The 112,150-nt window shown below is 56.7% G+C and carries 110 protein-coding genes, 1 tRNA gene, 1 other RNA gene and 2 pseudogenes (2 of these 114 only partly in view); 50 read left to right on the plus strand and 64 right to left on the minus strand.

What is annotated here, in order from left to right:
* The 3 genes in view from recJ to xerD are tightly spaced (at most 28 nt apart) and all read right to left on the minus strand, a layout consistent with a single transcriptional unit that may run on beyond the window.
* Nucleotides 1–279, minus strand: the start of a protein-coding gene (gene recJ, locus F0320_RS17660; RefSeq protein ID WP_126329705.1) for a single-stranded-DNA-specific exonuclease RecJ. 1,455 nt of this gene lie to the left of the window's left edge; the window shows 279 of its 1,734 coding nt (coding positions 1–279); the start codon lies at nt 277–279; the stop codon falls past the left edge of the window.
* A 5-nt stretch (nt 280–284) separates the two neighbouring features.
* Nucleotides 285–998: a bifunctional protein-disulfide isomerase/oxidoreductase DsbC gene (dsbC, locus tag F0320_RS17665; RefSeq protein WP_029740340.1), complete on the minus strand. Its 714-nt coding sequence runs from the start codon at nt 996–998 to the stop codon at nt 285–287.
* Nucleotides 999–1,026: 28 nt separating this feature from the next.
* Complete coding sequence (xerD, locus tag F0320_RS17670) at nt 1,027–1,923, minus strand: site-specific tyrosine recombinase XerD (protein WP_023309098.1); 897 nt, start codon at nt 1,921–1,923, stop codon at nt 1,027–1,029.
* A 101-nt stretch (nt 1,924–2,024) separates the two neighbouring features.
* Between xerD and fldB the strand changes: the two genes are divergently transcribed.
* Nucleotides 2,025–2,546 (plus strand): flavodoxin FldB, encoded by a 522-nt coding sequence (fldB, locus tag F0320_RS17675; protein WP_126329707.1) that lies wholly within the window; start codon nt 2,025–2,027, stop codon nt 2,544–2,546.
* Between the two features lie 6 nt (nt 2,547–2,552).
* Here fldB and F0320_RS17680 read toward each other — a convergent pair whose 3' ends face one another.
* A complete protein-coding gene (locus F0320_RS17680) occupies nt 2,553–2,963 on the minus strand; it encodes a protein YgfX (protein WP_126329709.1) in 411 nt (136 codons plus the stop codon).
* A complete protein-coding gene (sdhE, locus tag F0320_RS17685; protein ID WP_010435322.1) occupies nt 2,944–3,210 on the minus strand; it encodes an FAD assembly factor SdhE in 267 nt (88 codons plus the stop codon). Before sdhE ends, F0320_RS17680 begins: the two co-directional genes overlap by 20 nt.
* Nucleotides 3,211–3,504: 294 nt before the next feature.
* Between sdhE and ygfZ the strand changes: the two genes are divergently transcribed.
* On the plus strand, nt 3,505–4,485 hold the full coding sequence (gene ygfZ / locus F0320_RS17690) for a tRNA-modifying protein YgfZ (protein ID WP_126329711.1): 981 nt from the start codon (nt 3,505–3,507) through the stop codon (nt 4,483–4,485).
* Nucleotides 4,486–4,559: 74 nt separating this feature from the next.
* Here ygfZ and trhA read toward each other — a convergent pair whose 3' ends face one another.
* Nucleotides 4,560–5,219, minus strand: coding sequence for a PAQR family membrane homeostasis protein TrhA (gene trhA, locus F0320_RS17695; protein WP_047650200.1), 660 nt, complete (start codon nt 5,217–5,219; stop codon nt 4,560–4,562).
* Nucleotides 5,220–5,484: 265 nt separating this feature from the next.
* Here trhA and F0320_RS17700 point away from each other — a divergent pair, with 265 nt between their 5' ends.
* Both F0320_RS17700 and bglA read left to right on the plus strand, forming a co-directional pair.
* Nucleotides 5,485–6,216 carry a MurR/RpiR family transcriptional regulator gene (locus F0320_RS17700; RefSeq protein ID WP_047650199.1) on the plus strand — a complete coding sequence of 244 codons (732 nt, stop codon included), beginning with the start codon at nt 5,485–5,487 and terminating at the stop codon, nt 6,214–6,216.
* A 116-nt stretch (nt 6,217–6,332) separates the two neighbouring features.
* Nucleotides 6,333–7,766, plus strand: a complete 1,434-nt coding sequence (bglA, locus tag F0320_RS17705) for a 6-phospho-beta-glucosidase BglA (RefSeq protein ID WP_126329713.1) — start codon at nt 6,333–6,335, stop codon at nt 7,764–7,766.
* Between the two features lie 76 nt (nt 7,767–7,842).
* Here bglA and F0320_RS17710 read toward each other — a convergent pair whose 3' ends face one another.
* The 8 genes from F0320_RS17710 to F0320_RS17745 all read right to left on the minus strand — a co-directional run bounded on the left by F0320_RS17710 (nt 7,843) and on the right by F0320_RS17745 (nt 17,869).
* Nucleotides 7,843–8,586 carry an SDR family oxidoreductase gene (locus F0320_RS17710; RefSeq protein WP_126329715.1) on the minus strand — a complete coding sequence of 248 codons (744 nt, stop codon included), beginning with the start codon at nt 8,584–8,586 and terminating at the stop codon, nt 7,843–7,845.
* 66 nt (nt 8,587–8,652) lie between these two features.
* Nucleotides 8,653–11,526 carry an aminomethyl-transferring glycine dehydrogenase gene (gcvP, locus tag F0320_RS17715; protein WP_047650193.1) on the minus strand — a complete coding sequence of 958 codons (2,874 nt, stop codon included), beginning with the start codon at nt 11,524–11,526 and terminating at the stop codon, nt 8,653–8,655.
* 124 nt (nt 11,527–11,650) lie between these two features.
* Nucleotides 11,651–12,040, minus strand: coding sequence for a glycine cleavage system protein GcvH (gene gcvH / locus F0320_RS17720; protein WP_008499718.1), 390 nt, complete (start codon nt 12,038–12,040; stop codon nt 11,651–11,653).
* A gap of 23 nt (nt 12,041–12,063) precedes the next feature.
* Entirely contained in the window at nt 12,064–13,158 is a 1,095-nt protein-coding gene (gene gcvT, locus F0320_RS17725; protein WP_126329717.1) for a glycine cleavage system aminomethyltransferase GcvT, read from the minus strand.
* 397 nt (nt 13,159–13,555) lie between these two features.
* Nucleotides 13,556–14,758, minus strand: coding sequence for an FAD-dependent 2-octaprenylphenol hydroxylase (gene ubiI, locus F0320_RS17730; RefSeq protein ID WP_047650191.1), 1,203 nt, complete (start codon nt 14,756–14,758; stop codon nt 13,556–13,558).
* A gap of 12 nt (nt 14,759–14,770) precedes the next feature.
* Entirely contained in the window at nt 14,771–15,949 is a 1,179-nt protein-coding gene (gene ubiH / locus F0320_RS17735) for a 2-octaprenyl-6-methoxyphenyl hydroxylase (protein ID WP_126329719.1), read from the minus strand.
* Entirely contained in the window at nt 15,946–17,259 is a 1,314-nt protein-coding gene (gene pepP, locus F0320_RS17740) for a Xaa-Pro aminopeptidase (protein WP_126329757.1), read from the minus strand. Before pepP ends, ubiH begins: the two co-directional genes overlap by 4 nt.
* A 31-nt stretch (nt 17,260–17,290) precedes the next feature.
* A complete protein-coding gene (locus F0320_RS17745; RefSeq protein WP_029739212.1) occupies nt 17,291–17,869 on the minus strand; it encodes a YecA family protein in 579 nt (192 codons plus the stop codon).
* 168 nt (nt 17,870–18,037) lie between these two features.
* Between F0320_RS17745 and zapA the strand changes: the two genes are divergently transcribed.
* The 3 genes from zapA (at nt 18,038) to F0320_RS17760 (ending at nt 19,213) form a co-directional block, all read left to right on the plus strand.
* A complete protein-coding gene (zapA, locus tag F0320_RS17750; protein ID WP_006811891.1) occupies nt 18,038–18,367 on the plus strand; it encodes a cell division protein ZapA in 330 nt (109 codons plus the stop codon).
* A 41-nt stretch (nt 18,368–18,408) separates the two neighbouring features.
* Nucleotides 18,409–18,592: non-coding RNA, 6S RNA (gene ssrS, locus F0320_RS17755), on the plus strand.
* Nucleotides 18,593–18,616: 24 nt separating this feature from the next.
* The gene (locus F0320_RS17760; protein WP_047650183.1) at nt 18,617–19,213 is read left to right on the plus strand and encodes a 5-formyltetrahydrofolate cyclo-ligase; all 597 of its coding nucleotides are present in this window, start codon (nt 18,617–18,619) and stop codon (nt 19,211–19,213) included.
* A 107-nt stretch (nt 19,214–19,320) separates the two neighbouring features.
* Here F0320_RS17760 and serA read toward each other — a convergent pair whose 3' ends face one another.
* Both serA and rpiA read right to left on the minus strand, forming a co-directional pair.
* Entirely contained in the window at nt 19,321–20,553 is a 1,233-nt protein-coding gene (serA, locus tag F0320_RS17765; protein WP_023333318.1) for a phosphoglycerate dehydrogenase, read from the minus strand.
* 266 nt (nt 20,554–20,819) lie between these two features.
* Entirely contained in the window at nt 20,820–21,479 is a 660-nt protein-coding gene (gene rpiA, locus F0320_RS17770; RefSeq protein WP_014885151.1) for a ribose-5-phosphate isomerase RpiA, read from the minus strand.
* Nucleotides 21,480–21,606: 127 nt separating this feature from the next.
* Here rpiA and argP point away from each other — a divergent pair, with 127 nt between their 5' ends.
* Entirely contained in the window at nt 21,607–22,500 is an 894-nt protein-coding gene (gene argP, locus F0320_RS17775; RefSeq protein ID WP_003860089.1) for a DNA-binding transcriptional regulator ArgP, read from the plus strand.
* Between the two features lie 48 nt (nt 22,501–22,548).
* On the opposite strand, the gene F0320_RS17780 is transcribed toward argP, so the two are convergent.
* The 7 genes from F0320_RS17780 to tkt form a co-directional block, all read right to left on the minus strand.
* Entirely contained in the window at nt 22,549–23,289 is a 741-nt protein-coding gene (locus F0320_RS17780; RefSeq protein ID WP_126329721.1) for an oxidative stress defense protein, read from the minus strand.
* A 91-nt stretch (nt 23,290–23,380) separates the two neighbouring features.
* Nucleotides 23,381–24,016, minus strand: a complete 636-nt coding sequence (argO, locus tag F0320_RS17785; protein WP_021242063.1) for an arginine exporter ArgO — start codon at nt 24,014–24,016, stop codon at nt 23,381–23,383.
* Nucleotides 24,017–24,161: 145 nt separating this feature from the next.
* Nucleotides 24,162–25,016 (minus strand): small-conductance mechanosensitive channel MscS, encoded by an 855-nt coding sequence (locus F0320_RS17790; RefSeq protein WP_047650179.1) that lies wholly within the window; start codon nt 25,014–25,016, stop codon nt 24,162–24,164.
* Between the two features lie 186 nt (nt 25,017–25,202).
* Nucleotides 25,203–26,282: a class II fructose-bisphosphate aldolase gene (gene fbaA, locus F0320_RS17795; RefSeq protein WP_014885155.1), complete on the minus strand. Its 1,080-nt coding sequence runs from the start codon at nt 26,280–26,282 to the stop codon at nt 25,203–25,205.
* Between the two features lie 92 nt (nt 26,283–26,374).
* A complete protein-coding gene (gene pgk, locus F0320_RS17800) occupies nt 26,375–27,538 on the minus strand; it encodes a phosphoglycerate kinase (protein ID WP_023333323.1) in 1,164 nt (387 codons plus the stop codon).
* A 49-nt stretch (nt 27,539–27,587) separates the two neighbouring features.
* Nucleotides 27,588–28,607 carry an erythrose-4-phosphate dehydrogenase gene (epd, locus tag F0320_RS17805; protein ID WP_032660071.1) on the minus strand — a complete coding sequence of 340 codons (1,020 nt, stop codon included), beginning with the start codon at nt 28,605–28,607 and terminating at the stop codon, nt 27,588–27,590.
* 340 nt (nt 28,608–28,947) lie between these two features.
* Complete coding sequence (tkt, locus tag F0320_RS17810; RefSeq protein ID WP_126329723.1) at nt 28,948–30,939, minus strand: transketolase; 1,992 nt, start codon at nt 30,937–30,939, stop codon at nt 28,948–28,950.
* A 272-nt stretch (nt 30,940–31,211) separates the two neighbouring features.
* On the opposite strand from tkt, the gene F0320_RS17815 reads away from it, so the two are divergent.
* Both F0320_RS17815 and F0320_RS17820 read left to right on the plus strand, forming a co-directional pair.
* Complete coding sequence (locus F0320_RS17815; protein WP_047650176.1) at nt 31,212–31,970, plus strand: M48 family metallopeptidase; 759 nt, start codon at nt 31,212–31,214, stop codon at nt 31,968–31,970.
* A 209-nt stretch (nt 31,971–32,179) separates the two neighbouring features.
* Nucleotides 32,180–33,448, plus strand: coding sequence for an OprD family outer membrane porin (locus F0320_RS17820; protein WP_126329725.1), 1,269 nt, complete (start codon nt 32,180–32,182; stop codon nt 33,446–33,448).
* Nucleotides 33,449–33,499: 51 nt separating this feature from the next.
* On the opposite strand, the gene speB is transcribed toward F0320_RS17820, so the two are convergent.
* From speB to F0320_RS21835, 4 genes are all read right to left on the minus strand, one after another.
* Entirely contained in the window at nt 33,500–34,420 is a 921-nt protein-coding gene (gene speB / locus F0320_RS17825; protein ID WP_014071686.1) for an agmatinase, read from the minus strand.
* A gap of 210 nt (nt 34,421–34,630) precedes the next feature.
* Nucleotides 34,631–36,607: a biosynthetic arginine decarboxylase gene (gene speA / locus F0320_RS17830; protein ID WP_023309121.1), complete on the minus strand. Its 1,977-nt coding sequence runs from the start codon at nt 36,605–36,607 to the stop codon at nt 34,631–34,633.
* A gap of 8 nt (nt 36,608–36,615) precedes the next feature.
* Entirely contained in the window at nt 36,616–36,747 is a 132-nt protein-coding gene (gene yqgB, locus F0320_RS17835; protein ID WP_127341063.1) for an acid stress response protein YqgB, read from the minus strand.
* A gap of 94 nt (nt 36,748–36,841) precedes the next feature.
* Nucleotides 36,842–36,985, minus strand: coding sequence for a hypothetical protein (locus F0320_RS21835; protein ID WP_419095317.1), 144 nt, complete (start codon nt 36,983–36,985; stop codon nt 36,842–36,844).
* 425 nt (nt 36,986–37,410) lie between these two features.
* On the opposite strand from F0320_RS21835, the gene metK reads away from it, so the two are divergent.
* The 8 genes from metK to ruvX all read left to right on the plus strand — a co-directional run bounded on the left by metK (nt 37,411) and on the right by ruvX (nt 44,495).
* Nucleotides 37,411–38,565, plus strand: a complete 1,155-nt coding sequence (gene metK, locus F0320_RS17845) for a methionine adenosyltransferase (protein WP_010435443.1) — start codon at nt 37,411–37,413, stop codon at nt 38,563–38,565.
* 360 nt (nt 38,566–38,925) lie between these two features.
* Nucleotides 38,926–40,323: a galactose/proton symporter gene (gene galP, locus F0320_RS17850; RefSeq protein WP_023309123.1), complete on the plus strand. Its 1,398-nt coding sequence runs from the start codon at nt 38,926–38,928 to the stop codon at nt 40,321–40,323.
* Between the two features lie 58 nt (nt 40,324–40,381).
* Nucleotides 40,382–40,879: a SprT family zinc-dependent metalloprotease gene (locus F0320_RS17855; RefSeq protein ID WP_126329729.1), complete on the plus strand. Its 498-nt coding sequence runs from the start codon at nt 40,382–40,384 to the stop codon at nt 40,877–40,879.
* Between the two features lie 94 nt (nt 40,880–40,973).
* Nucleotides 40,974–41,681, plus strand: a complete 708-nt coding sequence (gene endA, locus F0320_RS17860) for a deoxyribonuclease I (RefSeq protein ID WP_126329731.1) — start codon at nt 40,974–40,976, stop codon at nt 41,679–41,681.
* Between the two features lie 51 nt (nt 41,682–41,732).
* Nucleotides 41,733–42,464: a 16S rRNA (uracil(1498)-N(3))-methyltransferase gene (gene rsmE, locus F0320_RS17865; RefSeq protein ID WP_024906558.1), complete on the plus strand. Its 732-nt coding sequence runs from the start codon at nt 41,733–41,735 to the stop codon at nt 42,462–42,464.
* Nucleotides 42,465–42,483: 19 nt separating this feature from the next.
* Nucleotides 42,484–43,431: a glutathione synthase gene (gene gshB, locus F0320_RS17870; RefSeq protein ID WP_029739222.1), complete on the plus strand. Its 948-nt coding sequence runs from the start codon at nt 42,484–42,486 to the stop codon at nt 43,429–43,431.
* A gap of 87 nt (nt 43,432–43,518) precedes the next feature.
* Complete coding sequence (locus F0320_RS17875) at nt 43,519–44,079, plus strand: YqgE/AlgH family protein (protein ID WP_126329733.1); 561 nt, start codon at nt 43,519–43,521, stop codon at nt 44,077–44,079.
* Entirely contained in the window at nt 44,079–44,495 is a 417-nt protein-coding gene (gene ruvX / locus F0320_RS17880; RefSeq protein ID WP_023326041.1) for a Holliday junction resolvase RuvX, read from the plus strand. Before F0320_RS17875 ends, ruvX begins: the two co-directional genes overlap by 1 nt.
* Before the next feature lie 10 nt (nt 44,496–44,505).
* On the opposite strand, the gene F0320_RS17885 is transcribed toward ruvX, so the two are convergent.
* Complete coding sequence (locus F0320_RS17885; protein ID WP_126329735.1) at nt 44,506–45,486, minus strand: type IV pilus twitching motility protein PilT; 981 nt, start codon at nt 45,484–45,486, stop codon at nt 44,506–44,508.
* A 17-nt stretch (nt 45,487–45,503) separates the two neighbouring features.
* Here F0320_RS17885 and F0320_RS17890 point away from each other — a divergent pair, with 17 nt between their 5' ends.
* From F0320_RS17890 to F0320_RS17915, 6 genes and pseudogenes are all read left to right on the plus strand, one after another.
* Nucleotides 45,504–46,205 carry a YggS family pyridoxal phosphate-dependent enzyme gene (locus tag F0320_RS17890; RefSeq protein ID WP_126329737.1) on the plus strand — a complete coding sequence of 234 codons (702 nt, stop codon included), beginning with the start codon at nt 45,504–45,506 and terminating at the stop codon, nt 46,203–46,205.
* A gap of 21 nt (nt 46,206–46,226) precedes the next feature.
* Complete coding sequence (locus F0320_RS17895; RefSeq protein WP_023309130.1) at nt 46,227–46,793, plus strand: YggT family protein; 567 nt, start codon at nt 46,227–46,229, stop codon at nt 46,791–46,793.
* On the plus strand, nt 46,790–47,086 hold the full coding sequence (gene yggU, locus F0320_RS17900; protein WP_014885193.1) for a DUF167 family protein YggU: 297 nt from the start codon (nt 46,790–46,792) through the stop codon (nt 47,084–47,086). The genes F0320_RS17895 and yggU overlap by 4 nt, the downstream gene beginning before the upstream one ends.
* A gap of 3 nt (nt 47,087–47,089) precedes the next feature.
* On the plus strand, nt 47,090–47,683 hold the full coding sequence (locus F0320_RS17905) for an XTP/dITP diphosphatase (protein ID WP_048979374.1): 594 nt from the start codon (nt 47,090–47,092) through the stop codon (nt 47,681–47,683).
* Entirely contained in the window at nt 47,676–48,824 is a 1,149-nt protein-coding gene (hemW, locus tag F0320_RS17910) for a radical SAM family heme chaperone HemW (protein WP_126329739.1), read from the plus strand. Before F0320_RS17905 ends, hemW begins: the two co-directional genes overlap by 8 nt.
* A gap of 35 nt (nt 48,825–48,859) precedes the next feature.
* Nucleotides 48,860–49,024 (plus strand): annotated as a pseudogene (locus F0320_RS17915) (DUF559 domain-containing protein); the annotation flags it as partial.
* A 7-nt stretch (nt 49,025–49,031) separates the two neighbouring features.
* Here the strand turns inward: F0320_RS17915 and F0320_RS17920 are convergent.
* The 4 genes from F0320_RS17920 to trmB all read right to left on the minus strand — a co-directional run bounded on the left by F0320_RS17920 (nt 49,032) and on the right by trmB (nt 52,163).
* Entirely contained in the window at nt 49,032–50,174 is a 1,143-nt protein-coding gene (locus tag F0320_RS17920; RefSeq protein ID WP_431605437.1) for an IS481 family transposase, read from the minus strand.
* A gap of 170 nt (nt 50,175–50,344) precedes the next feature.
* Nucleotides 50,345–51,061: a DUF2884 domain-containing protein gene (locus tag F0320_RS17925; protein WP_058841913.1), complete on the minus strand. Its 717-nt coding sequence runs from the start codon at nt 51,059–51,061 to the stop codon at nt 50,345–50,347.
* Nucleotides 51,062–51,117: 56 nt separating this feature from the next.
* Nucleotides 51,118–51,444 (minus strand): YggL family protein, encoded by a 327-nt coding sequence (locus F0320_RS17930; protein WP_014885198.1) that lies wholly within the window; start codon nt 51,442–51,444, stop codon nt 51,118–51,120.
* A complete protein-coding gene (trmB, locus tag F0320_RS17935; protein WP_033146613.1) occupies nt 51,444–52,163 on the minus strand; it encodes a tRNA (guanosine(46)-N7)-methyltransferase TrmB in 720 nt (239 codons plus the stop codon). The genes F0320_RS17930 and trmB overlap by 1 nt, the downstream gene beginning before the upstream one ends.
* Nucleotides 52,164–52,307: 144 nt before the next feature.
* Here trmB and mutY point away from each other — a divergent pair, with 144 nt between their 5' ends.
* The 4 genes from mutY (at nt 52,308) to F0320_RS17955 (ending at nt 56,273) form a co-directional block, all read left to right on the plus strand.
* Entirely contained in the window at nt 52,308–53,360 is a 1,053-nt protein-coding gene (mutY, locus tag F0320_RS17940; RefSeq protein ID WP_185807253.1) for an A/G-specific adenine glycosylase, read from the plus strand.
* A gap of 26 nt (nt 53,361–53,386) precedes the next feature.
* Nucleotides 53,387–53,659 (plus strand): oxidative damage protection protein, encoded by a 273-nt coding sequence (locus F0320_RS17945; protein WP_008499765.1) that lies wholly within the window; start codon nt 53,387–53,389, stop codon nt 53,657–53,659.
* Nucleotides 53,660–53,715: 56 nt separating this feature from the next.
* The gene (mltC, locus tag F0320_RS17950) at nt 53,716–54,792 is read left to right on the plus strand and encodes a membrane-bound lytic murein transglycosylase MltC (RefSeq protein ID WP_033146615.1); all 1,077 of its coding nucleotides are present in this window, start codon (nt 53,716–53,718) and stop codon (nt 54,790–54,792) included.
* A gap of 224 nt (nt 54,793–55,016) precedes the next feature.
* Nucleotides 55,017–56,273, plus strand: a complete 1,257-nt coding sequence (locus F0320_RS17955; RefSeq protein ID WP_047650166.1) for a nucleoside permease — start codon at nt 55,017–55,019, stop codon at nt 56,271–56,273.
* An 18-nt stretch (nt 56,274–56,291) separates the two neighbouring features.
* Here the strand turns inward: F0320_RS17955 and citG are convergent, their stop codons facing one another.
* The 8 genes from citG to F0320_RS17995 are packed head-to-tail and all read right to left on the minus strand — an operon-like array spanning nt 56,292 to nt 63,606.
* Nucleotides 56,292–57,101, minus strand: a complete 810-nt coding sequence (gene citG, locus F0320_RS17960) for a triphosphoribosyl-dephospho-CoA synthase CitG (protein ID WP_047650165.1) — start codon at nt 57,099–57,101, stop codon at nt 56,292–56,294.
* Nucleotides 57,079–57,618 carry a citrate lyase holo-[acyl-carrier protein] synthase gene (gene citX / locus F0320_RS17965; RefSeq protein WP_047650164.1) on the minus strand — a complete coding sequence of 180 codons (540 nt, stop codon included), beginning with the start codon at nt 57,616–57,618 and terminating at the stop codon, nt 57,079–57,081. The genes citG and citX overlap by 23 nt, the downstream gene beginning before the upstream one ends.
* Nucleotides 57,619–57,620: 2 nt before the next feature.
* On the minus strand, nt 57,621–59,138 hold the full coding sequence (citF, locus tag F0320_RS17970) for a citrate lyase subunit alpha (protein WP_126329404.1): 1,518 nt from the start codon (nt 59,136–59,138) through the stop codon (nt 57,621–57,623).
* Between the two features lie 10 nt (nt 59,139–59,148).
* Nucleotides 59,149–60,024, minus strand: a complete 876-nt coding sequence (gene citE / locus F0320_RS17975) for a citrate (pro-3S)-lyase subunit beta (protein ID WP_023306921.1) — start codon at nt 60,022–60,024, stop codon at nt 59,149–59,151.
* Nucleotides 60,021–60,314: a citrate lyase acyl carrier protein gene (gene citD / locus F0320_RS17980; RefSeq protein ID WP_008499773.1), complete on the minus strand. Its 294-nt coding sequence runs from the start codon at nt 60,312–60,314 to the stop codon at nt 60,021–60,023. Before citD ends, citE begins: the two co-directional genes overlap by 4 nt.
* A 16-nt stretch (nt 60,315–60,330) precedes the next feature.
* Entirely contained in the window at nt 60,331–61,353 is a 1,023-nt protein-coding gene (citC, locus tag F0320_RS17985; protein WP_126329402.1) for a [citrate (pro-3S)-lyase] ligase, read from the minus strand.
* A gap of 10 nt (nt 61,354–61,363) precedes the next feature.
* A complete protein-coding gene (locus tag F0320_RS17990; RefSeq protein WP_021242089.1) occupies nt 61,364–62,227 on the minus strand; it encodes a fumarylacetoacetate hydrolase family protein in 864 nt (287 codons plus the stop codon).
* A 17-nt stretch (nt 62,228–62,244) separates the two neighbouring features.
* The gene (locus F0320_RS17995) at nt 62,245–63,606 is read right to left on the minus strand and encodes a 2-hydroxycarboxylate transporter family protein (protein ID WP_149323907.1); all 1,362 of its coding nucleotides are present in this window, start codon (nt 63,604–63,606) and stop codon (nt 62,245–62,247) included.
* Nucleotides 63,607–63,951: 345 nt separating this feature from the next.
* Here F0320_RS17995 and F0320_RS18000 point away from each other — a divergent pair, with 345 nt between their 5' ends.
* Together F0320_RS18000 and F0320_RS18005 are read left to right on the plus strand one after the other, a co-directional pair.
* Nucleotides 63,952–65,577 (plus strand): ATP-binding protein, encoded by a 1,626-nt coding sequence (locus F0320_RS18000; RefSeq protein ID WP_185807252.1) that lies wholly within the window; start codon nt 63,952–63,954, stop codon nt 65,575–65,577.
* Nucleotides 65,567–66,259 carry a response regulator gene (locus tag F0320_RS18005; RefSeq protein ID WP_047650157.1) on the plus strand — a complete coding sequence of 231 codons (693 nt, stop codon included), beginning with the start codon at nt 65,567–65,569 and terminating at the stop codon, nt 66,257–66,259. The genes F0320_RS18000 and F0320_RS18005 overlap by 11 nt, the downstream gene beginning before the upstream one ends.
* A gap of 54 nt (nt 66,260–66,313) precedes the next feature.
* Here the strand turns inward: F0320_RS18005 and F0320_RS18010 are convergent, their stop codons facing one another.
* On the minus strand, nt 66,314–68,449 hold the full coding sequence (locus tag F0320_RS18010) for an ornithine decarboxylase (RefSeq protein ID WP_126329400.1): 2,136 nt from the start codon (nt 68,447–68,449) through the stop codon (nt 66,314–66,316).
* Between the two features lie 181 nt (nt 68,450–68,630).
* On the opposite strand from F0320_RS18010, the gene F0320_RS18015 reads away from it, so the two are divergent.
* The gene (locus tag F0320_RS18015) at nt 68,631–69,347 is read left to right on the plus strand and encodes a DUF554 domain-containing protein (protein WP_126329398.1); all 717 of its coding nucleotides are present in this window, start codon (nt 68,631–68,633) and stop codon (nt 69,345–69,347) included.
* A 95-nt stretch (nt 69,348–69,442) separates the two neighbouring features.
* Nucleotides 69,443–69,518: transfer RNA gene (locus F0320_RS18020), tRNA-Phe, on the plus strand.
* A 139-nt stretch (nt 69,519–69,657) separates the two neighbouring features.
* On the opposite strand, the gene F0320_RS18025 is transcribed toward F0320_RS18020, so the two are convergent.
* Entirely contained in the window at nt 69,658–70,080 is a 423-nt protein-coding gene (locus tag F0320_RS18025; RefSeq protein ID WP_233444761.1) for a hypothetical protein, read from the minus strand.
* A gap of 226 nt (nt 70,081–70,306) precedes the next feature.
* On the opposite strand from F0320_RS18025, the pseudogene tssD reads away from it, so the two are divergent.
* Nucleotides 70,307–70,777: pseudogene (tssD, locus tag F0320_RS21840) on the plus strand (type VI secretion system tube protein TssD).
* Nucleotides 70,778–70,967: 190 nt separating this feature from the next.
* On the opposite strand, the gene F0320_RS18040 reads toward tssD, so the two are convergent.
* The gene (locus tag F0320_RS18040) at nt 70,968–71,519 is read right to left on the minus strand and encodes a helix-turn-helix domain-containing protein (RefSeq protein ID WP_126329437.1); all 552 of its coding nucleotides are present in this window, start codon (nt 71,517–71,519) and stop codon (nt 70,968–70,970) included.
* 672 nt (nt 71,520–72,191) lie between these two features.
* Between F0320_RS18040 and pgaA the strand changes: the two genes are divergently transcribed.
* From pgaA to pgaD, 4 genes are read left to right on the plus strand one after another with little or no spacing between them, the layout of a single operon-like run.
* Complete coding sequence (gene pgaA, locus F0320_RS18045) at nt 72,192–74,630, plus strand: poly-beta-1,6 N-acetyl-D-glucosamine export porin PgaA (RefSeq protein WP_126329394.1); 2,439 nt, start codon at nt 72,192–72,194, stop codon at nt 74,628–74,630.
* A gap of 8 nt (nt 74,631–74,638) precedes the next feature.
* The gene (pgaB, locus tag F0320_RS18050) at nt 74,639–76,576 is read left to right on the plus strand and encodes a poly-beta-1,6-N-acetyl-D-glucosamine N-deacetylase PgaB (protein WP_149323906.1); all 1,938 of its coding nucleotides are present in this window, start codon (nt 74,639–74,641) and stop codon (nt 76,574–76,576) included.
* Complete coding sequence (gene pgaC / locus F0320_RS18055; RefSeq protein WP_149323905.1) at nt 76,569–77,897, plus strand: poly-beta-1,6-N-acetyl-D-glucosamine synthase; 1,329 nt, start codon at nt 76,569–76,571, stop codon at nt 77,895–77,897. Before pgaB ends, pgaC begins: the two co-directional genes overlap by 8 nt.
* Nucleotides 77,897–78,331 carry a poly-beta-1,6-N-acetyl-D-glucosamine biosynthesis protein PgaD gene (gene pgaD, locus F0320_RS18060; RefSeq protein ID WP_126329388.1) on the plus strand — a complete coding sequence of 145 codons (435 nt, stop codon included), beginning with the start codon at nt 77,897–77,899 and terminating at the stop codon, nt 78,329–78,331. Before pgaC ends, pgaD begins: the two co-directional genes overlap by 1 nt.
* A 52-nt stretch (nt 78,332–78,383) precedes the next feature.
* Here pgaD and gss read toward each other — a convergent pair whose 3' ends face one another.
* The 6 genes from gss to F0320_RS18090 all read right to left on the minus strand — a co-directional run bounded on the left by gss (nt 78,384) and on the right by F0320_RS18090 (nt 85,741).
* A complete protein-coding gene (gss, locus tag F0320_RS18065) occupies nt 78,384–80,246 on the minus strand; it encodes a bifunctional glutathionylspermidine amidase/synthase (protein WP_126329386.1) in 1,863 nt (620 codons plus the stop codon).
* A 111-nt stretch (nt 80,247–80,357) separates the two neighbouring features.
* Nucleotides 80,358–81,335, minus strand: a complete 978-nt coding sequence (locus tag F0320_RS18070) for an ABC transporter ATP-binding protein (protein ID WP_126329384.1) — start codon at nt 81,333–81,335, stop codon at nt 80,358–80,360.
* Nucleotides 81,332–82,309 (minus strand): ABC transporter ATP-binding protein, encoded by a 978-nt coding sequence (locus F0320_RS18075; protein ID WP_126329382.1) that lies wholly within the window; start codon nt 82,307–82,309, stop codon nt 81,332–81,334. Before F0320_RS18075 ends, F0320_RS18070 begins: the two co-directional genes overlap by 4 nt.
* Entirely contained in the window at nt 82,302–83,147 is an 846-nt protein-coding gene (locus tag F0320_RS18080) for an ABC transporter permease (protein ID WP_023294546.1), read from the minus strand. The genes F0320_RS18075 and F0320_RS18080 overlap by 8 nt, the downstream gene beginning before the upstream one ends.
* Before the next feature lie 5 nt (nt 83,148–83,152).
* Nucleotides 83,153–84,106 carry an ABC transporter permease gene (locus F0320_RS18085; protein ID WP_126329380.1) on the minus strand — a complete coding sequence of 318 codons (954 nt, stop codon included), beginning with the start codon at nt 84,104–84,106 and terminating at the stop codon, nt 83,153–83,155.
* Between the two features lie 45 nt (nt 84,107–84,151).
* Entirely contained in the window at nt 84,152–85,741 is a 1,590-nt protein-coding gene (locus F0320_RS18090; RefSeq protein ID WP_126329378.1) for an ABC transporter substrate-binding protein, read from the minus strand.
* 245 nt (nt 85,742–85,986) lie between these two features.
* Between F0320_RS18090 and yghU the strand changes: the two genes are divergently transcribed.
* Together yghU and F0320_RS18100 are read left to right on the plus strand one after the other, a co-directional pair.
* Nucleotides 85,987–86,853 carry a glutathione-dependent disulfide-bond oxidoreductase gene (gene yghU, locus F0320_RS18095; RefSeq protein ID WP_126329376.1) on the plus strand — a complete coding sequence of 289 codons (867 nt, stop codon included), beginning with the start codon at nt 85,987–85,989 and terminating at the stop codon, nt 86,851–86,853.
* A gap of 152 nt (nt 86,854–87,005) precedes the next feature.
* Nucleotides 87,006–87,338, plus strand: a complete 333-nt coding sequence (locus F0320_RS18100) for a glycine zipper family protein (protein WP_149323904.1) — start codon at nt 87,006–87,008, stop codon at nt 87,336–87,338.
* 107 nt (nt 87,339–87,445) lie between these two features.
* Here the strand turns inward: F0320_RS18100 and F0320_RS18105 are convergent, their stop codons facing one another.
* From F0320_RS18105 to F0320_RS18120, 4 genes are all read right to left on the minus strand, one after another.
* Entirely contained in the window at nt 87,446–87,700 is a 255-nt protein-coding gene (locus tag F0320_RS18105) for a hypothetical protein (protein ID WP_126329372.1), read from the minus strand.
* 94 nt (nt 87,701–87,794) lie between these two features.
* Nucleotides 87,795–89,342, minus strand: a complete 1,548-nt coding sequence (locus F0320_RS18110; RefSeq protein WP_126329370.1) for a methyl-accepting chemotaxis protein — start codon at nt 89,340–89,342, stop codon at nt 87,795–87,797.
* A 293-nt stretch (nt 89,343–89,635) separates the two neighbouring features.
* The gene (locus tag F0320_RS18115; RefSeq protein WP_023309169.1) at nt 89,636–90,124 is read right to left on the minus strand and encodes a TIGR00645 family protein; all 489 of its coding nucleotides are present in this window, start codon (nt 90,122–90,124) and stop codon (nt 89,636–89,638) included.
* Nucleotides 90,125–90,205: 81 nt separating this feature from the next.
* The gene (locus tag F0320_RS18120) at nt 90,206–90,709 is read right to left on the minus strand and encodes an ESA_00282 family adhesion-associated protein (protein ID WP_023309170.1); all 504 of its coding nucleotides are present in this window, start codon (nt 90,707–90,709) and stop codon (nt 90,206–90,208) included.
* Nucleotides 90,710–90,812: 103 nt separating this feature from the next.
* On the opposite strand from F0320_RS18120, the gene F0320_RS18125 reads away from it, so the two are divergent.
* Both F0320_RS18125 and F0320_RS18130 read left to right on the plus strand, forming a co-directional pair.
* Nucleotides 90,813–91,217 (plus strand): hypothetical protein, encoded by a 405-nt coding sequence (locus tag F0320_RS18125; RefSeq protein WP_047650136.1) that lies wholly within the window; start codon nt 90,813–90,815, stop codon nt 91,215–91,217.
* A 1-nt stretch (nt 91,218) separates the two neighbouring features.
* Entirely contained in the window at nt 91,219–91,668 is a 450-nt protein-coding gene (locus F0320_RS18130; RefSeq protein ID WP_126329368.1) for a cytoplasmic protein, read from the plus strand.
* A 42-nt stretch (nt 91,669–91,710) separates the two neighbouring features.
* Here the strand turns inward: F0320_RS18130 and exbD are convergent, their stop codons facing one another.
* A complete protein-coding gene (gene exbD / locus F0320_RS18135) occupies nt 91,711–92,136 on the minus strand; it encodes a TonB system transport protein ExbD (RefSeq protein ID WP_023309173.1) in 426 nt (141 codons plus the stop codon).
* Between the two features lie 4 nt (nt 92,137–92,140).
* Nucleotides 92,141–92,872 carry a tol-pal system-associated acyl-CoA thioesterase gene (exbB, locus tag F0320_RS18140; protein WP_126329366.1) on the minus strand — a complete coding sequence of 244 codons (732 nt, stop codon included), beginning with the start codon at nt 92,870–92,872 and terminating at the stop codon, nt 92,141–92,143.
* 251 nt (nt 92,873–93,123) lie between these two features.
* Between exbB and metC the strand changes: the two genes are divergently transcribed.
* Nucleotides 93,124–94,311 carry a cystathionine beta-lyase gene (gene metC, locus F0320_RS18145; RefSeq protein WP_126329364.1) on the plus strand — a complete coding sequence of 396 codons (1,188 nt, stop codon included), beginning with the start codon at nt 93,124–93,126 and terminating at the stop codon, nt 94,309–94,311.
* 143 nt (nt 94,312–94,454) lie between these two features.
* Nucleotides 94,455–95,114, plus strand: a complete 660-nt coding sequence (gene yghB / locus F0320_RS18150; protein WP_126329362.1) for a DedA family general envelope maintenance protein YghB — start codon at nt 94,455–94,457, stop codon at nt 95,112–95,114.
* 46 nt (nt 95,115–95,160) lie between these two features.
* Here the strand turns inward: yghB and F0320_RS18155 are convergent, their stop codons facing one another.
* Complete coding sequence (locus F0320_RS18155) at nt 95,161–96,060, minus strand: AraC family transcriptional regulator (protein WP_126329360.1); 900 nt, start codon at nt 96,058–96,060, stop codon at nt 95,161–95,163.
* 195 nt (nt 96,061–96,255) lie between these two features.
* Between F0320_RS18155 and yqhD the strand changes: the two genes are divergently transcribed.
* Nucleotides 96,256–97,419, plus strand: coding sequence for an alcohol dehydrogenase (gene yqhD, locus F0320_RS18160; protein ID WP_121424674.1), 1,164 nt, complete (start codon nt 96,256–96,258; stop codon nt 97,417–97,419).
* Nucleotides 97,420–97,524: 105 nt separating this feature from the next.
* Nucleotides 97,525–98,352 carry a 2,5-didehydrogluconate reductase DkgA gene (dkgA, locus tag F0320_RS18165; RefSeq protein WP_126329358.1) on the plus strand — a complete coding sequence of 276 codons (828 nt, stop codon included), beginning with the start codon at nt 97,525–97,527 and terminating at the stop codon, nt 98,350–98,352.
* 41 nt (nt 98,353–98,393) lie between these two features.
* On the opposite strand, the gene F0320_RS18170 is transcribed toward dkgA, so the two are convergent.
* Both F0320_RS18170 and F0320_RS18175 read right to left on the minus strand, forming a co-directional pair.
* Entirely contained in the window at nt 98,394–98,768 is a 375-nt protein-coding gene (locus tag F0320_RS18170; RefSeq protein ID WP_233443239.1) for a carboxypeptidase-like regulatory domain-containing protein, read from the minus strand.
* 141 nt (nt 98,769–98,909) lie between these two features.
* Nucleotides 98,910–101,084: a YgiQ family radical SAM protein gene (locus F0320_RS18175; protein ID WP_023333410.1), complete on the minus strand. Its 2,175-nt coding sequence runs from the start codon at nt 101,082–101,084 to the stop codon at nt 98,910–98,912.
* Between the two features lie 199 nt (nt 101,085–101,283).
* On the opposite strand from F0320_RS18175, the gene F0320_RS18180 reads away from it, so the two are divergent.
* Nucleotides 101,284–102,759 carry a TrkH family potassium uptake protein gene (locus F0320_RS18180; RefSeq protein WP_126329354.1) on the plus strand — a complete coding sequence of 492 codons (1,476 nt, stop codon included), beginning with the start codon at nt 101,284–101,286 and terminating at the stop codon, nt 102,757–102,759.
* Nucleotides 102,760–102,788: 29 nt separating this feature from the next.
* On the opposite strand, the gene ftsP is transcribed toward F0320_RS18180, so the two are convergent.
* From ftsP to F0320_RS18200, 4 genes are all read right to left on the minus strand, one after another.
* Nucleotides 102,789–104,201 carry a cell division protein FtsP gene (ftsP, locus tag F0320_RS18185; protein ID WP_047650121.1) on the minus strand — a complete coding sequence of 471 codons (1,413 nt, stop codon included), beginning with the start codon at nt 104,199–104,201 and terminating at the stop codon, nt 102,789–102,791.
* A gap of 58 nt (nt 104,202–104,259) precedes the next feature.
* Entirely contained in the window at nt 104,260–104,997 is a 738-nt protein-coding gene (gene plsC / locus F0320_RS18190) for a 1-acylglycerol-3-phosphate O-acyltransferase (protein ID WP_029740707.1), read from the minus strand.
* Nucleotides 104,998–105,160: 163 nt separating this feature from the next.
* Nucleotides 105,161–107,419 (minus strand): DNA topoisomerase IV subunit A, encoded by a 2,259-nt coding sequence (gene parC, locus F0320_RS18195; RefSeq protein WP_047650119.1) that lies wholly within the window; start codon nt 107,417–107,419, stop codon nt 105,161–105,163.
* A gap of 118 nt (nt 107,420–107,537) precedes the next feature.
* Nucleotides 107,538–107,939, minus strand: coding sequence for a YgiW/YdeI family stress tolerance OB fold protein (locus tag F0320_RS18200; RefSeq protein WP_126329352.1), 402 nt, complete (start codon nt 107,937–107,939; stop codon nt 107,538–107,540).
* Between the two features lie 139 nt (nt 107,940–108,078).
* Between F0320_RS18200 and qseB the strand changes: the two genes are divergently transcribed.
* The 4 genes from qseB (at nt 108,079) to F0320_RS18220 (ending at nt 111,104) form a co-directional block, all read left to right on the plus strand.
* Nucleotides 108,079–108,738 (plus strand): quorum sensing response regulator transcription factor QseB, encoded by a 660-nt coding sequence (qseB, locus tag F0320_RS18205; RefSeq protein ID WP_126329350.1) that lies wholly within the window; start codon nt 108,079–108,081, stop codon nt 108,736–108,738.
* Nucleotides 108,735–110,072: a quorum sensing histidine kinase QseC gene (gene qseC, locus F0320_RS18210; protein ID WP_126329348.1), complete on the plus strand. Its 1,338-nt coding sequence runs from the start codon at nt 108,735–108,737 to the stop codon at nt 110,070–110,072. Before qseB ends, qseC begins: the two co-directional genes overlap by 4 nt.
* A gap of 104 nt (nt 110,073–110,176) precedes the next feature.
* Nucleotides 110,177–110,758 (plus strand): NAD(P)H-dependent oxidoreductase, encoded by a 582-nt coding sequence (locus F0320_RS18215; RefSeq protein WP_126329346.1) that lies wholly within the window; start codon nt 110,177–110,179, stop codon nt 110,756–110,758.
* Between the two features lie 31 nt (nt 110,759–110,789).
* Complete coding sequence (locus F0320_RS18220) at nt 110,790–111,104, plus strand: putative quinol monooxygenase (protein ID WP_126329344.1); 315 nt, start codon at nt 110,790–110,792, stop codon at nt 111,102–111,104.
* An 83-nt stretch (nt 111,105–111,187) separates the two neighbouring features.
* On the opposite strand, the gene F0320_RS18225 is transcribed toward F0320_RS18220, so the two are convergent.
* Entirely contained in the window at nt 111,188–112,075 is an 888-nt protein-coding gene (locus F0320_RS18225) for a MurR/RpiR family transcriptional regulator (protein ID WP_023309195.1), read from the minus strand.
* Nucleotides 112,072–112,150, minus strand: partial view of an iron-siderophore ABC transporter substrate-binding protein gene (locus tag F0320_RS18230; RefSeq protein ID WP_126329435.1) — the 3' end only. It continues 872 nt past the right edge of the window; the window shows 79 of its 951 coding nt (coding positions 873–951); its start codon lies off the right edge, out of view; its stop codon occupies nt 112,072–112,074. Before F0320_RS18230 ends, F0320_RS18225 begins: the two co-directional genes overlap by 4 nt.

Genomic DNA, 112,150 nt, shown 5'->3' on the forward strand with positions numbered 1-112,150 from the left:
GAGCACGCTCAGCGCGGTGCTGGTTGCGCCGTCGGCGTCGAAATCCCCTACCACCACAATCCGCGTTCCTTCACGCAGCGCGTTGTAGAGCATTTCGGTAGCTTTTTCGATACCGCTCAGCTGCTGCCAGGGCAGCATCCCTTTCACGCTGCGCTCAAGATCCTCAGCGCGACGCACGCCGCGGCTGGCGTAGAGGCGCTTAAGCAGCGCCGGGAGATCGTCTGGCAAATCAACCGGTTCAACCGCCTCGCGGCGGCGCAATTTTATCGGGGCTTTCACGCGGATTATTTACCACCAAACTGTTTCTGGTGCGCGTCGAGGAACTCTTTCATCTCTTTTGGCCCCTGATAGCCCGGAACGACATAGCCGTTGCTCAGGACAATCGCAGGCGTACCGCTCACGCCAAACTGCACGCCGAGCGCATAGTGGTTAGCGATATCAATGTCGCAGGAGGCCGGCTTAACGCCTTTGCCGTTCATCGCGTCGTCAAACGCTTTGTTGCGGTCTTTCGCACACCAGATAGCCTTCATGTCCTGCTCGGGCTGGCTCTGCACGCCCGCGCGTGGGAAGGCCAGATAGCGCACGGTAATGCCCAGCGCGTTGTAGTCTTTCATCTCTTCATGCAGCTTGTGGCAGTAGCCGCAGGTGATGTCGGTGAAGACGGTAATAACGTGTTTTTCCTGCGCCGCTTTATAGACGATCATCTCTTTTTCGAGCGCGTTCAGGTTTTTCATCAGCAGCTGGTTGGTGACGTTCACCGGCTGCGCGCCGCTCACGTCGTACATTGGCCCCTGAATAATGTGTTTGCCGTCTTCGGTTACGTACAGCACGCCGCTGTTGGTCAGTACCGTTTTCATCCCAGCGACCGGTGCTGGCTGAATATCGCTGCCGGTGACGCCAAGCTTAGCCAGCGACTGTTTGATGGCGGCATCGTCCGCATGGGCGAAACCGGTAAATGAGGCTGCCAGCAGGGTGAACAGCGCGAAAGACTTTTTCATATGTGATCCTGTTACAATTCGTCGGCACTCACGCACGAGGGTGGTGCTGTTGGTGTAGCTGCCGCAGGCGTTCCGTCGCGACATGGGTGTAAATTTGCGTCGTGGAAAGATCGCTGTGCCCCAGCAGCATCTGCACCACGCGTAAATCAGCGCCGTGGTTTAACAGATGCGTCGCGAAGGCGTGACGCAATACGTGCGGCGAAAGCTTTTCACTGTCGATACCCGCCAGTGTGGCGTAATGCTTGATGCGATGCCAGAACGTTTGCCGCGTCATCTGCTGGGCGCGCTGGCTCGGAAACAGGACGTCGATAGACGTACCATTGAGCAGCCACGGACGGCCGTGCTCCAGGTACGTTTCCAGCCAGTAAACCGCCTCTTCCCCCAGCGGAACCAGCCTTTCCTTATTTCCTTTACCAATGACGCGCACCACGCCCTGACGCAGGCTGATGTCGCTCATCGTCAGGCCAACCAGTTCCGAAACGCGCAAGCCGGTAGCATACAATAGCTCAAGCATGGCTTTATCGCGTAACTCCAGCGGCAGGTCAACAGCCGGTGACTGTAATAATCTCTCAACTTGTGCTTCGCTGAGATCTTTCGGCAGCCGCTGCGGAAGCTTAGGGGAAGCCAGCAGCGCGCTGGGATCGTCTTCGCGAATCTTCTCACGGTAGAGATGCTGGAACAGCCGACGCATGGCGCTAAGCAAACGCGCGGAACTGGTGGCTTTATAGCCCCCTGCAATACGTTCCCCAAGCAGCGCCTGCAGGTCGTCACGCTGCGCGCTCGCAAGGGATAACCCCCGGTGCGCAAGCCACTCCACCAGCATGGTGAGATCGCGACGGTAGGCGCTGAGGGTATTCTCGGCCAGATTTTTCTCCAGCCACAGCGCGTCGAGAAACTGTTCGATCAGTGCGAGATCCTTTTCCACATCAGCCCCTTTGATTCTGCAGTCAGGCCATTATGCCTGATTGCGACCGGTTTCTGGTACACTACGCGCATAGTCAAAGCAAGAATTGAGATAGTTACGCGATGAATATTGGTCTGTTCTATGGTTCCAGCACCTGCTACACCGAAATGGCGGCAGAGAAAATTCGCGACATCATTGGCCCGGAACTGGTGACGTTGCATAACCTGAAAGATGACGCGGTCGCGCTGATGGAACAGTACGATGTCCTGATCCTTGGCATCCCAACCTGGGATTTTGGTGAGATACAGGAAGACTGGGAAGCCAACTGGGCTCAACTCGACTCAGTCAACCTCGACGGCAAAATCATTGCCATGTACGGCATGGGGGACCAGCTCGGTTACGGGGAATGGTTCCTGGACGCGCTCGGCATGCTGCATGACAAACTGGCACCGAAAGGAGTGTCGTTTATCGGCTACTGGCCAACCGAAGGTTACGAGTTCACCAGTAAAAAACCGATTATTGCCGACGGCGAGCTGTTTGTTGGGCTCGCGCTGGATGAAACCAACCAGTACGATCTCAGCGATGAGCGCCTGCAAAGCTGGTGCGAGCAGATTCTGGGCGAAATGGCAGAAAAGTTTAGCTAACGCGCATTACCCCTGCGTCGTCTGTTGCAACAGCATCCGGCGCAGGTCTCGCCACTCGGCAGAATCCATACTGTCAGCCGCCAGCCACAGATGCTGGCAACGCCCGCCGTCCACCTTGCGTAACCGTAACATCATGCCGCAGTTGAGCATCCAGGGCATACCAAGAATATCCCACTCTTTACCCTGCCAGCGCAGGCGGGAATCCATCAGTAGCTTGATCTCTCCCTGACGGGCATTAATGCGACGCTGGCTGCGTACGCTGTCAAACACGACAAACGAGAGTAACAACAGCCACAGCGGGGTATAACTCAGCGGCCACGGCATCAGCAACACAAAGGCCGCAACCAGGCCGTGGAGCAATAAAGACATCCACTGCGAGCGCCACGAGACGCGAAGATCAGATTGCCACAGGACCACGTTCCCGATTCCGTGTTTGAATTAATTGCACCATCCGTTGCAACTCGGTGTCGGCGGGTTTGCCGTGGTTCATCAGCCAGTTGAATAAATCCGGATCGTCAGACTCAAGCAGGCGAACAAACAGACGCTTATCATCGTCGCTTAAGCTGTCATACTCATATTCGAAGAAAGGCATGATGGAAATATCAAGTTCACGCATGCCGCGACGGCACGCCCAGTGAATACGGGCCTTGTTGTTAATATCCATGTTCAGTTTCCTGCATTACGTTTGGCACAGTCGGTACCCCGTTCAGTGTTCTTTATTTCTCTACGGGGACACCAGCTAGTGTAACGTGTTTTTGACCGTTCCATTACTGGAATATTGCGATCGCCGAGCAGGCTTCCAGAATAATCCCTACAAAGACAGCGGATTACATTATTTTGCGTAGCGCTACGCATAACCGGTTTAGGGCACAAATGGTCTGTTGAAAGCGCTTGCATTGCCTGCAGGCTCTTTTACCATTAGGCATTATCAAAGCGTTAAGCAATTCAGGATATCGTTATGGCATTTACACCATTTTCTCCTCGCCAGCCCGCCGCCTCTGCGCGTCTGCCGCTGACGCTTATTTCTCTTGATGACTGGGCGCTGGCAACGCTCACCGGTGCCGACGCCGAAAAATATCTGCAGGGCCAGGTGACCGCCGACGTCAGTCAGATGACCGAACACCAGCACCTGCTGGCCGCGCATTGCGACCCAAAAGGCAAAATGTGGAGCAACCTGCGCCTCTTCCGCCGTCAGGACGGCTTTGCCTTTATTGAGCGCCGCAGCCTGCAAGAGGCCCAGCTCAAAGAGCTGAAGAAGTACGCGGTCTTTTCCAAAGTCACTATCGCCCCGGACGACGAACATGTCCTGCTGGGCGTGGCTGGTTTCCAGGCGCGAGCGGCGCTGAAAAATCTCTTCAGCGAACTGCCGGACGCAGAAAAGCAGGTGGTCAGCGAAGGCGCGACCTCCATCCTGTGGTTTGAACACCCGGCGGAGCGTTTCCTGTTAGTCACGGATGCGGCAACGGCCGAACACGTGACCGAAGCGCTGCGCGGCGAAGCGCAGCTCAACAACAGTCAGCAGTGGCTTGCACTGAACATCGAAGCGGGTCTGCCGGTGATTGACGCAGCAAACAGCGCGCAGTTCATTCCTCAGGCAACGAACCTGCAGGCGCTGGGGGGCATCAGCTTTAAAAAGGGCTGTTACACCGGCCAGGAGATGGTGGCGCGAGCAAAATTCCGCGGGGCAAACAAACGAGCGCTCTGGACGCTGGCGGGTCATGCCAGCCGTGTACCTGAAGCGGGTGAAGACTTAGAGCTGAAGATGGGTGATAACTGGCGCCGCACCGGCACCGTGTTAGCCGCCGTACAGCTGGATGATGGAAGTCTTCTGGTTCAGGCCGTCATGAACAACGATATGGAAGCTGACAGCGTGTTCCGCGTGCGTGACGATGCGAAAACGCTGAGCATCGAGCCGTTGCCGTATTCGTTAGAAGAGTAATTGTCTTCAGGTGTATTCCCTCTCCCTTTGGGAGAGGGCCGGGGTAAGGGCAACCGCCCGCACGGTGGAAAAAACTACGCCTGCCCTACGTACAAATAGATCGCCAAAAAGTGGCATACGCTGCCGCCAAGCACAAAGCCGTGCCAGATGGCATGGTTGTATGGGATGCGCTTGCAGACGTAGAAAATCACGCCGAGCGAGTACACCACGCCACCTAAGGCCAGAAGCGTCACGCCCCCTACCGACAGTTTGATTGCCAGTTGATACACCACAATCAGCGACAGCCAGCCCATTGTCAGATAGGTGACCAGTGACAGCACCTTAAACCGGTGCGCGATGGTCAGCTTAAACAGGATCCCCAGCAGTGCCAGGCTCCAGATAACAATCATCAGGCCACGCGACAGCGGTGAGTTGAGCCCCACCAGCAAAAACGGCGTGTAGGTGCCTGCAATAAGAAGATAGATAGCGCAGTGGTCAAATTTCTTGAGCCACATCTTGGCCCGCTGATGCGGGATCGCGTGATACAGCGTCGACGCCAGGAACAGCAGGATCATACTCCCGCCATACAGGCTGTAGCTGGTAATGGCCATCGCGCTGGCATTGGCGTCTACCGCCTGTACCAGCAATAACACTAAACCGACAATCCCAAACACCAGGCCAATACCGTGGCTGATGCTGTTGGCTACTTCCTCAGCCAGCGAATATCCCTGTGCGATTAATGGTCTGCTCACCATACAAAACTCCGGGAAAACAAAAGATGATTATTCATCGCATAACTATGCTAACTGAGAATGATTCCAGTGAACACCTGTTAGCTAAAATAATTTCATTTCAAAATTTATACCTAAAAATCATAGATATAATGAAATCTTTCACCTAACAATTGTTCACATAAAAATTTAATCATTATGAATCAAGAGTATAAAAATGGATCCTGCCCTCCGGGTGCATGTTATGATATGACGATGAGTTCAGAATGAGAGTTATGCCATTGTGAGTATGTTCACCCATTCCGCCATTGCCAGTCTCAATAACCTGGAGATGATGGTCTACAACTATGTCATAAAAAATCGTGATAAAGTGATGTACATGACCATCCGCGAGCTGGCGGATGCGGCAGACGTCTCAACCACCACTATCCTGCGCTTTTGCCGCAAGCTTAACTGCGAAGGGTATTCTGAATTTCGGGTGCGCTTTAAGCTTTATCTTGAACAGAACGAGCCCCAGCAGGCGAATTTCGGTGCCAGTGAAATTATCAGCTTTTTTAAAAGCGTGAATAATGAAGAGTTCGATGCGTTATTAGATAAGGCGGTTGATATTATTTTATCGTCCGAGCGAATTATATTCGTCGGTGCCGGAACATCGGGTTCGCTGGCAAAATATGGCGCACGCTTCTTTTCTAATATCGGGAAATTCAGTAACCATATTGATGATCCTTATTTCCCGGTCACCAATGATATGGCGAAAAATGCGCTGGCGATTGTGCTCTCCGTCTCGGGCGAGACCGAGGAGATCCTGCGCTTCGCCAGCCAGTTCAGCCTGCATCACTGCAAGGTGCTCTCGATAACCAGCCACGAGCACTCGCGTCTCGCAAAACTGGCGGACTTTAATCTCTCCTGGCATGTTCCTCAGACGCGTATTGCAGGCGTCTACGACATCACCACGCAAATTCCCGTCATTTATATTCTGGAATCTCTCGGACGTAAACTGGCGAAGAAACTCACAGAATAAAACACCCTGTTTTTTTGATGTGACAAATCACATTTACTGTGAATTGTTATATCGTGACATTCAATTTCGCTTTGCTAGACTCGATGCCAATAAGCCATTTATTGAGAAGAGCAGCGATGAAAAAATTAACCTTACCAAAAGATTTTTTATGGGGCGGCGCGGTTGCCGCTCACCAGGTTGAAGGCGGCTGGAACAAAGGCGGCAAAGGGCCAAGCATTTGTGACGTATTGACCGGCGGCGCGCACGGCGTCCCGCGCGAAATCACCCAGGAAGTCGTGCCGGGTAAGTACTACCCAAACCACGAGGCCATCGACTTCCACGGTCACTATAAAGAAGACATCAAGCTGTTTGCCGAGATGGGCTTCAAGTGCTTCCGCACCTCTATCGCCTGGACGCGCATCTTCCCGAAAGGTGACGAAACGCAGCCAAACGAAGAGGGGCTGAAGTTCTACGACGACATGTTCGACGAGCTGCTGAAATATAACATCGAACCGGTGATCACCCTCTCCCACTTCGAAATGCCGCTGCATCTGGTGCAGGAGTACGGTAGCTGGACCAACCGTAAAGTGGTCGATTTCTTCGTGCGCTTCGCGGAAGTGGTTTTTGAGCGCTACAAAAACAAGGTCAAATACTGGATGACCTTCAACGAAATCAACAACCAGCGTAACTGGCGCGCGCCGCTGTTCGGCTACTGCTGCTCGGGCGTGGTCTATACCGAACATGAAAATCCGGAAGAGACCATGTATCAGGTCCTGCACCACCAGTTTGTGGCCAGCGCCCTGGCGGTGAAAGCCGCACGCCGCATCAACCCTGAGATGAAAGTTGGCTGCATGCTGGCCATGGTGGCGCTCTATCCATTCTCCTGCAAGCCGGAAGACGTGATGTTCGCCCAGGAATCGATGCGCGAGCGCTATGTCTTTACCGACGTCCAGCTGCGCGGATACTACCCGTCCTACGTGCTGAACGAGTGGGAACGCCGCGGCTTCTCCATCAAAATGGAGGCAGGCGACGAGCAGATCCTGCGTGAAGGTACCTGCGACTACTTAGGTTTCAGCTACTACATGACCAACGCGGTGAAAGCGGAAGGCGGTACCGGCGATGCGATTTCCGGTTTTGAAGGCAGCGTGCCAAACCCGCACGTGAAAGCGTCCGACTGGGGCTGGCAGATCGATCCGGTAGGCCTGCGCTATTCCCTGTGCGAACTGTACGAGCGTTATCAGAAACCGCTGTTTATCGTGGAAAACGGGTTCGGCGCCTACGATAAGGTGGAAGAAGACGGCAGCATCAACGACGATTATCGCATCGACTACCTGCGTGCCCACGTGGAAGAGATGATCAAAGCCGTGACGCACGATGGCGTGGATCTGATGGGCTATACGCCGTGGGGCTGTATCGACTGCGTGTCATTTACCACCGGCCAGTACAGCAAGCGCTACGGCTTTATCTACGTGAACAAGCACGACGACGGCACGGGCGACATGTCGCGTTCCCGCAAGAAGAGCTTTAACTGGTATAAGGAAGTGATTGCCAGCAACGGCGAGAAACTTTAACGCCGGGCGGCGCTACGCTTGCACCGGCCTACGATTGATCCCCTCTCCCTTTGGGAGAGGGTTAGGGTGAGGGGGTTTACTTCCCGCCCGCCAGCTCAATAAAACTGCCCGTTACGTACGACGCCTTCTCGCTCAGCAGCCAGACAATCGCCTGCGCCACCTCTTCCGGCTGGCCGCCGCGCTGCATCGGCAGCAACGATTTCACGCGATCCACTCGCCCCGGCTCTCCGCCGGACGCATGAATATCGGTATAAATCAGACCCGGACGTACGCAGTTGACGCGAATGCCCTGCGCCGCCACCTCCAGCGATAGCCCGGTTGTCAGCGAATCCACCGCCCCCTTCGACGCGGCGTAATCCACATATTCACCCGGCGCGCCCAGGCGCGACGCGGCGGAAGAGACGTTCACTATCGCCCCGCCCTTGCCGCCATGCTTAAAGGACATGCGTTTTACCGCTTCCCGGCAGCAGAGAAAGTAGCCCGTGACGTTGGTCGCCAGAACACGGTTAATGCGCTCTGCGGACAAATTCTCGATAGTCGATTGCTCAAACAGAATGCCCGCATTATTGACCAGCGCACGAAGCGGCTCGCCTTCACGATCGAGGCTGTCAAACATCGCCAGCACCTGGGCTTCATCGCTGATGTCCGCACGTACGGCAAAGGCTTTACCGCCCGCTTCAACGATCTGGTTGATCACATCCGTCGCGGCTTTAATGTTGTGATGATAGTTCACCGCCACGGTGTAGCCTTCGCGAGCCATCTGCAGCGCGGTGGCTTTCCCAATTCCGCGGCTGGCGCCGGTGACCAGTGCAATTGCCATTATCTTCTCCCAATAAAAAAGCCGGGTGGCGCTTACGCTTACCCGGCCTACAGTACGGCAAAGAAATTACTGGTATTCGCTCATCGGTACGCAGGAGCAGAACAGGTTACGGTCGCCGTAGACGTCATCGAGACGCTTCACGGTCGGCCAGTATTTGTTTGCCACGCCTGCCGGGAAGACCGCCAGCTCACGGGAGTAACCGTGGTTCCACTCTGCCACCATTTCGTGCTGGGTGTGCGGGGCGTTGACCAGCGGGTTATCTTCCAGCGTCCACTCGCCGTCCTGCACGCGGTCGATCTCCATGCGGATGGCCAGCATCGCGTCGATAAAGCGGTCCAGCTCGGCTTTGCTTTCAGACTCCGTTGGCTCCACCATCAGCGTGCCCGCAACCGGGAACGACATGGTTGGCGCGTGGAAGCCGTAGTCGATCAGGCGCTTGGCGATATCCAGCTCGCTGATGCCGGTCTGCTCTTTCAGCGGACGAATATCGAGGATGCACTCGTGCGCCACGCGACCGTCACGGCCGGTATAGAGCACCGGGAAGGCGGACTTCAGGCGAGTTGCAATATAGTTAGCGTTCAGGATCGCCACCTGGCTCGCCTGCTTCAGCCCTTCCGCGCCCATCATGCGGATGTACATCCAGCTGATTGGAAGGATAGAGGCGCTGCCGAACGGTGCCGCAGAGACCGCGCCCTGACGGGTTAGCATGCCTTCAATCTGCACCACGCTGTGGCCAGGCACAAACGGCGCCAGGTGCGCTTTCACGCCGATTGGGCCCATGCCCGGTCCGCCACCGCCGTGAGGGATGCAGAAGGTTTTGTGCAGGTTGAGGTGCGACACGTCCGCGCCGATAAAGCCCGGAGAGGTAATGCCCACCTGAGCGTTCATGTTCGCGCCGTCGAGGTAAACCTGACCGCCGAACTGGTGCACCACTTCGCACACTTCACGGATAGTCTCTTCGTACACGCCGTGGGTAGACGGGTAGGTCACCATGATGCAGGAGAGCTTGTCGCCCGCCTGCTCGGCTTTCGCGCGCAGGTCGGCCAGATCGATGTTGCCGTTCTTATCGCACGCCACCACAACGACTTCCATACCCGCCATCTGGGCAGAGGCCGGGTTGGTACCGTGGGCAGAGCTTGGGATCAGGCAGATATCGCGGTGACCTTCGTTGCGGCTTTCGTGATAGTGACGGATTGCCAGCAGGCCCGCATATTCACCCTGCGCGCCAGAGTTCGGCTGCATGCAGAGCGCGTCGTAGCCGGTCAGCTTCACCAGCCAGTCGGAAAGCTGGTTGATCATCATATGATAACCTTCCGCCTGCTCCGGCGGGCAGAACGGGTGCAGCTCGGAGAATTCAGGCCAGGTGATCGGGATCATCTCCGCCGCGGCGTTAAGCTTCATGGTGCAGGAGCCCAGCGGGATCATCGCCTGGTTCAGCGCCAGATCCTTGCGCTCCAGAGAGTGCATATAGCGCATCATCTCGGTCTCGCTGTGGTAGCGGTTAAAGACCGGATGCGTCAGGATCGCGTCGTTACGCAGCATGCTTTCCTGAATGGAGCGGCTGTCGAGCGCGACCTCTTTGTCGAGCGCATCAATGTCCAGACCGTGCGCGTCACCCAGCAGCACGCTGAACAGGTTCAGGATATCGTCGCGGGTGGTGCTTTCATCCAGCGTAATGCCGACGGCGTTGTGGATGTCGCTGCGCAGGTTGATCTCTGCCGCATTCGCACGCGCCAGCACGGCCGCTTTGTCCGCCACGTCCACGCACAGGGTGTCGAAGTAGTGGGCATGGCGCAGCTTAAGGCCTTTCTGCTGCAGGCCGCAGGCCAGAATATCGGCCAGACGGTGAATGCGGCTGGCAATGCGCTTCAGGCCTGCCGGGCCGTGGAACACGGCGTACAGGCTGGCGATGTTTGCCAGCAGCACCTGGGAGGTACAGATGTTGGAGTTCGCTTTCTCACGGCGGATGTGCTGCTCGCGGGTCTGCATCGCCATGCGCAGCGCGGTGTTACCGGCAGCGTCTTTTGAGACGCCGATAATACGGCCTGGCATGGAGCGTTTGAATTCATCTTTCGCGCCGAAGAACGCAGCGTGCGGGCCGCCGTAGCCCATCGGCACGCCGAAGCGTTGCGCTGAACCGAATACGATATCTGCGCCCTGTTTACCCGGCGCCGTCAGCAGCACCAGCGCCATAAAATCAGCGGCAACGCTGACAACCACTTTGCGGGATTTCAGCTCGGCAATCAGCGCGCCGTAGTCGTGAACTTCACCGGTAGTGCCTACCTGCTGCAGCAGCACGCCAAAGACGTCCTGGTGATCCAGCACTTTGTCAGCGTCGTCTACGATCACGTCAAAGCCGAAGGTCTCAGCGCGTGTACGCACCACGTCCAGCGTCTGCGGATGCACGTCCGCCGCCACGAAGAAGCGGTTGGCATTTTTCAGCTTGCTCACGCGTTTTGCCATCGCCATCGCTTCGGCGGCGGCGGTCGCTTCATCCAGCAGCGAGGCGGAGGCGATATCCATTCCGGTCAGATCCAGCGTCACCTGCTGGAAGTTCAGCAGCGCTTCCAGACGGCCCTGAGAGACTTCCGGCTGATAAGGGGTGTAAGCGGTGTACCAGCCCGGGTTTTCCAGCATGTTGCGCAGGATCACCGGCGGTAACTGCACGTTGGTGTAGCCCATGCCAATGTAAGACTTATAGCGCTTGTTCAGGCCTGCGATAGCCTTCAGCTCCGCCAGCGCGGCGAATTCCGTGGTGGCTTCCCCCACCTGAGGCGGCGTGGCAAGCTGGATGTCTTTTGGCACAATCTGGCCGATCAGTGCGTTTAATGAATCCGCGCCAACCGTCTTCAGCATCTCCTGCTGTTGCTGAGCATCCGGCCCAATGTGACGTTCGATGAAGGCGCCACGGTTTTCAAGCTGGCTTAAAGTCTGTGTCATGAGCGATGGTTCCTGAAACGTGCAGTGAATTTAAGTTCCCTCTCCCTCTGGGAGAGGGTTAGGGTGAGGGGAAGATGGGCACCCTCGCCCCTGCCCTCTCCCGAAAGGAGAGGGGGATAAACGATTACTCGTCTTCTAACAGTGCTTCGTACGCGGTCGCATCCAGCAGCGCGGCAACCTGAGATTCGTCGCTGGCTTTGATCTTGAAGATCCAGCCGCCTTCATAAGGCTCGCTGTTCACCAGTTCCGGCGAATCGCTCAGCGCGTCGTTGACGGCAACGATTTCGCCGCTCACAGGGGCATAGATGTCGGATGCCGCTTTTACGGACTCCGCTACGGCGCAGTCGTCGCCCGCGCTAACGGTCGTGCCCACGTCAGGCAGGTCAACAAACACCATGTCGCCCAGCAGCTCTTGCGCGTGCTCGGTGATCCCTACGGTGTAAGTGCCGTCCGCCTCTTTGCGCAGCCACTCGTGTTCTTTGCTGTATTTCAGTTCTGCTGGCACATTGCTCATTGAAGTTCTCCTGATAAAAATGATTAGGCGACCGGCTTACCGGCGCGAACAAAAATCGGTTTGGTCACGTTGACCGGCATTTCGCGGTTGCGGATTTGCACCACCGCCGTTTCGCCAATGCCCGCCGGCACGCGTGCCAGTGCAATACTGTAGCCCAGCGTCGGGGAGAAGGTACCGCTGGTGATCACGCCTTCGCGATGAATGCCGTCGGCATCGGTAAAACGCACCGGCAGTTCGCCGCGCAGTACGCCCTTCTCGGTCATCACCAGGCCCACCAGCTGTTCAGTGCCCTTCTCGCGCTGCATCTCCAGCGCTTCGCGGCCAATAAAGTCACGGTCAGCCGGTTCCCACGCGATGGTCCAGCCCATGTTGGCGGCCAGCGGAGAGACGCCTTCATCCATCTCCTGACCGTAAAGATTCATCCCCGCTTCCAGACGCAGCGTATCGCGCGCGCCCAGACCCGCAGGCTTCACGCCAGCTTCCACCAGCGCACGCCAGAAATCAGCGGCCTTCTCGTTCGGCATCGCAATTTCGTAGCCCGCTTCACCGGTGTAGCCGGTGGTAGCGATAAACAGATCGCCCGCCTGCACGCCGAAGAACGGCTTCATGCCTTCGGTTGCTTTACGCTGCTCGTCGTTAAACAGAGACGCGGCTTTCGCCTGCGCGTTCGGCCCCTGTACGGCGATCAGCGACAGATCGTCACGGACGGTGATGTCGATGGCATAAGGTTCGGCGTGTTGGGTGATCCAGGAGAGGTCTTTTTCGCGGGTGGCGGAGTTTACAACGAGGCGGAAGAAATCTTCAGTGAAGTAGTAGACGATAAGGTCATCAATCACGCCGCCCGAGGCATTCAGCATGCCGGTATAGAGCGCTTTACCCGGCGTTTTCAGTTTGGCGACGTCGTTTGCCAGCAGATAACGCAAAAACTCCCGGGTGCGGCTACCGCGCAGATCGACAATCGTCATGTGGGACACGTCGAACATACCGGCATCGGTGCGCACCGCGTGGTGCTCATCAATCTGCGAGCCGTAGTGCAGCGGCATCATCCAGCCGTGGAAGTCCACCATGCGGGCGCCGCATAACACGTGTTGTTCGTACAAAGGAGTCTGTTGAGCCATCTTGTCCTCGTTGAAAAATTCACCGTGAAACCCGGTATCGGCCCCGTTACCTGGCGCCGACGCAAACGTTCTCTTTTACCCGAACTTACCACCGAAACCGGCGGTTAACCATAAGGTAAAACGGGTCATCACATTAGCTTATGACCAAAAAACGCTAAAAAGCCTACAGAGTTATTCACTGGAAAAATGCGATTAACCCCGCACAAAATTAACAATGATCTAACAGGATTTAGCACATGCTGATATTTCGTGCGGAAAATCGGGCCGAATTTCCGTAACATAAAATCCCGTATATTAGATTTTCTAATGCGAAAAATGACGTGAAATTAGAATATTTCAAACGAGGAAATCTCCCCGGCGCAGAGGCCGGGAAAATAAAGTGTGACAGGGGTCTAAATTAGCGTAACCAGTCGGGAAGATCGTTAAGACCCATCGCCTGACGGAGGAGTTGGGGCTTAACACCCGGAAGGGTGTCAGCAAGCTTGAGGCCAATGTCGCGCAGCAGTTTTTTTGCCGGATTCGCCCCGGCAAACAGCTCGCGGAAGCCCTGCATGCCCGCCAGCATCATCGCCGCACTGTGCTTGCGGCTGCGCTCGTAGCGACGCAGGTACAGATGCTGGCCGATATCTTTGCCTTCGCGGTGCAGGCGACGCAGTTCCTCAACCAGCTCCGCCGCGTCCATAAAGCCAAGGTTGACGCCCTGCCCGGCCAGCGGATGAATGGTATGCGCCGCATCACCGACCAGCGCCAGACGGTGCGCGGCAAACTGACGCGCGTAGCGGCCGGTTAACGGGAACACCTGCCGCTCGCTTTCAAGCGTGCACAGGCCAAGGCGGTTATCAAAGGCCACGCACAGCGCCTGGTTAAAGGCGTCCGGCGCTGCCTCATGCATCTGCCGGGCTTTCTCCGGCACCAGGGACCAGACAATCGAGCACAGGTGCGGATCGGCAAGCGGCAGGAACGCCAGAATGCCGTCGTTGTGGAAAATCTGCCGCGCCACGCCGCCGTGCGGCTCCTCTGTGCGGATCGTCGCGACCAGAGCGTGATGACGATAGTCCCAGAAGGTCAGCGGGATATCGGCTTTATTACGCAGCCAGGAGTTGGCACCGTCAGCGCCGACCACCAGCCGCGCGGTCAGCATATCGCCGCTTTGCAGGGTGATAAACGCCTCGTTTTCGCCCCATGCCACCTGCTGGATCTGCGCAGGCGCAATCAGCGTCACGTCGCTGCACTGCTGTGCTTTCTGCCACAGCGCGTGGTGGATCACCGCGTTTTCGATGATATGACCCAGATGGCTGTAGCCCATGCTTTCATCATCAAAAGCAATATGACCAAAGCTGTCTTTATCCCACACTTCCATGCCGTGATAGCAGCTGGCGCGCTGCGCCACAATATCTGCCCAGACGCCAAGGTGCGTCAGCAATTTCTCGCTGGCGGCATTGATCGCCGAGACGCGGAGTTCCGGCGGGGCATCCGGGGCAACGGGCTGGGGCTGCTTTTGCTCCAGCACCGCCACGCGCAGGCCGCTGCCCTGTAAACCACAGGCCAGCGCCAGTCCGACCATACCGCCGCCAACGATGGCGACATCAACATTTTGCACGGTGATAACTCCTTAACGCGCGACCCAACCCAGGGTCCGCTGCGCCAGCACGTCACGTGCCGGAATGAATAGTTCCATCGCCATCAGCCCGAGGTTGCGGCCCGCAACCAGCGGTGCCCAGCGGTTGGCAAAAAGATGGACCAGGCCATCGGTCACACCGATAGTGGCCTCTTTATCCGCCTGACGGCGCTTCTGGTAATGGCTTAGCACCGAATAAGCGCCACAGTCTTTTTGCTCGCTCCACGCCTGCGCCAGTGATTCTGCCAGGCTCATGACGTCGCGTAAGCCAAGGTTAAAGCCTTGCCCCGCGATGGGATGCAGCGTCTGAGCAGCGTTACCGACAAGCGCCAGACGATGTGAGATGGACTGAGACGCCGTGGTCAGCGATAGCGGATAGACTGTCCGCTTGCCGGCATGGGTAATACGCCCCAGCCGCCAGCCAAAGGCTTTCTGCAGCTCGGTACAAAAACGTTCGTCGGACCAGGCCTTCACCTCTTCAGCTTTATCCTGCGGATGACACCAGACCAGGGAACAGCGCCCGTCCGACATCGGCAGCATCGCCAGCGGGCCATGCTGCGTAAAGCGTTCAAACGCCCTACCGTGGTGTTCAGCTGCGGTAGAGACGTTCGCAATGACCGCCTCCTGCCCGTAAGGCTGCTGGCGCCACTCCACGCCACACTGGGCACCGAGCGACGAGCGCGAGCCGTCCGCAGCAACCAGAAGCTGGCCTTCAAGCACGGTGCCATTTTCCAGCGTCACGCTGACCGACGCCTCACTGCGGCTCACGCTGGCCACGCGCGCCGGACAATGCAGCGTGACGCCCGGCGCATCCTGGAGCAGACGAAACAGACGTAACCCGACGTCGTGCAGCTCAACAACCTGGCCCAGCGCGTCAATGCGGTAATCCTGCGCGTCCAGCGTGACAAAGCCAGCATGGCCGCGATCGCTCACGTGGACGGTTTTGATTGCCGTGGCGCAGTCGGCGATGGCCTGCCAGATGCCAATGCGGGACAGCTGCTGGCAGGTGCCCTGCGCCAGGGCAATCGCGCGGGAATCAAAACCGGGATGATTCTTTGCCTGCGGCGCGACGGCTTCCACCAGGTGCACCGCAAGCTGCCCCTTCGTCAAATGCGAAATGGCCAGCGCCAGCGTGGCCCCGGTCATGCCGCCGCCAACGATAATCACGCTCATGCGCGTGCCGCTGCCATCAGCGCCTCGATATCGTCAGCGTTTTTCACGACGCTCGCGGTCAGGTTTTCGTTACCGGTTTCGGTAATGACGATGTCATCTTCAATACGAATGCCAATCCCGCGGTACTCTTCAGGCACGTCGGCATCCGGCGCGATATACAGACCCGGCTCCACGGTTAACACCATGCCCGGCTCCAGCACGCGCGAACGGTCGGTGCCGTACGCGCCAACGTCATGCACGTCCAGCCCCAGCCAGTGGCTCAGGCCGTGCATGAAATAAGGTCGATGGGCATTTTCAGCGATCAGGGTGTCGACCTCCCCTTTCAGGATCCCGAGCCTGACCAGGCCGGTAATCATGATGCGCACCACTTCGCCGGTCACTTCCTGGATGGAGGTACCGGGACGATACAGCCTGAGCGCCGTCTCAAGGGATTCGAGAACGATGTCGTAAATCGCGCGCTGTGCCGGCGAGAATTTACCGTTCACCGGGAAGGTTCGGGTGATGTCCCCCGCGTAGCCCTGATATTCGCAACCGGCGTCAATCAGCACCAGATCGCCGTCGCGCAGCGCGCTTTCGTTTTCGGTGTAGTGCAGAATGCAGCCGTTTTCTCCGCCGCCAACAATGGTGTTGTAGGAGGGATAACGCGCGCCGTGGCGATTAAATTCGTGATGTATTTCGCCTTCCAGCTGGTATTCGAACATCCCGGGACGGCACTTTTCCATAGCGCGGGTGTGCGCCAGGGCGCTGATTTCGCCCGCACGACGCATCAAATTCAGCTCTTCTTCAGACTTGAACAGGCGCATCTCATGCACCACCGGACGCCAGTCCGTCAGCGTGGCCGGCGCGGACAGGTTCTGCCGCGAGCCTTTGCGCAGCTTATCCAGCGCGGTAAAGACAATCTCATCGGCGTAAGCATATTCGCCCTGCGCGTGATAGAGCACGTCGAGGCCGTTAAGCAGCTGATAGAGCTGCTGATTGATTTCGCTAAACGCCAGCGCGCGGTCAACGCCCAGCTTTTCCGGTGCGGCCTCCTGGCCTAAGCGGCGGCCAAACCAGATTTCGGCCGTCAGATCGCGCACGCGGTTGAAAATCACGCTGTGGTTGTGGGTGTCATTGCTCTTAATCAGCACCAGCACCGCTTCCGGCTCGTTAAAGCCGGTGAAGTACCAGAAATCGCTGCTCTGGCGATAGGGATATTCGCTGTCGGCGCTGCGCGTCACTTCGGGCGCAGCAAAAATCAGCGCGGCGCTGCCCGGCTGCATTGTTGCCAGCAGCGCCTGACGGCGGCGCGAATACTCTTGACTCGAGATAACCATGACACCCTCCTGTGCGTTATTTTTCTTAATGTAAGGTTGGCTTGCGGACTTCCGGCGCGGTCGGCTGAGAGCGCGTGAAGTTGTCGTGGCACAGCAGTGCCGCTACGCGCACGTACTCGATAATCTCTTCAAGAGACATTTCCAGCTCTTCCTGGTCTTCGTCTTCATCGTAGCCAAGCTGGGCGATGTTACGCAGATCGTCGATCGCTTCACCCGCTTCGCCGGTCACTTTATCCAGTTTAGGCTGCGTCACGCCCAGCCCCAGCAGATAGTGGTTTACCCAGCCGGCCAGCGCGTCGGCGCGATCGAACACGCTAACGTCGTCGCCTTCAGGCAGATAAAGCTGAAAAAGGAAGCCATCGTCTTCCAGCGAATCGCTGGTTGCGGCGTGCATTTTACGCAGCGCTTCCGCCAGCTCGTGACCAAACGCCAGCCCTTCATTCGTGAGGTCGTGGATCAGCGGCTGCCATGAGCTGTCGCTGTTTCCGCCGCACAGCATGCCACTGATCAGACCGTGCATTTCGGCAGGGGTTAAACCGACTCCCTGCTGGTTCAGTAACTGGTTTAAATCCTTGTAACCAGGCATTTCGTTCTGTATAGACATGCGCATTCGTCGTCATTGGGGGGAAGTTTCATGATATGCTACCACTTTGGACCCTGGTGATACCAGAAAAGGGCTTGTATCTTCACATCAGGGTAGCTATAGTGTCGCCCCTTCGCAGCCCCCGGGGCATCAGGCGAAGGCAGCGCAGTCAATCAGCAGGAAGGTGGCATGTCTGCACAACCCGTCGATCTCCAGATTTTTGGCCGTTCACTGCGAGTGAATTGTCCGCCTGAACAAAGGGATGCTTTGAATCAGGCAGCGGACGATTTGAATCAGCGGTTGCAAGATCTAAAAGAACGCACTAGAGTCACAAATACTGAGCAGCTGGTTTTCATCGCCGCGTTGAACATCAGCTATGAACTGACTCAGGAAAAAGCGAAGACCCGCGACTACGCGGCAAGCATGGAGCAGCGCATTAAAATGCTTCAGCAGACCATAGAACAGGCACTGCTTGATCAAGGTCGCAATCCCGAAAGACCGGGACCAAAGTTTGAATAACACTTCTCAGTTGACTATGGTAGAGTAACTGTGAAGACAAAATTTCTCTGAGATGTTCGCAAGCGGGCCAGTCCCCTGAGCCGATATTTCATACCACAAGAATGTGGCGCTCCATGGTTGGTGAGCATGCTCGGTCCGTCCGAGAAGCCTTAAAACTATGACGACACATTCACCTTGAACCAAGGGTTCAAGGGTTACAGCCTGCGGCGGCATCTCGGAGATTCCCTCTCTTTTCTTCTACCGACTACCATGACCCAATTCCCTGAAGTTTCTGCTTCACGCCAGGACATCCGTCAGTTAATTCGCCAGCGCCGCCGTGCGTTAACCGCCGATCGGCAAGCGCATTTTGCCCAGCAGGCCGCCGCCCGTATGATGGCGTATCCCCCTGTCGTGATGGCGCACACCGTTGCGCTGTTTCTGTCATTTGATGGAGAGCTGGATACCCAACCGCTGATAGAGCAGCTCTGGCGCGCCGGGAAGAAGGTCTATCTGCCGGTTCTGCACCCGTTCAGCGAGGGGAATCTGCTGTTTCTGCACTATCACCCGCACAGCGAGCTGGTGGTGAATCGCCTGAAAATCACCGAACCGAAACTCGACGTGCGCGACGTGCTGCCGCTGTCACAGCTGGATGTATTGATTACACCGCTGGTGGCGTTTGATGAACAGGGCCAGCGTTTAGGGATGGGCGGCGGTTTTTATGACCGGACGCTGCAAAACTGGCAGCAGTACGGGTTGCAGCCGGTGGGTTATGCGCATGATTGTCAGGGCGTGGAGGCGTTGCCGGTGGAGAAATGGGATGTGCCGTTGCCGGCGGTGGTGACGCCATCAAAGTTATGGGAATGGTGAATCAAACGTGCGGCCTGATGCCCTCACCCCAGCCCTCTCCCACAGGGAGAGGGTGAAAACATAAAAAACGGTAACTATCGTTACCGTTTTGCATTTACCTCGCACCATCAGTACAGCAGACGCGCGCGAATCGTCCCCTGAATCGCCTTCATGCTCTGCAGCGCTTTTTCGGCCACATCGTCATCCGCTTCGATATCAATAACCACGTAACCCATCTGCGAGTTCGTCTGCAGATACTGCGCGGCAATGTTGACGCCCTGCTCGGCAAAGATCTGGTTGATCGCGGTCAGCACGCCTGGACGGTTTTCGTGGATGTGCAGCAGACGACGACCACCGTGCAGCGGCAGAGATACTTCAGGGAAGTTCACGGCAGAGAGCGTAGAACCGTTGTCGGAATATTTGCTCAGCTTACCCGCCACTTCCAGACCGATATTCTCCTGAGCTTCCTGGGTGGAACCGCCGATGTGCGGCGTCAGGATCACGTTGTCGAACTCGCACAGCGGAGAGGTAAACGGATCGCTGTTGGTCGCAGGCTCCGTCGGGAAGACGTCGATGGCCGCGCCCGCCAGATGCTTGCGCTTCAGCGCATCCGCCAGGGCCGGGATATCGACAACCGTGCCGCGCGCGGCGTTGATCAGCAGTGAGCCCGGCTTCATCAGCGCCAGCTCTTCCGCGCCCATCATGTTTTTGGTGGACGCATTTTCCGGCACGTGCAGGCTCACCACGTCGCTCATGTTCAGCAGGTCAGACAGGTGTTGAACCTGGGTCGCATTGCCCAGCGGCAGCTTGCTTTCGATATCGTAGAAAAATACGTGCATGCCCAGGGATTCCGCCAGAATACCGAGCTGCGTACCGATGTGGCCGTAACCGATAATCCCCAGCTTTTTACCACGCGCTTCGAAAGAGCCGGACGCCAGCTTGTTCCACACGCCGCGGTGCGCCTTGGCGTTCGCTTCAGGAATACCGCGCAGCAGCAGCAGCAGTTCGCCAATCACCAGCTCCGCCACGGAACGGGTGTTGGAGAACGGGGCATTGAAGACGGGAATACCGCGTTTGGCGGCAGCATTCAGGTCAACCTGGTTGGTACCGATGCAGAAGCAGCCGATAGCCACCAGCTTTTCCGCCGCGGCAATAACCTCTTCAGTCAGGTGAGTACGGGATCGCAGGCCAATGAAGTGGGCATCACGGATGGACGCTTTCAGCTCTTCGGTATCGAGCGCGCCTTTGTGAAATTCGATGTTGGTGTAACCTGCCGCACGAAGGCTATCGATTGCTTTTTGATGCACGCCCTCGACCAGCAGGAATTTAATCTTGTCTTTCTCCAGTGATACCTTTGCCATTTACCCGACCCTGTTTTTGTCTGAACTGATGTTGTGCTGGATATGAATCCGCTGTAGCCAACATATCAAAAAAAACTATTGCAGCAATATGAACGTTTGCGTCGGCACTCTGAAGAAAAGTCATACAGAGCAAAATGTCAGAGGAAAATGCTATGGAAATTTACAAACGCGGCAGGATCGGCAAAAGAGGCGGAAAAACGTGACACAAGTCACCGAATTTAGCTTTTCAAAAATTTTTTAGCGGGGGGAGGACTCCCCCCGTCAGATCATTTTACGATGGTTTTCACGCCGTCAGCGGTGCCTATCAGCGCCACATCCGCGCCACGGTTGGCGAATAGCCCTACGGTCACTACGCCTGGGATAGCGTTGATGGCATTTTCCAGCGCAATCGCGTCGAGAATTTCCAGACCGTGAACGTCAAGGATCACGTTGCCGTTATCGGTCACCACGCCCTGGCGGTATTCCGGACGACCGCCCAGCTTCACCAGTTGACGTGCAACCGCGCTACGGGCCATTGGGATCACTTCGACCGGCAGCGGGAAATTCCCCAGAATGTCGACCTGCTTGGAGGCGTCCGCGATGCAGATGAACTTGTCCGCTACAGAAGCGATGATCTTTTCACGCGTCAGCGCCGCGCCGCCGCCTTTGATCATCTGCATGTGGCCGTTGATTTCATCCGCGCCATCAACGTAAATCCCCAGACGATCCACTTCGTTGAGATCGAAAACGGTAATGCCGAGGCTTTTCAGCTTTTCCGTGGAAGCATCAGAGCTGGAAACCGCGCCCTCGATTTGCCCCTTCATCGTGCCCAGCGCATCGATAAAGTGTGCCGCGGTTGATCCCGTACCGACACCGACAATGGTACCCGGCTGCACGTACTGGAGAGCGGCCCATCCTACTGCTTTTTTCAGTTCATCCTGCGTCATGATCGTTTTGCCTGTGGTGTGAAAACTCAGGGCGCATTATAGAACACGTCGAATGGAATTCGTCTGCCACGAAGGGAAAATTGTGTCATAGTGCAGAATAAGCAAAATTAAGGAGCCAGCCAGAGCAATGAAACGTCCGGACTACAGAACACTACAGGCACTTGATGCAGTTATTCGTGAACGCGGTTTTGAGCGCGCGGCGCAAAAGCTTTGCATCACCCAGTCCGCCGTATCACAGCGTATCAAACAGCTTGAAAACATGTTCGGCCAGCCGCTGCTGGTACGCACCGTGCCGCCACGTCCAACCGAGCAAGGGCAAAAGCTTCTCGCCCTGCTGCGCCAGGTTGAACTGCTGGAAGACGAGTGGCTGGGTGACGAACAAACGGGCTCTACGCCGCTGCTGCTCTCTCTGGCGGTCAACGCCGACAGCCTGGCAACCTGGCTGCTGCCGGCCCTTGCGCCGGTATTAGCGGATTCCCCTATCCGTCTGAATTTACAGGTTGAAGATGAAACCCGTACCCAGGAACGCCTGCGTCGCGGTGAGGTGGTTGGGGCGGTCAGTATTCAGCCTCAGGCACTGCCAAGCTGCCTGGTGGATCAGCTGGGCGCGCTGGATTACCTGTTTGTCGGTTCAAAAGCCTTTGCCGAGCGCTACTTCCCGAACGGCGTCACCCGCGCGGCGCTGCTGAAAGCCCCTGCCGTGGCGTTCGACCATCTGGACGATATGCATCAGGCGTTCCTGCAGCAAAACTTCGATCTGCCGCCGGGCAGCGTGCCGTGCCATATCGTCAACTCGTCTGAAGCCTTCGTACAGCTTGCGCGTCAGGGCACCACCTGCTGCATGATCCCGCATCTGCAGATTGAGAAAGAGTTGAAAAGCGGTGAGCTGATTGACCTCACGCCGGGGCTGTATCAGCGCCGGATGCTCTACTGGCACCGGTTTGCGCCAGAAAGCCGCATGATGCGCAACGTCACAGACGCGCTGCTGGCGTTTGGGCACAAGGTGTTGAGACAGGATTAATCGCTAGAATTCCCTCTCCCTGTGGGAGAGGGTTAGGGTGAGGGCAAATTACTGTGCCTTAGCCGCCTCAGTGTGCTGAGTTTGAGTTGGCTCCAGCTGGAACACCACATCCACCTGATCGTCAAACTGGATGGTTGGCTGCTCGTAAGTTTCCTGAGCGGATACAGGCGCCGCATCGGCCTTCATCATCCGCACCATCGGGCTTGGCTGGTAGTTAGAGACGTGGTAACGCACGCTGTAAACCGGGCCGAGCTTGCTCTTAAAGCCAGAAGCCAGCTGTTCCGCCTGGTGAATGGCATCATCAATCGCCGCTTTACGCGCTTCGTCTTTGTATTTTTCCGGTTGCGCAACGCCCAGCGACACGGAACGAATTTCGTTCAGACCCGCCTTCAGCGCGCCATCCAGCAGCGAGTTAAGCTTATCCAGCTGACGCACGGTCACTTCGACGGTACGCACGGCACGGTAGCCTTTCAGGATGCTTTTGCCATTCTGGTAGTCGTAATCAGGTTGAGTACGCAGGTTCGCGGAGTTGATATCTTTTTTACCGACACCGTTCTGCTCGAGGAAAGAGAGATATTGCGCAACACGATCGTCAGCCTGCTTCTTGGCCGATGCCGCATCTTTCGCAGACACATTGACTTCAATTGCCAGCGTTGCAACATCGGGTACCGCGTCCACGCTTGCGGTGCCTGAAGTGACGATGTGCGGGCCATCCGGCAGTTCACTTGCCTGCACCGACACCGCACCAAAACTTACTAATGCCGCCAGGGCCATCACCTTAAACTTCACTGTTATTCCTCCATGTTGCGAAGAGTGCCCATTAACAGGGCGCATGCCAGCAAGCTTAGCGGGTCTTGTTCAGTTGTCCATAAGACAAGGATTAGTTGAACAATTCCTGAACGTGGTGAATCCCCTCTTTTGCCAGCTGAAAAGCAATAAACCACATCACCAGCCCCACCAGCGTATTAATGATGCGCTGGGCTTTGGCCGTACGCAGACGAGGAGCCAGCCATGCAGCGAGAATGGCGAGACCGAAGAACCAGAGGAATGAGGCGCTAACCGTACCCAGCGCAAACCAGCGTTTCGGCTCAACGTCCAGCTGTCCGCCGAGGCTGCCCAGCACCACGAAGGTGTCCAGATACACATGCGGGTTAAGCCAGGTGACCGCCAGCATGGTGACGATAATCTTCCAGCGGCCCTGCTTCATGACTTCCGCGCTCGCCAGTTCGAGGTTGCTGCTCATCGCCGTTTTCAGGGCACCGAATCCGTACCAGAGCAGAAACGCCACGCCGCCCCAGGTGACCAGCGCCAACAGCCACGGAGACTGCATCAGCAATGCGCTGCCGCCAAAAATCCCGGCACAGATCAGCAATAAATCGCTTACCGCGCACAGCAGGGCAATCATCAGATGATACTGGCGTCGAATGCCCTGGTTCATCACAAACGCATTTTGTGGGCCAAGGGGTAGGATCATGGCCGCACCTAAGGCAAGCCCTTGAAAGTAATAAGATAACATGACGAAATTCTCACAGTGTTGTTCTGGAAGGAGACTATACTGCGCGAATTACATTAGAGGAAATTGATAATATTAATTGGGGATTAGCAGTGCTTATGAAAATAAAGCCCGGTGGCGCTAGCGCTTACCGGGCCTGCGGGACAAGTTATTCGGCTTCTTTGACTTTTTTGACGTTTACGTCCATCTGAGGGTACGGGAAGCTGATGCCGTTGGCATCGAAGTCGCGCTTAATGCGTTCCAGCACGTCCCAGTACACGTTTTGCAGATCGCTGCTTTTGCTCCAGATACGTACCACAAAGTTAATGGAGGAAGCGCCGAGTTCATTCAGGCGAACCGTCTGCTCTTTGTCTTTCAGAATGCGATCGTCTGAAGCAATGATGTTGGTAATCAGCGACTTCACCTGATCGATGTCAGAGTCGTACGCCACGCTGATAATCAGTTCATTACGACGCACCGGTTCACGGGAGAAGTTAATGATGTTGCCCGCGATGATTTTCCCGTTCGGCACAACCACGATGCGGCCATCGACGGTGCGCATGGTCGTTGAGAAAATTTGCACCTGCAGCACGGTTCCGGCAATGCCGCCAAGGTCAACGTACTCGCCGGAGCGGAACGGACGGAAGGTTACCAGCAGAACGCCTGCCGCCAGGTTTGAAAGCGAGCCCTGCAGCGCCAGACCAATAGCCAGACCGGCGGCACCGAGAACTGCAATGACTGAGGCGGTCTGCACGCCCACACGGCCCAGCGCCGCAATCAGCGTAAAGGCGATAATGCCGTAGCGCACAAGTGCGGAGAGGAAGTCAGCCACCGTGGCGTCAATGTGACGGGCCAGCATTACGCGGTTAACCGCGTTCGAGACAATACGCGCCACGATCATCCCGACGATGATGATGGCAATCGCCGCGACGATGTTCACGGCATAGCTCAGCAGCAGAGCCTGGTTGCGCACCAGCCAGTTACCGGCGTGATTGATGCTGTCTACAACATCGAGTTGTTCCATTTATTCTTCCTTTTGTTAAACCAAAACACAAAATCCATCCCCCATGGAGACAGGCAGGTCCGTAAAGGGTAAACAAAAAGCGCCGGGTTTGCCAAACAGATCACAAAAACCGGCCAGGCAGAGTATTGAAAAAGCATAAAAAAAGGCCCGCATTTGCGGGCCTTCTGATGCTGTTAGCAGCTCAAATTACAGAACGTCTACCGCGTTCAGTTCTTTGAATGCCTGCTCCAGACGAGTAATCATTGAAGTCTGGGCAGCGCGCAGCCATACGCGTGGATCGTAGTATTTCTTGTTCGGCTGGTCTTCGCCTTTCGGGTTGCCCAGCTGACCCTGCAGGTAAGCTTCGTTCGCTTTGTAGTACTGCAGGATACCGTCCCAGGTTGCCCACTGGGTGTCGGTATCGATGTTCATTTTCACTACGCCGTAGCTTACGGAGTCTTTGATTTCCTGAGCAGAAGAACCGGAACCGCCGTGGAAGACGAAGTTCAGGCTGTTGTGCGGCAGGTTGTGTTTCTTAGAAACGTACTCCTGAGAATCACGCAGGATAGTTGGGGTCAGAACCACGTTACCTGGTTTGTAAACGCCGTGTACATTACCGAAGGACGCTGCGATGGTGAAGCGTGGGCTGATTTTGCTCAGCTCGGTGTAAGCGTAATCAACGTCTTCTGGCTGGGTGTACAGTGCAGAAGCGTCCATGTGGCTGTTGTCCACGCCGTCTTCTTCACCACCGGTGCAACCCAGTTCGATTTCCAGAGTCATGCCCATTTTGGCCATGCGCGCCAGGTATTTGGAGCAGATTTCGATGTTTTCGTGCAGTGACTCTTCAGACAGGTCGATCATGTGAGAAGAGAACAGTGGCTTACCGGTAGCCGCGAAGTGTTTTTCACCCGCGTCCAGCAGACCGTCGATCCACGGCAGCAGTTTCTTCGCGCAGTGGTCAGTGTGCAGGATAACTGGAACACCGTAGTGCTCAGCCATCTGGTGTACGTGGTGCGCACCAGAGATAGCGCCCAGGATTGCAGCACCCTGAGGAATATCAGTTTTCACGCCTTTACCTGCGATGAACGCAGCGCCGCCGTTAGAGAACTGAACAATAACTGGCGCTTTAACTTTAGCAGCAGTTTCCAGTACGGCGTTGATGGAGTCGGTACCCACGCAGTTAACTGCTGGCAGAGCGAAGTTGTTTTCTTTAGCTACCTGGAACACTTTCTGTACGTCATCACCAGTGATAACGCCAGGTTTTACGAAATCAAAAATTTTAGACATGTTGCTTAGTCCTGTATCTTCGGCCGTTAGAAAAGGTGCGAGCTCTTAAAAGCGCGCTGAAAATTGGGCAGGTTTCCCTGCCCTTGAATGGCTTACTTCTTAGCGCGCTCTTCGAGCATTGCTACTGCTGGCAGTACTTTGCCTTCCACGAATTCGAGGAATGCGCCGCCACCAGTGGAGATGTAGGAGATCTTGTCAGCGATACCGAACAGGTCGATTGCCGCCAGGGTGTCACCACCGCCTGCGATAGAGAACGCTTCGCTGTCTGCGATAGCGTTAGCAACGATTTCAGTACCTTTGCGGAAGTTCGGGAATTCGAACACGCCAACAGGACCGTTCCACAGGATAGTTTTTGCGTTTTTGAGGATTTCAGCCAGTTTCTGTGCAGAAACGTCGCCCAGGTCCAGAATCTGCTCTTCATCTTTGATGTCGTTTACAGATTTCAGGGTCGCAGTTGCGGTTTCGGAGAACTCGGTCGCTACGCGAACGTCAGTTGGAACCGGGATATCGCAGGTGCTCAGCAGGCGTTTGGCTTCGTCAACCAGGTCTGCTTCGTACAGGGATTTACCCACGTTGTGACCCTGAGCGGCAACGAAGGTGTTCGCGATACCACCGCCAACGATCAGCTGGTCAGCGATTTTAGACAGGGAATCCAGAACGGTCAGTTTGGTAGAAACTTTAGAACCACCAACGATAGCCACCATCGGACGAGCTGGTTCTTTCAGTGCTTTACCCAGCGCTTCCAGTTCGTCAGCCAGCAGAGGACCGGCACACGCTACGTCTGCGAATTTACCGATACCGTGGGTTGACGCCTGAGCACGGTGAGCCGTACCGAATGCATCCATCACGAATACGTCGCACAGCGCAGCGTATTTTTTGGACAGAGTTTCGTCGTCTTTCTTTTCGCCTTTGTTGAAGCGAACGTTTTCCAGCACAACCAGTTCACCGGCTGCAACTTCAACGCCGTCCAGGTAATCTTTCACCAGGCGAACCGGGTTGGACAGTTTGTCTTTCAGGTAATTAACCACTGGCAGCAGAGAGAACTCTTCGTTGTACTCGCCTTCAGTTGGACGACCCAGGTGGGAGGTGACCATCACTTTCGCGCCCTGCTTCAGAGCCAGTTCGATGGTTGGCAGAGATGCACGGATACGCGCGTCGCTGGTCACTTTGCCATCTTTAACCGGTACGTTCAGATCGGCACGGATGAAAACGCGTTTACCAGCCAGATCCAGATCGGTCATCTTAATTACAGACATGGTGAATCCTCTCGTTGATTCTTAAAGTTTTGCAGACGCACAATGCGTCTTACCTGAAACCTTGAGCGGCCATTGCTAACGTGGTGTCGAGCATTCGGTTAGCAAAGCCCCATTCGTTATCACACCAGACCAGCGTCTTGATAAGGTGTGCACCACTGACTCTCGTTTGCGTGCCATCGACGATGGCGCTGTGCGGGTCGTGGTTAAAATCTACTGAGACCAACGGTAATTCCGTATAGTCAACTATACCATGAAATGCCCCCTGTGCCGCTTTTTGCAGCAAGAGGTTGACTTCACAGGCTTTTACCGGTTTTTTCACCGTCACGCTAAGGTCGATTGCGGTGACGTTAATCGTCGGGACGCGCACGGCAATCGCTTCAAACCGGTCATTAAACTGCGGAAAAATTCGGGTGATCCCTGCAGCCAGTTTCGTGTCCACCGGAATGATTGACTGGCTCGCCGCGCGAGTGCGTCGTAAATCCGGATGGTAGGCGTCGATAACCTGCTGATCGTGCATGGCGGAGTGAATCGTGGTCACGGTGCCGGATTCAATGCCATACGCATCGTCTAACAGTTTGATGACCGGAATAATGCAGTTGGTGGTACAGGAGGCGTTGGAAACAATGCGGTGTTCGGCCTGCAGCTCATGCTGGTTGACGCCAAACACGACGGTCGCGTCGAGGTCGTTACTGCCGGGATGAGAAAACAGGACTTTTTTCGCGCCTGCAGCAAGATGCGCTTCGCCATGTTCGCGGTTGCCGTACACGCCTGTACAGTCAAGCACCACATCCACGCCCAGTTCACGCCAGGGTAGCCCGGAGATGCTGTTCTCATGCAGTACACGAATAGCGTCATCACCAACAAAAAGCCGATCTCTTTCCTGGCGTACGTCCCAGGCAAAGCGTCCGTGGCTGGTGTCATATTTCAACAAATGCGCCATGCCCGTAGCATCCGCCAGTTCATTGATTGCCACCACGGTTATTTCCGCCCGACGTCCGGATTCATATAAAGCACGAACCACGTTACGTCCGATGCGACCGAAGCCATTAATCGCTACGCGTACGGTCATAGATCTCCTGCAAAGCAATCCCTGAGTTTGAGGTGGCTGAAAGAGTAATCCAGCTACGCCCGAAGGGGAATCCTTGCTGTCACAAACTGCGATTGATTGGTCAATTGTCGAACATTTAATCGACTGAAACGCTTCAGCAAGAATAAGCGAATCGGGGAATAAAAGGAATGTCTGTCCAGATGAATAAGCGAGCTATATGACTTGCGTCACATTTTAGGTGGAATAATGGCGGCAGGGGAAAAGCAAAACGGTAACCGAGAGGTTACCGTTTTTTAGTGTTTGCACCCTCTCCCGTGGGAGAGGGCTGGGGTGAGGGCATCAGCCCGCACCTTACAAACAATTACAGCAGTTCTTTCGCTTTCGCGACAACATTCTCAACGGTGAAGCCGAACTCTTCGAACAGCTGTTCTGCAGGAGCAGATTCACCGAAGGTGGTCATACCGACGATAGCGCCGTTCAGGCCCACGTATTTGAACCAGTAGTCAGCGATACCCGCTTCCACTGCCACGCGAGCGGAAACCGCTTTAGGCAGCACGGATTCACGGTATGCGGCATCCTGTTTGTCGAACGCATCGGTTGACGGCATGGAGACCACGCGCGCCTTCACGCCTTCGGCAGTCAGTTTTTCCCACGCTGCAACCGCCAGTTCAACTTCAGAACCGGTGGCGATAAAGATCAGCTCTGGCTGGCCCGCGCAATCTTTCAGCACGTAACCACCGCGAGCGATGTTCGCCAACTGCTCAGGCGTACGCTCCTGCTGTGCCAGGTTCTGACGGGAGAGGATCAGCGCGGTTGGACCGTCCTGACGCTCAACGCCGTATTTCCACGCCACTGCGGATTCCACCTGGTCACATGGACGCCATGTGCTCATGTTCGGCGTCACGCGCAGGGAAGCCACCTGCTCTACCGGCTGGTGAGTTGGACCATCTTCGCCCAGACCGATGGAGTCGTGGGTGTAGACCATCACCTGACGCTGTTTCATCAGCGCGGCCATACGCACGGCGTTACGTGCATATTCGACAAACATCAGGAAGGTAGAGGTGTACGGCAGGAAACCGCCGTGCAGGGAGATACCGTTGGCAATCGCGGTCATACCGAATTCACGTACACCGTAATGGATGTAGTTACCGGCATTATCTTCGTTGATTGGCTTAGAACCAGACCACAGGGTCAGGTTAGATGGCGCCAGGTCAGCGGAGCCGCCCAGGAATTCTGGAAGCCAAGGGCCGAACGCTTCAATCGCATTCTGAGACGCTTTACGGCTCGCGATTTTAGACGGGTTCGCCTGCAGCTTAGCGATGAACTCGTTCGCTTTCGCGTCGAAGTCAGACGGCATATCACCTTTCATACGACGGGTGAATTCAGCCGCTTCCTGCGGGAACGCTTTCGCATAGGCAGCGAACTTCTCGTTCCAGGCCGCTTCTTTCGCCTGGCCTACTTCTTTTGCATCCCACTGAGCGTAGATCTCAGATGGGATTTCGAATGCAGGGTGTTTCCAGCCCAGCGCTTCGCGGGTCAGTGCGATTTCCGCATCGCCCAACGGCGCACCGTGGGAGTCGTGAGTACCCGCTTTGTTCGGCGAACCGAAGCCGATGATGGTTTTGCACATCAGCAGGGACGGCTTGTCCGTCACCGCGCGCGCTTCTTCTACTGCACGTTTAATCGAGTCAGCATCGTGGCCATCAACGCCACGCACAACGTGCCAGCCGTAGGCTTCGAAACGTTTAGCGGTGTCGTCGGTGAACCAGCCTTCAACGTGACCGTCGATGGAGATACCGTTGTCGTCATAGAACGCAACCAGTTTGCCCAGCTTCAGGGTACCTGCCAGGGAGCACACTTCGTGAGAAATGCCTTCCATCATGCAGCCGTCGCCCATGAACGCATAGGTGAAGTGGTCAACGATGTCGTGACCAGGACGGTTGAACTGCGCCGCCAGCGTCTTCTCAGCAATCGCCATACCCACAGCGTTAGCAATACCCTGACCCAGCGGACCGGTGGTGGTTTCTACGCCAGCGGTGTAGCCCACTTCCGGGTGACCTGGAGTTTTGGAGTGCAGCTGACGGAAGTTTTTCAGCTCTTCGATAGGCAGATCGTAGCCGGTGAGGTGCAGCAGGCTATAGATCAGCATAGAGCCGTGGCCGTTAGACAGTACGAAACGGTCGCGGTCAGCCCATGACGGGTTCTGCGGGTTGTGGTTCAGGAAATCGCGCCACAGGACTTCGGCGATATCAGCCATACCCATAGGGGCCCCTGGGTGGCCGGATTTGGCTTTCTGTACTGCGTCCATGCTCAGCGCACGAATAGCATTAGCAAGCTCTTTACGTGAGGACATTTTAACTCCAGATCGGACTGTTAAAGGCCATGCCCTTGACGACAGCGCGTTTTGGGCTACGCCGGAAAAAAGTGCCAACAATGTAACCCAAGCGGCATGCCATGTACATGGACCATTCTTTTGCAGCTTAAGAAATCTCTGGATCATGCTCGCATGTTGCGCAATCTGCTCGCCCGGCCCTGCAGATATTCCTTATACTTAGCCCGACACCGGCTTCGCTGACGGTGCCCTTTTCGGATTTTATTCAGTTTAACGAGTACGGAAGCAACCTCATGAAAATGCGTGCAATAGTGCTGGCCCTGGGTACAACGCTCCTGCTGAGCGGCTGTCAGAATATGGATTCTAACGGTCTGATGACGTCAGGCGCAGAGGCCTTTCAGGCCTATTCCCTGAGCGATGCGCAGGTGAAAGCGCTGAGCGACCAGGCCTGTAAAGATATGGACGGAAAAGCCACGCTTGCGCCGGATAACAGTACCTACACGCAGCGTCTGAATAAGATTGCTTCCGCGCTGGGCGACAACATTAACGGCCAGCCGGTGAACTACAAGGTGTACATGGCGAAAGACGTGAACGCCTTCGCGATGGCGAACGGCTGTATCCGCGTCTATAGCGGGCTGATGGACATGATGACCGACAACGAAGTGGAAGCGGTGATCGGCCACGAAATGGGCCACGTTGCCCTGGGCCACGTGAAGAAAGGGATGCAGGTTGCCCTGGGCACCAACGCCATCCGCGCAGCGGCGGCCTCTGCGGGCGGTATCGTTGGCAGCCTGTCGCAGTCACAGCTTGGCGACGTGGGTGAAAAACTGGTTAACTCTCAGTTCTCACAGCGTCAGGAGTCCGAGGCGGATGACTACTCCTACGATCTGTTGCGCAAACGCGGCATTAATCCATCAGGTTTAGCCACCAGCTTCGAAAAGCTGGCCAAGCTGGAAGCCGGACGCCAAAGCTCCATGTTTGACGATCACCCTGCCTCAGAAGCGCGCGCACAGCATATTCGCGACCGTATGGCCGCAGACGGAATTAAATAATTTCAGAAGGAGGCAGTTTTGCCTCCTTTTTATTTCGCATGAATTGTTAACTTAACAGCACGTATCGATAACACCCCTGAAAGCCCCGCCAAATCTGCCCTATCGCATTGAAATGTCTGGTCACATAATTATTGCAAAGGTCTCTTTTTCCGGTAATTATCCCCCCGCAGTTATTCAAATTACTATATCCAGACAGAGACGTTCCCTCCGTGAAAAAAGAATTATCATTAATTGCTTTAAGCTTATTTGCCGCATTACCTGCCGCTGCAAGCCAGCAATCCGACAGCCAGGGTTTTATTGACGACAGCCATCTGGACCTGTTTTTACGCAATGCGTATATCAGCCGCGATTACCATCAGGGCCAGCAGGACAAAGCCGAATGGGGTCAGGGGATCATTGCCACGTTTGCATCCGGCTATACCGAAGGGCTGGTAGGCTTTGGCGTGGACGGTATTGCTCAATACGGCGTGCGCCTGGACGGCGGCCGTGGCAAGATCGGCGCGGGCGGCATCGACTTCTTTAAGCAGGAAGATGACGGCCGGGCAAAATCCGATCTGGCAAAGTTTGGCGCCACCGCCAAAATGCGCATCTCGAATACCGTACTGAGCTACGGGAATCAGCGTCCTGAGCTGCCTATCATCAATGCCGACAGCTCTCGCCTGCTGTTTGAAAGCTACACCGGCACCATGCTGACCTCGAAAGAGATCGACGGTCTGGAAGTCAAGGCAGGTTACTTCACTGACGAACAGCGTAAAAGCGATGACCGCCACGACAGCGGGCTGAAGAGCCTCTCCTTCGGCGGTGCGAGCTATCAGTTTAACGACCAGTTCAGCGGCGCGCTGTACGCCTCTCATAATGAAGAGGTGATGAACAAGCAGTACCTGGGCATGAACTTCAAACAGCCTTTCAGCACCGGGCAGCAGCTGGTGCTCGACTTCAACGGCTATAACTCCCGACTGGACCAGGGTTACGCGGACAGCCTCGACACGGGCCGCAGCAACACCATCTGGAGCCTGGCGGCGAGCTACATCTGGGACATTCACACGTTCAAAGTGGCGTACCAGCAGAGCAGCGGCAGCACCGGCTACAACTACGGCGGCTATCGTGACAAGGGCGGTGTGGGTGACGGCGGAAACACCATCTGGCTGGCGAACTCCTACTGGTCTGATTTTAACGGCGAAGATGAACGTTCCTGGCAGGCATCCTACGGTCTGGACTTTGCCGGCCTTGGCTTACCGGGCCTGAGCTGGACCACCGCCTACGTGCGCGGCGATAACATCAAAACCTCTGAAACCAGCAACGGCAAAGAGCACGAGTGGTTTAACCAGATCCAGTACCAGGTACAGGATGGTCCGGCGAAGGATCTGAAGCTGAAACTGCGTTACTCCGTCCTGCGCGTATCGAGCAACGCCAGCGAGTACAACGTGGGCGGGGACGAGATCCGCGCTTACGTGGAATACCCGTTTAACGTGTTCTAAAGGCAATAAAAAACCTCTCAATCGAGAGGTTTTTTTCACGCCAGGCGAGGATTACTCGCCTTTTTTAGCAGCCTGAATGTAGAGCATCTCCAGCGCCAGAGTCGCTGCGGCCAGCGCGGTGATCTCGGACTGGTCGTACGCAGGCGCCACTTCCACCACGTCCATTCCGACAATGTTCAGATCCTTCAGGCCGCGCACCAGCTTGATGGCACGATCTGAGGTCAAACCACCGATGACCGGCGTACCGGTGCCCGGTGCAAATGCCGGATCCAGGCAGTCGATGTCGAAGGTCAGATACACAGGCATATCACCCACGATCTGCTTCACCTGAGCGATTATGTCGTCGACGCCGCGATCGTTAACCTGGCCCGCATCCAGCACGGTGAAACCGTTGTCTTTGTCGAACTCGGTGCGAATACCGATCTGCACGGAGTGGTTCGGGTCGATCAGACCTTCGTTCGGCGCGGTGAAGAACATGGTGCCGTGGTCAAACTCGCAGCCGTTCGCGTAGGTGTCGGTATGTGCATCGAAGTGCACCAGCGCCATTTTACCGAAGTGCTTCGCATGGGCGCGCAGCAGCGGCAGGGTCACGAAGTGGTCGCCGCCGAAGGAGAGCATGCGCTTACCGGCAGCCAGCAGCTTCTCGGCGTGCGCCTGCAGCTTCTCGCTCATCTCACGCGCGTCGCCGAAGGCGTACACCAGGTCACCGCAGTCCACCACGTTCAGGCGCTCGCGCATGTCGAAGTTCCACGGGAAGCGGTTATGCTCCCAGGCCAGGTTAGTGGAAACCTGACGGATCGCTGCCGGGCCGTGACGTCCCCCCGCGCGGCCAGATGTTGCCATATCGAAAGGCACGCCGGTGATCACCCAGTCAGCGTCGCTGTCGTACGGCTGGAAGTTCATTGGAAGGCGTAAAAAACCAAACGCGTTAGATACCAGAGAGTTATCGTACTGATGACCTAAAGTGCTCATGTCCTGACCTCTTTTAAAGTCGATACATTAAAAACAGATGAAAAAAAATCCCCTCCGCGTCGTTAAACCCGACGAGGAAGGGATTGATTCGTAAATCGCTTATTGGGACGAATTATCGCCGGTAATGCATACGGGTTCAAGTGAGTATAGGGCATTGTGCGGTCTGATGCCCTCACCCCGCCCCTCTCACACAGGGAGAGGGAGGTTTTCCTACTCGTCTTCCAGGTAGGTATACCCGTACAGACCCGCTTCAAACTCTTCCAGGAACTGCTGCTGGAGCGCATCGTCCAGCCCGGTATTTTTGACCTGGTCGCGGAACTGGGTGAGCAGTTTTTTCGGATCCAGCTGAACGTATTCCAGCATGTCCGCCACGGTATCCCCTTCATCGGACAGCTCGATTTCCACGTTGCCGTCAGGGAACACGAACACGTCCACCGCTTCGGTATCACCAAACAGGTTGTGCATGTTGCCGAGGATCTCCTGATACGCGCCGACCATAAAGAAGCCCAGCATCGGCGGGTTCTCCGGGTCGTACTCAGGCATTGGCATCGTCGTTGCGATACCGTCACCGTCGACGTAGTGGTCGATGGCACCGTCGGAGTCACAGGTGATGTCCAGCAGCACCGCACGGCGTTCCGGGGCATGGTTCAGCCCTTCCAGCGGCAGAACAGGGAACAGCTGGTCGATACCCCAGGCATCCGGCATCGACTGGAACAGCGAGAAGTTGACGTAAATCTTATCCGCCATACGCTCCTGCAGCTCGTCGATTATCGGACGGTGCGCGCGGTTGCTCGGGTCGAGCTGTTTCTGCACTTCATGGCACATGTTCAGGTAGAGCTGCTCCGCCCACGCGCGCTCCTGCAGGCTGAAGGTGCCTGAAGAATAACCCACGTGAATATCGTGCAGGTCCATCTGGCTGTCGTGCAGCCATTCGCGCAGGGAACGACGCGTGCCCGGCTCGTGCATCTCCTGCCAGGTTTCCCACATGCTTTGCAGGGAACGCGGGGCATCGTCTGCCGGAGGCGTCGCTTCGCTGATTTCGCTACGCTCAACGCCGATGATGTTCGAGACCAGCACCGTATGGTGCGCTGTGACCGCGCGACCGGATTCGGTGATCACCGTCGGATGCGGCAGGCCGTTCTCTTCACAGGCATCGCCGATCGCCCAGATGATGTTGTTCGCGTATTCGTTCAGGCCGTAGTTTACAGAGCAGTCAGACTGCGAGCGGGTCCCTTCGTAGTCCACGCCGAGGCCGCCGCCCACGTCGAAGCACTGAATATTCACGCCAAGCTTGTGCAACTCAACGTAGAAACGCGCGGATTCACGCACGCCGGTGGCGATGTCGCGAATATTGGCCATCTGCGAGCCAAGGTGGAAGTGCAGCAGCTGAATGCTGTCCAGACGACCGCGCTCGCGCAGGATTTCCACCAGCTGCAGCACCTGGTTTGCCGCCAGGCCGAACTTGGATTTCTCGCCGCCGGAGGACTGCCATTTACCGGAACCTTGTGACGCCAGACGCGCACGCACGCCAAGGCGCGGCACCACGTTCAGACGTTCGGCCTCTTCCAGCACGATCGCGATTTCGGTCATCTTTTCGATAACCAGATAGACCTTGTGGCCCATCTTCTCGCCAATCAGCGCCAGACGAATGTATTCACGGTCTTTATAGCCATTACAGACGATCACTGAACGGGTCATGCCCGCATGCGCCAGAACCGCCATCAACTCCGCTTTGGAGCCTGCTTCCAGGCCCAGCGGCTCGCCGGAGTGGATCAGGGATTCAATCACGCGGCGGTGCTGGTTCACCTTGATCGGGTAAACCAGGAAATAGTCGCCTTTATAGCCGTAGGATTCACGCGCGCGCTTGAACGCGGCGTTAATAGAACGCAGGCGATGTTGCAGGATCTGCGGGAAGCAGAACAGTGCAGGCAAACGCTGGCCCTGTGCTTCGCGGGCTTTTACCAGCTTGGCGAGATCCACGCGCGCTTCAGGGACGTCCGGATCCGGGCAGACGCTGATGTGGCCCAGTTCGTTAACGTCGTAGTAGTTATTGCCCCACCAGGCAATATTGTAAGTGCGCAGCATTTTGCTGGCTTCCTCGGAGCTCATCGCAACCTCCTGCATAGAACGTAGTACACCCTGTTCGCCCGCTGACGAAGGCGAAAAAGAAGACATGTCGTCAGACATAGCGAACCTCAACTCTTTGTAATAAGTGTAAAACAGTTGACTACTATCGCAGCGTTATACGGCGATAACAACCCATAAACGGCTCCGTTTCCCAGCAGAGTATGCTGAAAACCAGACCGTGCGACCGGTTTCTTATTCATATCATTGTAAAACACGTATCCGAACTCTGTATGACAAGGTTCGGCGAAACCACGAGAAAACTCTTGTATTAACAAGAGCGCCCTTGTTCAGTTTTCACAAAGCGTGACCGGCCCTGGAATCCTGAGAAGCGCCGAGATGGGTATAACATCGGCAGGTTTGCAGACTAGAAATGCGGGTTGCGGGAATCAAATACGCGCCAGAACGGCTGCGCTGAATGTGCGGAAAACGATGGTTCATTATCTCGTATCACCTCCACGGCCGCCTCTGTTGAAACGGACCACAAGCCAAAGCTAAAAGTTCACTGCTTAACCCGGCTGGAAGTGGCGACACGATGAGTTCATCGAGCGCTTATTTTATATGAGCCGCGCGCCGCGTTTTATACCGAGAAGGGGGCTAAAAAGCAAAACAAAAATGCGCGAGCTGCCAGCAGCGTCAGGGAAAATTTCCAGCTGCCATTTCAACGCAGTGGGAGATGAATCAAAAAAAACTGGAAATCGGGCGAAGAAGTGACCTAAAATAGCCGTCCAGATGTTAATCCATCTATACTGATTAACACTCATACTGCCAGTGTCATAAACCTGCAGGCCTTGGTAGAATTATCTCCTTTGGCTATTCCGCACAGCAGCTTGAGCTAACCACATTCCTCTTAGGTGAAATAAAACATGGCAAAACACCTGTTTACGTCCGAGTCCGTATCAGAAGGACATCCTGATAAAATTGCTGACCAAATCTCCGATGCGGTGCTGGATGCGATCCTGGCGCAGGATCCAAAAGCGCGCGTAGCGTGCGAAACCTATGTCAAAACCGGCATGGTTCTGGTTGGCGGTGAGATCACCACCAGCGCATGGGTTGATATCGAAGAGATCACCCGTAACACGGTGCGTGAGATCGGCTATGTGCATTCTGATATGGGCTTTGATGCCAACTCCTGCGCGGTTCTGAGCGCGATTGGCAAACAGTCTCCAGACATCAACCAGGGCGTTGACCGTGCCGATCCGCTGGAACAGGGCGCGGGCGACCAGGGCCTGATGTTTGGCTATGCAACCAACGAAACCGACGTGCTGATGCCAGCACCGGTCACCTACGCACACCGTCTGGTGCAGCGTCAGGCTGAAGTGCGTAAAAACGGCACCCTGCCGTGGCTGCGCCCGGATGCGAAAAGCCAGGTCACCTTCCAGTATGACGACGGCAAAATCGTTGGGATTGACGCGGTAGTGCTTTCTACCCAGCATTCCGAAGATATCGATCAGAAATCCCTGCAGGAAGCAGTGATGGAAGAGATCATCAAGCCGGTTCTGCCGACCGAATGGCTGAGCTCTGCGACCAAATTCTTCATCAACCCAACCGGACGCTTCGTTATCGGCGGCCCAATGGGTGACTGCGGTCTGACCGGTCGCAAAATCATCGTTGATACCTACGGCGGCATGGCGCGCCACGGTGGCGGTGCGTTCTCCGGTAAAGATCCGTCTAAAGTTGACCGTTCTGCGGCGTACGCGGCGCGTTATGTGGCGAAAAACATCGTTGCTGCCGGTCTGGCTGATCGCTGTGAGATCCAGGTTTCCTATGCTATCGGCGTAGCTGAGCCAACCTCCATCATGGTTGAAACCTTCGGTACTGAGAAAGTGCCTTCAGAACAGCTGACGCTGCTGGTGCGCGAGTTCTTCGACCTGCGTCCATACGGCCTGATTCAGATGCTGGATCTGCTGCACCCAATCTACAAAGAAACCGCGGCATACGGTCACTTTGGTCGTGAACATTTCCCATGGGAAAAAACCGACAAAGCCGCCCTGCTGCGTGAAGCTGCCGGTCTGAAGTAATAGACTGACATCTGCGTGATAAAAGGCCAGCCTTCGGGCTGGCCTTTTTTTGTCGGATGGCGACGCAAAGGTGCGCATATGGAACCGATTACACCGCACCGGATGCGTCTCGCTTTCAGAATATTCTCTTTGCATGATCGCCTTTCTTCTGCTGTTACATCGCCTTTCAGTTAAGTCTGAAATGTGTTCTTTCGCGATGCATATCACCTCGTTTACCTCTATATTTTCAAAGCTTTAATTATTTTTACGGTTGCGCGTTAGTGTAACCGATTACACCTATGTGATTAATCTCACATATTTTTACGGGTCACTCACCTACCCTTTACATCAATAAAACTGATAACCCAACTGGAGGGCATAATGCCTGACAATAAAAAACAGGGGCGTACGTCCAACAAGGCGATGACATTCTTCGTCTGTTTCCTCGCCGCCCTGGCAGGATTACTTTTTGGCCTGGATATCGGCGTGATTGCCGGTGCATTACCTTTCATCACTGACGAATTTCAGATCAGCGCTCACACTCAGGAGTGGGTGGTGAGCTCGATGATGTTTGGCGCTGCCGTCGGGGCCGTCGGCAGCGGCTGGCTCTCCTTCAAGCTCGGGCGTAAAAAGAGCCTGATGATCGGCGCGATCCTGTTCGTTGCCGGTTCACTCTTCTCTGCCGCAGCGCCTAACGTTGAGGTTCTGCTGGTTTCCCGCGTGCTGCTCGGTCTGGCCGTGGGCGTGGCGTCCTATACCGCCCCGCTTTACCTGTCTGAAATCGCGCCGGAGAAAATCCGCGGCAGTATGATTTCGATGTACCAGCTCATGATCACCATCGGTATTTTGGGCGCGTACCTTTCCGATACCGCGTTTAGCTACAGCGGCGCATGGCGCTGGATGCTCGGCGTGATCATCATTCCGGCCATTCTGCTGCTGATTGGCGTCTTCTTCCTGCCGGACAGCCCGCGCTGGTTCGCCGCCAAACGTCGATTCCACGATGCCGAACGCGTACTGATGCGCCTGCGCGACACCAGCGCGGAAGCGAAAAACGAGCTGGAAGAGATCCGCGAAAGCCTGAAGGTCAAACAGTCCGGCTGGGCGCTGTTTAAAGAGAACAGCAACTTCCGCCGCGCGGTGTTCCTTGGCGTGCTGCTGCAGGTGATGCAACAGTTCACCGGGATGAACGTCATCATGTATTACGCGCCAAAAATCTTTGAGCTGGCGGGTTATACCAACACCACCGAACAAATGTGGGGGACCGTCATTGTCGGTCTGACCAACGTGCTGGCGACCTTTATCGCCATCGGTCTGGTAGACCGCTGGGGACGTAAGCCAACCCTGACGCTGGGCTTCCTGGTGATGGCGGCCGGTATGGGTGTCCTCGGTACCATGATGCATGTGGGCATTCACTCACCAACCGCCCAGTACTTTGCGGTCGGCATGCTGCTGATGTTTATCGTCGGGTTTGCGATGAGCGCCGGTCCGCTGATTTGGGTGCTGTGCTCTGAGATCCAGCCGCTGAAAGGGCGTGATTTTGGTATCACCTGCTCTACCGCAACCAACTGGATTGCCAACATGATCGTCGGCGCAACGTTCCTGACCATGCTCAATACCCTGGGCAACGCGAACACCTTCTGGGTCTACGCCGGTCTGAACATCTTCTTTATTGTGCTGACAATCTGGCTGGTTCCAGAAACCAAACACGTTTCTCTGGAACATATTGAACGTAACCTGATGAAAGGTCGTCCGCTACGCGAAATCGGCGCCCACGACTGATCCTCATGCGGGAGGCGCCTCTTGCGCCTCCCCGCTTCGCGCTTTATGCTTTGCCCCTATGAAAGCACCCCGTCTCCCCATCGCCCTTCAGCAAGCCGTTATGCGCTGCCTGCGGGAAAAACTCGCCCAGGCGAACCTGAAGCTCGGCCGCAATTACCCTGAACCCAAGATCGTTTATCAGCAGCGCGGAACCGCGGCGGGTACCGCATGGCTCGAGCCGTATGAGATCCGCCTTAACCCGGTGCTGATGATGGAAAACCAACAGGCGTTTATCGAGGAAGTGGTACCGCACGAGTTGGCGCATCTGCTGGTGTGGAAACACTTCGGACGCGTCGCGCCCCATGGAAAAGAGTGGAAGTGGATGATGGAAGCGGTGCTCAGCGTTCCGGCTCGCCGCACCCATCAGTTCGAGCTGGAATCGGTACGCCGCAATACCTTCCCCTACCGCTGCCAGTGTCAGCAGCACCAGCTTACCGTCCGCCGCCATAATCGCGTGGTGCGCGGCGAGGCGACCTACCGCTGCGTCAAATGCGGCGAGCCGCTGGTTGCGGAATAATCATCTGAACTTTCAGGAACTTTCCTGATCTGACTGATTGCATACGGGAACAACATTCGTTACGTTGCGGGCTCGTTTTGACACGGAGTGTAAGATGTCCCGTAATTTTTCTCTCGCGGTCGCCTTTCTGACGACGGCGCTCTCAGGCCATGCTCTGGCCGACGGTATCAACAGTTTCTCTCAGGCCAAAGCGGCCGGCGTAAAGGTCAACGCTGACGTGCCGGGCGATTTCTACTGCGGCTGTAAAATTAACTGGCAGGGTAAAAAAGGGGTCGTTGACCTTGAGTCCTGCGGCTATAAGGTGCGTAAAAACGAAAACCGCGCCAGCCGTATTGAATGGGAACATGTCGTTCCGGCCTGGCAGTTTGGCCACCAGCGCCAGTGCTGGCAGGATGGCGGACGTAAAAACTGCGCAAAAGATCCGGTTTATCGTCAGATGGAAAGCGATATGCATAACCTGCAGCCTGCCGTAGGTGAAGTGAACGGCGACCGGGGTAATTTCATGTACAGCCAGTGGAACGGTGGCGAAGGCCAGTACGGCCAGTGCGGTATGAAGGTTGATTTTAAAGAGAAAGTCGCAGAGCCCCCTGCCCGTGCGCGCGGCAGTATCGCCCGCACCTACTTCTATATGCGCGACCGTTACGACCTCAACCTCTCCCGCCAGCAGACGCTGCTGTTCAACGCCTGGGACAAGCAGTACCCGGTGACGGAGTGGGAATGCCAGCGCGACGAACGTATCGCCAGAGTCCAGGGGAATCACAACCCTTACGTCCAGCGGGCTTGCCAGGCGCAAAAGAGCTAACCTACACTACGGCAATTCGCTTATATCGCATGACACATGGAATTTCTGACTATGCGCATTCCCCGCATTTACCATCCTGAACTGATTACCGCAGGCCGCGAAATCGCCCTGTCTGATGACGCAGCCAACCACGTTGGCCGCGTGCTGCGCATGGGCGCAGGTCAGGCAATACAGCTGTTCGACGGCTCAAACCAGGTTTTCGACGCGGAAATCACGCGGTCTGATAAAAAAAGCGTACACGTTAACGTCCTGCGTGGCGAAGTGGATGACCGGGAATCACCGCTGCACATCCATCTGGGCCAGGTGATGTCGCGCGGCGAGAAAATGGAGTTCACCATTCAGAAATCCATTGAACTGGGTGTAAGCCTCATTACGCCACTTTTTTCTGAGCGCTGTGGCGTTAAACTGGACGCGGAACGTCTGAACAAAAAGATCCAGCAGTGGCAGAAAATTGCCATTGCGGCTTGCGAACAGAGTGGACGCAACCGTATTCCGGAGATCCGCCCGGCAATGGATCTGGAGGAGTGGTGTGCAGAAGAAGACAGTGGGCTGAAACTCAATCTTCATCCGCGCGCCAGCGCCAGCATCAATACGCTGCCCCTGCCCGTTGAGCGCGTACGCCTGCTGATTGGCCCCGAAGGCGGCCTGTCGGCGGATGAAATTGCGATGACGGCACGTTACCAGTTTACTGATATTCTGTTGGGACCTCGCGTTCTGCGCACTGAGACAACGGCACTCACGGCCATTACCGCGCTACAGGTACGGTTTGGCGATCTGGGTTGAAGCATTAACGGAGAAGAACATGATCAAGCTCGGCATCGTGATGGACCCCATCGCAAACATTAACATCAAGAAAGATTCCAGCTTCGCCATGCTGCTGGAAGCGCAGCGTCGCGGCTATGAACTCCACTATATGGAGATGAACGATCTTTACCTGATCAACGGTGAGGCCCGCGCGCGCACCCGCATCGTTAACGTCGAGCAGAACTATGACAAATGGTATGAGTTCGGCACCGAGCAGGACATTGCCCTGGCCGATCTCAACGTCATCCTGATGCGTAAAGATCCGCCGTTCGACACCGAATACATTTACAGCACCTACATCCTTGAGCGTGCAGAAGAGAAAGGCACGCTGATCGTCAACAAGCCGCAGAGCCTGCGCGACTGCAACGAGAAGCTCTACACCGCCTGGTTCTCTGACCTGACGCCGGAAACCCTGGTGACCCGCAGCAAAGCGCAGCTGAAAGAATTCTGGCAGAAGCACGGCGATATCATCATGAAGCCGCTGGACGGCATGGGCGGCGCGTCGATTTTCCGCGTTAAGGAGAGCGATCCGAACATTGGCGTGATTGCCGAAACGCTGACCGAGCTGGGCACGCGTTACTGCATGGCGCAGAACTATATTCCAGCGATCAAAGACGGTGACAAACGTGTTCTGGTGGTGGATGGAGAACCGGTTCCTTACTGCCTGGCGCGTATCCCGCAGGGTGGCGAAACTCGTGGGAACCTGGCGGCAGGCGGTCGCGGTGAGCCGCGCCCGCTGACCGAAAGCGACTGGGAAATTGCCCGCCGCGTTGGCCCGACGCTGAAAGCCAAAGGCCTGATCTTCGTTGGCCTGGATATCATCGGCGATCGTCTGACCGAAGTGAACGTCACCAGCCCGACCTGCATTCGTGAAATTGAAGCGGAATTCCCGATTTCGATCACCGGAATGCTGATGGACGCTATCGAAAAACGTTTACAGAAATAACCTAACAATACTATTAGTGACAGCGCCTGTGTTTGTCCCCATACTGGGCGCTGTCGCTTTTTAAACCAGGAAACAGTACCTCTGACAATGAATTTACAGCATCACTTTCTTATTGCCATGCCTGCTCTCCAGGACCCGATTTTTCGCCGTGCCGTGGTTTATATTTGTGAATACAATGAAGACGGCGCGATGGGCATCATCATCAATAAACCACTGGAAAATCTTCAGGTTGAAGGAATTCTGGACAAGCTGAAAATCTCGGCTGAAGCGCGACTGCCGGAAATACGGCTTGATAAACCTGTGATGCTGGGCGGACCTCTTGCAGAAGACCGCGGTTTTATCCTGCATACGCCGCCGGTATTCTCTTCCAGTATTCGAATTTCGGATAACACCGTCATTACCACCTCGCGTGATGTGCTCGAAACGCTGGGTACCGTAGAGCAGCCTTCTGAAGTGCTGGTGGCGTTGGGCTATTCGTCCTGGGAGAAAGGCCAGCTTGAGCAAGAGATCCTCGATAACGCCTGGCTTACCGCGCCTGCGGACATGAACATCCTGTTTAAAACCCCTATCGCCGATCGCTGGCGTGACGCGGCGAAGCTGATTGGCATTGATATCCTGACCATGCCTGGCGTAGCGGGGCACGCCTGATGAGCGGAACGCTTCTGGCCTTCGATTTTGGTACCAAAAGCATTGGCGTCGCCGTGGGTCAGCGCATCACCGGTACCGCGCGTCCGCTTACGGCCCTGAAGGCCAATGACGGCACGCCAGACTGGAATCTTATCGAGCGTCTGCTCAAAGAGTGGCAGCCGGATGATGTTATTGTTGGGCTGCCGCTGAACATGGACGGCACAGAACAGCCGCTTACCGCCCGGGCGCGTAAGTTCGCCAATAAAATCCATGGCCGCTTTGGCGTCTCCGTGAAGCTGCACGACGAGCGTCTGAGCACCGTCGAAGCGCGTGCGGGTCTGTTTGAGCACGGCGGCTTTCGGGCGCTCAGCAAAGGCAGCGTGGACTCTGCTTCCGCCGTGATTATCCTCGAAAGCTATTTCGAGCAGGGCTTTTAAGCACGGGGGCCTACAGCCGCCCCTGCGCCCGTCTCTCCGCCAGGCTCTGGTCAAAGTTCTGCATTCCTGCCTGCTGACCGGTTTGAATGATGCCGGGCAGTTGCCACGTTTTCCCTTCACGAATCAGATTCGCCGCCGCCGCTGTGTTCACCAACAGTTCATACAACGCGACGCGCCCGCCCTGTAGATCGGGAAGCAGCCTCTGCGCCAGCACCGCCCGCAGGCTGCCGGCCAGTTGGTTACGCACCGGATCTTTCTCCTGCGCCGGGAACGTATCGACCAGCCGTTCAATCGCCTGCGATGCCCCTCGCGTATGCAGCGTCGCCAGCACCAGATGTCCGGTTTCCGCCGCCGTTAACGCCAGGCGGATCGTTTCGCTGTCGCGCAGCTCCCCCAGCAAAATAACGTCCGGATCCTGGCGTAAGGCACTGCGCAGCGCTTCGGCAAATGACGGGCTGTGCTGACCTATCTCCCGCTGCTGGATCAAGCAACGTTCGCTCTGGTAGATAAACTCCACCGGATCTTCAAGCGTGAGGATATGGCCATCAGCATGGTGGTTTAGAAAATCGACCATCGCCGCCAGCGTAGTGGATTTGCCGCTGCCGGTCGCCCCGGTGACCAGAATCAGCCCGGCGTCATTTGACAACAGTTCCGGGATTACCCGCGGCGCGCCCAGCGAAGAGAGCTGCGGGCAGCTACGTGGCAACAGCCGCAGCGTCAAAGAAACTCCGCGCATCTGCTTAAAGGCACTCCCGCGCAGGCGCTGGCCTCCCGCCACCGTCGCGGCAAAATCCACCTGTCCCTTTGCCCACCATGTTCCCTGCTGCTCATCGTTAAGCCACGCTTTTAATAACGCTCCGACATCGGGAGGCGGAAAGGGCGCAGGCTCAAGCCGGCCTAATCTACGCCAGCGCGGTGGCGAATCACTGCACAGGTGTAGATCGGAGACGTTATGCTTTACACTAAGGGCCACAATTTCTTCCACATCCATAGACTACTCCTCGGAAAATGAACGACATTGCGCATAACCTGGCACAGGTCCGGGACAAAATCTCAGCCGCCGCAGCGCGTTGCGGCCGTGCTTCAGAAGAAATTACGCTGCTTGCAGTCAGCAAAACCAAGCCTGCGAGCGCCATCGCAGAAGCTATTGATGCAGGCCAGCGGGCGTTTGGTGAAAACTACGTTCAGGAAGGCGTGGATAAAATTCGCTACTTCCAGGAACAGGGGAATACGGATCTGCAGTGGCACTTTATTGGCCCCCTGCAGTCGAACAAAAGCCGTCTGGTGGCAGAGCACTTCGACTGGTGCCACACCATCGACCGCCTGCGTATTGCTACCCGCCTGAATGACCAGCGTCCGGCAGAAATGCCGTCACTCAACGTGCTGATTCAGGTCAACATCAGCGATGAAAACAGCAAGTCCGGCATTGCTCTGAGTGAGCTGGATACGCTGGCCGCAGACGTGGCCGCCCTTCCGCACTTGACCCTGCGCGGGCTGATGGCAATTCCTGCGCCTGAGTCAAGTTATGAAAGGCAGTTTGCCGTGGCACAGCAAATGGCTGTAGCATTTGAGGCGCTTAAAGCGCGCTATAACACGGTAGACACGCTTTCGCTGGGCATGTCGGATGATATGGAAGCCGCCATCGCGGCAGGCAGCACTATGGTGCGCATCGGCACGGCAATTTTCGGTGCGCGCGACTACTCAAAATAATAAGGAAACCTGAGGAACGCCATGAAGACGTTGACTTTCCTGCTCTCAACAGTGCTTGAGCTGTATACGATGGCGCTTTTGCTGCGCGTCTGGATGCAGTGGGCCCGCTGTGATTTTTACAATCCGTTCTCGCAGTTTGTCGTGAAAATCACGCAACCTGTTGTCGGACCGCTGCGCCGCATTATCCCTGCGATGGGTCCCATCGACAGTTCGTCTCTGCTGGTGGCGTTTATTCTGAGCGTTATCAAAGCGATCGTGCTGTTTATGGTCATCACCTTCCAGCCGATTATCTGGATTGCTGCGGTCCTGATTTTAATCAAAACCATCGGCCTGCTGATTTTCTGGGTGCTGCTGGTCATGGCCATCATGAGCTGGGTAAGCCAGGGGCGTAGTCCGGTAGAATATGCGCTGATCCAACTGGCCGAACCGCTGCTGCGCCCGATTCGCAATCTGCTGCCTTCGATGGGCGGTATTGATTTCTCGCCGATGATCCTGGTTCTGCTGCTGTACGTGGTTAATATGGGGATCGCTGAGCTGTTACAGTCGACGGGCGATATGCTGCTGCCGGGGCTGTGGATGGCGCTATGAGTGCCGTAAGCACCTGCGCTGACGGGCTGGTTTTGCGGCTGTATATTCAGCCGAAGGCCAGCCGTGACAGTATTGTCGGGCTGCATGGCGACGAGTTAAAAGTCGCCATCACCGCCCCGCCGGTTGACGGCCAGGCGAACGCGCATCTGACCAAATATCTGGCAAAACAGTTTCGCGTCGCCAAAAGCCAGGTCATCATTGAAAAAGGTGAACTTGGGCGACATAAACAGGTAAAAATCCTTAATCCGCAATCTATCCCGACGGAAGTCGCGGCTCTGACAGAACAGGACTAAACCATGCAGAAAGTTGTTCTCGCGACCGGTAACGCCGGCAAAGTGCGCGAGCTGGCCTCGCTATTAAATGATTTTGGGCTGGACGTGGTCGCCCAGACCGATCTGGGCGTGGAGTCCGCCGAAGAGACGGGTCTGACGTTTATCGAAAACGCGATCCTGAAAGCGCGCCACGCCGCGCAGATTACCGGCCTGCCTGCGATTGCCGACGACTCCGGCCTGGCCGTGGATTTTCTCGGCGGTGCGCCGGGGATTTACTCTGCGCGCTATTCCGGCGTTGACGCCACCGACCAGCAGAATCTGGAAAAGCTGCTTGTCGCCCTGAAAGACGTACCGGACGAACAACGCACCGCGCAGTTCCACTGCGTGCTGGTTTATATGCGCCACGCGGAAGACCCGACGCCTATCGTCTGCCACGGCAGCTGGCCGGGCGTGATTACCCGTGAAGCTGCTGGCAACGGCGGCTTTGGCTACGACCCTATTTTCTTTGTCCCGACCGAGGGCAAAACCGCTGCGGAACTGACCCGCGAAGAGAAAAGCGCAATTTCCCACCGCGGACGCGCGCTGAAACTGTTACTGGAAGCACTGCGTAATGGCTAATTTGCCGCCTTTGAGTCTGTATATTCACATCCCGTGGTGCGTGCAGAAATGCCCGTACTGCGATTTCAACTCGCACGCGCTGAAGGGCGAAGTGCCGCACGATGACTACGTTGCGCACCTGCTGGCCGACCTGGACGCCGATGTACCTTACGCACAGGGACGTGAAGTTAAGACCATTTTCATTGGTGGCGGTACGCCGAGCCTGCTGTCCGGCCCGGCGATGCAAACGCTGCTGGACGGCGTGCGTTCGCGCCTGAACCTGGCGGCGGATGCTGAAATTACGATGGAAGCCAACCCCGGCACCGTTGAGGCCGACCGTTTTGTCGACTATCAGCGCGCGGGCGTGAACCGCATCTCCATCGGCGTGCAGAGCTTTAGCGAGCCGAAGCTGAAACGTCTGGGGCGCATTCACGGCCCGGAAGAGGCGAAGCGCGCGGCAAACCTGGCGACCGGTCTGGGCCTGCGCAGCTTTAACCTCGATCTGATGCACGGCCTGCCGGATCAGTCGCTGGAAGAGGCGCTGGACGACCTGCGCCAGGCGATCGAACTGAACCCACCGCACCTATCGTGGTATCAGCTCACCATCGAGCCAAACACGCTGTTCGGTTCCCGCCCGCCGGTGCTGCCGGACGACGACGCGCTGTGGGATATCTTCGAGCAGGGTCACAGGCTTCTCACCGCTGCGGGCTATCAGCAGTATGAAACGTCCGCGTATGCGAAGCCGGGATACCAGTGTCAGCACAACCTGAACTACTGGCGCTTTGGTGACTATCTGGGGATTGGCTGCGGCGCGCACGGCAAGGTGACCTTCCCGGACGGGCGCATTCTGCGCACCGCCAAAACCCGCCACCCGCGCGGATACATGGAAGGCCGCTACCTGGAGCGTCAGCACGACGTTGAGGCGGAGGATAAACCGTTTGAGTTCTTCATGAACCGCTTCCGTCTGCTGGAAGCCGCGCCGCGCGCGGAATTTGCGCGTTACACCGGGCTGCCGGAGTCGGTGATTCGCCCGCAGATCGACGAGGCGCTGGCGCAGGGGTATCTCACCGAGAATGAGGAATACTGGCAGATCACCGAGCACGGCAAGCTGTTCTTAAATTCCCTTCTTGAGCTGTTCCTCGCCGACGATTCTGAAGGCTGATTCAGGATTTTGCATCCCGTTCTGCTGGCTGAGGGAAAGGCTGGCATGTCATTCGATTCTGGAATAACGAACTCTGGGATAACGAAGAGGCGGTGTTAGAAAAGATCCTTGAAACCCTGCAAACGCTGCAACCCTCACCCCGGCCCTCTCCCTGTGTACAGTCCGGGGACATGGTAGACAGGTGTTCGGGGACATGGTGAACACTTTTTAACATCCTTTACCCATGGTGATCGACTTTTTCTTCAGGTCGATCACCCCCACTTTCGTGCTGTACCACCACACCTCATAGCTGCCGTCTTCCTGCATTTCCTTCAGCCCGACCCGTTCTCCCCTGAACGCCTTGCCTGCGCTCAGACTTACCCCTTTCACGCTCAGCTTTCCGCTGATATCCACTTTCCTTACCATCACGCCCTCGTCGTATTCCGGGGGCGTTGTGTTGCCGCTGTACTGCCGCGCTGACGGCTGATACCGCGAGCCCGGTACCGCCATATCCAGCGCCTCGTGCGGGCGTTCAAGGTTGTACACCGTCCGCCAGTGGTCGAAGGCACGCTGCAGTTCGCCCTCGTTCGCGAACCACTTCCCCTGCAGCACTTCCGCCTTCAGGCTGCGGTGAAAACGCTCCAGCTTGCCCTGCGTCTGCGGATGATAAGGCCGGGAATGGCCCACCCGGATACCGTGGCGCATCAGCCACAGCTCCAGCGCCGTCCAGGTACCGGTGGTGTCGCCCCACGGTGAGCCGTTGTCCATTGTCATCCGGTCCGGCAGGCCGTAACGTTCAAACACGCTGACCAGCTGCTGCTGCACGGTCTCGCGCCGTTCATCGGTACAGGGCGCCAGGCACAGGGAAAAACGGGAGTGGTCGTCCAGCAGGGTGAGCGGATGGCAGCGGCCGCCGCCAAAGGGAAAGTGGCCCTTAAAATCCATCTGCCAGAGGCGGTTCGGCGCGTCGTGTTCGAACCGTCCCGTGGCGGGTATGCCCGGTGAAGCGCCCGGCAGCAGACCATGGCGGGCCATCAGGCTATGGACGGTGCTGAAGGCGGGCATGCGGTGCCCCTGGTCTTCGAGCCAGCGCTTAATCTTGCGGGCTCCCCAGCGTTCATGGCGGTCATGGGCCATGCGCAGCAGGGCAGTGATGTCGTCAGATGAGCGGTTCGGGGAATGGTGGGGTATGCGGGGCCGGTCCTGAAGGCCGGACGGGCCTTCCTGAGCCCAGCGCTGAAGCCACTTGTAGCCGGTGGCAGGTGAAATGCCGAAGCGACGGCAGAGGGAACGGATGTTCGCCCCGTCCTGCGAGGCGAACAAAACAAACTCAGTACGTAATGACATGGTATCTCTCGCATCCCAGGGCATAAGCGACTCCATAAACGGGTTCTTATGCCTTAGTTGTAAGTGTCTACCATGTTCCCGAACAAGTGTTCACTATGTCCCCGGACCGTACACCCTGAAAGGGAGAGGGAGCAAACCATCCCCTCGCCCCTTTGGGGAGAGGGTTAGGGTGAGGGGCCCAGCGCGCAGAGATCTTACTTCAGCGTCCCCACCAGCGCCTTCCGGCTATCTTCCAGCGACACCACGCGTTTACACACGTCTTTGCCGAACTGCTGGAAATCATCTTCCTGGTTCTTCCACTCGTTCTGAATGGAGGTCTGCAGGCCGCCCAGACTGCCCAGCACGCCCTGCAGCGGGTTACCGCCGCCTTTCAGAACCGCTTTGGCGCCCATCTCGTTGATGCTGTCCTGAAGAATGCCGCCCATTGCCTGGTTCACCAGTTGCTGCCCGTCAGCGCGGACCTGATCGATCGCCTTGTAGTGGAACGTCAGGCCGTCGGAGCGCGTCTCGATAATGCGGTTCATCTGCTCTTTAAGCTGCTTATCGAGCTTCGTCAGGCGGGTGCGCATATTGCTGCTCTCCCCCACCTCTTTGGTGATGATCTTATCCAGCGCGACGCGGCTTTTCTCAACGCGGGTCAGCGCGCCGTCGTTAATCCACGGCAGTGCGGTACGCAGCTCAGCCTGATAATCCTTCGCCTGCTCGCGCTGCGCGGCAGTCAGGTTTTGCGGCTTGCCGTTAAACGTCACGTTACCATCCGGCGTAATCACCAGATTGCCGTTCTCGCCTTTGACCTGCACGGTCTGCGGGCTTAACACCACGTCATCACGCGGGGTGACGCTACATTGATAATCCGCATGGGCGGTGAATCCGGTTGCCATCAAAGCAACAGCCAGCAACGTTTTGCGCATCTTAAACACTCCCTCAGACAAAATGGGCCAGCTAATGCTGGCCCCTTACTGCTTTATTAGTCCCACCAAACGTCGAAAAGTTCGCTGACGCGGACATCTTCGAGCTTGTGGTCTTCAAGCCATTTACGTACCAGCGCCTGATGTTCTTCGGTGCATTTACCCACTTCCTGGGTGCAGATCAGACCTTCCCAGGCCAGGTAACCGCTACCGTCGAAGGCCAGCTTGTTTGGCTCAATCACGTCATTGATGAAAGCATCCACGTCCTGATCGATCTGTTCTACACTGGTGCCTTCCGGGAAACGCCACGCAACGGAGAAACCCACTTCCTGGAATTCTTCGATGTGCATCTTTTTACGCAGACGACGGCTACGATTCTTTGCCATTATTTCACCCTCTCGAACATTAAGTCCCATACACCGTGACCAAGACGATGGCCACGCTGTTCAAATTTCGTTACCGGACGCGATTCCGGACGCGGTACATAGTCGTTGCTCTCAGACTGGTTTTTATACCCGTCCAGCGACGACATCACTTCCAGCATATGTTCCGCATACGGTTCCCAGTCGGTCGCCATATGGAAGACACCGCCCAGCTTCAGCTTACTTTTCACCAGCTCGGCAAACGGCGCCTGAACGATACGGCGTTTATTATGACGTGCTTTGTGCCACGGGTCAGGGAAAAAGAGCTGAACCATGGTTAAAGAATTGTCAGGAATCATTTTATGCAGCACTTCCACCGCGTCGTGACACATCACGCGCAGGTTCTCTACGCCCTCTTCATGAGCCGTTGCCAGGCATGCACCCACGCCCGGGGAGTGGACTTCGATACCGAGGAAGTTCTGCTCCGGTCGCGCTTTCGCCATGGCCACCAGCGAGGTGCCCATACCAAACCCGATCTCCAGCGTGACGGGTGCTTCGCGGCCGAACAGTTCGGTAAAGTCCAGAGGCTGCTCGCTGAACTCAACGCCCATCACCGGCCAGTAGTTGTCCAGCGCATGTTGCTGCCCTTTTGTCAGGCGACCCTGACGGCGGACAAAGCTGCGAATACGGCGCAGCGGGCGACCGTTTTCATCAAATTCCGGTGAAATGACGTCGTTTTTCATAAAAGAGTTGTCTGCTTGTGAGAATGTTCGGGAAACGGGCATTATCCAAAGTTAAGGCTTCTATGCAAGCATGGGAAAGATCCGGTTTACAGCAGATTGACGCTGTGCTGCAATCTGCGTCCCTGATTATGCGAATCGATGACCATGCAAGCCTCTCAATTTTCAGCCCAGGTGCTGGACTGGTACGACAAATACGGGCGTAAAACCCTGCCCTGGCAAATTGAAAAAACGCCTTACAAAGTATGGCTCTCCGAGGTGATGTTGCAACAAACGCAGGTCGCTACGGTGATCCCTTACTTCGAGCGTTTTATGGCGCGCTTCCCGAAGGTGACCGATCTGGCCAACGCCCCGCTGGACGAGGTCCTGCACCTGTGGACCGGTCTTGGCTATTACGCCCGGGCGCGTAACCTTCACAAGGCCGCACAGCAGGTTGCGACGCGCCACAACGGGAAATTCCCGGAAACCTTCGACGAGGTGGCGGACTTGCCCGGCGTCGGACGTTCAACCGCAGGCGCCATTCTCTCCCTGTCTTTAGGCAAGCATTTCCCGATTCTCGACGGCAACGTGAAGCGCGTGCTGGCACGCTGCTACGCCGTCGACGGCTGGCCGGGGAAGAAGGACGTTGAGAAACGTCTTTGGGAAATAAGTGAAGCGGTCACCCCGGCTAACGGCGTCGAGCGTTTCAACCAGGCGATGATGGATCTCGGCGCGTTGGTCTGCACGCGCTCAAAACCAAAATGCGAACTCTGCCCGGTGAATAATCTCTGCGTGGCGTATGCCAACCATTCATGGGCGCAATATCCGGGTAAGAAACCCAAACAGACGCTACCGGAGCGCACCGGCTATATGCTGCTGATGCAGCACGGCGACCAGGTCTTCCTCGCCCAGCGTCCGCCGAGCGGTCTGTGGGGTGGTCTATACTGCTTCCCACAGTTTGAAGATGAAGATTTGCTGCGTGAATGGCTTAAACAGCGCGGGATTGCTGCCGATAACCTGACGCAGCTGACCGCGTTTCGCCATACGTTCAGCCATTTCCACCTGGATATTGTACCCATGTGGCTTCCCGTGTCGTCATTTGCCTCGTGCATGGATGAAGGCACCGCTCTCTGGTATAACTTAGCGCAACCGCCATCAGTCGGACTGGCGGCTCCCGTGGAGCGCCTGTTACAACAATTACGTGCCGGTGCAATGGTTTAGCATCGACAAGAAAAAGAGGAATGAGTATGGCCAGAACGATTTTTTGTACTTTCCTGCAGCGTGACGCTGAAGGCCAGGATTTCCAGCTTTATCCGGGCGAGCTGGGTAAACGCATCTACAATGAAATCTCCAAAGAAGCCTGGGGACAGTGGCAGAAAAAGCAGACCATGCTGATCAACGAGAAAAAACTCAGCATGATGAACCCGGAACACCGCAAGCTGCTGGAGCAGGAGATGGTGAGCTTCCTGTTCGAAGGTAAAGACGTGCACATCGAAGGCTATACGCCACCGGAAAAATAACAGCGTGCGGGGGAAACCCCGCCGTTAAAGCAAACACAACACGCACTCCCGGAATGATGAAAAAACTTTTAGCGCTAGCCCTTGTTGCGCCGTTGCTTGTCTCGTGTTCGTCAAAAAAAGGCGAAGATTACAACGAAGCCTGGATCAAGGACACCAACGGTTTTGACATTTTGATGGGGCAGTTTGCCCACAACATCGAGAACATATGGGGATTTAACGAAGTTCTTATTGCCGGACCAAAGGACTACGTTAAGTACACCGACGCCTATCAGACCCGTAGCCACATCAACTTTGATGAGGGGACGATCACGATTGAGACCATCGCAGGCACCGACCCTGCGGCGCGACTGCGTCAGGCGATCGTCAAAACCCTGCTGATGGGTGACGATCCGGGATCTATCGATCTCTACTCCGATGCCGACGATATCACTATCTCGAAAGAGCCGTTCCTGTACGGCCAGGTCGTCGATCAGACCGGTCAGCCGATCCGCTGGGAAGGTCGCGCCACGAAATTTGCCGACTACCTGCTGCAGACGCGCCTGAAAAGCCGCTCTAACGGTCTGAAGATTATCTATAGCGTCACCATCAACCTTGTCCCGAACCACCTCGACAAGCGTGCGCATAAGTACATTGGGATGGTGCGTCAGGCCTCACGCAAATACGGCGTGGATGAGTCGCTGATCCTGGCGATTATGCAGACCGAATCCTCGTTCAACCCGTACGCGGTAAGCCGTTCCGACGCCCTGGGGCTGATGCAGGTTGTGCAGCACAGCGCCGGGAAAGACGTCTTCCGCGCGCAGGGGAAATCCGGCACGCCGAGCCGCAGCTATCTGTTCGATCCGCAGAGCAACATTGATACCGGCACGGCCTACCTGGCGATGCTGAACAATGTGTACCTGGGCGGAATTGATAACCCAACGTCGCGCCGCTATGCGGTGATCACCGCCTATAACGGCGGTGCGGGCAGCGTGCTTCGCGTCTTCTCAAATGACAAAGTGCAGGCCGCGAACATCATCAACAGCATGGCGCCGGGGGATGTCTACTCTACCCTCACCACCCGCCACCCGTCTGCGGAATCCCGCCGCTATCTGTATAAGGTGAATACGGCGCAGAAGAACTATCGTCGCCGCTAAAAAACACCCCTCACCCTAACCCTCTCCCCAAAAGGGAGAGGGAACGTGAACACCCATACGAAAATGTTATTTGCATCACAATCCAAACTGCAAATTAATGTGGATTGCATTTTTTTGCGGGAGGTAACAAAACATATTGTTGCCAACTGATAGAATTGCATCAAATAACAACCCTGAATGTTCCCAAAACAACATATCTCCCGCTCACTTGTGAGGAAAGTAACATGAACCTTAAGCTGCAGCTTAAAATTTTGTCGTTTCTGCAGTTCTGCCTGTGGGGTAGCTGGCTGACTACACTCGGCTCCTATATGTTTGTGACGCTCAAGTTCGATGGTGCGTCAATCGGTGCCGTTTACAGCTCGCTCGGTATTGCGGCTGTCTTCATGCCAACGTTGCTGGGCATCGTGGCAGATAAATGGTTGAGTGCGAAATGGCTGTACATGCTTTGCCATCTGGTGGGCGCGGGGACGCTGTTTATGGCAGCCCAGGTGACCACGCCAGGGGCGATGTTCATGGTGATCCTGCTTAACTCGCTGGCCTATATGCCAACGCTTGGCCTGATCAACACCATCTCCTACTACCGCCTGAAGTCTGCGGATATGGATATCGTGACCGATTTCCCGCCAATCCGTATCTGGGGCACCATCGGCTTTATCATGGCGATGTGGGGCGTGAGCTTCGCAGGCTTCGAACTGAGCCATATGCAGCTCTATATCGGTGCGGCGCTTTCCGTGGTGCTGGCGATCTTCACCCTGACGCTGCCAACCATTCCGGTTTCTAACCAGCAAAAAAACCAGAGCTGGAGCACCATGCTTGGCCTGGACGCCTTCGCGCTGTTTAAAAACAAACGCATGGCGATCTTCTTCATCTTCTCCATGCTGCTGGGCGCGGAGCTGCAGATCACCAACATGTTCGGCAACACCTTCCTGCACAGCTTCGATAACAACCCGCTGTTCTCCGGCAGCTTTATCGTTGAACATGCGTCGGTGATGATGTCCATCTCTCAGATCTCTGAGACGCTGTTCATTCTGACCATCCCGTTCTTCCTGAGCCGCTACGGCATTAAAAACGTCATGCTGATCAGTATCGCGGCGTGGATGTTGCGATTCGGCCTGTTCGCCTACGGCGACCCAAGCCCGTTCGGTACCGTGCTGCTGGTGCTGTCGATGATCGTTTACGGCTGCGCCTTCGACTTCTTCAATATCTCTGGTTCGGTGTTTGTGGAAAAAGAGGTGAAGCCTGAAATCCGCGCCAGCGCGCAGGGTATGTTCCTGATGATGACCAACGGCTTCGGCTGTATTCTGGGCGGCGTGGTAAGCGGTAAAGTCGTTGAGATGTACACCACCAATGGCATTACCAACTGGCAGCCTGTGTGGCTGATCTTCGCCGCATACTCGCTGGTGCTGTTCTTCGCGTTCATCGCGCTGTTCAAGTACAAGCATGTACGCGTGCCGAATGGTGCACAGCCAGTCGCACATTAATGACGATCCCCTCTCCTTTCAGGAGAGGGGTAATTTCGACAGCACCCACCCCACCGACAGCAAATCCGCGCTGCCGCCCGGGCTCAGATTACGCTCAATCAATGCTTTATCCATCTTAAGCAGCGCCTCGCGATCCCAGCCGTTAGCCAGTAATTCCCGCGCATAGCCCTGAACGTAGCGCAGCCCTTCAATGCCGCCTCGCGACACGAGATTACTGTCCTGATTGACCGCCATCAGGCGTAACAGCAGGCCGTGAAGAGACTGTCCGTTCCACTGCGCCAGCGCCCTACGCGCCGTCGCAAAGCCGCTCTCAGCCTCGCCGCGCGCCCCGGTTAAGCCGTACAGATGAAACTGCCGCTCGCCCGCAGTCGCCTGTCCGCCGCGCGCGGCCAGCTCACGCGACACCAGCCCGCTGCAGATGTTACTCACCTCACAGCAGAGGCTGTCTGCGGAGATATTTTTCACACGCCCGGCGGTGAAGCACAGTAAACCCAGGGCAAAAATCCCGCCCTTGTGGGTGTTCACTCCGTTCGTCGCGGCATACATCGCCTGTTCACAGGCCATCCCCATCGGGCGGATAATTCGAAGCTGCCCGGCGGCAGGTTTATCCGCATGCGCGTTACCGAGTTCAGCAAAGCGCGAAAACCACGGCGTAATCGCCGCGATGCTGCGGACGAACAGCGCGTGGTTCATATCGCGATGGGAACCGTTATTGAGCTTGTCCACCAGCCCCGGCTTGGGCGTCAGCTCAAGCTCCTGCCACAGCGCCGCTTCGGCAAGCGCGGGCACATCAACCGGGCGCGGTTTAGTCGCGAGCAAACCAGTCATCGATCGTCTTCTCCACGCGGGAAACCACCTGCTCAAGGGGGTGATTGCGCGAACGGGAACAGGCATGAGCGGGTTCGTCGCAGATTAGGCAGCGTCTGAGATTCGTCCCCAGCGACTGACGCCCGACGTGGCCGTGCTGTGGGCAGATCACGTCCAGATCCCACAGCCTGCCGAGTGGGTGCGTCTGCTCCAGCTCCGCGCAGTGCGCTTTGATTTCCACCGCGGGATGGGCCACGCACCACAGGGCTTCTGGCCCGGTAGGGAGCCACAGCACCTGGCGGTCCAGCACCGGCCAGCGGTTTTCCCACAGCAGCTGGTCGCACATCTGCAGCGCCACGCCCATGGTATTGCGATAGCGCAGGCTGTCTTTGATTTCCCCTGGCGTGACCAGCGTTAGGGAGATCACCGGTTGTTGATAGTGCGTAAGCCAGTCAGCCTGGCGCGCCGCGCGGCGATCTTTCGCCGCCAGCAGTTCGTCCAGGCTGACACCCGCCCGCACGGGTGTCGCTATTGTCATAACTACTCCTTTACCTGTCGCACGGTATCGATCACGCTGCCGTCGCGGTAGCGGATCACCCCGACGATTTTGTCGGTAAATTCAATCGGTTTCGGTACGCCGGTCAGGGAAATCGCCCGCTCGTAAAGCGCGCTGATATCCACAACTTTGAGCCCGGCCTCCAGCAGGCGCTCGCGGATCTCCGGGCGCGCCGGGTTGACCGCAATGCCGTGGTCGGTGACCAGCACGTCGATGCTTTCGCCCGGCGTGAGGCGCGTGGTGACATGCTTCACGACCGTTGGAATGCGGCTGCGCAGCAGCGGCGCTACGACGATGGTCAGGTTTGCCGCGGCGGCCACGTCGCAGTGTCCGCCGGACGCGCCGCGCATCACGCCGTCGGAGCCGGTGATAACGTTGACGTTGAAATCGACGTCGATTTCCAGCGCGCTGAGGATCACCACGTCGAGCTGGTCGCAGCTTGCCGCCTTGCTGCCGGGGTTGGCGTAGACGTTGGTGGAGATCTCCACGTGGTTCGGGTTGCGCGCCAGAGAAGCCGCCGCCTGGCCATCAAAGCACTGGGTATCGAGCAGCTTTTCGATGAGCCCCTTCTCGTGCAGATCCACCAGGCTACCGGTGATGCCGCCGAGCGCAAAGCGCGCCTTCACGCCGCTGCGCTCCATCTTCTCTTCCATAAAGCGCGTGCAGGCGGTCGCCGCCGCGCCGGAGCCGGTCTGCATCGAGAAGCCCGGTTTGAAGTAGCCGGAGTGTTCAATCACGTCCGCCGCATAGCGGGCGATCATCAGCTCGCGCGGGTTGCTGGTGACGCGCGCCGCGCCGACGCTGATTTTCGCCGGGTCGCCCACGCTTTCAACCTGCACGATGTAGTCCACCTGGTCCTGCACCAGGCTGGCGGGCATATTCGGAAACGGCACCAGTTCTTCAGTCAGCAGCACTACCTTACGGGCAAAGTGGGCGTCCACCATCGCGTAGCCCAGGGACCCGCAGCACGATTTACCGTGCGTCCCGTTGGCGTTGCCAAACTCATCGCTGCACGGCACGCCGAGAAACGCCACGTCGATATTCAGCTCGCCGTCCTGGAGCAGCTTCACTCGCCCGCCGTGGGAGTGAATTTGCACCGGCTCGTCCATCAGGCCGTGGGAGATGGCATCCGCCAGCCTGCCGCGCATGCCCGAGGTGTAAATCCGGGTGATGACGCCGCTTTCAATATGCTCGATCAGCGCGTCGTTGCAGGTCATCAGCGAGCTGGAGGCCAGCGTCAGGTTTTTGAAGCCCATGCGCGCCAGCAGCGCCACAACGGTGTTGATCACCCGGTCGCCTTCGCGAAACGCATGGTGGAAGGAGATGGTCATCCCGTCCTGCAGGCCGCAGCGCTTAACCGCCTCTTCCACAGAGGCGCAGAGCTTGCGGCTGTGCTTCGCGTCGCTGTCCGCCAGCCACGGCGTAGTGCTGTGGGCGGTATCAAAGGGTTTTAAGTCCCGCAGATGGGGAAAATTCACGTGAAGAAGTTCAGTCTGATTCATTATTTTATCCTTACCGACGCACGCCGGAGGCCGCCGCGCGCTCCAGCACCACCTGCGCATGGTTAATAATCGGTGCATCCACCATTTTGCCGTTAAGCGACACCACGCCCAGGCCGTTACGCTCGCCCTCTTCTGCAGCCTCAATCACCCTTTTGGCGTGATCCACCTCTTCCTGAGTCGGGGCGTAGGCGTTGTGCAGCAGGTCAATCTGGCGCGGGTTAATCAGCGATTTGCCGTTAAAGCCCATCTTGCGGATCAGATCGACCTCGCGCAGGAACCCGGCCTCGTCGTTAACGTCTGACCACACTACGTCGAAGGCGTCGATACCCGCCGCGCGGGCGGCGTGCAGCACGGCGCAGCGGGCGTAGAACAGCTCGGTGCCGTCGCCGCGCTCGGTCTGCATGTCCATCACGTAGTCAAAGGCGGCCAGCGCAATCCCGATGAGGCGCGGAGAGCTGCGGGCAATCGCCACGGCGTTGATGACGCCAATGGCCGATTCAATCGCCGCCATCACGCGGGTGGAGCCGACCTCGCGGCCGCACTCCTGCTCAATGCGTTCGAGGTGGCCTTCCAGCTCGTAGATATCGTCCGGCGTGTCGGTTTTCGGCAGGCGGATCACGTCCACGCCGGCCCGCACGGCGGCCTCCAGATCCAGCAGGCCAAACGGCGTGCTGAGCGGGTTAATGCGCACCACGGTTTCAATATCCTGATACATCGGGTGCTGCAGGGCGTGGAACACCAGCATGCGCGCGGTATCCTTCTCGCGCAGGGCAACGGCGTCCTCAAGATCAAACATGATGGAGTCAGGACGGTAGATAAATGCGGTGGAAAGCATGGCGGCGTTAGCGCCCGGCAGGAACAGCATACTGCGGCGGAGTTTGCTCATTTCAGCGCCCCCCAGTTGATGGCCTGTTCATCGGCGGCACGCATCAGCGCGCTTTGCAGGCGGGCGCGGATCACACAGTCCAGCGCCCCTTTGTCTTCAATAATGATTAATCCCTGGTGCACGTTCATGGCGCGCAACGTGTCGTTGACCACCTGGCGAATCTGCTCGCCAAACTGCTTAATCACTTCACTGTGGATGACTATCTCCAGCTCGCCGTGAGCGGGAGCGATTTTCACCATCAGGTCGCTGGACTCCTGCGTTCCGGCCAGCGCCTCCCTTACAATTTTCATGATAAATTCCTGGTAGTTAAGCGACTTCCGCACTCGCACGGTAATGCGTTTCGAGATGCGCGAAGGTGGAGTCCGGGACAATCTCCCGGATCCGGGAAAACTGCTGTGTCTTCAGTAAGCGGCGCACTTCCGACGCTGATATGGCGTTACCGGTGGCCTTGATGCGCGGCATTTCCACCACCTCAATATGCGAGGCCAGCAGGTCGTGCAGCGTCTGGTTGTACTGACGGGTGATATCGCAGAACGGCTCCGAGCCGATGAAGCGGTGCGTGATGCCGAGCGCCGGGGCGATAAAGTCCCGGAAGATCATCACGTCGATCTCGCTCCACGCCTGCTGCACTTTGCCGGTCTCCTTCAGGAAGTAGGCCGGGAAGGTGGCGCGGGAGATGATGTACTGAGAGCCCTCATGCACCACGACGTTCGGCTGATGCGCCACGCCCGCGCGCACCATCTCGAGGCGCGCGCTGAACGGGAAGAACGAGGCGTCTTCACGCACCACGAACAGGTGCAGGGCATCGCATCGCTGCGCCGCCTGCTCAACCAGATGGCGGTGGCCGAGGGTGAACGGATTGGCGTTCATCACTATCGCGCCAATGTTCTCCCCGCACTTGCGCTTCGCGCGCAGGGAACGGCAGTAGCGTTCGATCCCCTGCGGGGTGTTCTCCATCAGCACCGCGTTGTTCCCGCTCTGGGCAATCGGCCAGAAGCCGCTGCGGGCAAAGCGCTCCCGGTTGCACGGACGGGTGCAGAGGAAGAGATGAAAATGGCCGCACTCCAGCGCCGCATTTTCCACCTCTGCCAGCAGCCGCGCGCTGAGGTTCTCGCCGCGAAGCTGCTCGTTGACCGCCACGCATTTGATGACGTTGGCAGCAAGCCCTGCGCAACCCACCAGCTGCGAGCCGGACCAGGCTTCGACAAACAGCGTGATGTCGTTGTCCAGGCCAAGGCCGCTGTCTGCCAGCAGGTAGCGGATCTGGCTTAAGCGTTCCGGGTGTTTCGCCACGACGGTGTGGCGAAAATCGATGGGTTGACTGTTCATGCCGCCTTACTCAGTGTGCTGCCGCAAGCCCGACGGCTGGCGCTTCCACGATCACGTTGCTGAGATGACCGATATGCTCGATCTCCACTTCAATGCGATCCCCCTCTTTCATAAACAGCGGCGGATTGCGCTTTTTACCCACGCCGCCAGGGGAGCCGGTGATGATCACATCACCCGGGCTGAGGCGGGTGAAGGTGCTGATGTACTCGATCAGCTCCGCAACCTTGTGGATCATGCTGCTGGTGTTGTCTTCCTGCACCATGCGGCCGTTCAGCCAGGTGCGGATCGCAAGCTGGTGCGGATCCGGGATCTCATCAGCCGTCGCCATCCACGGCCCAAACGCGCCGGTTTTGCGCCAGTTTTTACCGGCGGTAAACCAGGTGTGCTGCCAGTCGCGGGCGGAGCCGTCCATGTAGCAGCTGTAGCCCGCCACGTGGCGCAGGGCGTCATCGCGGCTGATGTTCTCCCCGCCTTTGCCGATGATCACCGCCAGCTCGCCTTCATAGTCGAATTCGCTGGAGTGGCGCGGCTTCAGCACCGGCTCGTTGTGGCCGGTTTGTGAATCCGGAAAACGGACAAACAGCGTCGGCGCCGGGTTATGCTGGTCAAACTCCTTGCGCTTGTCGGCATAGTTCATGCCCACGCAGAGGATCTTTTCCGGCTGCTCGATCACCGGTAAGAAGGTGATGGCGCTCATCGGCACGTCCACGGCATCGTTCAGGTAGCGGGTGGCCTGCGCCAGCCCGTTGCCCTGCAGCAGCGCCTTAAGGTCGCTGTAGCGGTCGCCGAGACGGCGGCCTAAATCAATCACGCCGTCGGCCTGGACGATGCCGTAGCTGCGTTTTCCCTGGTATAAAAAGCTTGCGAGTTTCATTGTTCTTTCCTGAAAACTTAAACGAGGAAGTTGCCCAGAATCAGCAGTGAGACAGAGACGTTAATCGCTCCGCCGATACGGGTAGCAATCTGGGCGAACGGCATCAGGCTCATGCGGTTGCCTGCGGTCAGGATCGCCACGTCGCCGGTACCGCCCTGGCCGCTCTGGCAGCAGGAGACGATGGCGACATCAATCGGGTGCATACCAATCTTTTTGCCGACGAAGAAGCCAGTTGCCACCAGTGCGGAAACGGTGCTGACAATCACCAGCAGGTTGCTGACGGTGAACGCCGCCACCAGTTCATGCCACGGGGTGATGGCCACGCCGACGGCGAAGAGGATTGGGTAGGTCACTGAGGTCTGGAAGAATTTGTACACCACCTGAGAGCCTTCCAGCAGGCGCGGAGAGGCGCCGTTGCAGAGCTTAACCAGGACCGCCATAAACAGCATGCCAACTGGTGCAGGCAGGCCAATCAGCTTGTGGCCGAGCATGCCCAGCATGTAGAGCAGCACCGCCAGCAGCGCGCCGGAGGCGATAGTGGTGACGTCCGCTTTGCCGGAAAACGCAGGCTGAGAGACCGTCGCATCGGCATTCACGCGGTTAGGCATCAGCTGGCCTTCACCGGTCAGGTGCGGGAAGCGTTTACCGAGCTGGTTCAGGCAGCCGGAGATGATGATTGCCGTCAGACCGCCGAGCATCACCATCGGCAGCACGCGGCCGAGCGCTACGCCCTGGTCCATGTGCAGCAGGGTGGCATAGCCGATGGAAAGCGGGATCGCCCCTTCCCCGACGCCGCCCGCCATAATTGGCAGAATGATAAAGAAGAAAATCTGGAACGGCTCAAGACCCAGCGCCAGGCCGACGCCCATCCCTACCAGCATGCCGACGATTTCGCCGCACAGCATCGGGAAGAAGATGCGCAGGAAGCCCTGAATCAGCACCGTGCGGTTCATGCTCATGATGCTGCCGACGATAATGCAGCAGATGTAGAGGTAGAGAATGTTGGTGGATTTGTAGAACTTGGTGGTGGACTCGACCACCACGTCCGGCAGCAGGCCATAATAGACCAGCGCGGAAGGGATAAAGGTGGCGCAAATCGCCGCCGCGCCGAGCTTGCCGACAATCGGCAGGCGTTTGCCAAACTCGCCGCAGGCAAAGCCGAAGAAGGCCAGCGTTGCCACCATCACCACGATATCGCTCGGCAGTTTTCCGCCCAGACAATCAATCGCAATCAGCGCGCCCGCCAGAACGAACAGCGGCAGAGGAATAATCCCAATTTTCCAGGTATCCATAATATGCCACCAGCGCTCTTTGAGCGAAGGTCGCTGAATTTCAATCGGGTCGTGGGTAACAGAGAAAGAATCGTCAGTTGTGCTCATAATAAGCCCCTTGGTTATTTTGTGCGTTCAGCTTAGAGTCACAAAGGCTTACTTTATGTGAGGAATGGCATATTAAAAGCGAAGTTTTAATGGCAGCTATGGTTTTAATGGTTTCTTTTATTTAATGTGATTTATACCTTATTTATTGCCGTGGTTTTTATGGTTTCTTTTCCGAATTGAACAAACAAATAACATTTGTTCGTGCAGCCCGAAGCACGTTAGCCTTCAGGATAACTCTTTTACAGCGCCCGCTGTGCAAGGGATCACAAGTTTTCGGCAAAGCGGGCGTCAGCGCAAAAAAAGATGATATATTGGCGATCTTTGCTGCTACCTCGCGTGATAGTTATGAAACTCTCCTTCCAGATTAAGCTGTTTATTTCGCTGGTTGCCTTTTTCTCAGTGCTTTTCGCGCTGCTGGGCGGATATTATTATGCCGACGTCGGGAAACAGCTTTATCAGGAAATGAGTACGCGAGCCAAAATACAGGCTGAAGAGATTGCGCTTATTCCGACATTGCGTCATGAAGTTGAACAAAAGAATATCAACGCCATTCATGATTTTATGCAGAAAATTTCTGCGCACAGTGACGCCAGCTTTATTGTGATTGGCGATAATAAGGGCCAGCATCTTTTTCACTCCGTCTTTGCCGACAGAGTGGGCACAACCCTGGTTGGCGGAGACAATGAAGCCGTATTGCAGGGTAAAAGCATTACCACAATCCGCAAAGGCGGGTTGGGCATTTCGCTGCGCAGTAAAGCCCCCATCTTCAACGCTGCCGGACAGGTGGTCGGCATTGTTTCGGTCGGCTATCTCACCAGCTACCTGGACACCATTACCGTCAGTAAAGTGGTCAATATCCTGATTGCCGCCGTGCTGCTGCTTATCGCTCTCTTTATCTTCTCCTGGTTCTTTACCCGCAGCATCAAGAAGCAGATCTTCTCCCTTGAGCCGCGCGAGATCGGCCTGCTGGTGCGCCAGCAGAAGGCGATGATGGAGTCTATTTATGAAGGGGTGATTGCCATTGACGATCGGCGGCGGATTGAAGTGATCAACCAGGCGGCGCGCAAGCTGCTGGGCCTGAGCCAGCCCGCCCGTGAACTGCGCGGACAACTGATAAGCCAGGTAATCGATCCGGTCCCGTTCTTCGACATGCAGACGATGCTGGCGAAAGATACCCATGACGAGATTTGCCGTTTTAACGATCTCACGGTGATTGCCAGCCGGGTGCACATCATGCTTGAGGGTTCGCTACAGGGCTGGGTGATCACCTTCCGCGATCGCAACGAGATCGACTCGCTGAGCGCCCAGCTCAGCCAGGTAAAACGCTATGTCGATAACCTGCGCATCATGCGCCACGAGCAGTTAAACAGGATGACCACCCTCTCCGGCCTGCTGCACATGGGCCGCTATGAGGAAGCCATTGGCTACATTCAGGCGCAGTCTGAACACGCCCAGGAGCTGCTGGACTTTATCTCTTCGCGCTTCAGCTCCCCGACCCTGTGCGGCCTGCTGCTGGGGAAAGCTGCCCGCGCGCGGGAGAAAGGCGTCGAACTGTATTTCGACCCGGCCTGTCGGCTGGACAGACCGTTCCAGCCCCTTGGGGAGCAGGAGCTGATTTCAATTATTGGCAACCTGCTGGATAACGCCATCGAAGCGACACAGCGGTCGCCGCTTCCCCATGCGCCGGTAGAAGTGCTGATTAAACTTAGCGATCAGGAGCTGATTATTGAAGTCGCCGACCAGGGCGTTGGCATCAAGCCCGAGATCCGTGAGCGGATCTTTGAACGCGGCATCACCACCAAAACACGCGGCGATCATGGGATTGGTCTGTATCTGATCGAAAGCTACATCACACAGGCTGGCGGCGCGATAGAAGTTGCCGATAATACCCCGCGCGGCGCCATTTTCTCCTTGTTTATCCCGGCCACGGGAACCGCCCGGCAACTGGAAGACACCGACTATGCAACATGAACTTATCGACGTACTGATTGTTGAAGATGAGAACGAGCTGGCGCAACTGCACGCGGAGCTGATAGGCAAACATCCACGTCTGAGGCTGGTGGGCATTGCCTCGTCCCTGGCTGCGGCCCAGGCAGAGCTTGCAAACAAACAGCCGCAGCTGATGCTGCTGGACAACTACCTGCCGGACGGCAAAGGGATCTCGCTTATCAATAACCCGATGCTGGCCCGCGCCAACTGCTCGGTGATTTTTATTACTGCCGCCAGCGATATGGACACCTGCAGCCAGGCGATTCGCAACGGCGCGTTCGACTACATCCTCAAACCCGTCTCCTGGAAGCGGCTCAGCCAGTCGCTGGAGCGGTTTGTGCAGTTTGCCGAACAGCAGAGGGTCTGGAAGATTGTCGACCAGCAGAACGTGGATTCGCTGTATCAGCTCCAGGCGAAAAACTACCGCCTGGACAACGGCAGCAAAGGCATTGAGGAAAATACGCTGGCGCGAGTGCAGACGCTGTTCAACGACAAGGCAACGCACTGCTTTACCGTGGATGAGGTGGTGAGCGAGACGGGATTAAGCAAAACCACCACCCGGCGCTATCTGGAACACTGCGTGGAGGCGGGTTTTCTGACGGTGGAGATGCTGTACGGCAAGATTGGGCATCCGAGGAGGATGTACAAGCGTAGCGCGGTTTGATGAAACGTTCCCTCTCCTTGTGGGAGAGGGTTAGGGTGAGGGCAACAGCCCGCACTATCTTAAAACATACCCATACAGCCGCTTAATCCCGTCGGCATCCTTCTCGCTGTAAACTCCCTGCAGCTCCGGCGAGAAGCCCGGCAGCAGGTTGACGCCCTCCTCCAGCGCGAGGAAGTAACGCTGTACCGCCCCGCCCCAGACCTCACCCGGCACCACGCACAGCACGCCCGGCGGATAGGGCAGCGCCCCTTCGGCAGCAATGCGCCCTGCGGCATCCCGTATGCGAACCAGCTCCACGTCACCGCGAATATAGGCCCGGTTTGCATCCTGCGGGTTCATCACCACCTCCGGCAGGCTCTCCTTGCGGAACATCGCCTTCTGCAGATCCTTCACGTCAAAGCTGACGTAGAGATCGTGCATCTCCTGGCACAGCTGGCGGAGAGTGTAATCCCGGTAGCGCACCGGGTATTTCTGGAAGATCGTCGGCAGCACGTCCGCCAGCGGCGTGTCGTCTTCAATATGCTGTTCGAACTGGCCCAGCATCGCCACCAGCTGCGCCAGCTTCTCGCTGCTTTCGGCAGGCGTCAGCAGGAACAGGATCGAATTGAGGTCGCATTTCTCCGGTACGATGCCGTTTTCGCGCAGGTAGTGCGCCAGAATCGTCGCCGGGATCCCGAAATCGGTGTACTCCCCGGTTTCGGCATCAATGCCCGGCGTGGTCAGCAGGAGCTTGCACGGGTCGACAAAGTACTGCTCGCGGGCATAGCCCTCAAAGCCGTGCCATTTGGCCCCCGGCTCAAAGCTGAAGAAGCGCAGCTCGCTGGCAATGGCGTGCGTCGGATGATCCTGCCACGGCCGCCCCGCCACCACCGGCGGGATAAACGGTTTGATCATATGGCAATTCGCAACGATCGCCTTGCGCGCTTCGATCCCCAGCTCGACGCATTCCGCCCACAGCCTGCGTCCGCTTTCACCTTCGTGGATCTTGGCATTCACATCCAGCGCTGCGAACAGCGGATAAAACGGGCTGGTGGAGGCATGCAGCATAAACGCGTTGTTCAGCCGCTTGTGCGGGCAGAAGCGCGCCTGACCGCGAATGTGGTTATCCTTTTTATGGATCTGCGACGTTTGCGAGAACCCGGCCTGCTGTTTGTGCACCGACTGGGTCACGAAAATCCCCGGATCGTTCTCGTTCAGCTCCAGCAACAGCGGGGACGTTTCCGCCATCATTGGAATAAACTGCTCGTAGCCCACCCAGGCGGAGTCAAAGAGAATGTAATCGCAGAGGTGGCCGATCTTGTCGATCACCTGGCGGGCGTTGTAGATCGTCCCGTCGTAGGTGCCAAGCTGAATGATCGCCAGGCGGAACGGACGCGCCTCGTCGGCCTTTTCCGGCGCCGCCTCGCGGATAAGATCCCGCAGATAGGCATCGTCAAAGCAGTGGTCGTCAATTCCGCCAATAAAGCCAAATGGGTTACGCGCGGCCTCAAGATAAACCGGCGTGGCGCCCGCCTGGATCAGCGCCCCGTGGTGGTTAGACTTATGGTTATTGCGGTCGAACAGCACCAGGTCGCCGCGGGTCAGCAGCGCGTTGGTCACCACCTTGTTGGCCGCTGACGTGCCGTTCAGCACGAAGTAGGTTTTGTCCGCATTGAATACTTTTGCCGCGAACTTTTGCGCGTGCTTGGCGGACCCTTCGTGGATCAGCAGATCGCCCAGCTTCACGTCGGCGTTGCACATATCGGCGCGAAACACGTTCTCACCGAAGAAATCATAGAACTGTCGCCCTGCCGGGTGTTTTTTGAAAAATGCCCCGTGCTGGTGGCCCGGACAGGCGAAAGTGCTGTTGCCCATCTCCACATACTGGCTCAGGGTGTCGAAAAAAGGCGGCAGCAGATTCTCTTCGTAACGGCTGGCAGCGCTCTCCAGTTCCAGAAACTCCTGAGCTTTACCCGAGATGACCGCGGTGGCGCCGTCGGGTACGTCCGTTGGCTCCTGCGAGAAAATAAACACCGGTAAATGAAAGCCCGTGCGTTTCAGCAGTGCAAGAATGCCGCTGCGACTTTCAGCTGTCGTGATGACGACGGCCGCCACATCGGTAAAATCAGTGCTGTCCAGCGTCACCTTTTCGCGGTGCGTAGACACAGTGGAGAGCAGCTCGCGGCTGACGGCAATTTTCATGGTTTTCATAGGCGCAGTTACCCTCACCGGGCGGTGAGACAGGGAGGAGAAAATTCGCGCAATAATGTCACCTTTTATTTTGAGGTGCAAGAAGGAATCAGTATGCACGAAACCAACCAAAGCTAAGGCTCGCGCAGCCCTGCCGTGCCATAATAATGCAATATCAATGATTAAATAACAGGAGTTAACTTTGGTTATCGGGCCATTTATTAACGCAGGCGCCGTATTGATGGGCGGCGTACTCGGCGCCGTGCTGAGCCAGCGGTTGCCGGAGCGTATTCGCATCTCCATGCCCTCAATATTCGGCCTGGCATCGTTAGGGATCGGTATTCTTCTCGTGATCAAATGCGCCAACCTGCCAGTGATGGTGCTGGCCACCCTGCTCGGCGCGCTGATTGGCGAATTTTGCTATCTGGAAAAAGGCATTAACAGCGCGGTGAGCAGAGCCAAAAACCTGATTGCCCGACCGGGCGGCAAGGCGAAACACGGCACGCACGAGTCGTTTATTCAAAACTATGTCGCCATCATCATTCTGTTTTGCGCCAGCGGCACCGGGATTTTCGGTTCGATGCAGGAAGGGATGACGGGCGACCCGAGCATTTTGATTGCAAAAGCGTTTCTTGATTTCTTCACTGCCACCATTTTCGCCACTACCCTTGGCGTTGCCGTGGCGGTGATTTGCGTCCCGATGCTGCTTATCCAGCTCGCGCTCGCCACCTGCGCCACGTTGATTCTCCCGCTAACCACGCCGGCGATGATGGCAGACTTCACCGCCGTCGGCGGCCTGCTGCTGCTGGCTACCGGGCTGCGCATCTGTGGAATCAAGATGTTTGCCGTGGTGAACATGCTGCCCGCATTGCTGCTCGCCATGCCGCTGTCTGCGCTCTGGACGCACTTTTTCGCTTAAGGATGCGGCGAAATGGTGAGAGATTGCGCAGTCTGTAACGAAAACAACATTTTTCGTTGACGCCACGGGGCAGATCGGGTTTAATGCGCCCCGTTGCCCGGATAGCTCAGTCGGTAGAGCAGGGGATTGAAAATCCCCGTGTCCTTGGTTCGATTCCGAGTCCGGGCACCACTATTTAAAGAACCCGCCCTCGTGGCGGGTTTTTGCTATATGGCTTCGGCCGATTTCTGGGCGCTGATAAGCGTGGCTTTAATGCAGGCACGCTTACTCTAATAGCCCGGTAAGTTAATACAGGCGGTGGCTCTTTTTATCACTTAATTTTGCCGGATAAATTGCTGACCTGATTTGAAAGGTTGTCGTTGCTCCGCTTCATGTCATCAAGGCTTCTTTGCAATCGCTCGATCTTACTCTCCTGCTCAGAATTCTTTCTCTCAAGCTGTAAAACCTTCTGAGTTAGCTCATCGACTTTGCGGTTGTCGGACTTCATCTTCCTCAGGCTATCCTGCATCTCCTGTAGATCCGACTCCCTGAAATCAGAAGGCTCGATTTCATCTGCATCAGAAATTACCGGGATATATCCTCCATTAGCGCTGCTGGGTTTGATACTAACCTGAACTTTATTTAGCCCCGCAGAGTGCGCGTAACCTATTGAAGAAAAATAAAAAAAAGAAACAACACACAGACCAGACAGATATTTATTCATTTCTAACGTCCTTTTAAATTTTTCAATCACTTCCAGGAGTCTCCTTCTGGTATCACCCGCTTAGGATAAAACACATGGCTTAGCCTCTGGCAGTTCATAAACGGGGTTAAAGAGCAGAAGATACCATTCGTTTTTCATTATAATACGCGTTTCCTCTCCCCCAAAATCCAACCGCCACCCGCTCATTTTCTGCCACCTTATATCCGCCGGTATCGAGATAAGCGCGTTACCACGCACCTTATCAAAGGTATCTCCCATGCCCGTCGAAGAAATAATCCTGCTTAGCGCCTGCCTGTCAGCGCACCTTGTCCGCTACAACGGTACCGATAAATCCTGTTCCTCAGATCTGCTGCAAAACTGGCGCAAAGAAGGCCGTCTGGTCACCCACTGCCCGGAACTGGCGGCAGGGCTATCTACCCCCCCTTATCCGCAGAGAGGATTAGCGGTCAGGAAATCGATTGTTCAAGCCCATACCTGTACAAAGCCGTTGCGACAGGTCAAAACCTGTCATCAGCTGATGATAAAGTGGTATCGGATAAATTACTCTGGCCTTGAAGAAGAGTATTTCAACATGTTGCCTGAAGACGTCAGGATAGTGTCGATTTCCCCTGCGATGACTACAGGCGATAACCCTAACGAAAACCCTATGGAGACCGTCGAACTCAGGTATGAGAAAATCACCTGGAAGGTCCATTCTTTCTTTGCCGGAGATTTACGGTCACTGTAATTCTCAGTGATGTAATCTAGTAATTCTTGCTCATCATGTAGCATCAGAAAAATTTCCAACCAGACTCTTCAACCGTGTCCATTACAACGTCCTTTCTCTCGTTTTGAGCTAGAGTAAATCCATAGCTAAAACAAGGATGTCGTCACCGTCCAGTTTTCTTAAAACTCAGAATACCGCCCGCAAGTCAGTTCTATGCTTTTGGTTTCTCCCCAGCCCAGGGATCGTTCCCACCTGCGTCCAGCAGTTTGTTTTTAAAGATAAACAAACACGCCTCGTTGAAGTTTTCAGCCCCCAGGCGTTCCGAGAGCGCCGTTCGTTTGCGATAGAGGCTTTTGACCGACGTATTTAGCTCATCGGCAATGGCTTCCATCGACATCCCTGCCCTCAGCAACCGCAGCATGATCGCTTCGTGCGTGCTAAGCCGTAAGTTAAGCAGCCACTTCGTGGTCAGGCGCCTGCCCTTCATATTGAGCACCAGGTTAAATAACGACGCCATATCCGGCGCGGTCAGCGACGTGTTCATAAACAGCTTCATACTGAGCAGATTCTCCTCGCGGTGTCGCATATCGAGCATAACGCAGCAGATTGTTTTTTTCGTTCTGGCCGGATGGCGTATCAGGTAATCATATAAACGGAGCGGAGAACGACTATCAATCAATACAGAATATTCATCTGCACCGTTATCAAATATGTTTCTGTCAATCGAGTCGAGCAGGATAATATCCGGAAAAAATATCCGCATCCCCCTGACAAGGTAGCGATCCTGAGTCACTAACACTATTGAAGTTGCCACTAACCATCCCTTTTAGATTAAAGCAAGAACGATCCCTCGCAAAGAAGGCCGCCTTCGTTTTATAGCGCTGTTATATTAACGATAAATGTATTCTGGCTTTGGACATCCCTCAATACAGACATTGATGAGTAAGACTTCCTGTAGACTATCATTCAATGGCTGCCATTAATTATAAATAAAAAACAATCGCAGAAAAGTCACTTCCCTAAACATTAAGAGTTTTTGTCATGAAACTTCCCAAACATGCACCAGAAAGTACTTTAATTGAGGCGGGCAAACCACATTAAAAATATATACAAAGCTGTCACAATATAAATAAAACACCCATTCATCAATCACTTACAAATAACCAATCATTTCAATAAAACCGCCAAAAACCACTCGATACAGAATTATCTCAAAACAACACGCCCCCATTTCAACATATTTATCCGGCAACATATCAGGTGTACATTAGCTTTCACCCAGTCCACTGAGATAAGGAACCATAATTACCTTTAGGTAAGTACCCCATAACGTTACTGCATTCAGATTTAATGTTCTCATTTATGGCCTTTAACGCTGAGTTTAAAGGCGGCCGTGTTATGCAATGGATTCATGATAAACAAATGGCAAATAGATATGGAAAGATCGCTTCGCTTCAATACGTTATTCTTTTATCGCACCCCAACATTATTGTTTCTGTTATTCCTCTTTCCTGTTCTGGCTCAGGCTACTGAATCCGTTTATGAGCAACAGATTCAACAGGCGAGAAACGGTAATTACTCACCGTTTCTCGATTATCTTCATCGTTATCAGCAGCAGCATGCCCTGACGCCAGAACACGTTGCGGACTGGTTACAGGTTGCGTCCTGGGCAGGTCATGATGACGAGGTTATTCAGGTCTGGCAGCGTTACGGTATTTATATGCCGCTGCCCGCCCGCGGCGTTGCTGCCGTCGCGCAATCCTGGCGGAATAAAAAAGCGTGGCAGCCGGCTCTGGCGCGCTGGAAAGAGGCACGTAGCCTTGCGCCGGATAACGACGATTATCGTATCGGCTACATCAAAACTCTCGCCGATGCCCGCATGGACACGCTTGCCCTGCAGGAAGCCCAACGGCTGGTAGCGGAAAATCCCTCTCAGGCGCATCTCCAGACGCTCTCGTATGTCTGGTTACGCCAGGGAAAAAGCTGGGATCGGCTTCTGGCAGACACGCGCGCGCTGAATATCGCACCTGAGAATAAAGCGCTCCTCAGCGAGCTGATCGACGCGCTAACGGATAGCCGGGTGAACACCCCCGCGCTCCAGCTTTCACAAAGCGTAACGCTGTCCCCCGCGGAGCGTCGCCGTCTTGAACGTAATGCCGCCGCCGAACGGGTTCGCCTTGCCGATGTGCCCGGCAGAACAGAAAAGGAACGCCTGCAGCTTGCGCAATCTGCGCTGAATCGTTACGACGCCCTGCTTTCCCGCTGGCAGAACGAGCCGCAGGCGGCGGAAGACGTCGTCCTTGCGCGTATCGACAGGCTTGGCGCGCTGTACGCCCATGCTGATTACCCACAGGTGATTAGCGAATATCAGGATCTTACGGCAGCCCAGCATCCGGTGCCGGGCTGGGCAATCGGCTGGGTCATCTCCGCGTATCTGCAGGAGAAAAATGCGGCCGCCGCCTTCGCGCTTCTGCAACGCTACCCACAATACGCTTCCGACCCGCAGGACGAGGAGCACGCGCTTTTCTATGCCTGGCTGGATACGGGAGATTATCAATCCGCCCGCCGATATGCTGAGCGCCAGACCCACAATGTCCCCTGGACCCGCTACGATTTCGGCTCCCCTACCCCTCAGCCGAACGATCGGTGGCTTACCGGACAGTCGCTCCGCTTTAACTATTTGCTGGCGACGAATGCCCTGCCGGAAGCCGAAAAGCTGGCGCACCATCTGGCGACAACGGCGCCGGGCAATCAGGGGTTACAGATTGACTACGCCACCCTCCTTCAGGCGCGGGGCCTGCCGCGCGCGGCCGAGCAAAAGCTGAAAAAGGCGGAGGCGCTGGAGCCCTCGAATCTGGAGCTTGAGCAGCAGCAGGCTTACGTCGCCATGGATCTGCAGGAGTGGCGGCAAATGGATTTACTGGCCGACGACGTGCTTGCCCGCGCGCCAGCCGACCGCAGCGCATGGCGTCTCGACAGGCTCCGCACCGTCCACCATATGTCCGAGCTGCGCCTCAACGCGAGCAAGGGGTTGCACTCCGATAACCCCGTCAGCGGGACGCACGACCTCAACTGGGACGCCACGCTCTATGGCCCGCCTCTGGCAGACAAATGGCGGCTGTTTGCCGGTACCCGCTATGCAGAGGGTAATTTCGATGAAGGCAAAGGCACCAGCCGGCACCTGTTGGGCGGCGTCGAATGGCGGCCACGCGATCTTCAGCTTGAAGCCGAGCTCTCCAGCAACCGCTATCACGGTGAAAACAAGCCGGGTGCTCGACTCTCAACAACCTATTTTGTGAGCGATAGCTGGCAGGTCAGCGGCAGCCTGGAACGCCTGTCGCGCACCACGCCCCTGCGAGCGTTACGTAACGGAATTAGCGCCAACAGGGGGGAAGGCGGGGTGCGCTGGTATCAAAACGAGCGGCGTGAGTACCAGTTCAGCGCCGCCCTCAGCCGATTCTCCGACCATAACCGTCGCCAGGAATACACCCTCACGGGCAAGGAGCGTCTCTGGCAGACCCCGTCCCTGACGCTGGATCTCGAACCGGGGATAGCCGCCAGTAAAAACAGCCTGCGCGACACGCTCTACTACAACCCGGCGCGGGATCTGTCCGTGACGGCCGCCCTGGCCGTTGACCATGAGATGGTCCGCCATTACGACACCCTCTGGAGCCAGCAGTTTGTGGCGGGAGGCGGCAGCTACTGGCAGAAAAATCAGTCCGCTGGCGCCATCGCCCTGCTGGGTTACGGACAGCGCGTCCAGTGGAACAACGTCATTGATACCGGCGTGATGCTGAACTGGGACAAGCGCCCTTACGACGGCAAACGCGAGAGCAACCTCTCCGTCACGTTTGACGCGACTTTACGCTTTTAAGGATGAATATGCTGAACACACGTTTTTCCGTGAGCCTGATACTCCTCGGCTGGCTCTGCCTCAGCGCAAATGTCTGCGCGCAGGCGATCTCGTTCATTGCGCCCAAAGATCGGCCGCAGCTGGAGGCGAGCAAACCCTGGCCGAAGAACCAGTTTCTGGTCCTGGCCTACCACGATGTAGAAGACGATGCCGCCGATCAGCGCTATCTCTCCGTTCGCACCAGCGCGTTAAACGAGCAGATAAGCTGGCTTTTGCACAACGGCTACCATGCCATCAGCGTGCAGGACATTCTGGATGCCCATGACGGGAAAAAAACGCTGCCGCCAAAAGCCGTTCTTCTCAGCTTTGACGACGGCTACAGCAGCTTTTACACCCGCGTCTGGCCGCTACTTCAGGCCTGGAACGTTCCTGCGCTGTGGGCACCGGTGGGCAGCTGGGTCGATACGCCAGCGAAACAAAAAGTTAACTTCGGCGGCCTGATGACGCCCCGGGATCGCTTCGCGACGTGGGACATGGTGCGCGAGCTCAGCCGGTCCCCGCTGATTGAGATCGGATCGCATACCTGGGCTTCGCATTACGGCATTCCGGGCAACCCGCAGGGCAGCCGCGAGCCGGCGATCGCCAATCGCTTTTATGACAGCGCGACGGGTCGCTATGAAACCGATCGGCAGTTCAGCCAGCGGATCGGCGATGACGTTCGCAAAGTGACTGAAAAAATCACGCAGGTGACGGGCAAAGCGCCGCGCGCCTGGGTCTGGCCCTACGGCGCCGCTAACGGTACGTCGCTCGCTATCGCCAGACAGCAGGGTTATCAGTTGGCCTTTACCCTTGAGGACGGGCTGGGGAACGTGCAGGATCTGGGCAACATCCCCCGTCTGCTGATCGCCGGAAATCCCTCGCTCAAGGCGTTTGCCAGCACGGTCAGCCAGGTTCAGGAGCGCGATCCCGTGCGCGTCATGCACGTCGATCTCGACTACGTTTACGATCCCGATCCGGCCCAGCAGACTCAAAACATCAACAAGCTGATCCAGCGGGTCTACGACATGAAGATCAGCCATGTTTTCCTGCAGGCGTTTGCCGACCCGCAGGGCGACGGCAGGATCAAGGCGCTCTATTTCCCCAACCGCCGGCTGCCGGTCCGGGCAGATCTTTTTAATTTTGTCTCCTGGCAGCTGCAAACCCGCGCGGGGGTAAAAGTCTTCGCGTGGATGCCGGTGCTCTCGTTCGATCTCAATCCTTCCCTGCCGCGCGTGCAGCGCAGGGATCGTCAAACCGGCGAGCTGCGCGAAGCCACCGAACCCTATATCCGGCTTTCCCCGTGGGACCCGCAGGTGCGCCAGCAGGTGACGGACATCTATGAAGATCTGGCCCGCTATGCCAGCTTCAACGGGATTTTGTTCCATGACGATGCGGCGCTGACGGACGTGGACGATGCCGGTCAGAACACCACGCGTCAGAAAAGCCAGACGCTTATCGGACTTACCCACGCCCTGAGCCTGGCGGTGAAGCATATCCGTGGCCCGCAGATAAAAACCGCGCGCAATATATTCGCCTTACCCATTCTGCAGCCCGAAAGCGAAGCGTGGTTTGCGCAGAATCTTGATGATTTTCTGGCGGAGTATGACTGGACGGTGCCGATGGCCATGCCGCTGATGGAGTCCGTCCCGGCAGATGAAAGTGATGCCTGGCTGACGCGTCTGGTTAACGCGGTAGCCGCACGCCCCGGCGCGCTCGATAAAACCATTTTCGAGCTGCAGGCCAGGGACTGGGACCAGAAACCGCAGCGCGCCGTGTCCGACAGCCAGCTTGCGCAGTGGATGCGCGTGCTCCAGCTGAACGGCGTCAAAAACTACGGTTACTACCCCGACGACTTCATCAACAATCAACCTGATATCTCACGCATCAGGCCTGAATTTTCTTCGTACTGGTACCCTGACAATGACTGATCGCATTATAGCCTTCTCTATTTTATGTCTGGTATTCGGGTTGCCGTTAGGCGTGGCCGCCCTCTTTACCGGCGAACTGATTCTGGATTTTGTGTTCTTCTGGCCGCTGTTCATGTCGGTGCTCTGGATAACCGGCGGCCTCTATTTCTGGTTTCAGCTTGAACGCCACTGGTCTTGGGATAAAGACACGCCCGCCCCGACGCTCGCGGGTGAGCCGCTCATCTCCATTCTGATCCCCTGTTTCAACGAGGGACGAAATGCCCGGGAGACCATCAGCGCCGCGCTGGATCAGCGGTATGAAAATATAGAAGTTATCGCCATCAACGACGGGTCTTCTGACAACACCGCGCAGGTTCTGCAGGAGCTGGCGCTGGAACAGCCGCGCCTGCGGGTGATTAACCTCGCGGAGAACCAGGGGAAAGCGCTGGCGCTCAAGGCCGGAGCCGCGGCGGCGCGGGGCGATCTGCTGGTCTGCATTGACGGCGACGCCCTGCTCGACCGCGATACCGCCGCTTATCTGGTGGCACCGCTGATTCAGTACCCCCACGTCGGCGCGGTTACCGGCAATCCGCGTATTCGCACGCGCTCCACGCTGATTGGCCGCATTCAGGTGGGCGAGTTCTCATCCATTATTGGGCTCATCAAGCGGACGCAGCGGATCTATGGCCGGGTCTTTACCGTCTCCGGCGTCATCGCCGCGTTTCGCCGACAGGCGCTGGCGGACGTCGGGTACTGGAGTCCGGACATGATCACCGAAGATATCGACATCAGCTGGAAGCTTCAACTGCGCCACTGGGATATCTTTTTTGAGCCGCGGGCGCTGTGCTGGATCCTGATGCCGGAGACGCTGAAGGGCCTGTGGAAACAGCGCCTGCGCTGGGCCCAGGGGGGCGCGGAGGTGTTTCTGGTTAACCTTCGCAGGATTGTGCGCTGGGAGCATCACCGCATGTGGCCGCTGTTTCTGGAGTACGCGCTGTCAACGCTGTGGGCCTTCGCGTACGCGATGACGGTGCTGCTATTCCTCCTCAGCCATGTTGCGCCTGTTCCCGCCAGGCTAACCGTGGAGAGCCTTTTTCCACCGGAGTTTACCGGCCTGCTGCTGGGCGTGATGTGCCTGCTGCAGTTCCTGGTCAGCTTGTACATCGAGCGGCGCTATGAACGAAAAGTGGCCAGCTCGCTTTTCTGGGTGATCTGGTTCCCGATGGTGTACTGGATGATCGGCCTGTTCACCACCCTCGTCGCATTTCCAAAAGTCATGCTTAAACGCCAGCGCGCCCGCGCGCGATGGATCAGTCCGGACCGGGGAAAAGGGAGCATTTAATGAACGAAAATACCTTAATTTTGACCGAGCATCGGCTCTTGCCGCGTCTTTTCGATGCAGCGCTGACGCTGGTGGCGTGGGGAGGATTTCTGTTTTTCCTGTATGCCAGGCTCTGGATGCAGCTAACCGATGAGAGCGACCACCGCTGGGGCGTGATTATCGCGTCCTTTAATACGGTGTTGCTCTACTTGCTGTTTGCCGCGCTCAACGGCTGGCTGCTGATTTTGTGGTATCAGTACAACCGCCGCCGCGCCAACGTGAGACGGCGCCAGCCGGGCTATTTTCACCAGGAGGAGCTGGCCCGCAGCTTTAACGTCTCGCCGCAGATCATCTCCGAGATGAGCCAGTACAACCTGCTGACGGTGTACCATGACCAGATTGGCCGCATCATCGATCTGAAGGTAAGCGGGCAGCAGGAAGAGGAAGAACAGTAGCGAAAAGCCCCCGCAGGAGACCCTGCGGGGGCTTTTTTATTGCGGGTGTGAACTACTTATCTTTAACCACAATCAGCGGCTCGATATCGCTCTCTTTCTTCACCACCAGCGAGTCATCGCCGCGCAGACAGGTGCCGCCGTAGTTTCCGCCCACGGTGAAGGTGCAGACCTGTATGTACTTGCCGTCGACCTTCGGCAGGCACCACAGCTGCTGGTAGATATTCTTGCGGTCGACAAACTTGCCGCTGGATTTATCCAGCAGTTCGTCCTGGGCGCTAATCAGGTCGATATTGCTGCCGCAGCGGCCGGCAATCGGCTTGGCAGCGTAGCCGGTCTGCTTCAGTAGATCGTTAACCTCAAAATCGGTGTCGAGCAGGTAACGGTGATTCGGGAACAGCTGCCACAGAACCGGGAGAATCGCCTTGTTGCCGGGAATCACGGTCCACAGCGGTTCGAAGACCAGCACCTCCGGGCGCAGCAGGACGTCAATCAGGCGCACCTCGCCCTTAGGATGTCCGGTGCGAATCGGCACGGCGGCGTATTCGGTTTCGCTCACCTCGCGGATCTGCTCTATCGCCGTTTCCCACGCCCAGGTTTTCCACACGCAGTTGACGTGGCGACCTTCGTCGTCAATCAGCTGTCCGGCGGCATCCCAGCTGAGCGCCCCCAGCCCGTGCAGGATTTTGGTCTCGAACCCAGCCTGCATTAGCGAACGCTGTATAAAGAGCGCGTGATAGTCCTCTTCGACATCGTTGTCCTGCATGATGTGGACGAACGGCCGCGCGTGGCTGTGCTTCCACGCCCCAGTCAGCTCTTCCAGCAGCCCTTCCGCCGGGTTATGCCCGTTGCCGCGATAGCCGTTTTTCACCCACTCTTCGAGAATCAGCCCGCCCTCGGTATGGCAGGAGGCGGAATCCGCGTTGTACTCGTAGACCTTAATGCCGCGCTCATCCATGCAGAAATCCATACGACCGGTGATCATATGGTGGCGACGCCACTGCCAGGAGAGGCGCAGGCGCGGCCAGAGGATTTTCGGGATGTCGAAAAGCGCCAGCAGGCTGTCGTCTTTCAGCACCTTGTCCGTCGCGTGCAGGTACATCAGATGCAGTTCGTTGGTGGCCTTGATCAGCTCCTGCTCGGCGCTTTCGGTAATGGTGAAGTACTGGCAGGGATCTTTGTTGATCACATGGCCGTTGGCGCGGATATACGCCTGCTGTAGCGCGTCATTTTCGTTAAGCCATTTTCCGTCGAACTGACGTTTGTTTTTCAGCCGCGCGCCGCTGATTTTCAGCAGTTCGCCGTCGATTTCCGGCTGGGGAATGCTGTGTTCCGTGTCGTCGGTCTGGATCATCCAGCCGAGAATCTCCGTGTCGTTGAAGGTGTCATGAATTGTATAACACCCGTTCTCCACGCTCAGACGCAGCTCGCGCGTCCACTGCTGCCCGAGCGGCAGCGGGGAGTGAATCACGTTCTGCTCCGCAATACGTACCCTATCGTCCAGAAGCTGGGTGATCACCGCCACGTGGCCGGTCTCGTGAAACTCGCCGCCCTTTTGCCAGATCAGCAACGCCCCGGCGCGCGGCGCGCGTTTTGACCCGTTGGCAAAAGCCTGAAGGGGCAGAATGTTATCGTTCACCACCTGACGCAAAAAGCGCAGGGAGAAGATTTCCCACGCCATGCCGACGTCGGTAAACACGAAGCCATAGTTGAGAAACAGGAAACGGCGGGCAAACTCAACGCACTGCCACTTGTGGCCCATGTACTCGTTGCCGATATAGCTGCGAAAATCCGCGTCTTGCGGGTAGCTGCGCGGGTCCAGACTGCCGTAATTTGAAGAGTAAATCGCCACGCCACCGGGCGCATAGCCTAACAATGTCCCGAATGGCGCATCACTGCTTAACTTTCCTTTACGCATGTATCCAACCTAAAACAGGCAGGCGGCAATTTTTTTAAGGGTTGTCGTCGTCTGCACGTTGTAATTAACCTGACAGAGGAGCGTTTATCATACACCTGCGCGGTGCATTAACTACATGTTAAACAGCCAGCATGCCGCGAAATGCCCTGGCGCAATCTCCTGCATGGCAGGCTCCTGCGTCTGGCAAACCGGCATGGCGTGCGGGCAGCGGCTGCAGAACTTACAGCCCGGCAGCGCGGACGTGGGGCCAGGAATGTCGCCGCGCAGGGTGGCGTCTTCGAGATTGCGAATTCGCGGGTCGGGCTGGGGAACCGCCGCCAGCAGCGCACGGGTATAAGGGTGCGCCGGACGCTGATACAGCTCATTCGCCGGGGCAACCTCCACCAGTTTGCCGAGATACATCACCCCAATGCGGCTGGAGATATGCCGAACCATGGAGAGATCGTGGGCGATGAATAGATAGGTTAGCCCCAGCTCCTGCTGAAGATCCTGCAAAATATTCACCACCTGCGCCTGCACCGAGACGTCCAGCGCCGAGAGCGGCTCATCGCACAGCACGAATTCAGGATGAACCGACAACGCGCGGGCAATACTGATGCGCTGACGCTGCCCGCCGCTGAACTCATGCGGGAACCGTTCAAGGTGCTCGTGCTTCAGCCCCACTTTGTAGAGCAGCGTTTCCGTACGTTCCCGCTGTTCTTCGCGGCTGTAGCCGTGGATCTGCATCGGCTCGGCCACCAGCTGTCGCACCGTCATTCCAGGGTTGAGCGAGGAATAAGGATCCTGAAAAATCGCCTGCATTCGCTTGCGCAGCGGCTTGAGTTCTTTTTCGCGGGCGTGGGCGATCGCCTGTCCGGCGAAGTGGATCTCGCCAGAGGTGATATCGAAGAGGCGCAGTATGGCGCGCCCGAGGGTGGATTTTCCGCAGCCGGACTCCCCCACCAGGCCAAACGTCTCGCCGGGCTGGATATCAAAGCTCACGCCGTCAACCGCCTTCACGGCCACGCCTTTACGCAGCAAACCGCCGTTAAGCTGATAGTGCTTGCGCAGATCGCGCACGCTCACTAAGGGCGCCTGTTGTTCACTCATGCCTGAATCTCCTTGTCGGCCCATAGCCAGCAGGCGGCGCGATGGCCCTCTCCGGCGGCGTAAAAGGCGGGCTGTTGCTCACACTGGAGCATGCGCTTCGGGCAGCGTTCCGCGAACGGGCAGCCCGGCGGCGGATTCAGCAGGCCAGGCGGCGAGCCTTCAATGGGTGATAAACGCTGATTCACCTCATCCGGGCGCGGCAGCGAGGCCAGCAGACCCTGGGTGTAAGGATGCGCAGGGCGATAAAAAATGTCCTCCACGCTCCCCTCCTCCATCACCAGCCCGCCGTACATCACCACCACGCGGCTGCAGACCTGCGCCACCACGCCGAGATCGTGGGTGATCAGCAAAATCGCGGTTTGGGTCTGCTGTTGCAGGCTTTTCAGCAGGCGCAGGATCTGCGCCTGAATGGTCACGTCCAGCGCGGTAGTCGGTTCGTCGGCGATGAGAAGCTTCGGGTTGCAGGAGAGCGCAATCGCGATCATCACCCGCTGGCGCATCCCGCCGCTAAACTCGTGAGGATACTGGTCGTATCGGCGTTCCGCCCCGGCAATGCCCACCTGTTCCAGCATGGCGATTGCCGCCGCTTTGGCCGCTTTTTTTGTCAGCCCTTTGTTGCGCATCAGAATCTCTGCCATCTGCTTGCCGATGGTCAGCACCGGGTTCAGGGCGGTCATCGGATCCTGAAAAATCATCGCGATCTCGTTGCCGCGAATGGCGCGCATCTGCGCGGGCGTTTTCTGCGCCAGATCCTCATTCTGGAAGCGGATGCTGCCGCCGGCGATCCGTCCGTTGCTCCCCAGAAGCTGGATAATCGACTTGCAGGTGACGCTTTTCCCACAGCCCGACTCGCCGACGATGCCGACAAGTTCTCCCGGCCGCACCTGAAAGCTCACGCCGCGCACCGCGTGAACCTCGCCCTCGCGGGTGCGGAACGTGGTTTGCAGGTCCTCAAGCGCTAATAAGTTACTCATCGCGATTCGCTCCCGGCTCAAAGGCGGTACGGAATACATCGCCGAGCACGTTAAAGCTGAACACCGTCAGCAGGATCAGAATGCCGGGGAACATCGCCAGCCACGACGCTTCGCCTATATAAGACTGCGCGTTGTTAAGCATGCTTCCCCACGACGCCGCGGGCGCCTGCACGCCCAGCCCTAAGAAGCTGAGCGTCGACTCCATCAGAATGGCCGAGGCGATATTGAGCGTGGCCGCCACGATAATGGTCGGCAGCACGCCGGGAATGATGTGGCGCACGATGATGCGCAGCGGATGTTCCCCCGACGCGCGGGCATAAAGCACGTACTCGCGCTCTTTCACCGACAGGGTTTCAGCACGCACCAGACGCGACATGTTCATCCACGTCAGCAGGCTGATAATCAGAATGATGTTATCCACGCCCGGCTTGAGGTAAGCATTCACTACCAGCAGCAGGAAGAAGGCCGGAATGGCCATCAGGATATCCACAGCGCGCATCATCAGGTTATCCAGCCAGCCGCCAAAATAGCCGCTCACCGTTCCCACCACCGTGCCGATAAGCGTAGAAAAGAGCATGGCGAGAAAACCGACCATCAGGGAGATCTGGCCGCCATACAGCGCGCGGGTGAAGTAGTCGCGGCCGTATTCGTCGGTGCCAAACCAGTGCGCGGCATCCGGCGGCAACGTGCGCGCGCCGAGCGCCATCCGATCCGGATCGTACGGGCTTAACCCCGCACAGAGCGCGGCGACAACGAAAATAAAAAGCACAAACAGGGAGAACTGCGCCGGACGGTTGCGGCGCAGCTGGTGACGAACCTGCTGCCAGCGTCTGCTCATCCGGGCTACCTCAGCGTACGAATGCGGGGATCGGCGAAGCGATAAAGCACGTCGGCGATCAGGTTGCCGACGATCAGCATCATCGACGAGAGCATGATGATCGCCATAATCAGCGGGTAGTCCAGCGAGGCGATCGACTGGATCCCGAGCAGCCCCATCCCCGGCCAGGAGAAGACGCTTTCCGTTACATAGGCCCCCACAATCAGCTCACCGAACGAGAGGCCGAACAGGGTGATCACCGGCAGCAGCACGTTTTTCAACACGTGGCGGAACAGAATACTGGAGCGCGTGGCGCCGTAAGCCAACTGGGTCTGCACGTAGTCGGCCGAGAGCTGCGAGATGGTGTTGGAGCGGATGTAGCGCACGTAGCTGGAAAGGTTGTAAAACGTGAGGGCAATACACGGCAGCACGCCATGACGCAGCACGTCCAGCGCATTATCCTCCATGCCGATGGTGCGCATCCCCATGCTGGGGAACCAGCTAAGCTGCACGGCAAAAACGGTGATGAGCAAAATGCCAAACCAGAATATCGGAACAGAAATGCCGATATAGGCGAATAAATTGAGCAGATGATCCAGCCAGCGGTGCTTAAATGCCCCGGCCAGCAGGCCCAACGGGATCGCCAGCACGATCGCCATCAGCAGCGACGCGCCCATCAGTCCCAGCGTGGCCGGAATGCGTTCGCCAATCATCTCCAGCACCGGGCGGTGGTAAATCAGCGAATAGCCGAGATCGCCCTGCAGGACGTTTTTCAGCCACAGGACGTACTGCGTGACCAGCGGCTTATCCAGCCCCAGGCTCTGGCGAATACGCTCGATATCCTCCGGGGCCATACGCGGCGTAATGTACGCCGCCACCGGATCGCCGGGCGCGAGCTTGACCAGCAGAAACGCCACCAGTGAAATAAAAAACAGCATCGGCAGCAGCTGCAGCAGCCGACGCGTGAGGAGTGTGTTCACGACGTGCCCTTTCAAAAGCCCCGACCTGACGGCCGGGGCAATCACTTATTTCTGATAGATTTTTGACAGATCCTGGAACAGATAGACCGGTTTCGGCTCCGCTTCCTCGGTGCCGCCAAAACGCTTGTCCACCGCGACGGTCGCATTGGTGTAGGCGATCGGGTAGTACGTCATGTCGTTCGCCACGGTCTGCTGAATTTGCTTGTAGATATCGGCCCGTTTCGCGGCGTCGGTTTCCACTGCGCCTTTATCCCACAGGGCATCAAACTGCGGATTTTTGTAGTGCGCGTAGTTATAGGCTTCGTTGCTCATGAACAGCGATTTGTAACCGTCCGGCTCGGAGCCCATGATGTAGCCGCCCAGGTTCAGCTCCCACGCGGTGTTGTTCATATCGAGGCTGCGCTGAGACATGGCGTTGGAGTCCAGCGGCATCAGCTCCACGTTCACCCCAATGCCCTTCAGCGCCTGCTGAATGTAGAGCGCCATGCTCTCCTGGGTTTTGTTGGTGTTCACATACGCCAGGCGCAGCTTGAGATTGTCCGGCGCGCAGGACGTCTTCAGCAGCTCTTTGGCTTTTTGCAGATCGAACTTGTACTGCTCGACGTCATCCGTCTTGTAAAGCGTATCTGGCGTCAGGAACGAGGTCGCCGGTTTAGCGTAGTCCAGCGAGGTAAAGGCGGTCTGGGTGAGCTCGTCTTTGTTGATGGCATACGCGATGGCCTGGCGCAGCGCTTTGCTCTTCATCACCGGCACGTTCTGGTTGAACGTCATGTAGGCCAGACGACCTTCCGGATAGACCACGAAGTCAAACTTACCGGTATTTTTCAGGCGGTTCACATCCTGCGGGTCAACCATCTTGAGGTTGATTTCCCCGTTTTGCAGCGCAAGGTTGGCGGCGTTGCTGTCTTTGGCGAAACGGTAGGTGACCGAATCAAGCTTCGCTTTGCCGTTCCAGTAATCGTCAAAACGGGTCAGGGCGTAATACTGCCCGGCGCGATACTCTTTGAATTTGAACGGCCCGGAGCCTACCGGCGCATCGTTTTTGCTGCTCTTTTCCAGGTCGCCTTCACCGGCGAACACGTGCTGCGGGATCGGGTAGATCTGTACCAGGGTGCCGGTAAAGGCCGCGCTGACCTGCGGTAGGGTGAACTTAACGGTGCGCTCATCAACCTTGCTCACCTCAACAGGCTTGCCGCCCCAGGTAAACATGCTGCGGAAGAAGCTGTGCTGTTTGGCATCCAGCAGCTTGTTGAAGGTGAAGACCACGTCGTCCGCCGTCAGCGGCTGGCCGTCCTGCCATTTCAGGTTGGGTTTTAACGTCAGGGTATAGCTCAGGTTGTCGGCGGAAGGCGTCAGGCTTTCCGCCAGGCCCCACTCAATGTTGCCGTTATTAAAGCTGTACAGCGGGGCATAGAGCGCCTGCATGATCGTTAACGTCGTACGGTCGCTGGCATAGAGCGGATTCACGGCTAACGGGTCGCCGGAGGTAATACCAATAATCAGCGAACCGCCCTCTTTTGGCGCGTCGTTTTTTGCTGCAGGCACATTGCTTGTCTCTTTATTTTTCGCATCATCACAGCCCGCCAGGCCTAACGCGAGCGAAACGACCACTGCCGATAACAGAAGCTTGCGCATCTCACTAACTCCTTGCCTTATAAAGTGTTTATTACTGCATTTTTTATTTATGTTGAAGCATCATATTCAGCTTTATCGGTTTTCGCATTAATTATGAAAATGCGATTTTCGATTAAGCTTATGCCGGATTTGTTATATATAAGCGCCAGAAGGAATAGCGGTTAATTGATTGCGCTCGCAACGTTAAACGGTTCACAAATCTCCTGCTACACTGCCTCAACACATCACTCAAAAGGCAGGCCAACATGTCAGACAACACGTATCAGCCACCAAAAGTGTGGGAATGGAAAAAGAACGGCGGCGGCGCGTTCGCCAACATCAACCGCCCGATTTCCGGCGCGACCCATGAGAAAGATCTGCCCGTGGGCTCCCACCCGCTGCAGCTTTACTCTCTCGGAACACCGAACGGCCAGAAAGTGACGATCATGCTCGAAGAGCTGCTGGCGCTGGGCGTGACGGGTGCGGAGTATGACGCATGGTTGATCCGCATCGGCGAGGGCGATCAGTTCTCCAGCGGGTTTGTTGAGGTGAACCCGAACTCGAAAATACCGGCGCTGCGTGACCACTCCACGACCCCGCCAACGCGCGTATTTGAATCCGGCAATATCCTGCTCTATCTGGCAGAGAAATTCGGTCACTTCCTGCCGAAAGATCCGGCTGGACGCACCGAGACCCTGAACTGGCTGTTCTGGCTGCAGGGCGCAGCGCCGTTCCTCGGCGGCGGCTTTGGCCACTTCTACAACTACGCGCCGGTAAAAATTGAATACGCGATTGACCGCTTCACCATGGAAGCCAAACGCCTGTTCGACGTGCTGGATAAACAGCTGGCGCGCGGCCGCTACGTGGCGGGTGAGGAGTACACCATCGCGGATATCGCCATCTGGCCGTGGTTCGGCTGCGTGGCGCTGGGCAGCGTCTATAACGCCGCCGAGTTCCTCGACGCAGAGAAGTACACGAACGTGCAGCGCTGGGCGAAAGACGTGGCGAATCGCCATGCCGTTAAGCGCGGCCGTATCGTTAACCGCACCAGCGGCGAGCTGAACGAGCAGCTCCACGAGCGCCACGCGGCGAGCGACTTCGATACCAATACGGAAGATAAGCGTCAGGCGTAATGTTCCGCCGGGCGGATCCCCGCCCGGCAACTGAGATCCCTGCCCAGGGCATGATTAGCTTAAAGGTTAAGCCGGTATTGCTGGCACTATCTGGACGTTTTTCTCGCGTGAGATACGATGTCTCAACCGACAGCAGTCACAAAGGATCTGTTATGAAACTTATTAAAACAACGCTGGTTATCAGCGCCCTCATTTTTTCCACCTCGGGAATGGCAATCGACAAAACTGCCGCCGGCGCGGTAGCAGGCGCGGCCATTGGTGCGGCCACGGGCAAAGATCTGAAATCAACCGTTGGCGACGCCGTCGTGGGCGCAGGCACCGGTGCCATGTTCAAAAACGGCGGCAAAGGTAAAGCCGCGCGTAAGGGCGGCGCGGTAGGGGCTGCCGTAGGCGCTGGTGCCGCGGCGATTACCGGCAAGAGCGTGCTGAAAGGTGCAGCCGTTGGTGCGGGCACGGGTGCGCTGATCGGTGAAGCGACGCACTGATAAATACAGCCGGGCAGCGCTGCGTTTGCCCGGCATGAATCACATTCCCGATGACGCCCTCCGCTTATTGTTCGTGTCTCATCCCTGGATAGTTTTCGTTAACCGCATTAATACTTAATGTCCCGCGCTTTTTGTCTTCCGGACTGTTTCATCTGACGCTTGTCCTGACGGCAGTCATGATTGCTCTGGTTATTGTTCGCCACGCAGGTCTGCTTCACCTGCCGCGACGCGTCGCGGGTTTCCTGCCTGACATCACGCGCTACACGCCGCTCCTGCGCCTGCTGGTTCGCGCTGGCAGAAACCGAGAACAGCATCAGAATAATGAAAGAAAGGACAGGAATGATAGATAACGATCTGTTCATAAAGGGTTAGCAAAAGAATAGCAGTTTCAGAAGGGGCTGAATGGGGAAGGCGTTAATAATACAAGGCCGCACCGGACGGCCCTGGAAAGTTGCGTTATGCCGTCAGGCGGAACTTCTGCACCGAGCGCTGAAGCTCTTCGGTCTGGCGCTCCAGCGCCGCCGCCGCGGCAGAAACTTCTTCAACCAGCGAGGCGTTTTGCTGGGTAACGCCATCCATCTGCGTAATGGCAATCCCGACCTGCGAAATGCCCTTGCTTTGCTCCTCAGAGGCGGAAGCAATTTGCTTCATGATGATCGTCACTTCCGTCACGTCGCGCAAAATCGCATCCATGGTGGTGCCGGTGTCGCTTACCAGCTGCGCCCCCTGCTCGACGCGGGAAACGGAATCGGTAATCAGCCCCTCAATCTCTTTGGCCGCGTTGGCGCTGCGGCTTGCCAGGTTGCGAACTTCACCTGCCACCACCGCGAAACCACGCCCCTGTTCACCCGCGCGCGCCGCTTCAACCGCCGCATTGAGTGCCAGAATATTGGTCTGGAAGGCAATGCTGTTGATCACGTTGGTGATTTCAGCAATTTTCTTCGAGCTTTCCGAAATACCGCTCATGGTGGTCACCACCTCTTCCACCAGCGAGCCGCCGCGGCTGGCGGTGGTTGAGGCCACATCGGCCAGCTGGCTGGCCTGACGCGCGCTTTCCGCGTTCAGTTTCACCGTGGCGGTCAGCTGTTCCATGCTGGCTGCCGTCTCTTCCAGCGCAGCAGCCTGCTCTTCGGTACGGGAAGAGAGATCGTTGTTGCCGCTGGAGATTTCCGTCGCGCCGCGCCAGATATTTTCACTGCCGGAGCGAATCGTGCTGACCGCTTCGCGCAGGCTGTCCTGCATGGCGCTCAGCAGCGGCACCAGCTGCCCCACGCAGTTACGACCGAACGGCTCAATGGGCTGGCTGAGATCGCCCTGGGCAATCTGGCGGAACTGCTGGCGAATGCGAGCCAGCGGTTTGACCAGCATCGCCACCAGGTAACGGTCGGTGAAGAGCAGGATCAGCAGGCCGATAATCGTGGCGACAACAATCACCGTGCGGGTCATGCTTGTCAGGCCGTCCACCACCACGCGGGTGCTGTCGAGCGACTTCGCGGCGGCATTGTTGAACTCCTCAGCGGCGGCACCGAACGCGCGGCTCAGCGGTGGGGTGACGTTGTTGGCCTGCTGGCGATACCCCTCCAGATCCCCCTGCTTCGCCTGCTGCATTTGCGGCGTGACGCCCTGTTCAAGCAACGCCTGCCAGGAGCCGATCACCCGGGAAGAGACCTGCTCATCCATCGGGCCTGGGGAGATCGCTTTCATCTCGGCCAGTTTCTTGCCCATGTTATCCAGCGCCTGTTGGGCAGAGGAGAGATCCGGCGTGCCGCCTGCGGCTTTGACTTCCATCGCGCGGCTCAGACGGGTCACAAAGCGGAAATATTGATCGTTACCCTGGCTGAGTACCGTCATCTGTTTAACCAGCTGGCGATCGACCTCATTGCCATCTGATACGCGAGAAAGGGACCAGGTGCTGTACAACCCAACGCCCGCCCACATTAAACAAAAGATCCCGAGAATCGTCAGCATGACGAAGCGGATCGTGAAATTACGGAGCATATTCATAAGTCTTCCTTGCCGTGAGGGTGAGTTCGCCCAGAGGCGAGTACTACTCTCGTTATCGGCAGGAAAAAGGGAAATTATAACGTTTTGTGATCATTTTTAATTAGCGTGGCTTCACTGGTCACACAGCAGTCGTTAATCATTAGGCCCGCGCTTAGGGATGCAATTTGTGATGTGATAAGGGCAGAGTGGGAAAGCGCTTTGAATCTGTGGCAGGCGTCGTCGGATAAATAGTGCGGTCTGATGCCCTCACCCGGGCCCTCTCCCACAGGGAGAGGGAGCTTAAGTGAGGGGAATTACTTCTTACTGATCTTATCCAGATACCCCATCACAAACGCAGACAGCACAAACGTCAGGTGGATGATGACGTACCACATCAGTTTGTTATCCGGCACGTTCTTCGCGTCCATAAACACGCGTAACAGGTGAATAGAGGAGATCGCCACAATCGACGCGGCGACTTTATTCTTCAGCGATGAAGCATCCATTTTCCCCAGCCAGCTGAGCTTCTCTTTACGCTCGTCGATATCGAGTTGGGAGACAAAATTCTCGTAGCCGGAGAACATCACCATCACCAGCAGCCCGCCCACCAGGGTCATGTCCACCAGCGACAGCAGAACCAGAATCAAATCCGCTTCGGCAATAGAAAAAATGTTCGGCAGAACATGCCAGATTTCCTGAAAGAACTTAATCGTCAGCGCGATAAGTGCCAGCGAGAGGCCAAAATAGACGGGGGCCAGTATCCAGCGAGAGGCATACATGGCATTTTCAAAAAAGCGTTCCATAGAGTCCTGTTTGCAAAAGAAACCAGCGCCCAGTATATCTCAACGGCGCTGGCTGTTTGCAATAACTCAACGGTACGTCATTCAGACGTTGTCCGGGTTAACCTCGGGACGTGCGTACTCCGGCCAGACAAGCGCCACCAGTTCAGGATAGGCTTCAAGACTGAACTCGCGAAAACACTGCCGCAAATTTAATACGTCCAGATCGGAATAAGAGACCTTTTCGCCGTTAAGGCAGCGCTTTTTGATATTGTCATAATATTTATAGACTGCTGAATTCAGATCGCTACAGCGACGCTGCGCCTCAAACAGTCCGGGCGTATCATTAATTTCCGACATTTTCATGCGCTTAATTGTCGCGTGTAAAAAGTCGATATATTCGTGGTTCACCCGCCAGTACCAGACAGGCGTAACGGAGTTCATCAATACAGAGAAATGGTCTTCCCCTTCCTCTTTTGTCATCAGTTCAGGTTGCGGGGGTTCACTGGTGTCTTTCGACACTTTCGTTTTATTGAACTCCTGCATCAATAAAAGCACACCAGCGGTCAGTAATAGTAATGTGATGACCGTAAAAAAGATGCTGTTCATGGGTAGGCTCCATTTTTTTTGATTTTAAATTTGCCTCATGATATTGTCAACGAATCTCACGCCTTTACCAACCCCACCCTGTTGAAATTAAAGGAAATTAAAAATGCTGCCCGACTATCTCGTCCCGGCTAAGTACCACATTACGCCTGTGGAACAGCAACCGACGGAAGCAGAAAAAGAGGCCAGTTTCACTCAGGGGAAAAGAAAGCTCTCTGATTTCGAGCCCGATATATTAATTGGTGTTTCCCGAACTGGCAAATCCCGAAATATGTTGCTGGAAGAGCACGATCGCCATATAAAAGACCGCTTATTTCGCGCCATAAAAATTGAAGCCTTTGTCCACCTGCTGAATGACCTGCAGGCTGAGGGTGAAATAGATGCCCAAAAACTCAGTCAAATAATGGCCGAGAAAACCGAAGAAATTAATGAAGCGGGCAATAAAATTTGGCTTAATTTAATTACGCGTGAAAAGAACAACCCAATTTTTTACAGCCTGGGGGAAGATTAACGTGAAAGAAGTTAAAAACAACGACGTTTATTTGACTTTAGATGATAAAAAAAGTGATGAATTTATCTTAAAGCAAAATCTCGACGCGCTGAGAAACACAAAAAATGACGAGATGACGCGAATTACACAAGACCTGGTATCGATCCCGGCGACGCTGGTTCGTCTGAAATGGCAGAATCGCCGTGAAATTTATCCGCTACAGGTCAAAGAAGAAATTTACGGTGCCGTGATGAACGCCATCATAGAGCAGCGGCCAGAACTGAAAGAGAAGCTTCTGGGACGTCTTGAGGCCAATTATCAATATCTGCTTGCCAGAGAAATCGCCACCCTGCGCCTGACGCGCAAGCTGTCCGACGGTGAGTACCGTACCTCAAACGTCACCTGCGTAGCGCTTGATGAGGACGCGCTGGCCCCCTCTTCTACTGCACCGACGGATAGCAAAAACGCATAAACCGGCAGGCATAAAAAAAGCCGGCTTTCGCCAGCTTCTTTATCACTTCGAGGCCGCTTTCTCTTCGCCGACCAGTCCAATCTTCAGGTAACCCGCCTGATGCAGCGTGTCCATTACCTTCATCATGGTTTCATAATCAACGGTTTTATCCGCACGGAAGAAGACCGTGGTGTCTTTCTTACCGCCCGTAAGCTGCTCCAGCGCCGGGATGACAGAGTCGGCCGTCACCGGGTCGTTCCCGAGGAACATGGATTTATCCGCCTTCACCGACAGGTAAATAGGCTTCTCCGGGCGCGGCTGGGGCTGGCTGGAAGATGCCGGCAGATTCACCTTCACATCCACCGTCGCCAGCGGTGCAGCCACCATGAAGATAATCAGCAGAACCAGCATGACGTCGATAAACGGCGTCACGTTGATTTCATGCATTTCACCGTTATCGTCCAGATTTTCGTTTAGACGCATCGCCATACTCTTAACCTGCGCGCAGTTTAGACGCCGCGTGCACCGGCTTAACCGAGCTGGAATTCAGATCCAGATCGCGACTTTGCAGCAGCAGAACCTGTGCGGCAACGTCACCCAGCGTGGCTTTGTAGCTGCCAATCATACGCGCGAAAATGTTGTAGATGACCACCGCCGGGATAGCGGCAACCAGACCGATGGCCGTCGCCAGCAGCGCTTCTGCGATACCCGGCGCAACGACCGCCAGGTTGGTGGTTTGGGTCTGCGCGATGCCGATAAAGCTGTTCATGATGCCCCAGACCGTACCGAAAAGACCGATGAACGGTGAGATCGCGCCGATGGTCGCCAGATAACCATTGCCGCGTCCCATGTGTCGGCCAACGGCCGCCACGCGACGCTCCAGGCGGAAACCGGTACGTTCTTTGATGCCTTCGTTATCTTCACTGCCAGCGGAGAGTTCCAGCTCGTTCTGTGCTTCATTCACTAACAGGGTGGTCAGGCTTTTCGCGTGGAAGGATGAGGTCATATCTGAAGCCTGATCCAGAGAGCGGGCTTCTGCAAGCTGCTGCTGTTCCCGCTTAAGGCGACGCTTCTGCGAAAGCAGCTCGGCGCTTTTGCTGAAGAAGATAGCCCAGGTGACAACGGACGCCAGAATCAGGCCGATCATCACAATCTTAACCACGATGTCAGCATGCTGATACATGCCCCAAACGGAGAGATCCGTCTGCATCAAATTATTACCCACTCTGTATCTCCAGGACGCAAATCACAAAATCTGAACGTAATAATATCAAAACGTCGTCGAATTGATAGTAGTTCTCATTAGTATTTGCATAGTGCCGTAATTTTCGCTCACTTTCCTTGCGCTTACGCAGTAAAAATTTCTTATGCGAATTTTTGCTAATATTTTCTGCTTATTCGATAAGCCTCGGGGTGCAGTTTTTTCCAATCGTGGTAGTCTGGACGTCCAGACGTATAAAAACAGGGTTAGCGAACATGACAAAGAAGCATCTTGATACCACGCTGGTACAGGCAGGACGCAGCAAAAAATATACGCAGGGATCGGTCAACAGCGTGATTCAACGAGCCTCCTCGCTGGTGTTTGATACCGTTGAGGATAAAAAAATCGCCACGCGCAACCGCGCGAAAGGCGGGCTGTTTTATGGCCGTCGCGGCACGCTAACCCATTTTTCGCTGCAGGAGGCGATGTGCGAGCTGGAAGGCGGCGCGGGCTGCGCGCTGTTCCCGTGCGGGGCGGCGGCGGTCGCCAACACCATTCTGGCGTTTGTGGAACAGGGCGACCATATCCTGATGACCAACACCGCCTATGAACCCAGCCAGGACTTCTGCACCAAAATCCTCAGCAAGCTCGGCGTAACGACCGGCTGGTTCGACCCGCTGATTGGTGAAGGCATTGCCGAACTTATTCAGCCAAACACGCGCATTGTGTTCCTGGAATCGCCGGGATCGCTCACCATGGAAGTTCACGACGTGCCGGCCATCGTGAAGGCCGTACGCAGCAAAGCGCCAGAGGCGATCGTGATGATCGACAACACCTGGGCGGCAGGCGTGCTGTTTAAAGCCCTGGAATTCGACATTGATATCTCGATTCAGGCGGCGACGAAATACCTGATAGGCCACTCTGACGGCATGATTGGCACGGCGGTCTCCAACGCGCGCTGCTGGGATCAGCTGCGTGAAAATGCCTACCTGATGGGCCAGATGGTGGACGCAGACACGGCCTACATGACCAGCCGCGGACTCCGCACGCTGGGCGTTCGCCTGCGTCAGCACCATGAAAGCAGCCTGAAGGTAGCCGAATGGCTGGCGCAGCATCCGCAGGTTGAGCGCGTAAATCATCCCGCGTTACCGGGAAGTAAAGGCCACGAATTCTGGCAACGTGACTTTACGGGCAGCAGCGGGTTGTTCTCATTCGTGCTGAAAAAACGGCTGAATAACGACGAGCTGGCGAGCTATCTGGATAATTTTACTCTCTTCAGCATGGCCTACTCGTGGGGCGGTTTTGAATCCCTGATCCTGCCTAATCAGCCGGAACAGGTTGCGGCTCTGCGCCCCGGCGGTGAAGTAGACTTCAGCGGCACCCTGATTCGACTGCATATCGGTTTAGAAAATGTTGACGATCTGATTGCCGATTTAGCAGCAGGGTTCGAGCGTATCGTGTAGAGTGCTGGCTGAAAATGTACTCTCTGGACGCTTTTGTGGACACGGCAATGAGAAAAGTCTGCATGAGTTGCGCCCGGGATCAAACCCGACGGGCGAATAAGGGAGTACAATAGCGCTATATCTGCTGTTCCACAGGAAAGTCCATGGCTGTTATTCAAGATATTATCGCGGCGCTCTGGCAACACGATTTTGCCGCGCTGGCGGATCCTCACATCGTCGGTATCGTTTACCTCGTGATGTTCGCAACACTGTTTCTGGAAAATGGATTACTGCCAGCCTCGTTTTTACCCGGTGACAGCCTGCTTTTACTTGCCGGGGCGTTAATCGGGAAAGGCGTCATGGACTTCACGCCAACGATGGTTATTCTTACCTCCGCAGCCAGCCTGGGCTGCTGGCTGAGCTATCTGCAGGGCCGCTGGCTTGGGAATACTCGCGTCGTGAAGGGCTGGCTGGCGCAGTTACCGCATAAATATCATCAGCGTGCGACCTGTATGTTCGATCGCCACGGCCTGCTGGCATTGCTGGCGGGGCGTTTCCTGGCGTTTGTTCGCACGCTTCTGCCTACGATGGCGGGCATTTCCGGTCTGTCAAACCGCCGCTTCCAGTTTTTCAACTGGCTGAGCGCCCTTCTGTGGGTGGGCGTGGTCACGACGCTCGGCTATGCGCTAAATATGATCCCCTTTGTGAAACACCACGAAGATCAGGTGATGACCTTCCTGATGGTGCTGCCGATGTTCCTGCTGGTGGCAGGGCTGGTGGGAACCATCGCGGTGGTAATTAAGAAGAAGTACTGCAGCGCGTGATGTCAATTGCCGGGTAGCGCTGCGCTTACCCGGCCTGTGTTTCCCGTCAGACTCCCTGCATGGTTCGGATGCGTGATGCATCCTCTCCCGGCGTGACGCCGAAATAGCGCTTAAACTCCCGACTGAACTGCGACGCACTTTCGTAACCCACCCGCATCGCCGCCGCGCTGGCCTTCATGCCGTCGTGGATCATCAGCATCCGCGCCTTATGCAGCCGGTAGGTTTTAAGGTACTGCAGCGGGGAGGTGCTGGTCACCGACTTGAAGTTATGGTGAAACGCCGAAACGCTCATGTTCGCTTCCGCCGCCAGCTGGTCGACGCTGAGGTTTTCCGTGTACTGGCTTTCAATACGCTTGAGCACGCGGCTTATCAGGCTGAAGTGGGTCTGTCGGCTCACCAGAGCCAGTAACGCCCCGCCGCCCGGGCCCAGCAGCACATGGTAGAGAATTTCGCGGACAATCTGCTTGCCCAGAATGCGCGCGTCCAGCGGCCTTTCCATCACGTCCAGCAGACGTTCAATGGCGCAGAGGATCTCTTCCGAAAGCGTCGCCGAGTTAATCCCGCTCGACGCCATCGAAGGCTGGAAGAACTCATCTTCGCCTATCTCCATCAGCAGCTCCTGCAGCTGAAGAATATCGACGTTGACGCGAATACCGGCCAGCGGAACGGCCTCTGTCGCGAAGGTTTCACATTCGAAGGGTAAAGGTACCGTCAGGAGCAGATATTCATTGGTGTCGTAGCGGAACACGCGTTCGTTGATATAGCCAATTTTATGGCCCGAGAAGAGAAAAACGATGCCCGGCTGGTACATGACCGGCGTGCGCGTCCCGAGCTGCGTGCCATAAAGCAGGCGAATGTCAGGAAGCAGATCGCTGACACCATTTTCTTTATCTATCAGTCTTTTAATCTGCACAGTGAGCTGCTGGCAGATAGCCTCACGGTTCATCTTGCGTTACTCCGGGTACGTTTTTCGACGTTGACAGTGTGCGTCGTTTTCCGCGCTTTCTCCAGCGCTCTGTAGAAATGGGCAAGACATCGGCAGGAATGTGCATTGAGGGCGTAGCCCTGGACAGCCACAATGTGCAGCATCAGGTCGCCCTCAGCGCCACCACGGTTTTCCACCCACTAAAGGGAACGAGCAATGAACAACTTTAATCTTCACACCCCAACCCGCATTCTGTTTGGTAAAGACGCTATCGCCGATCTGCGCGCCCAGATCCCTGCTGACGCCCGCGTACTGATTACCTACGGTGGCGGCAGCGTGAAAAAAACCGGCGTGCTGGATCAGGTTTACAGCGCCCTGGACGGTCTGGACGTGCGTGAGTTCGGCGGCATCGAGCCAAACCCGTCTTACGAAACGCTGATGAACGCGGTGAAAATCGCCCGCGAAGAAAACATTACCTTCCTGCTGGCCGTCGGCGGCGGCTCCGTGCTGGACGGCACCAAATTCATCGCGGCGGCAGCGCACTACGCTGACGGCATCGATCCGTGGCACATCCTTGAAACCCGCGGCAGCGACATCAAAAGCGCCATCCCGATGGGCTCCGTACTGACCCTGCCGGCCACCGGCTCTGAATCCAACAAGGGCGCGGTGATCTCCCGTAAAACGACCGGCGACAAGCAGGCCTTCATGAACGAACACGTTCAGCCTGTATTCGCCATCCTGGATCCGGTTTACACCTACACCCTGCCTGCGCGTCAGGTAGCGAACGGCGTAGTCGATGCCTTTGTTCATACCGTTGAGCAGTACGTAACGTATCCGGTAGATGCCAAAATTCAGGATCGCTTCGCGGAAGGCATTCTGCTGACGCTCGTCGAAGATGGCCCGAAAGCGCTGAAAGAGCCGGAAAACTACGACGTGCGTGCCAACGTCATGTGGGCGGCAACGCAGGCGCTTAACGGCCTGATCGGTGCTGGCGTGCCGCAGGACTGGGCAACCCATATGCTGGGCCACGAGCTGACGGCGATGCACGGTTTGGACCACGCGCAAACTCTGGCCGTTGTGCTGCCTGCGCTGTGGAACGAAAAGCGGGATACCAAGCGTGCCAAACTGCTGCAGTACGCAGAACGCGTGTGGAACATCACCGAGGGTTCTGACGATGCGCGTATCGATGCCGCCATCGAAGCGACCCGCAGTTTCTTTGAAGGTCTGGGCGTGCCAACGCGTCTCTCTGGCTACGGTCTGGACGGCAGCTCCATCCCTGCCCTACTGGCGAAACTCGAAGAACACGGCATGACCCACCTGGGCGAGCACGGCGACATTACGCTGGACGTCAGCCGTCGCATCTACGAAGCGGCACGCTAAGCGTTTTTGCCCTCCCGACTTTCGTTTTTTGACATTTCGTCCAGACTTAATGCACACCCCATCGCCGGAGTCTCCCTCCGGCGATGCGCACCTGAAGGAGGAAAAATGGCAAACCAAACCGTAATCAAGCTGCAGGACGGCAACGTGATGCCCCAGCTGGGGCTAGGTGTATGGAAAGCCGGTAACGACGAGGTCGTCTCCGCCATTCATAAAGCCCTGGAAGTCGGCTATCGGTCTATTGATACCGCTGCCGCATACAAGAACGAGGACGGCGTGGGTAAGGCACTTGCCAGCGCTGGCGTCCCCCGCGATGAGTTATTCATCACCACGAAACTGTGGAACGACGATCAAAAACGCCCCCGCGAAGCGCTGGAGGAGAGCCTGGGGAAACTCCAGCTCGATTTCGTCGATCTCTGGCTGATGCACTGGCCGGTTCCGGCTATCGATCACTACGTTGATGCCTGGAAAGGGATGATTGAACTGCAGAAAGAGGGGCTGGTGAAAAGCATCGGCGTCTGTAACTTCCAGGTTCATCACCTGCAGCGACTGATTGACGAGACGGGCGTTACGCCGGTGATTAACCAGATCGAGCTGCACCCGCTGATGCAGCAGCGCCAGTTACACGCCTGGAACGCTACGCATAAAATCCAGACCGAGTCCTGGAGCCCGCTGGCGCAAGGCGGCGAAGGGGTGTTTGATCAAAAGATTATCCGTGAGCTGGCGGATAAATACGGTAAAACCCCGGCGCAAATCGTCATTCGCTGGCATCTCGACAACGGCCTGGTGGTCATTCCGAAATCGGTCACGCCGTCTCGCATCGCCGAAAACTTCGACGTCTGGGACTTCCGGCTGGACAAAGAAGAGCTGGGTGAGATTGCGAAGCTGGATAAGGGTAAACGTTTAGGCCCGGATCCGGATCAGTTTGGCGGGTAATACCGAAAACGAGCCCGGTCTTCCGCCGGGCTCGTTTTAATTTATAAACCGGACTGACATCTCGCTTCTCCGGGAAGGTCAGGCAATATGCAAATAACGTTATACGCTTTCCCTTCAAGCTTGTGTGGCCCACCGAGACCGCCGCCTGCATCTGCTTCATATTCCTTTCCGTTGACGCTTATCTGGAGCGGGGTGTGATAAATCCAGTCCATCGGACCTATTGGCAGAAAAAAGATCCACTCATGCTGGCTCTTAAAAGCAAAACGACCGTTGTCGTCAGAAAGCGTCTGCTCCCTCTCTAATATTATTTTTGCGTCCGGGACAGGCTTACCTGCGCTGTCGACTAGACGTCCTTCCACTTCTGGCTGCGTCTGGCGGTGCATTACACAACCGCATAGCGTCAGGCCAATCAGCATGACTCCTGTTAACTTCCTTAATTTCATTCTGGGCCTCCTACCCTTATGCAGAAAAAAGCCGGGTGGCGGCTTCGCCTTACCCGGCCTACGCGCCGACCTGTAGGCCCGGTAAGCGCAGCGCCACCGGGCATTGTCACAGGTTTAACCGATCTTGCGTTTTACGTTCTTCTTCGTTCCTGCTCCACCGTTCGAACGCTGATGCACAATCGGCGTGTGCTTGGTCAGCGCCGGGCGCGTATTGCGGTTCTGGCGACGCGCTTCGCGCATCTCATCCAGCGTCGGAGCCGGAACCAGACAGTCGCGGCGCGAGCCGATCAGGTGTTTTTTACCCATCTCTTCCAGCGCCTGACGGATCAGCGGCCAGTTTTTCGGATCGTGGTAGCGCAGCAGCGCTTTATGCAGACGACGCTGTTTATCCCCTTTCGGCACCACCACCTCTTCACTCTTGTAGCCAATCTTACTCAGCGGGTTCTTGCCGGTGTAATACATGGTCGTCGAGTTGGCGAGCGGTGACGGATAGAAGTTCTGCACCTGATCCAGACGGAAGCGACGCTGCTTCAGCCACAGCGCCAGGTTCACCATGTCCTCATCACGTGTGCCCGGGTGGGCGGAGATGAAGTATGGGATCAGATACTGCTCTTTACCCGCCTGCTTCGAATAGGTATCGAACAGCTCCTTAAAGCGATCGTAGCTGCCCATGCCCGGCTTCATCATCTTCGACAGCGGGCCTTCCTCGGTGTGCTCCGGCGCAATCTTCAGATAGCCGCCGACGTGGTGCGTCGCCAGCTCTTTGATGTAGCGCGGATCTTCCACGGCGATGTCGTAACGTACCCCGGACGCGATCAGGATTTTCTTGATGCCCTTCAGGTCGCGCGCGCGGCGGTAGAGGTTGATCGTCGGCTCATGGTTGGTGTCCATATGCTCGCAAATGCTCGGATAGACACAGGAGAGACGACGACAGGTTTGCTCCGCACGCGGCGATTTGCAGCGCAGCATGTACATGTTCGCGGTTGGGCCGCCAAGGTCGGAAATCACGCCGGTAAAGCCCGGCACCGAGTCGCGAATCGCTTCGATCTCATTGATGATCGAATCTTCAGAGCGGCTCTGGATAATGCGCCCTTCGTGCTCGGTAATGGAGCAGAAGGAACAGCCGCCGAAGCAGCCGCGCATGATGTTGATCGAGAAGCGGATCATCTCATACGCCGGGATACGGGCGTTACCGTACGCCGGGTGTGGCACGCGCTTGTACGGCAGCGCAAAGACGCTGTCCATCTCTTCGGTGGAGAGCGGGATTGCCGGCGGGTTGATCCAGATAAAGCGCTCGCCGTGCTTCTGCATCAGCGCGCGGGCGCAGCCCGGGTTGGTTTCATGGTGCAGAATACGGGACGCGTGCGCGTAGAGCACCTTGTCGGCTTTCACCTTCTCGTAGGACGGCAGCAGCACGTAGGTCTTTTCCCACGGTTTCGGGCGCGGCGGCTGCACAACGATAGCCTTCGCTTCCGCTTTTTTCGGCTCAACCGGCTTGTTATCGGCACACGGCAGATCTTCGCCGTACGGGTGCGGGATCGGGTCGATTTTGCCCGGCATATCAATGATGCGGGAATCCACACCGCTCCAGCCCGGCAGCGCCTCTTTCACCATGATGGCGGTATTGCGCACGTCGCGGATGCTGCTCACCGGTTCACCCTGCGACAGACGGTGCGCCACTTCCACCAGCGGACGCTCGCCGTTACCGTAAATCAGCATGTCGGCTTTGGAATCCACCAGCACCGAGCGGCGTACGGTATCTGACCAGTAGTCGTAGTGGGCGGTGCGGCGCAGGCTCGCCTCGATGCCGCCCAGGATCACCGGTACGTCTTTCCAGGCTTCTTTACAGCGCTGGGTATAGACCAGGGTCGCGCGGTCGGGGCGTTTACCCGCCACGTTATCCGGCGTGTAGGCGTCGTCATGACGCAGCTTGCGGTCGGCGGTATAGCGGTTGATCATCGAGTCCATGTTGCCTGCGGTGACGCCGAAGAACAGGTTCGGTTTACCCAGACGCATAAAGTCGTCTTTGCTGTTCCAGTCAGGCTGGGAGATGATCCCCACGCGGAAGCCCTGCGCCTCAAGCATACGGCCACAGATGGCCATACCGAAGCTCGGATGGTCAACGTAGGCATCGCCCGTGACCAGAATGATGTCGCAGCTGTCCCAGCCCAGTTGGTCCATCTCTTCCCGGGACATCGGCAGGAATGGCGCCGGTCCAAAGCAGGCCGCCCAGTACTGGGGCCAGGAGAAGAGGTCACGATCCGGCTGGATCAGGGAAATTGCGCTCATAATGCTTCCGAAGAAAAAATAGACAAAAGGAGCGGGATTATACGCTGTTCATCCGCCAGATTTGAAGAAAAGGATGCCGGAAGCAGGCAGATATTCGTGGAAGTCGTTAAAATACGGCGCCCTGATAATTTTGAATCATAATATTCACTATATTTTCCGGTGATTTGCCCCGGAACGTGTTATTGCGCGGAGCTCTGTCGTGAAGCCCAACGATTCGTTACATGTATCCCAGCTGCGGGTTGTCCTTCATCTCTGCGGTTTTCTGGTTCTGCTGTACAGCCTTTCTATGCTGCCGCCGATGGTTATCGCCCTGCTGAATAAAGAGCGGACCTACTTTGCCTTTCTGACCACCTTTTTAACCTTTTTTACTCTCGGAGGGCTAACCTGGCGCGCAACCCGTCACGCGGGCATACAGCTGCGCACCCGCGATGGGTTTGTCATTATCGTGCTGTTCTGGCTGCTGTTTTCATTCATTAGCGCCATGCCGCTCTGGATGGACGACGGGCTGCAGCTCTCCTTTGCCGACGCGCTCTTTGAAGGGGTTTCCGGGATCACCACCACCGGGGCAACGGTGATCGGGGACGTCAGCGCCCTGCCTAAGTCGTACCTTTATTACCGCGCTCAGCTGAATTTCATTGGCGGGTTAGGCGTCATCGTGCTGGCCGTCGCGGTCCTGCCCCTGCTGGGCATTGGCGGCATGAAGCTCTATCAGTCAGAGATGCCGGGGCCGTTCAAGGAGGAGCGCCTGACGCCCCGCCTTGCCGATACCGCGCGCACGCTGTGGGTGACCTACTTCGCGCTGGGCGTGGCCTGCACTCTGGCCTACTGGCTGGCGGGGATGTCCTTTTTTGATGCCCTCTGTCACGGGCTGTCGACCGTGTCGTTGGGCGGGTTCTCCACCCGCAGCGAGAGCATTGGGTTTTATGACAGCCATGCGATTGAGCTGGTCGCCGGGGCGTTTTCACTGCTCTCCGCGTTCAACTTCACCCTCTGGTACGTCGCCATTGTCCGACGCACCCTGAAGCCGATTCGCCGCAGCCCTGAGGTGAGATTCTTTCTGAGCGCCGCCGCGGTGATTATTGTCATCACCGCCTGGCAGGTCTGGCATGCCGGGATGTACAACGCTACGGATAGCCTGGTGCACGCCTTCTTCCTTGCCAGTTCAATGATGACCGATAACGGCCTTTCGACAGCCGATTATGCCCAATGGCCCGCACACACCATCTTCCTGCTGTTGAGCGCCAGCTTTTTTGGCGGCTGCGTAGGCTCGACCTGCGGCGGGATCAAAGCCCTGCGTTTTCTCATTATGTTCAAGCAGAGTATTCAGGAGATGAACCAGCTGGCGCATCCGCGAGCGCTGCTGAGCATTAAGGTGGGCAAAAGCGTGGTGAATGAACGCGTCCTGCGCTCGGTGTGGAGCTTCTTCTTTCTCTACGTGATGATCACGGGCTTTTTTGTCTGGGCGCTTAATCTGATGGGCTACGACCTGTTTACGTCATTCGCAACGGTTGCCGCCTGTATCAACAACATGGGGCTGGGGTTTGGCGAGACGGCGTCGACGTTCGGCACGTTAACAGAGGGGTCAAAACTGCTGATGTGCGCGGCGATGATCTTAGGGCGTCTGGAAATTTACCCGGTGCTGATTCTGTTCTCGCGCTTTTTCTGGCGGGCATAAACCATTCCCGGCGAACCGGGAATGTTGGGTTAAGGTGCGGGGTTGATCAGCATCTGCCCTACGGACCCCCTGTCCATCATCTCCAGAGTCTGGCTGTGGAACAGGAACGGGAAGTGCGGCCACGAAGGCTGACCATAGTAGACAAGCAGTTCAACCTGACCGTCCACCCAGACGGTATCTTTCCAGCCGCGGTCTTCCGGGAACGGCATCGCTCCGTTGACGTTGCGGATCAGGAATGCCACCCCTTCAATATGGAACGACTGCGGCATATCTGAACGGACCGTCCAGCGCTCCCAGGTGCCCTGCTGCGCGGTAATGTCGATGCGGTTGACGTCCCACAGCGCGCCGTTGATGCCCGGGTCATCGCCCAGGCTGATATCACGGCTGCGCACCGGCGAGCCGCTCATGATCTCCTGCGGCAGCAGGCGCATTGGCAGGCTATCGGTCACCAGCGGCAGCAGACCGGTTGGACGCAGGGTCAGCACCAGGGTCGAGACAAGTATGCTCGACGGTTCAAAGAACCCGCGAATACGGTCAACAATGCTCGCCGCTTCACCGCAGGTTAGCGACACTTCATCCCCGTTGGTCATGTCCACGAGAATTTCGCGACGTTCACCCGGCGAGAGCGCCAGCTGTTTGACGGACACCGGGGCCGGTAAAAAGCCCTGGTCGCCGGAGATCACGTGCAGAGGACGGCCATCGCTCATTTGCAGCTGATAGCGGCGCGAGTTAGACGCGTTGAGCAGGCGCAGGCGCACCCAGCCGCGCGAGACCTCGACATACGGGCTTTGCGCACCGTTGACCAGCAGCGTATCGCCGACAAAGCCACCGCTGCCCGGCTCGCTGTATTCTGGCGTACCGAAATTATCCAGACGTTTGTCCTGGATGATAATCGGGAAATCATCCACGCCGTAGTGGTTCGGGATCGGCAGGGATTTGCTGACCTCATCCTCCACCAGCCACATTCCGGCCAGGCCGTTATAGACCTGCTGCGCCGTGCGGTTAGGCGTGTTGGCGTGATACCAAAGGGTAGCCGCGCTCTGGCGAATCGGCAGAACCGGCGCCCAGTCGGCGCTGGGTGACATCATTCGCGCCGCGCCGCCAATCAGCGGGCCAGGCACCTGTAAGCCGCTGATGGTCATGGCGACATTTTCAGGGGTACGGTTACTGTAGATGAGCTTTACGTCATCGCCATTCCACACGCGTATGGTCGGCCCAAGGTAACGTCCGTTAATGCCCCAGACCGGCGCGCGCGTCCCCTGGGTAAAGGACCAGTGGCTACGCTGCAGCGTCAGGAAAAGCGGCTGACCGCGACGGGATTCAATTAATGGCGGAATGGGCAGCGGCTGTTGCTGCCCGGCGGCGCTGGCTGTCAGCGGCATCGCACCCGCACAAAGGGCGATCCCCGAAGCCTGAATAAACTGACGCCGACTGAGTGACATATAAGCTCCATCTGAAACGACTAACAACGCGGGAATTCGTTTTCCCTTCAACGCCGGATTAAATCTTACCGGCGGCTTCTCTCTCTGCGACTTCTTTGTCGAGCTGCGCAATATGCTGAGCCATCAGCTCACGGCAGTGCGCTGCCAGCTCGCGCACCTGGTCTTTACCGTATTTGCTGGTATCGACGGGTGGCAGCATTTCGACAATCACCAGCCCGTTATTCAGGCGGTTAAGATTAATCTTATTCGAAGTATTGGAAACGCACACAGGAATAATTGGAACACCTGCCGCAATTGCGGCATGAAACGCCCCGGTTTTAAACGGCAGCAGGCCGCGGCCGCGGCTGCGCGTTCCTTCCGGGAACATCCAGATTGAGATTTTGCGCTTTTTAAAATGATTCACCACTTCCGCAATAGTGCTGTGCGCTTTCGCGCGGTTGTTACGGTCGATCAGCAGGTTACCGGTCAGCCAGTAAAGCTGGCCAAAAAACGGGATCCACAGCAGGCTTTTTTTTCCCACCGTCACGGTCGGTGGAAGCACGATATTTGCGGCGGTCACCATATCGTAATTGTTCTGATGGTTGGCGATATAGATGGCGTTACCGAAATTCTCCGCCCCTTCCGGCAGACGTTTTTCAACCTTCAGACCAAACAGCGGCGCAAGACGACCGAACATATGGCCAAAGGTGGCAACATGCTTCGGATTACGCGGACTGAACAGGCAGTAGATGCAGCCGAAAATACAGACCAGAATGCAGTAGATAACGGTAAGAATAAGACGAACAATATATAGCATAGCGACCTCTGAAGCCCCAACAGCTGACAATTATACTTCACCTGTGGCCAGGTAAGGACTTTATTACGAGCGCGTATTGTTAATCGCAACGCACGAATTAACAACGATTTTACGGGAAATTTTATTGAAACTCCCCCTCCGGGCAGAGGGGGATATCACGACATTACTCTTCGCTGTCACCCGCGGTGCTGCGTGCAGGAGAGTCAATCTCCACGCGGTCGATGCGCTGCAGGCCGCGCATCAGCGAGCCGCGGCGACCGCGCTCACCCACCACTTTCTGCAGCTCTTCCGGACGAAGCTTGATCTTACGCTTGCCGACGTGAATGGTCAGCGTGCTCTGCGGCGGCAGGAGGAAGAGGTGCGCCAGGCTATCTTCGCCTTTCGCGGCTTCCGCCGACGGGATGTTGATGATCTTGTTGCCCTTGCCTTTCGACAGCTCCGGCAGATCGCTGACCGGGAACATCAGCATACGTCCGGCGGTGGTGATCGCCAGCAGCATGTCGCTTTCGTTCTCGATCACCAGCGGCGCCATCACGTGGGCGTTGTCCGGCAGGCTAATCAGCGCCTTACCGGCACGGTTACGGGAGACCAGATCGTTGAAGGTACAGATAAAACCGTAGCCCGCATCGGACGCCAGCAGCAGCTTCTGGTCATCGGCTTCCATCAGCATATGGTCAACCGTCGCCCCCGGCGGCAGCGTCAGCTTGCCGGTGAGCGGCTCGCCCTGCCCGCGCGCGGAAGGCAGCGTAATCGGGTCGATGGCGTAGCTGCGGCCGGTGGAGTCGATAAACGCCACCGGCTGGTTGCTCTTGCCTTTCACCGCCGCTTTGAAGCTGTCGCCCGCTTTGTAGCTCAGGCCCGGCGCGTCGATATCGTGGCCTTTGGCGCTGCGCACCCAGCCGCTCTGCGACAGAACAATGGTCACCGGCTCGGACGGCTGCATGTCGTGCTCGTTCATCGCCTTCGCCTCTTCGCGCTCGTGCAGCGGAGAACGACGGTCGTCGCCGAAGGCATCGGCATCGGCCTGCAGCTCTTTCTTCAGCAGGGTGTTCATCTTGCGCTCGGACGCGAGGATCGCCTGCAGCTGATCGCGCTCTTTTTCCAGCTCGTTCTGCTCGCCGCGAATCTTCATCTCTTCCAGCTTGGCGAGATGGCGCAGCTTCAGCTCGAGGATCGCTTCGGCCTGGGTTTCGCTGATGCCAAAGCGCGACATCAGCGCCGGCTTCGGCTCGTCCTCGGTACGGATGATCTCAATCACTTCATCGATATTGAGGAACGCCACCAGCAAACCCTCGAGGATATGCAGGCGCTTAAGCACTTTCTCCAGACGATGGTTCAGACGACGACGGACCGTATCGCGGCGGAAGGTCAGCCATTCGGTGAGGATCTCCAGCAGGTTTTTCACCGCCGGGCGTCCGTCGAGGCCAATCATGTTCAGGTTGATGCGGTAGCTTTTTTCCAGATCGGTGGTGGCGAACAGGTGGTTCATCACCTGCTCCATGTCCACGCGGTTGGAGCGCGGCACGATCACCAGACGGGTCGGGTTCTCGTGATCCGATTCGTCGCGCAGGTCGTCCACCATCGGCAGCTTTTTATTGCGCATCTGGGAGGCGATCTGCTCCAGCACTTTGGCACCGGAAACCTGATGCGGCAGCGCGGTGATCACCACGGCGCCGTCCTCTTTATTCCACACCGCGCGCATACGCACGGAGCCGCGACCGTTCTGGTAGATTTTGCGGATTTCCGCGCGCGAGGTGATGATCTCGGCTTCGGTCGGGAAATCTGGCCCCTGCACGATATCCAGCAGCTCGTCGAGCGTCGCTTTCGGCTGCTCGATCAGGGTAATGGCGGCTTTCGCCACTTCACGCAGGTTGTGCGGCGGAATGTCCGTCGCCATACCGACCGCGATACCGGTGGTGCCGTTCAGCAGAATGTTCGGCAGACGCGCAGGCAGCATCTTCGGCTCCTGCATCGTACCGTCGAAGTTTGGCACCCAGTCAACGGTTCCCTGACCCAGCTCGCCCAGCAGCACTTCGGCATATTTAGAGAGGCGGGATTCGGTATAACGCATCGCCGCGAAGGATTTCGGATCGTCCGGCGCACCCCAGTTCCCCTGCCCGTCCACTAGTGGATAGCGGTAAGAGAACGGCTGCGCCATCAGCACCATCGCTTCATAACAGGCGCTGTCGCCGTGCGGATGGTATTTACCCAGTACGTCACCGACGGTACGGGCGGATTTCTTGAACTTGGCGGTGGCGTTCAGCCCCAGTTCGGACATCGCATAGACGATGCGGCGCTGAACGGGCTTCAGGCCATCCCCGATAAACGGCAACGCCCTGTCCATGATGACGTACATGGAGTAGTTCAGGTAGGCGTTTTCCGTGAATTCATGTAGCGCGAGGCGCTCTGCCATATCGCTCATTACGTGTGATTCCTCAACTCAGAAACCGAAGGGTTTCAGGCAATATTGCCGCAGATACTACCCTATCTGACGAGTTGAGTCACAAAGAAAAAGGGCCGCTTATGCGGCCCATTTCGGGTTATTTGTTTAGCTTGATGACCTGCTTCACGTCGATTTCAAACTCGTTCCAGTCTTTATCAACTTTACCCTGAAGTTCGACCTTATCCTGCGGGGTGACGGTTACGCCGTTCCAGCGCTTGTGGTCGATCTCAACCACTACCGTGCCGGACTCATCGCGGAAGGTGTAACGATCATCGGACAGGCGCTCGGTGATGTTCCCGCGCAGCTTTACCCAGGCATCGTCTTTCAGATCCTTCACTTTTGCCGCGGTGGTGAGGTTGGCGTTGTTATCGACAAAACCGCCCTGCTGGGTTTGCGTCTGGGTCGCGGTTGCAGACGGGCCGCTAAATCCGCCCTGCGCAGCAAAAACAGGGGCAGTGGTCATCATCATGATGGCAGCAACGGCAGCGAATTTTTTCATATTAATCTCTCCCTTTAATGTGGTTTCGTAATCCATTAAACAGGTTAATCCTTAACAACTTCTTAAGGGAAAAATTTATTTATTATTGCTGTACAGCAGGCGCTTTCAGAGGGTTTACTGACGGCATCAAGGAGGGAACATGCGCATTTTACTGGTAGAAGACGACAGGTTAATCGGCGACGGTATCAAGGCGGGGTTAAGCAAAATGGGCTTTAGCGTGGACTGGTTTACCGACGGTAAAACCGGCCAGGCCGCGCTCTCCTCTGCGCCCTATGATGCCGTAGTGCTGGATCTGACGCTGCCGGAAATTGACGGTCTGGAGATCCTGCGCGCGTGGCGCGAAAGCGGTCGCAGCGAGCCGGTACTGATTCTGACGGCGCGGGACGCGCTTAACCAGCGCGTCGAAGGGCTACGTCTTGGCGCGGATGATTATCTCTGTAAGCCGTTCGCGCTGATCGAAGTGGGTGCCCGCCTCGAAGCGCTGGTCCGCCGCAGCCACGGCCAGGCGCGTAGCGAGCTGCGTCACGGGAAGGTCACGCTCGATCCGACCCGTCTCGTCGCCACGCTGGACGGTGAGCCGCTGACGCTCAAGCCGAAAGAGTTCGCGCTGCTGGAGCTGTTAATGCGTAACGCTGGTCGGGTGCTGCCGCGAAAGCTGATCGAGGAAAAGCTTTATACCTGGGACGATGACGTCTCCAGCAACGCCATTGAGGTTCACGTCCATCATTTGCGCCGCAAGCTTGGGAGCGAGTTTATCCGCACCGTGCACGGCATCGGCTACACCCTGGGTGACGCATGAAACTGAGCCTGAAGCTGCGCCTGACGATTCTCTTTTTACTTCTCTCTCTGACGGCCTGGTTTGCCGCCAGCCTGGTCGCCTGGCAGCAGACGACCCACAAGCTCGACAAGCTGTTCGATACCCAGCAGATGCTGTTTGCCAAACGGCTGCTGACGATGGATCTGGACGAGATCCGCGCCCCCGAACGCATGCGCGAGATCCCGAAAAAAGTGAAGCACGGTCGTCTGGACGACGACGCGCTGGCTTTCGCCATTTACGCCGTCGACGGCAAAATGCTCCTCAACGACGGTGAAAACGGACGCGATATACCGTACCACTATCGCCGCGACGGGTTTGATGACGGGAGGCTCAAAGACGACAACGATGAATGGCGCTTCTTATGGCTGACGTCACCCGACGGGAAGTACCGCGTGGTGGTCGGCCAGGAGTGGGAGTATCGTCAGGAGATGGCGCTGGACGTGGTCAGCTCGCAGCTGACCCCTTGGCTGGTGGCGCTGCCCGTGATGTTGCTGCTGCTGATCGTCCTCCTGAGTCGGGAGCTGAAGCCGCTGAAAAAGCTGGCGCAGACCCTGCGCTCCCGCTCGCCGGATGCCACCGATAAACTGCCGACGGAGGGTGTCCCGACGGAAGTGCGCCCCCTGCTTGATTCGCTGAATAATCTCTTCGCGCGCACCCAGGAGATGATGACCCGCGAGCGCCGCTTTACGTCCGATGCCGCCCACGAGCTGCGCAGCCCGCTGGCGGCACTGAAGGTGCAAACTGACGTGGCGCAGCTCTCTCATGACGATCCGCAGGCGCGGGAAAAGGCGCTGATGCAGCTGCATGCGGGCATTGACCGCGCTTCCCGGCTGGTGGATCAGCTCCTCACGCTGTCGCGTCTGGACTCGCTGGATAACCTTGACGATGTCGAATCGATTCCCCTGGCCGACTTGCTGCAGTCGGCCGTGCTGGATATCTGGCATCCGGCGCAGCAGGCGGGCATTGATATTCGCCTGAACATCCATGCACCAGAGGTTACACGCACCGGTCAGCAGCTGCTCCTGAGCCTGCTGGTGCGCAACCTGCTGGATAATGCGATTCGCTACAGCCCGCGCGGCAGCGTGGTGGACGTGACGCTGGAGGCGCGTAGCTTTACCGTGCGCGACAACGGTCCCGGCATTTCATCTGACGCGCTGGCACGCATCGGCGAGCGCTTTTATCGTCCACCGGGTCAGGATGCCACGGGCAGCGGGCTGGGGTTATCCATTGTAAAACGCGTCGCCGCCCTGCACGGGATGCGCGTTTCGCTGAGCAATGCGCCTGAAGGCGGTTTTGAAGCGAAGGTCAGCTGGTAGGGATTATTGCGTTTAATGCAAAAGACTTTGCACATTTTGCTCATTTTACCGCACCGTCCTCGCGCGTAGAATACTCGCCATACTCTCATCATCGAGGACAACTAATGAGCAACATCCTGATTATCAACGGTGCAAAAGAATTTGCGCACTCTAAAGGCCAGCTGAATGACACCCTGACCGAGGTCGCGGACGGTTTCATGCGCGACGCCGGGCATGATGTTAAGGTCGTGCGTGCAGACAGCAATTATGACGTGAAGGCCGAAGTGCAGAACTTCCTGTGGGCTGACGTGGTGATCTGGCAGATGCCAGGCTGGTGGATGGGCGCGCCGTGGACCGTGAAAAAATACATGGACGACGTGTTCACCGAAGGTCACGGTTCGCTGTATGCCAGCGATGGCCGCACCCGCTCTGACGCCTCCAAAAAATACGGCTCGGGCGGCCTGATTCAGGGCAAAAAATATATGCTCTCGCTGACCTGGAACGCACCGCTGGAAGCCTTCACCGAGAAAGATCAGTTCTTTGAAGGCGTGGGCGTAGACGGCGCGTACCTGCCGTTCCACAAGGCTAACCAGTTCCTGGGCATGGATCCGCTGCCGACCTTTATCGTCAACGACGTGATTAAAATGCCTGATGTCCCGAGCTATATCGCAGAATATCGCAAGCATCTCGCGGAAATTTTTGCTTAACTGGTAGCCTGGAATTAAAGGAGTAGTAAACATGCTTACCGTAATCGCAGAAATCCGTACTCGTCCAGGTCAACATCACCGTCAGGCGGTGCTGGATCAGTTCGCGAAAATTATCCCGACCGTACTGAAAGAAGAAGGCTGCCACGGCTACGCGCCGATGGTGGATGCCGCCACTGACGCCAGTTTCCACGCGACCGCGCCAGACTCAATCATCATGGTTGAGCAGTGGGAAACCGTCGCGCATCTTGAAGCGCACCTGCAGACCCCGCACATGAAAGCGTGGAGCGACGCGGTGAAGGGTGACGTGCTGGAAACCCACATCCGCATTCTGGAGCAAGGGGTTTAAGTTTCCCCTCACCCTGCCCTCTTCCGAAGGAGAGGGCGAACAGATCCAGGCCCGGTGAGCGTCAGCGCTACCGGGCTTTGTTTTTAGCTGCTTTTCTTCCCCGGCTTTAACCCACGGTGTAACTCGTTGATGCGCTTCATCGACTTGATGGTGCGCTGCGGCTCGGTGGAGGCGACGGATAAAATGATCATCTCCAGACACAGCAGCACCGTGCCGTGGAGCGGAATTTTGCCTTTTTCGCCGCCGCGCGGAACGTGGATCACCACGCTGGCCTCCTTGCTGAAACGCGAATCGAGGGCATTGGTTAGCAGGATGGTGGGAATGCCCAGCCGTTTTGCTTCACGCAGCGTGGTTTGCCCCTCCCGGTGCGCGGATTTCTGCGCCATCATCACCAGCACGTCGCCGCGCTGAAGCGCAATCAGCTGCTCGGCAAGCCCTATCCCTGTACGGTTAAGCGGCGTGGCGGGTAACCCCATACGACTGAACAGCCTGGCGGTGTACTCGGCCAGAATGCCGGAGGCGCCAATGCCAAATATGGCGACCTGCCTCGCCTGCGCCAGCAGAGAGACCGCCTGGGCCATTGCGTAGCGGTTGTGGGGCTCGGATAACACCTCGCAGGTGTGCTGATGCCCCTCCAGCACGAAATCAATGCTCGCGTTGACGTCGCTGGCGAGCGTATTCACCGTAGTGGACATCTTTTCGCTGGAGGTGACCACCGGACCAAACCACTGCTCCAGCGTTTGCTTGAGATCGCGCAGCCCGGCGAAACCCAGCGCCTGAATGGCGCGTACCACCGTGGCATCCGACGTTTTCAACAGCGTCGCGATCTCCATTGCGGTCTGTTCCATTACCGCTTCGCGGTTGTCATGAATATAGCGTGCAACCTGCAGCAGACGCGGCGTCAGCTGATGCGCACGCGCGCGAAAGCGGTCGCCATAGACATCCACGCGCCCTTTCTCTTTGCGGATCACCGTGACGCCTCCGGCAGCGGACGCCCGGCAATCTGCGACTGCACCTGCGCGGCCATCAGCCCTAACGAGGCGTAC

Source organism: Enterobacter dykesii (genome assembly GCF_008364625.2).
GTDB lineage: Bacteria > Pseudomonadota > Gammaproteobacteria > Enterobacterales > Enterobacteriaceae > Enterobacter > Enterobacter dykesii.

What these genes read in the sequence shown, in the direction of transcription:
- F0320_RS17790 (WP_047650179.1), bottom strand. Translation starts at nt 25,016, where the DNA reads ATGGAACAACTCGATGTTGTAGACAGCATCAATCACGCCGGTAACTGG.
- exbD (WP_023309173.1), bottom strand. Translation starts at nt 92,136, where the DNA reads ATGGCGATGCGTCTAAACGAAAATCTGGACGATAACGGTGAAATGCAT.
- ruvX (WP_023326041.1), top strand. Translation starts at nt 44,079, where the DNA reads ATGAGCGGAACGCTTCTGGCCTTCGATTTTGGTACCAAAAGCATTGGC.
- parC (WP_047650119.1), bottom strand. Translation starts at nt 107,419, where the DNA reads ATGAGCGATATGGCAGAGCGCCTCGCGCTACATGAATTCACGGAAAAC.
- citF (WP_126329404.1), bottom strand. Translation starts at nt 59,138, where the DNA reads ATGAATCAGACTGAACTTCTTCACGTGAATTTTCCCCATCTGCGGGAC.
- F0320_RS18090 (WP_126329378.1), bottom strand. Translation starts at nt 85,741, where the DNA reads ATGCGCAAGCTTCTGTTATCGGCAGTGGTCGTTTCGCTCGCGTTAGGC.
- citX (WP_047650164.1), bottom strand. Translation starts at nt 57,618, where the DNA reads ATGACAATAGCGACACCCGTGCGGGCGGGTGTCAGCCTGGACGAACTG.
- endA (WP_126329731.1), top strand. Translation starts at nt 40,974, where the DNA reads ATGTCCCGTAATTTTTCTCTCGCGGTCGCCTTTCTGACGACGGCGCTC.
- F0320_RS18010 (WP_126329400.1), bottom strand. Translation starts at nt 68,449, where the DNA reads ATGAAAACCATGAAAATTGCCGTCAGCCGCGAGCTGCTCTCCACTGTG.
- yghU (WP_126329376.1), top strand. Translation starts at nt 85,987, where the DNA reads ATGTCAGACAACACGTATCAGCCACCAAAAGTGTGGGAATGGAAAAAG.
- mltC (WP_033146615.1), top strand. Translation starts at nt 53,716, where the DNA reads ATGAAAAAACTTTTAGCGCTAGCCCTTGTTGCGCCGTTGCTTGTCTCG.
- yggU (WP_014885193.1), top strand. Translation starts at nt 46,790, where the DNA reads ATGAGTGCCGTAAGCACCTGCGCTGACGGGCTGGTTTTGCGGCTGTAT.
- citC (WP_126329402.1), bottom strand. Translation starts at nt 61,353, where the DNA reads ATGAACAGTCAACCCATCGATTTTCGCCACACCGTCGTGGCGAAACAC.
- trmB (WP_033146613.1), bottom strand. Translation starts at nt 52,163, where the DNA reads ATGAAAAACGACGTCATTTCACCGGAATTTGATGAAAACGGTCGCCCG.
- dsbC (WP_029740340.1), bottom strand. Translation starts at nt 998, where the DNA reads ATGAAAAAGTCTTTCGCGCTGTTCACCCTGCTGGCAGCCTCATTTACC.
- argO (WP_021242063.1), bottom strand. Translation starts at nt 24,016, where the DNA reads ATGTTATCTTATTACTTTCAAGGGCTTGCCTTAGGTGCGGCCATGATC.
- ftsP (WP_047650121.1), bottom strand. Translation starts at nt 104,201, where the DNA reads ATGTCACTCAGTCGGCGTCAGTTTATTCAGGCTTCGGGGATCGCCCTT.
- ubiH (WP_126329719.1), bottom strand. Translation starts at nt 15,949, where the DNA reads ATGAGCGTGATTATCGTTGGCGGCGGCATGACCGGGGCCACGCTGGCG.
- gshB (WP_029739222.1), top strand. Translation starts at nt 42,484, where the DNA reads ATGATCAAGCTCGGCATCGTGATGGACCCCATCGCAAACATTAACATC.
- pgk (WP_023333323.1), bottom strand. Translation starts at nt 27,538, where the DNA reads ATGTCTGTAATTAAGATGACCGATCTGGATCTGGCTGGTAAACGCGTT.
- F0320_RS18115 (WP_023309169.1), bottom strand. Translation starts at nt 90,124, where the DNA reads ATGGAACGCTTTTTTGAAAATGCCATGTATGCCTCTCGCTGGATACTG.
- tkt (WP_126329723.1), bottom strand. Translation starts at nt 30,939, where the DNA reads ATGTCCTCACGTAAAGAGCTTGCTAATGCTATTCGTGCGCTGAGCATG.
- qseC (WP_126329348.1), top strand. Translation starts at nt 108,735, where the DNA reads ATGAAACTGAGCCTGAAGCTGCGCCTGACGATTCTCTTTTTACTTCTC.
- rpiA (WP_014885151.1), bottom strand. Translation starts at nt 21,479, where the DNA reads ATGACGCAGGATGAACTGAAAAAAGCAGTAGGATGGGCCGCTCTCCAG.
- F0320_RS18000 (WP_185807252.1), top strand. Translation starts at nt 63,952, where the DNA reads ATGAAACTCTCCTTCCAGATTAAGCTGTTTATTTCGCTGGTTGCCTTT.
- gcvH (WP_008499718.1), bottom strand. Translation starts at nt 12,040, where the DNA reads ATGAGCAATGTGCCAGCAGAACTGAAATACAGCAAAGAACACGAGTGG.
- F0320_RS17760 (WP_047650183.1), top strand. Translation starts at nt 18,617, where the DNA reads ATGACCCAATTCCCTGAAGTTTCTGCTTCACGCCAGGACATCCGTCAG.
- F0320_RS18175 (WP_023333410.1), bottom strand. Translation starts at nt 101,084, where the DNA reads ATGAGCGCAATTTCCCTGATCCAGCCGGATCGTGACCTCTTCTCCTGG.
- F0320_RS17855 (WP_126329729.1), top strand. Translation starts at nt 40,382, where the DNA reads ATGAAAGCACCCCGTCTCCCCATCGCCCTTCAGCAAGCCGTTATGCGC.
- F0320_RS17710 (WP_126329715.1), bottom strand. Translation starts at nt 8,586, where the DNA reads ATGGCAATTGCACTGGTCACCGGCGCCAGCCGCGGAATTGGGAAAGCC.
- citG (WP_047650165.1), bottom strand. Translation starts at nt 57,101, where the DNA reads ATGACTGGTTTGCTCGCGACTAAACCGCGCCCGGTTGATGTGCCCGCG.
- F0320_RS18005 (WP_047650157.1), top strand. Translation starts at nt 65,567, where the DNA reads ATGCAACATGAACTTATCGACGTACTGATTGTTGAAGATGAGAACGAG.
- F0320_RS18110 (WP_126329370.1), bottom strand. Translation starts at nt 89,342, where the DNA reads ATGAATATGCTCCGTAATTTCACGATCCGCTTCGTCATGCTGACGATT.
- pgaC (WP_149323905.1), top strand. Translation starts at nt 76,569, where the DNA reads ATGACTGATCGCATTATAGCCTTCTCTATTTTATGTCTGGTATTCGGG.
- epd (WP_032660071.1), bottom strand. Translation starts at nt 28,607, where the DNA reads ATGACCGTACGCGTAGCGATTAATGGCTTCGGTCGCATCGGACGTAAC.
- metC (WP_126329364.1), top strand. Translation starts at nt 93,124, where the DNA reads ATGACAAAGAAGCATCTTGATACCACGCTGGTACAGGCAGGACGCAGC.
- F0320_RS17995 (WP_149323907.1), bottom strand. Translation starts at nt 63,606, where the DNA reads ATGAGCACAACTGACGATTCTTTCTCTGTTACCCACGACCCGATTGAA.
- F0320_RS18215 (WP_126329346.1), top strand. Translation starts at nt 110,177, where the DNA reads ATGAGCAACATCCTGATTATCAACGGTGCAAAAGAATTTGCGCACTCT.
- F0320_RS18120 (WP_023309170.1), bottom strand. Translation starts at nt 90,709, where the DNA reads ATGAACAGCATCTTTTTTACGGTCATCACATTACTATTACTGACCGCT.
- rsmE (WP_024906558.1), top strand. Translation starts at nt 41,733, where the DNA reads ATGCGCATTCCCCGCATTTACCATCCTGAACTGATTACCGCAGGCCGC.
- F0320_RS18105 (WP_126329372.1), bottom strand. Translation starts at nt 87,700, where the DNA reads ATGAACAGATCGTTATCTATCATTCCTGTCCTTTCTTTCATTATTCTG.
- F0320_RS17990 (WP_021242089.1), bottom strand. Translation starts at nt 62,227, where the DNA reads ATGAAACTCGCAAGCTTTTTATACCAGGGAAAACGCAGCTACGGCATC.
- yqgB (WP_127341063.1), bottom strand. Translation starts at nt 36,747, where the DNA reads ATGAATAAGAAACCGGTCGCACGGTCTGGTTTTCAGCATACTCTGCTG.
- zapA (WP_006811891.1), top strand. Translation starts at nt 18,038, where the DNA reads ATGTCTGCACAACCCGTCGATCTCCAGATTTTTGGCCGTTCACTGCGA.
- dkgA (WP_126329358.1), top strand. Translation starts at nt 97,525, where the DNA reads ATGGCAAACCAAACCGTAATCAAGCTGCAGGACGGCAACGTGATGCCC.
- F0320_RS18075 (WP_126329382.1), bottom strand. Translation starts at nt 82,309, where the DNA reads ATGAGTAACTTATTAGCGCTTGAGGACCTGCAAACCACGTTCCGCACC.
- F0320_RS17925 (WP_058841913.1), bottom strand. Translation starts at nt 51,061, where the DNA reads ATGCGCAAAACGTTGCTGGCTGTTGCTTTGATGGCAACCGGATTCACC.
- plsC (WP_029740707.1), bottom strand. Translation starts at nt 104,997, where the DNA reads ATGCTATATATTGTTCGTCTTATTCTTACCGTTATCTACTGCATTCTG.
- fldB (WP_126329707.1), top strand. Translation starts at nt 2,025, where the DNA reads ATGAATATTGGTCTGTTCTATGGTTCCAGCACCTGCTACACCGAAATG.
- F0320_RS18220 (WP_126329344.1), top strand. Translation starts at nt 110,790, where the DNA reads ATGCTTACCGTAATCGCAGAAATCCGTACTCGTCCAGGTCAACATCAC.
- argP (WP_003860089.1), top strand. Translation starts at nt 21,607, where the DNA reads ATGAAACGTCCGGACTACAGAACACTACAGGCACTTGATGCAGTTATT.
- trhA (WP_047650200.1), bottom strand. Translation starts at nt 5,219, where the DNA reads ATGGTGAGCAGACCATTAATCGCACAGGGATATTCGCTGGCTGAGGAA.
- F0320_RS18155 (WP_126329360.1), bottom strand. Translation starts at nt 96,060, where the DNA reads ATGAACCGTGAGGCTATCTGCCAGCAGCTCACTGTGCAGATTAAAAGA.
- speB (WP_014071686.1), bottom strand. Translation starts at nt 34,420, where the DNA reads ATGAGCACTTTAGGTCATCAGTACGATAACTCTCTGGTATCTAACGCG.
- F0320_RS17885 (WP_126329735.1), bottom strand. Translation starts at nt 45,486, where the DNA reads ATGGATGTGGAAGAAATTGTGGCCCTTAGTGTAAAGCATAACGTCTCC.
- F0320_RS17955 (WP_047650166.1), top strand. Translation starts at nt 55,017, where the DNA reads ATGAACCTTAAGCTGCAGCTTAAAATTTTGTCGTTTCTGCAGTTCTGC.
- bglA (WP_126329713.1), top strand. Translation starts at nt 6,333, where the DNA reads ATGAAAAAATTAACCTTACCAAAAGATTTTTTATGGGGCGGCGCGGTT.
- F0320_RS17920 (WP_431605437.1), bottom strand. Translation starts at nt 50,174, where the DNA reads ATGCCCTGGGATGCGAGAGATACCATGTCATTACGTACTGAGTTTGTT.
- gss (WP_126329386.1), bottom strand. Translation starts at nt 80,246, where the DNA reads ATGCGTAAAGGAAAGTTAAGCAGTGATGCGCCATTCGGGACATTGTTA.
- yghB (WP_126329362.1), top strand. Translation starts at nt 94,455, where the DNA reads ATGGCTGTTATTCAAGATATTATCGCGGCGCTCTGGCAACACGATTTT.
- F0320_RS21835 (WP_419095317.1), bottom strand. Translation starts at nt 36,985, where the DNA reads ATGAACCATCGTTTTCCGCACATTCAGCGCAGCCGTTCTGGCGCGTAT.
- metK (WP_010435443.1), top strand. Translation starts at nt 37,411, where the DNA reads ATGGCAAAACACCTGTTTACGTCCGAGTCCGTATCAGAAGGACATCCT.
- F0320_RS17890 (WP_126329737.1), top strand. Translation starts at nt 45,504, where the DNA reads ATGAACGACATTGCGCATAACCTGGCACAGGTCCGGGACAAAATCTCA.
- gcvT (WP_126329717.1), bottom strand. Translation starts at nt 13,158, where the DNA reads ATGGCTCAACAGACTCCTTTGTACGAACAACACGTGTTATGCGGCGCC.
- F0320_RS17700 (WP_047650199.1), top strand. Translation starts at nt 5,485, where the DNA reads ATGTTCACCCATTCCGCCATTGCCAGTCTCAATAACCTGGAGATGATG.
- F0320_RS18080 (WP_023294546.1), bottom strand. Translation starts at nt 83,147, where the DNA reads ATGAGCAGACGCTGGCAGCAGGTTCGTCACCAGCTGCGCCGCAACCGT.
- F0320_RS17895 (WP_023309130.1), top strand. Translation starts at nt 46,227, where the DNA reads ATGAAGACGTTGACTTTCCTGCTCTCAACAGTGCTTGAGCTGTATACG.
- F0320_RS17930 (WP_014885198.1), bottom strand. Translation starts at nt 51,444, where the DNA reads ATGGCAAAGAATCGTAGCCGTCGTCTGCGTAAAAAGATGCACATCGAA.
- galP (WP_023309123.1), top strand. Translation starts at nt 38,926, where the DNA reads ATGCCTGACAATAAAAAACAGGGGCGTACGTCCAACAAGGCGATGACA.
- gcvP (WP_047650193.1), bottom strand. Translation starts at nt 11,526, where the DNA reads ATGACACAGACTTTAAGCCAGCTTGAAAACCGTGGCGCCTTCATCGAA.
- F0320_RS18040 (WP_126329437.1), bottom strand. Translation starts at nt 71,519, where the DNA reads ATGCGGATATTTTTTCCGGATATTATCCTGCTCGACTCGATTGACAGA.
- hemW (WP_126329739.1), top strand. Translation starts at nt 47,676, where the DNA reads ATGGCTAATTTGCCGCCTTTGAGTCTGTATATTCACATCCCGTGGTGC.
- pgaA (WP_126329394.1), top strand. Translation starts at nt 72,192, where the DNA reads ATGGAAAGATCGCTTCGCTTCAATACGTTATTCTTTTATCGCACCCCA.
- speA (WP_023309121.1), bottom strand. Translation starts at nt 36,607, where the DNA reads ATGTCTGACGACATGTCTTCTTTTTCGCCTTCGTCAGCGGGCGAACAG.
- serA (WP_023333318.1), bottom strand. Translation starts at nt 20,553, where the DNA reads ATGGCAAAGGTATCACTGGAGAAAGACAAGATTAAATTCCTGCTGGTC.
- sdhE (WP_010435322.1), bottom strand. Translation starts at nt 3,210, where the DNA reads ATGGATATTAACAACAAGGCCCGTATTCACTGGGCGTGCCGTCGCGGC.
- pgaB (WP_149323906.1), top strand. Translation starts at nt 74,639, where the DNA reads ATGCTGAACACACGTTTTTCCGTGAGCCTGATACTCCTCGGCTGGCTC.
- F0320_RS18170 (WP_233443239.1), bottom strand. Translation starts at nt 98,768, where the DNA reads ATGCTGATTGGCCTGACGCTATGCGGTTGTGTAATGCACCGCCAGACG.
- F0320_RS18100 (WP_149323904.1), top strand. Translation starts at nt 87,006, where the DNA reads ATGAAACTTATTAAAACAACGCTGGTTATCAGCGCCCTCATTTTTTCC.
- F0320_RS17905 (WP_048979374.1), top strand. Translation starts at nt 47,090, where the DNA reads ATGCAGAAAGTTGTTCTCGCGACCGGTAACGCCGGCAAAGTGCGCGAG.
- fbaA (WP_014885155.1), bottom strand. Translation starts at nt 26,282, where the DNA reads ATGTCTAAAATTTTTGATTTCGTAAAACCTGGCGTTATCACTGGTGAT.
- F0320_RS17815 (WP_047650176.1), top strand. Translation starts at nt 31,212, where the DNA reads ATGAAAATGCGTGCAATAGTGCTGGCCCTGGGTACAACGCTCCTGCTG.
- yqhD (WP_121424674.1), top strand. Translation starts at nt 96,256, where the DNA reads ATGAACAACTTTAATCTTCACACCCCAACCCGCATTCTGTTTGGTAAA.
- ygfZ (WP_126329711.1), top strand. Translation starts at nt 3,505, where the DNA reads ATGGCATTTACACCATTTTCTCCTCGCCAGCCCGCCGCCTCTGCGCGT.
- qseB (WP_126329350.1), top strand. Translation starts at nt 108,079, where the DNA reads ATGCGCATTTTACTGGTAGAAGACGACAGGTTAATCGGCGACGGTATC.
- pgaD (WP_126329388.1), top strand. Translation starts at nt 77,897, where the DNA reads ATGAACGAAAATACCTTAATTTTGACCGAGCATCGGCTCTTGCCGCGT.
- citE (WP_023306921.1), bottom strand. Translation starts at nt 60,024, where the DNA reads ATGAGCAAACTCCGCCGCAGTATGCTGTTCCTGCCGGGCGCTAACGCC.
- F0320_RS18070 (WP_126329384.1), bottom strand. Translation starts at nt 81,335, where the DNA reads ATGAGTGAACAACAGGCGCCCTTAGTGAGCGTGCGCGATCTGCGCAAG.
- F0320_RS17745 (WP_029739212.1), bottom strand. Translation starts at nt 17,869, where the DNA reads ATGTCTATACAGAACGAAATGCCTGGTTACAAGGATTTAAACCAGTTA.
- F0320_RS18200 (WP_126329352.1), bottom strand. Translation starts at nt 107,939, where the DNA reads ATGAAAAAATTCGCTGCCGTTGCTGCCATCATGATGATGACCACTGCC.
- F0320_RS18125 (WP_047650136.1), top strand. Translation starts at nt 90,813, where the DNA reads ATGCTGCCCGACTATCTCGTCCCGGCTAAGTACCACATTACGCCTGTG.
- mutY (WP_185807253.1), top strand. Translation starts at nt 52,308, where the DNA reads ATGCAAGCCTCTCAATTTTCAGCCCAGGTGCTGGACTGGTACGACAAA.
- F0320_RS17945 (WP_008499765.1), top strand. Translation starts at nt 53,387, where the DNA reads ATGGCCAGAACGATTTTTTGTACTTTCCTGCAGCGTGACGCTGAAGGC.
- citD (WP_008499773.1), bottom strand. Translation starts at nt 60,314, where the DNA reads ATGAAAATTGTAAGGGAGGCGCTGGCCGGAACGCAGGAGTCCAGCGAC.
- F0320_RS17875 (WP_126329733.1), top strand. Translation starts at nt 43,519, where the DNA reads ATGAATTTACAGCATCACTTTCTTATTGCCATGCCTGCTCTCCAGGAC.